The 115,343-nt window shown below is 46.6% G+C and carries 89 protein-coding genes and 2 pseudogenes (2 of these 91 only partly in view); 31 read left to right on the top strand and 60 right to left on the bottom strand.

Translation table 11 applies throughout. The features are described 5' to 3' along the window. The 4 genes from BV11031_RS16575 to BV11031_RS16590 form a co-directional block, all read left to right on the top strand. Window positions 1–251: the 3' end of a YczE/YyaS/YitT family protein gene (locus BV11031_RS16575; RefSeq protein WP_010330777.1), read on the top strand. The gene continues 397 nt to the left of window position 1, outside the view; only the last 251 of its 648 coding nucleotides appear in the window; its start codon lies beyond the left edge, outside the window; its stop codon occupies window positions 249–251. 129 nt (window positions 252–380) lie between these two features. After that, entirely contained in the window at window positions 381–1,376 is a 996-nt protein-coding gene (locus tag BV11031_RS16580; RefSeq protein WP_010330776.1) for a permease, read from the top strand. Window positions 1,377–1,379: 3 nt separating this feature from the next. After that, window positions 1,380–2,246 carry a TIGR03943 family putative permease subunit gene (locus BV11031_RS16585; protein ID WP_244215801.1) on the top strand — a complete coding sequence of 289 codons (867 nt, stop codon included), beginning with the start codon at window positions 1,380–1,382 and terminating at the stop codon, window positions 2,244–2,246. A 53-nt stretch (window positions 2,247–2,299) separates the two neighbouring features. Next, a complete protein-coding gene (locus tag BV11031_RS16590; protein ID WP_010330774.1) occupies window positions 2,300–2,974 on the top strand; it encodes a 4'-phosphopantetheinyl transferase family protein in 675 nt (224 codons plus the stop codon). On the opposite strand, the gene BV11031_RS16595 is transcribed toward BV11031_RS16590, so the two are convergent. Beyond that, window positions 2,969–4,303: an aminotransferase-like domain-containing protein gene (locus BV11031_RS16595; protein WP_010330773.1), complete on the bottom strand. Its 1,335-nt coding sequence runs from the start codon at window positions 4,301–4,303 to the stop codon at window positions 2,969–2,971. The genes BV11031_RS16590 and BV11031_RS16595 overlap by 6 nt on opposite strands. 124 nt (window positions 4,304–4,427) lie before the next feature. On the opposite strand from BV11031_RS16595, the gene BV11031_RS16605 reads away from it, so the two are divergent. Further along, complete coding sequence (locus BV11031_RS16605) at window positions 4,428–5,366, top strand: DMT family transporter (RefSeq protein ID WP_010330772.1); 939 nt, start codon at window positions 4,428–4,430, stop codon at window positions 5,364–5,366. A 52-nt stretch (window positions 5,367–5,418) separates the two neighbouring features. After that, window positions 5,419–5,976, top strand: a complete 558-nt coding sequence (locus BV11031_RS16610) for a YcxB family protein (RefSeq protein WP_010330771.1) — start codon at window positions 5,419–5,421, stop codon at window positions 5,974–5,976. 14 nt (window positions 5,977–5,990) lie between these two features. Here BV11031_RS16610 and BV11031_RS23400 read toward each other — a convergent pair. The 6 genes and pseudogenes from BV11031_RS23400 to hxlR form a co-directional block, all read right to left on the bottom strand. Next, a pseudogene (locus tag BV11031_RS23400) lies at window positions 5,991–6,089 on the bottom strand (hypothetical protein); the annotation flags it as partial. A gap of 195 nt (window positions 6,090–6,284) precedes the next feature. Continuing rightward, complete coding sequence (srfAD, locus tag BV11031_RS16620; protein WP_010330769.1) at window positions 6,285–7,013, bottom strand: surfactin biosynthesis thioesterase SrfAD; 729 nt, start codon at window positions 7,011–7,013, stop codon at window positions 6,285–6,287. 28 nt (window positions 7,014–7,041) lie between these two features. Further along, a complete protein-coding gene (srfAC, locus tag BV11031_RS16625) occupies window positions 7,042–10,872 on the bottom strand; it encodes a surfactin non-ribosomal peptide synthetase SrfAC (RefSeq protein ID WP_010330768.1) in 3,831 nt (1,276 codons plus the stop codon). Window positions 10,873–10,908: 36 nt separating this feature from the next. Then, on the bottom strand, window positions 10,909–21,660 hold the full coding sequence (srfAB, locus tag BV11031_RS23405; protein ID WP_129550792.1) for a surfactin non-ribosomal peptide synthetase SrfAB: 10,752 nt from the start codon (window positions 21,658–21,660) through the stop codon (window positions 10,909–10,911). A gap of 12 nt (window positions 21,661–21,672) precedes the next feature. After that, window positions 21,673–32,436: a surfactin non-ribosomal peptide synthetase SrfAA gene (gene srfAA / locus BV11031_RS16635; RefSeq protein WP_010330767.1), complete on the bottom strand. Its 10,764-nt coding sequence runs from the start codon at window positions 32,434–32,436 to the stop codon at window positions 21,673–21,675. 571 nt (window positions 32,437–33,007) lie between these two features. Continuing rightward, on the bottom strand, window positions 33,008–33,370 hold the full coding sequence (hxlR, locus tag BV11031_RS16640) for a transcriptional activator HxlR (protein ID WP_010330235.1): 363 nt from the start codon (window positions 33,368–33,370) through the stop codon (window positions 33,008–33,010). 229 nt (window positions 33,371–33,599) lie between these two features. On the opposite strand from hxlR, the gene hxlA reads away from it, so the two are divergent. The 5 genes from hxlA (at window position 33,600) to nin (ending at window position 37,675) form a co-directional block, all read left to right on the top strand. After that, window positions 33,600–34,232: a 3-hexulose-6-phosphate synthase gene (gene hxlA / locus BV11031_RS16645; RefSeq protein ID WP_010330234.1), complete on the top strand. Its 633-nt coding sequence runs from the start codon at window positions 33,600–33,602 to the stop codon at window positions 34,230–34,232. Between the two features lie 4 nt (window positions 34,233–34,236). Continuing rightward, entirely contained in the window at window positions 34,237–34,794 is a 558-nt protein-coding gene (gene hxlB / locus BV11031_RS16650; RefSeq protein WP_010330233.1) for a 6-phospho-3-hexuloisomerase, read from the top strand. A 111-nt stretch (window positions 34,795–34,905) separates the two neighbouring features. Beyond that, complete coding sequence (tlpC, locus tag BV11031_RS16655; RefSeq protein ID WP_010330232.1) at window positions 34,906–36,627, top strand: methyl-accepting chemotaxis protein TlpC; 1,722 nt, start codon at window positions 34,906–34,908, stop codon at window positions 36,625–36,627. Window positions 36,628–36,803: 176 nt separating this feature from the next. Continuing rightward, window positions 36,804–37,253, top strand: coding sequence for a DNA-entry nuclease (gene nucA / locus BV11031_RS16660; RefSeq protein ID WP_128568242.1), 450 nt, complete (start codon window positions 36,804–36,806; stop codon window positions 37,251–37,253). A 23-nt stretch (window positions 37,254–37,276) separates the two neighbouring features. Next, complete coding sequence (gene nin, locus BV11031_RS16665) at window positions 37,277–37,675, top strand: DNA-entry nuclease inhibitor (protein WP_010330230.1); 399 nt, start codon at window positions 37,277–37,279, stop codon at window positions 37,673–37,675. Window positions 37,676–37,711: 36 nt separating this feature from the next. Here nin and BV11031_RS23040 read toward each other — a convergent pair. From BV11031_RS23040 to BV11031_RS16695, 7 genes and pseudogenes are all read right to left on the bottom strand, one after another. After that, window positions 37,712–37,815 (bottom strand): annotated as a pseudogene (locus BV11031_RS23040) (hypothetical protein); the annotation flags it as partial. Between the two features lie 137 nt (window positions 37,816–37,952). Further along, window positions 37,953–38,681, bottom strand: coding sequence for an AAA family ATPase (locus BV11031_RS16670; RefSeq protein ID WP_010330229.1), 729 nt, complete (start codon window positions 38,679–38,681; stop codon window positions 37,953–37,955). An 11-nt stretch (window positions 38,682–38,692) separates the two neighbouring features. Continuing rightward, on the bottom strand, window positions 38,693–39,034 hold the full coding sequence (locus BV11031_RS16675; protein ID WP_010330228.1) for a DUF3147 family protein: 342 nt from the start codon (window positions 39,032–39,034) through the stop codon (window positions 38,693–38,695). Then, on the bottom strand, window positions 39,022–39,444 hold the full coding sequence (locus BV11031_RS16680) for a MarR family winged helix-turn-helix transcriptional regulator (RefSeq protein ID WP_010330227.1): 423 nt from the start codon (window positions 39,442–39,444) through the stop codon (window positions 39,022–39,024). Before BV11031_RS16680 ends, BV11031_RS16675 begins: the two co-directional genes overlap by 13 nt. A 135-nt stretch (window positions 39,445–39,579) precedes the next feature. Beyond that, entirely contained in the window at window positions 39,580–39,912 is a 333-nt protein-coding gene (locus BV11031_RS16685) for a YckD family protein (protein ID WP_010330226.1), read from the bottom strand. A gap of 82 nt (window positions 39,913–39,994) precedes the next feature. Further along, a complete protein-coding gene (locus BV11031_RS16690; protein WP_010330225.1) occupies window positions 39,995–40,450 on the bottom strand; it encodes an RDD family protein in 456 nt (151 codons plus the stop codon). A 12-nt stretch (window positions 40,451–40,462) separates the two neighbouring features. Then, complete coding sequence (locus BV11031_RS16695; protein WP_010330224.1) at window positions 40,463–41,599, bottom strand: zinc-dependent alcohol dehydrogenase; 1,137 nt, start codon at window positions 41,597–41,599, stop codon at window positions 40,463–40,465. 167 nt (window positions 41,600–41,766) lie between these two features. Between BV11031_RS16695 and BV11031_RS16700 the strand changes: the two genes are divergently transcribed. The 3 genes from BV11031_RS16700 to BV11031_RS16710 all read left to right on the top strand — a co-directional run bounded on the left by BV11031_RS16700 (window position 41,767) and on the right by BV11031_RS16710 (window position 44,597). Then, window positions 41,767–42,630, top strand: a complete 864-nt coding sequence (locus tag BV11031_RS16700; protein ID WP_010330765.1) for a transporter substrate-binding domain-containing protein — start codon at window positions 41,767–41,769, stop codon at window positions 42,628–42,630. 9 nt (window positions 42,631–42,639) lie between these two features. Beyond that, window positions 42,640–43,320 (top strand): amino acid ABC transporter permease, encoded by a 681-nt coding sequence (locus BV11031_RS16705; RefSeq protein WP_010330764.1) that lies wholly within the window; start codon window positions 42,640–42,642, stop codon window positions 43,318–43,320. 126 nt (window positions 43,321–43,446) lie between these two features. Further along, a protein-coding gene (locus BV11031_RS16710; protein ID WP_128568240.1) for an IS3 family transposase occupies window positions 43,447–44,597 on the top strand; the annotation gives its coding sequence in 2 pieces (ribosomal slippage) (window positions 43,447–43,720 and window positions 43,720–44,597; 1,152 coding nt in all). 60 nt (window positions 44,598–44,657) lie between these two features. On the opposite strand, the gene zinU is transcribed toward BV11031_RS16710, so the two are convergent. The 5 genes from zinU to BV11031_RS16735 form a co-directional block, all read right to left on the bottom strand. Further along, window positions 44,658–45,851 carry a zinc metallochaperone ZinU gene (gene zinU, locus BV11031_RS16715; protein WP_129550793.1) on the bottom strand — a complete coding sequence of 398 codons (1,194 nt, stop codon included), beginning with the start codon at window positions 45,849–45,851 and terminating at the stop codon, window positions 44,658–44,660. A 36-nt stretch (window positions 45,852–45,887) separates the two neighbouring features. Beyond that, window positions 45,888–47,060, bottom strand: coding sequence for an FAD/NAD(P)-binding protein (locus BV11031_RS16720; RefSeq protein ID WP_010331334.1), 1,173 nt, complete (start codon window positions 47,058–47,060; stop codon window positions 45,888–45,890). 83 nt (window positions 47,061–47,143) lie between these two features. Beyond that, a complete protein-coding gene (locus BV11031_RS16725) occupies window positions 47,144–47,761 on the bottom strand; it encodes a L,D-transpeptidase (protein ID WP_010331335.1) in 618 nt (205 codons plus the stop codon). After that, window positions 47,758–48,672 carry a GTP cyclohydrolase FolE2 gene (gene folE2 / locus BV11031_RS16730; protein ID WP_010331336.1) on the bottom strand — a complete coding sequence of 305 codons (915 nt, stop codon included), beginning with the start codon at window positions 48,670–48,672 and terminating at the stop codon, window positions 47,758–47,760. The genes BV11031_RS16725 and folE2 overlap by 4 nt, the downstream gene beginning before the upstream one ends. Before the next feature lie 114 nt (window positions 48,673–48,786). After that, entirely contained in the window at window positions 48,787–49,992 is a 1,206-nt protein-coding gene (locus tag BV11031_RS16735; protein ID WP_010331337.1) for an MFS transporter, read from the bottom strand. 177 nt (window positions 49,993–50,169) lie between these two features. Between BV11031_RS16735 and nirB the strand changes: the two genes are divergently transcribed. From nirB to cobA, 5 genes are all read left to right on the top strand, one after another. Further along, window positions 50,170–52,485 carry a nitrite reductase large subunit NirB gene (nirB, locus tag BV11031_RS16740; protein WP_010331338.1) on the top strand — a complete coding sequence of 772 codons (2,316 nt, stop codon included), beginning with the start codon at window positions 50,170–50,172 and terminating at the stop codon, window positions 52,483–52,485. A gap of 6 nt (window positions 52,486–52,491) precedes the next feature. Continuing rightward, window positions 52,492–54,624, top strand: coding sequence for an assimilatory nitrate reductase catalytic subunit NasC (gene nasC, locus BV11031_RS16745; RefSeq protein ID WP_010331339.1), 2,133 nt, complete (start codon window positions 52,492–52,494; stop codon window positions 54,622–54,624). 120 nt (window positions 54,625–54,744) lie between these two features. After that, the gene (gene nasD / locus BV11031_RS16750; protein WP_010331341.1) at window positions 54,745–57,162 is read left to right on the top strand and encodes an NADPH-nitrite reductase; all 2,418 of its coding nucleotides are present in this window, start codon (window positions 54,745–54,747) and stop codon (window positions 57,160–57,162) included. Window positions 57,163–57,194: 32 nt separating this feature from the next. Further along, on the top strand, window positions 57,195–57,515 hold the full coding sequence (gene nirD, locus BV11031_RS16755) for a nitrite reductase small subunit NirD (RefSeq protein WP_010331342.1): 321 nt from the start codon (window positions 57,195–57,197) through the stop codon (window positions 57,513–57,515). 305 nt (window positions 57,516–57,820) lie between these two features. Next, complete coding sequence (cobA, locus tag BV11031_RS16760) at window positions 57,821–59,272, top strand: uroporphyrinogen-III C-methyltransferase (RefSeq protein WP_082246419.1); 1,452 nt, start codon at window positions 57,821–57,823, stop codon at window positions 59,270–59,272. Between the two features lie 232 nt (window positions 59,273–59,504). Here the strand turns inward: cobA and ffoR are convergent, their stop codons facing one another. Beyond that, window positions 59,505–60,515 (bottom strand): ferredoxin--NADP(+) reductase, encoded by a 1,011-nt coding sequence (ffoR, locus tag BV11031_RS16765; RefSeq protein WP_010331345.1) that lies wholly within the window; start codon window positions 60,513–60,515, stop codon window positions 59,505–59,507. A gap of 162 nt (window positions 60,516–60,677) precedes the next feature. Between ffoR and BV11031_RS16770 the strand changes: the two genes are divergently transcribed. The 3 genes from BV11031_RS16770 to BV11031_RS16780 all read left to right on the top strand — a co-directional run bounded on the left by BV11031_RS16770 (window position 60,678) and on the right by BV11031_RS16780 (window position 63,382). After that, window positions 60,678–61,532 carry an alpha/beta fold hydrolase gene (locus BV11031_RS16770; RefSeq protein WP_010331346.1) on the top strand — a complete coding sequence of 285 codons (855 nt, stop codon included), beginning with the start codon at window positions 60,678–60,680 and terminating at the stop codon, window positions 61,530–61,532. 97 nt (window positions 61,533–61,629) lie between these two features. Further along, a complete protein-coding gene (locus tag BV11031_RS16775) occupies window positions 61,630–62,514 on the top strand; it encodes a permease (RefSeq protein ID WP_082022795.1) in 885 nt (294 codons plus the stop codon). Between the two features lie 4 nt (window positions 62,515–62,518). After that, complete coding sequence (locus BV11031_RS16780) at window positions 62,519–63,382, top strand: TIGR03943 family putative permease subunit (RefSeq protein ID WP_010331348.1); 864 nt, start codon at window positions 62,519–62,521, stop codon at window positions 63,380–63,382. Window positions 63,383–63,418: 36 nt separating this feature from the next. On the opposite strand, the gene putR is transcribed toward BV11031_RS16780, so the two are convergent. From putR to BV11031_RS16815, 7 genes are all read right to left on the bottom strand, one after another. Further along, window positions 63,419–64,654 (bottom strand): proline utilization transcriptional regulator PutR, encoded by a 1,236-nt coding sequence (gene putR, locus BV11031_RS16785; protein WP_010331349.1) that lies wholly within the window; start codon window positions 64,652–64,654, stop codon window positions 63,419–63,421. Window positions 64,655–64,807: 153 nt separating this feature from the next. Beyond that, window positions 64,808–66,262, bottom strand: coding sequence for a sodium/proline symporter PutP (putP, locus tag BV11031_RS16790; protein WP_082022769.1), 1,455 nt, complete (start codon window positions 66,260–66,262; stop codon window positions 64,808–64,810). Window positions 66,263–66,353: 91 nt separating this feature from the next. Further along, the gene (pruA, locus tag BV11031_RS16795; protein ID WP_010331351.1) at window positions 66,354–67,901 is read right to left on the bottom strand and encodes an L-glutamate gamma-semialdehyde dehydrogenase; all 1,548 of its coding nucleotides are present in this window, start codon (window positions 67,899–67,901) and stop codon (window positions 66,354–66,356) included. Window positions 67,902–67,917: 16 nt separating this feature from the next. Then, window positions 67,918–68,829 carry a proline dehydrogenase PutB gene (putB, locus tag BV11031_RS16800; protein ID WP_082246424.1) on the bottom strand — a complete coding sequence of 304 codons (912 nt, stop codon included), beginning with the start codon at window positions 68,827–68,829 and terminating at the stop codon, window positions 67,918–67,920. 187 nt (window positions 68,830–69,016) lie between these two features. Further along, the gene (locus BV11031_RS16805) at window positions 69,017–69,799 is read right to left on the bottom strand and encodes a nucleotidyltransferase domain-containing protein (protein ID WP_026014585.1); all 783 of its coding nucleotides are present in this window, start codon (window positions 69,797–69,799) and stop codon (window positions 69,017–69,019) included. A gap of 83 nt (window positions 69,800–69,882) precedes the next feature. Continuing rightward, window positions 69,883–70,839 (bottom strand): cephalosporin C deacetylase, encoded by a 957-nt coding sequence (cah, locus tag BV11031_RS16810; protein ID WP_010331354.1) that lies wholly within the window; start codon window positions 70,837–70,839, stop codon window positions 69,883–69,885. Window positions 70,840–70,899: 60 nt separating this feature from the next. Further along, window positions 70,900–71,874: a LysR family transcriptional regulator gene (locus tag BV11031_RS16815; protein WP_010331355.1), complete on the bottom strand. Its 975-nt coding sequence runs from the start codon at window positions 71,872–71,874 to the stop codon at window positions 70,900–70,902. A gap of 117 nt (window positions 71,875–71,991) precedes the next feature. On the opposite strand from BV11031_RS16815, the gene BV11031_RS16820 reads away from it, so the two are divergent. Then, window positions 71,992–72,750, top strand: coding sequence for a class I SAM-dependent methyltransferase (locus BV11031_RS16820; protein ID WP_010331356.1), 759 nt, complete (start codon window positions 71,992–71,994; stop codon window positions 72,748–72,750). Window positions 72,751–72,778: 28 nt separating this feature from the next. On the opposite strand, the gene BV11031_RS16825 is transcribed toward BV11031_RS16820, so the two are convergent. From BV11031_RS16825 to BV11031_RS16835, 3 genes are all read right to left on the bottom strand, one after another. Beyond that, complete coding sequence (locus tag BV11031_RS16825) at window positions 72,779–73,339, bottom strand: shikimate kinase (RefSeq protein WP_010331357.1); 561 nt, start codon at window positions 73,337–73,339, stop codon at window positions 72,779–72,781. Window positions 73,340–73,598: 259 nt separating this feature from the next. Beyond that, window positions 73,599–74,417, bottom strand: a complete 819-nt coding sequence (nadE, locus tag BV11031_RS16830; RefSeq protein WP_129550794.1) for an NAD(+) synthase — start codon at window positions 74,415–74,417, stop codon at window positions 73,599–73,601. A 132-nt stretch (window positions 74,418–74,549) separates the two neighbouring features. Then, window positions 74,550–75,146, bottom strand: coding sequence for a DUF1989 domain-containing protein (locus tag BV11031_RS16835; protein ID WP_010331358.1), 597 nt, complete (start codon window positions 75,144–75,146; stop codon window positions 74,550–74,552). 127 nt (window positions 75,147–75,273) lie between these two features. Here BV11031_RS16835 and BV11031_RS16840 point away from each other — a divergent pair, with 127 nt between their 5' ends. Next, complete coding sequence (locus BV11031_RS16840) at window positions 75,274–76,614, top strand: amino acid permease (protein WP_010331359.1); 1,341 nt, start codon at window positions 75,274–75,276, stop codon at window positions 76,612–76,614. A gap of 2 nt (window positions 76,615–76,616) precedes the next feature. Here BV11031_RS16840 and BV11031_RS16845 read toward each other — a convergent pair whose 3' ends face one another. The 3 genes from BV11031_RS16845 to BV11031_RS16855 form a co-directional block, all read right to left on the bottom strand. Then, window positions 76,617–77,366 carry a YqcI/YcgG family protein gene (locus tag BV11031_RS16845; RefSeq protein WP_041952628.1) on the bottom strand — a complete coding sequence of 250 codons (750 nt, stop codon included), beginning with the start codon at window positions 77,364–77,366 and terminating at the stop codon, window positions 76,617–76,619. Between the two features lie 80 nt (window positions 77,367–77,446). Further along, window positions 77,447–78,076, bottom strand: a complete 630-nt coding sequence (locus BV11031_RS16850; protein ID WP_010331361.1) for a LysE family translocator — start codon at window positions 78,074–78,076, stop codon at window positions 77,447–77,449. A gap of 74 nt (window positions 78,077–78,150) precedes the next feature. Continuing rightward, window positions 78,151–78,615, bottom strand: a complete 465-nt coding sequence (locus BV11031_RS16855) for a MarR family transcriptional regulator (RefSeq protein WP_010331362.1) — start codon at window positions 78,613–78,615, stop codon at window positions 78,151–78,153. 112 nt (window positions 78,616–78,727) lie between these two features. On the opposite strand from BV11031_RS16855, the gene bmr3 reads away from it, so the two are divergent. Continuing rightward, the gene (gene bmr3, locus BV11031_RS16860; protein WP_010331363.1) at window positions 78,728–80,266 is read left to right on the top strand and encodes a multidrug efflux MFS transporter Bmr3; all 1,539 of its coding nucleotides are present in this window, start codon (window positions 78,728–78,730) and stop codon (window positions 80,264–80,266) included. Between the two features lie 41 nt (window positions 80,267–80,307). On the opposite strand, the gene BV11031_RS16865 is transcribed toward bmr3, so the two are convergent. The 5 genes from BV11031_RS16865 to BV11031_RS23190 form a co-directional block, all read right to left on the bottom strand. Next, complete coding sequence (locus tag BV11031_RS16865) at window positions 80,308–81,933, bottom strand: L-lactate permease (protein ID WP_010331364.1); 1,626 nt, start codon at window positions 81,931–81,933, stop codon at window positions 80,308–80,310. Window positions 81,934–81,964: 31 nt separating this feature from the next. Beyond that, the gene (locus BV11031_RS16870) at window positions 81,965–82,930 is read right to left on the bottom strand and encodes an L-lactate dehydrogenase (RefSeq protein ID WP_010331365.1); all 966 of its coding nucleotides are present in this window, start codon (window positions 82,928–82,930) and stop codon (window positions 81,965–81,967) included. A 339-nt stretch (window positions 82,931–83,269) separates the two neighbouring features. Next, on the bottom strand, window positions 83,270–85,249 hold the full coding sequence (amyE, locus tag BV11031_RS16875; RefSeq protein WP_010331366.1) for an alpha-amylase: 1,980 nt from the start codon (window positions 85,247–85,249) through the stop codon (window positions 83,270–83,272). A 244-nt stretch (window positions 85,250–85,493) separates the two neighbouring features. After that, window positions 85,494–85,985, bottom strand: coding sequence for a DUF6773 family protein (locus tag BV11031_RS16880; RefSeq protein ID WP_010331367.1), 492 nt, complete (start codon window positions 85,983–85,985; stop codon window positions 85,494–85,496). A 124-nt stretch (window positions 85,986–86,109) separates the two neighbouring features. Then, entirely contained in the window at window positions 86,110–86,241 is a 132-nt protein-coding gene (locus BV11031_RS23190) for a hypothetical protein (RefSeq protein WP_276569923.1), read from the bottom strand. 182 nt (window positions 86,242–86,423) lie between these two features. Here BV11031_RS23190 and BV11031_RS16885 point away from each other — a divergent pair, with 182 nt between their 5' ends. Continuing rightward, window positions 86,424–87,731: a voltage-gated chloride channel family protein gene (locus tag BV11031_RS16885; RefSeq protein WP_010331368.1), complete on the top strand. Its 1,308-nt coding sequence runs from the start codon at window positions 86,424–86,426 to the stop codon at window positions 87,729–87,731. A 190-nt stretch (window positions 87,732–87,921) separates the two neighbouring features. Further along, window positions 87,922–88,464: a DUF421 domain-containing protein gene (locus BV11031_RS16890; protein ID WP_010331369.1), complete on the top strand. Its 543-nt coding sequence runs from the start codon at window positions 87,922–87,924 to the stop codon at window positions 88,462–88,464. Between the two features lie 110 nt (window positions 88,465–88,574). Here BV11031_RS16890 and BV11031_RS16895 read toward each other — a convergent pair whose 3' ends face one another. The 14 genes from BV11031_RS16895 to BV11031_RS16960 form a co-directional block, all read right to left on the bottom strand. Beyond that, window positions 88,575–89,456: a glycine betaine ABC transporter substrate-binding protein gene (locus tag BV11031_RS16895; RefSeq protein ID WP_010331370.1), complete on the bottom strand. Its 882-nt coding sequence runs from the start codon at window positions 89,454–89,456 to the stop codon at window positions 88,575–88,577. Then, the gene (opuAB, locus tag BV11031_RS16900; protein WP_010331371.1) at window positions 89,456–90,304 is read right to left on the bottom strand and encodes a glycine/proline betaine ABC transporter permease subunit OpuAB; all 849 of its coding nucleotides are present in this window, start codon (window positions 90,302–90,304) and stop codon (window positions 89,456–89,458) included. The genes BV11031_RS16895 and opuAB overlap by 1 nt, the downstream gene beginning before the upstream one ends. A gap of 1 nt (window position 90,305) precedes the next feature. After that, a complete protein-coding gene (gene opuAA / locus BV11031_RS16905; RefSeq protein ID WP_010331372.1) occupies window positions 90,306–91,562 on the bottom strand; it encodes a glycine/proline betaine ABC transporter ATP-binding protein OpuAA in 1,257 nt (418 codons plus the stop codon). A gap of 625 nt (window positions 91,563–92,187) precedes the next feature. Further along, window positions 92,188–93,390 (bottom strand): niacin permease NiaP, encoded by a 1,203-nt coding sequence (gene niaP, locus BV11031_RS16910; RefSeq protein WP_010331373.1) that lies wholly within the window; start codon window positions 93,388–93,390, stop codon window positions 92,188–92,190. A gap of 122 nt (window positions 93,391–93,512) precedes the next feature. Then, a complete protein-coding gene (locus BV11031_RS16915) occupies window positions 93,513–94,604 on the bottom strand; it encodes a toxic anion resistance protein (protein ID WP_010331374.1) in 1,092 nt (363 codons plus the stop codon). A gap of 15 nt (window positions 94,605–94,619) precedes the next feature. Beyond that, window positions 94,620–96,233 (bottom strand): YceG family protein, encoded by a 1,614-nt coding sequence (locus tag BV11031_RS16920; RefSeq protein WP_010331375.1) that lies wholly within the window; start codon window positions 96,231–96,233, stop codon window positions 94,620–94,622. Between the two features lie 31 nt (window positions 96,234–96,264). Continuing rightward, window positions 96,265–97,065, bottom strand: a complete 801-nt coding sequence (locus BV11031_RS16925) for an HAD family hydrolase (protein ID WP_010331376.1) — start codon at window positions 97,063–97,065, stop codon at window positions 96,265–96,267. After that, entirely contained in the window at window positions 97,062–98,171 is a 1,110-nt protein-coding gene (locus BV11031_RS16930) for a cysteine protease StiP family protein (RefSeq protein ID WP_010331377.1), read from the bottom strand. Before BV11031_RS16930 ends, BV11031_RS16925 begins: the two co-directional genes overlap by 4 nt. 1 nt (window position 98,172) lies before the next feature. Continuing rightward, on the bottom strand, window positions 98,173–99,489 hold the full coding sequence (locus tag BV11031_RS16935) for a phosphoribosyltransferase family protein (protein ID WP_010331378.1): 1,317 nt from the start codon (window positions 99,487–99,489) through the stop codon (window positions 98,173–98,175). After that, window positions 99,479–100,639 (bottom strand): HpcH/HpaI aldolase/citrate lyase family protein, encoded by a 1,161-nt coding sequence (locus BV11031_RS16940; protein WP_026014587.1) that lies wholly within the window; start codon window positions 100,637–100,639, stop codon window positions 99,479–99,481. Before BV11031_RS16940 ends, BV11031_RS16935 begins: the two co-directional genes overlap by 11 nt. A 61-nt stretch (window positions 100,640–100,700) precedes the next feature. Beyond that, complete coding sequence (locus tag BV11031_RS16945; RefSeq protein WP_010331380.1) at window positions 100,701–101,474, bottom strand: TerC family protein; 774 nt, start codon at window positions 101,472–101,474, stop codon at window positions 100,701–100,703. Between the two features lie 51 nt (window positions 101,475–101,525). Further along, complete coding sequence (locus tag BV11031_RS16950) at window positions 101,526–102,104, bottom strand: TerD family protein (RefSeq protein ID WP_010331381.1); 579 nt, start codon at window positions 102,102–102,104, stop codon at window positions 101,526–101,528. A 34-nt stretch (window positions 102,105–102,138) separates the two neighbouring features. Next, entirely contained in the window at window positions 102,139–102,720 is a 582-nt protein-coding gene (locus BV11031_RS16955; RefSeq protein WP_010331382.1) for a TerD family protein, read from the bottom strand. A gap of 23 nt (window positions 102,721–102,743) precedes the next feature. Then, window positions 102,744–103,346: a TerD family protein gene (locus BV11031_RS16960; protein ID WP_010331383.1), complete on the bottom strand. Its 603-nt coding sequence runs from the start codon at window positions 103,344–103,346 to the stop codon at window positions 102,744–102,746. A 287-nt stretch (window positions 103,347–103,633) separates the two neighbouring features. Between BV11031_RS16960 and BV11031_RS16965 the strand changes: the two genes are divergently transcribed. Further along, a complete protein-coding gene (locus tag BV11031_RS16965) occupies window positions 103,634–104,629 on the top strand; it encodes an LLM class flavin-dependent oxidoreductase (protein WP_010331384.1) in 996 nt (331 codons plus the stop codon). Between the two features lie 38 nt (window positions 104,630–104,667). On the opposite strand, the gene znuB is transcribed toward BV11031_RS16965, so the two are convergent. The 6 genes from znuB to rapJ all read right to left on the bottom strand — a co-directional run bounded on the left by znuB (window position 104,668) and on the right by rapJ (window position 111,126). Then, the gene (gene znuB, locus BV11031_RS16970) at window positions 104,668–105,510 is read right to left on the bottom strand and encodes a zinc ABC transporter permease ZnuB (RefSeq protein WP_010331385.1); all 843 of its coding nucleotides are present in this window, start codon (window positions 105,508–105,510) and stop codon (window positions 104,668–104,670) included. Continuing rightward, window positions 105,468–106,163: a zinc ABC transporter ATP-binding protein ZnuC gene (gene znuC / locus BV11031_RS16975; protein ID WP_010331386.1), complete on the bottom strand. Its 696-nt coding sequence runs from the start codon at window positions 106,161–106,163 to the stop codon at window positions 105,468–105,470. Before znuC ends, znuB begins: the two co-directional genes overlap by 43 nt. A 60-nt stretch (window positions 106,164–106,223) precedes the next feature. Beyond that, on the bottom strand, window positions 106,224–107,225 hold the full coding sequence (locus BV11031_RS16980; RefSeq protein WP_010331387.1) for a metal ABC transporter substrate-binding protein: 1,002 nt from the start codon (window positions 107,223–107,225) through the stop codon (window positions 106,224–106,226). 181 nt (window positions 107,226–107,406) lie between these two features. Beyond that, complete coding sequence (locus BV11031_RS16985) at window positions 107,407–109,098, bottom strand: glycoside hydrolase family 13 protein (RefSeq protein ID WP_010331388.1); 1,692 nt, start codon at window positions 109,096–109,098, stop codon at window positions 107,407–107,409. A 22-nt stretch (window positions 109,099–109,120) separates the two neighbouring features. Continuing rightward, window positions 109,121–109,897: an SDR family oxidoreductase gene (locus tag BV11031_RS16990; protein WP_010331389.1), complete on the bottom strand. Its 777-nt coding sequence runs from the start codon at window positions 109,895–109,897 to the stop codon at window positions 109,121–109,123. Window positions 109,898–110,004: 107 nt separating this feature from the next. Then, window positions 110,005–111,126 carry a response regulator aspartate phosphatase RapJ gene (rapJ, locus tag BV11031_RS16995; RefSeq protein WP_010331391.1) on the bottom strand — a complete coding sequence of 374 codons (1,122 nt, stop codon included), beginning with the start codon at window positions 111,124–111,126 and terminating at the stop codon, window positions 110,005–110,007. A gap of 122 nt (window positions 111,127–111,248) precedes the next feature. On the opposite strand from rapJ, the gene BV11031_RS17000 reads away from it, so the two are divergent. Then, window positions 111,249–111,752, top strand: a complete 504-nt coding sequence (locus BV11031_RS17000; RefSeq protein ID WP_010331392.1) for a peptidoglycan L-alanyl-D-glutamate endopeptidase CwlK — start codon at window positions 111,249–111,251, stop codon at window positions 111,750–111,752. A gap of 6 nt (window positions 111,753–111,758) precedes the next feature. Here BV11031_RS17000 and BV11031_RS17005 read toward each other — a convergent pair whose 3' ends face one another. Both BV11031_RS17005 and BV11031_RS17010 read right to left on the bottom strand, forming a co-directional pair. Then, entirely contained in the window at window positions 111,759–113,114 is a 1,356-nt protein-coding gene (locus BV11031_RS17005) for a YcdB/YcdC domain-containing protein (protein ID WP_026014588.1), read from the bottom strand. A gap of 186 nt (window positions 113,115–113,300) precedes the next feature. Continuing rightward, window positions 113,301–114,722 carry a YcdB/YcdC domain-containing protein gene (locus BV11031_RS17010; RefSeq protein ID WP_041952629.1) on the bottom strand — a complete coding sequence of 474 codons (1,422 nt, stop codon included), beginning with the start codon at window positions 114,720–114,722 and terminating at the stop codon, window positions 113,301–113,303. A 165-nt stretch (window positions 114,723–114,887) separates the two neighbouring features. On the opposite strand from BV11031_RS17010, the gene BV11031_RS17015 reads away from it, so the two are divergent. After that, on the top strand, window positions 114,888–115,019 hold the full coding sequence (locus BV11031_RS17015; protein WP_128568276.1) for a hypothetical protein: 132 nt from the start codon (window positions 114,888–114,890) through the stop codon (window positions 115,017–115,019). 21 nt (window positions 115,020–115,040) lie between these two features. Next, window positions 115,041–115,343: the beginning of a DUF5105 domain-containing protein gene (locus BV11031_RS17020; protein WP_010331395.1), read on the top strand. It continues 765 nt past the right edge of the window; 303 of the gene's 1,068 nt are visible here — the first part of the coding sequence; it begins with the start codon at window positions 115,041–115,043; its stop codon lies off the right edge, out of view.

Here is a 115,343-nt window from a genome sequence, read left to right on the forward strand (position 1 = left end):
CGCGTGATTCACTGATGATGCTGATTACAGAAAAAACCGGCTGGAATGTGCAATGGGTGCGGAACGGCATGGAAATCATCATTTTGTTGGCGGCATGGGGCATGGGCGGTCCGATCGGTTTTGGTACCATTTTGACTGCCATTCTCACCGGACTCATTCTGCGCTTTTCATTGCCGCAGTCAATCCAGCTGCTGAATTATGCGGTGGCAAGGCGGACAGCCGCTGTGAAAGCATCTCCGCCTCTGCACTAATCTTTTGTCAAAGAAAAACGGACCAATTCAATGGCCCGTTTTTTTGTTTTCACTCATGTTTGGCAGGCTTGTCTCATAGATTGGTACTATCTCTGAGAAAGAGAAATACTAGAATCGGAAGGTATCATGATGGAAGCTCTCCAACACTTTGCAAGACGCTCCTTCAGCATATTGCTCTTTTTCTTTTTACTGTATTGTTTTATTCTGCTTGAACCTTCAAAACTGTCTTTTGCTATTCCAGATTCACTGCTAAATGTGAATACCATTTTCCTGAGTATTTTGCTTGAATCCATTCCATTTATCATGCTCGGCATCTTTTTTTCTTCGTGCATTGAATTCTTTGTCTCAGATGAATGGATGGCCAAATGGATCGTCAAAAACCCTTATGGCGCAATAGGGTCCCCTGTCGCCATCAGTATTCTCTCCCCTGTATGTGAGTGTGCAGTCATTCCGGTGGTGCGCCGTCTCATTCAAAAAGGGCTCCCTCTGCATGTCGGCGCGGTTATCTTAGTTGGAGCGCCCATCTTAAATCCGATTGTCATCCTTTCCACCTACTATGCCTTCAGCAAGCATTTGGAACTTGTGTACGCGCGGATTGGGCTCTCCGTCGTTATTTGTATCATAATTGGGCTCCTGATGTATTGGATATTCGGAAACAAAAACATGCTGAAACCGCATAAAACAGCTGCCTTGCCGGAACACAGTCATCAGCAGCACGGAAAACGCTTGAAACCTATCGTCACCCATGCTGTAGAAGAATTTTTCGATATGGGCCGCTATTTGATCATGGGCGCATGTATCGCCAGCCTGTTTCAAACGTTTCTAAATCGCGGGGCTCTCGCAGAGCTGGGGACAAGCGACCTGTCTGGTTCCGCTGTCATGATGGGACTGGCATTTGTCCTGTCACTTTGCTCACATGCGGATGCGTTTGTCGCGTCTACTTTTTCAGGCACCTATTCTCACGCTTCCCTCCTCTCCTTCATGCTGTACGGCCCAATGTTAGATGTAAAAAACACGTTTGTGTATGCTTCATTTTTTAAAAAACGCTTTGTGTTTGTATTTTTTGTTGTGATTTCCGCTTCAGTTCTTGCAATAGCTTGGCTTTATGGTTTGATTACCTCATAAAGGATGAGTGAATTGAAACAAAATAAACCGTATTCTTTTGATGCTGTTGTCCGGGGACTTCTATTGGTCGGCTTTGCTTTAATGATCTTTAAACTTTATCTGACAGGGCATATTTTGCATTTCATTTCTCCGCGGATGCTTTGGTTTGCGAAGTTTTTTATCGTCGCTGCATTTGCGCTTGGCATACTGTCATTGATCTGGAGAAAACAAGACAGTCAGCATACCTGCTGTGCATGTGCCGGCGGTCAAACACATTCTCCGTCTCACCCATGGCTGTACAGTTTTTTTCTGATTCCTATTGTTACCGGTTTCCTTTTCCCTGATCATGTGCTGACAAAGGAAGTGGCACAGAACAGAATCTTCTCAGCAAACAGTGCCAAAAGCCCGGAACAAAAGAAATCTAATACTCAGGCGGAATCCTCTCATGAAGCAGGAACGGCCGCAGTCCTGCCCAGCGGTTATGAAAAAGAACTTTCTCGGGAGCTGGAAGGGATGAATGTCATTCCGATTTCAGACAAGTATTATGTGCCCATTGTCAATCTAGTGCTGGAACATGCAGAAGCGTATGCAGGAAAAGAGATCGACATGAAAGGATTTGTCTATTTTGATGAACAGCTGGGTCGCTATATCGTTGGACGTTACGGCATATCCTGCTGTATTGCAGATGCTGCGGTATACGGACTGCCGGCTTCTTTCTCAGAAAAACATGATATAAAGGAAGGCGAGTGGGTTCAGACCACCGGAAAACTGACTGTATTTAATAAGAACGGCGAACAGCTTCCGATCGTATCCGTCACACACATGCAAACAATTAGTACACCAAAAAACCCCTACGTATACGAGATTATCGAGGATCTTACTCCGAAGTAAAACAAAATATGATAGGATGGTTTTGACAATCTTTTGCAGACGGAGGATCTAGAATGAAGATTTACGGAATGTATATGGACCGCCCGCTTTCACAGGAGGAGACTGAACGGTTAATGTCTTTCATATCGCCTGAAAAACGGGAGAAATGCCGGAGATTTTATCATAAAGAAGATGCTCACCGCACCCTGCTGGGAGATGTGCTCGTTCGCTCTGTTATCAGCGGGCAATATAAGCTGGACAAAGCCGAGATCCGCTTCAGCGCGCAGGAATACGGGAAACCTTGCATCCCTGATCTTCCTGACGCCCATTTCAATATTTCTCACTCCGGCCGCTGGGTCATTTGCGCGTTTGATTCACAGCCTATCGGCATCGATATTGAAAAACTGAAACCGATCAGCCTCGATATCGCCAAACGCTTCTTTTCAAAAACAGAGTACAACGACCTTATAGCCAAAAACGACGACGAGCAGACAGACTATTTTTATCATCTATGGTCAATGAAAGAAAGCTTTATCAAGCAGGAAGGCAAAGGCTTATCGCTTCCGCTTGACTCCTTTTCGGTGCGCCTGCATCAGGACGGACAAGTAACCATTGAGCTTCCGGACAGCCATTCCCCCTGCTATATCAAAACATATGAAGTAGATCCGGGCTACAAAATGGCCGTATGCGCCGCGCACCCTGATTTCCCCAAGGATATCACAATGGTCTCATACGATGCGCTTTTATAAATGGCTCATCAGCAGCTTGACGCCGTGTTCAATATCTTCCGTTTTCACATTGGAAATATTGATTTTTAATAGATTTTCTCTTGGATAATCTGATAAATAATGACGGTCTATCGCCTCAAGGAGAACCCCTTGTTTTTTCAGCTTTTGCATTACCCTTGAGGCCTGCAAATCCCGAGGGAGCACCAGATGGGTATGCATGCAGGGCGCCTGTCCGCTGGAGAACGCAAAGCGGCCGCTTCCTAGACTTCTATGTGTTTGAATGGCCTGATGAAGCCTCAGTGACCGTTCCTTATAGGATGAGCGGATTTTCTCCTTATGCCTGCCATACATGCCGCTTTTCAAATAGATTTCCAACGCCGCTTGAGAAATCACAGAACTGTCGATATCGTTTAGCTTTTTGTACGTGTGAAACGTGTCAGCCAGCGCATCCGGCAAAACAGCGGCCCCCACGCGAAGGCCGGGAAACATCATTTTTGAGAAGCTTTTCAAATAAATGACATGCGAGGACAGATCATATGCGTACAGCGGATCTGCCTTTTTATTTTCCTCCAAATCACCGAGATAATCATCCTCAACGAGATAGACATCATACGTTTCCGCCAGTCTTACAAGTTCCTGTTTATCACGCTCTGACAAAGAGCAGCCTAGCGGGTTATGGAAGCGGGGCATTGTATAAAACCATTTGATCGATTCCGTCTGAAACAGCCGCTCAATCTCGTTCATATCAAGCCCCTCTTCCGTTCGTTTTACTCCGATGGCAGGAATCCCAAGCGTCTCAAGCTGTTCAATCATCAAATGATAGCCCGGCTGCTCAATGGCGATCTTCTCTTTCCCATTTGGAAACGGCATGGCGCAAAGCAGGGATAACGCCTGCTGGACACCTGATGTAATGAAAATGTGCCGTTCGTCCGCAAATACCTGCTGATTGGCGAGCAGCTTTCGGAGAACACGGATGAGCGACGGAAGCCCCTTTGGCGTCCCATAAATAAACAAATCGTTTTTGTATGTATCAATGGCTTTGTTGATGCAGTGCTGAAAATCAAGATACGGAAATACGTCGGGATCTGGCGCAGATGTGGCAAAGTCGATGAGCCCCGGCTGTCCGCTTTTTGGTGTGCCCGTTTTTTTCACAATATAATAGCCGCTTTTCGGAACGGAGTAGATGAGATGGCGCTTTTCCAGCTCCCGCAGCGCGCGGATCACTGTGCTTTTGCTGACTTGATAGCGGATGGACAGCTGTCGGATGGATGGAAGCCTGTCTCCTTCCTGATAGGCGCTGCTTTGTATCATCTCCTCTATCCTCGTCAATAGACTCATATATTTCTCCATGCTTTCTCCCCCTGTTTTGTACCGGTACAGTTCATTGTTTTTCTCATTGTACCCTTCTGCTCACAGCCATACAATAAAAGGGAGCGACCAGCGCTGCAAATCAGGTAAAGGAGCACCTTCCATTATGGGTAAACATCAGCAAGCCCCCGCTTATATGGCGGCTATCTTATATTCGTTCATTATCGGTTTATCGTTTCTATTCGTAAAAATCGCGCTGCAAACAGCAGAACCGTTTGATATTCTGGCGCACCGGTTCACCATTGCGTTTGCCGCTGCCACTGTACCGATCTTATTCGGCTGGGTAAAGCTATCAATTCGTGTAAAGGACGTCATTGCCATCTTGCCGCTCGCCCTGCTGTATCCGGCGTTGTTTTTCAGCTTTCAGGCATTCGGCCTTGTGTACTCGTCCTCCTCTGAAGCGGGAATTATTCAGGCTGCCATTCCGATTTTCACAATGGTCTTAGCCAGTTATCTATTAAAGGAACGCTCCACGTGGATGCAGAAGGGTTTCACGGTTTTATCCGTTGCCGGCGTCATGTTCATTTTTGTGATGAAAGGGGTCGAAGTGGAATCAGCCAGCTTAACAGGCTCTATGCTGATCCTTTTGTCCGCTTTGTCCTCCGCGATGTACAATACCGCCGCCAGAAAAATGACGCAGCGGTTCAAGCTGATTGAGCTCACTTACATCATGTCAGCGATCGGCTTTGCTGCCTTCAACGCCATCGCCCTTGTTCGCCACAGCGCGGCGGGAACTGTCGGCACTTATTTTCAGCCATTCCGGGAGCCCGGCTTTGTTCTTGCCATTGTGTATCTGGGCGTGCTATCTTCACTCGTCACTTCGTTTTTGTCTAACTATACGCTGTCACGGATAGAAGCCTTTAAAATGAGCGCTTTTAATCATGTAGCCACCATCGTGACGATGATTGCGGGAGTGGTGATTCTAAACGAAACACTCGCCTGGTATCATCTAGCCGGAGCTGTTTGTATTATGATTGGCGTGGTGGGGAGCAATATCAATGTGCAGAAAAAGACATATCACCATAGGGTCCCTGCAAAAAAATGAGAAATTATGCTAGACTGATAGGAAAAACATGGTTCGAGGTGTAAGTGTACGTATGATTCAATATGCTAGTGAAAGCATCAATCTTCCAGGAGAAATTACGTTTAAAGATGTAAGAGAAATCTTTTTTTATCAAGTTGCAAAAATGTCATTCTTTTACTTTCTGTTGTTTTGCGCCATTTTTGCTGCAGTTCATTTCATTAACGGACAGCCCCGTCTCGTTTATGGCAGCGAAGCGCTTAACTTATTTATGAATAGTATTTTCATTATCGTCATGTCTGTTCTGTTTACACTGCTGCTCCTCCTTCTTCTGTATGTAAAGTTTTTCAGAGCATACAAGAAGAACGAGCGGATTCAATCCAAAAGAACGTATACCCTCAATCAAGAAGGAATCCGTATATGCTCTCAAAAGTATGACCTCATTTTTCATTGGAATGAAATCACGTCTGTTCTCGAATATAAGAATGTCTTCCGGATCAATACATCCAGCAGCCAATATATTGCGATACCAAAACATTTTTTTCATTCTAAAGAGGAAATGAATAGGTTCCGAGGCATTATCCTTAAAAATAATGAGACAAAAAAAGTGAAATTTAAAAAGGATCAGCGCTGACAGTGCTGGTCCTTTTATAATGATTGATGCGTTTCTTTTGCCTTCTGTTTATCTAAAAACGGCACCAGCTCGATTCCAGCCGATACACCTACAAACACGATGCACACAACAACAGAAAATGGAAAGGAATTTCTGAATGAGTTCATTCCGATGGCGAATACAAATGGAAACAGCAATATAAACCATTTCATCTGAGGAGACGCGCGCATGCTCCGACCTGCCTTTAATTGAGTATTTCGGCTATTATATCATGTAAAAATGGTCATTCCACATAAAAAAGCGGAACAGCCAGTGCTGTCCGCTTATGGTCACGATTGAATGATCGGATGCTGATTCAAGATCGCAAAAATCCGTTCTGCCACTTCTTCCGTATGTGACAGCAGAAACATGTGCCCGCCGTCAAATTCATGAAATGTGGCGTCTTTCGCCCATTTCTTCCAGCCTTCCGCATCCCGAATGCATTTTTCATCACCAAGTCCGTTAAAGACATGAACAGGCGATTGGATCGGGGCTAGATCGTGAAGCTCAAATTGTTCAAGAGCCCGGTAATCTGATCGGAAGGAAGGCAGGAAAAAGGACATGACTTCCTTGTTTTCAACAAGCTCAGCGGGCATCCCGCCTAATTTGATAATATGATCAAGAAACTGATCATTCGGCAGATGGGACACTTTCTTCCGCTGAATATGCGGCGGCTGTATCGCAGAAATGATAACAGCCTGCGGAAAGATGCCTTCCCGCTCCAGCTTTTGCGCCAGCCTGAAGGTAATCATTCCGCCCATGCTGTGTCCAAACAGCACAAACGGCCGATCAGGGCGGAGGTTTAATTCTTGTTTGTACAAATCGGTCAGCTTTTCGAGATCCTCAACGGCTGACGTTTGATTCGTGCCGTGTCCCGGCGGCTCGGCAGCGAGCATCTCACACTCTCCTTGCAAATAAGCATGGAGAGGGCGAAACGATGCCGAGTAGCCGCCCGCAAACGGAAAACAGATGAGCTGCGTTTTTTCCGACGCATCAAATGATTTGAAGAGCTGGCTCATTGGCCGTCTCCTCCTTTCATCTCTTCATTTAAGAAACCGTTACGGTTTGTGTATTAAGAAATTCGAGCAAAATTCCGGCATTCCTGTCTAGCGCTTCCCCCTGCAGCATGTCAGCGTGTGTTCCAAAGCCTCTTTTCACACGGTAAGCACCTGTTGTGGCCTCTTCCCACGATGCAAGCCATTCCGGCATGTCAAAATCAGCGCCAGATGTCAGGACATCAATATCCGCTTTCACCTGGCCTGTGCTAATCAGGTTGACGTAGTATGAGTAGAAGGCGTGTGTTTTTTGCTTGAGGCCTTGTTTGACGGCTTCGCTGTTGAGCGCTTCATTATCCCGGTTGACATTCATCAACGCCTCGACATCACTCTCTACCGTGCGCCCGTCCAGATCACTGACACCCTGTTTTTTATAGGAATCCACCATGATGATCCGCTCCACAATGCGTCCTTGTCCCTCAAGCTTTTTGGCCGCTTCAAACGCCAGGCTGCATCCCGCTGAATACCCGAACAGTGTCAAAGGCCCTTCCGGCTGAAGTTTCTGAATCAAATCGGCATAGCGGTCAAGCCGGTTTTCCTCCTCAATGAAATCAAAGGCGCACAGCTTGTATGACGGCAGGCGGCTGGCAAGATTTTGGTACATGAGGCCATAGCCCAAGACCGGCGGGAATGCGAAAATGATCTGATCTTCCTGATCGGGATTCATGACCGTTACATCCTGCAATCCATCTGAGCCCCCGTTTTTCAAATACGCTGAAATGCCGGCGATCGTCGGCTCTTCAAACAAAAGCTTTACCGGCAGATCAATCGCGAGCTCTTTTTTGATGCGGGACGCGGCGGTCATTGCCTTTAAGGAGTGCCCGCCGAGCGCAAAGAAATCGTCATGAATGCCGATCTGCTGTCTGCCGAGAACTTCAGACCAGATTTGCGCGATCGTTTCTTCCGTCTCGTCTCGGGGCCCGATCCATTCTTCCGTCAGTTGATCCTGATCCGGTTTTGGAAGGAGCCGTTTATTGACCTTTCCATTTGTTGTTAAAGGAAGTTCGTCCAAGAAAGTAAAGGTTTGCGGCACCATGTATGCAGGAAGCTGTTTTTTCAGGCGTGCCTTTACGTCTTCAGCTGAAAGCTGCGTCCGGTTCACAAGATAGGCGTTAATGGACGCATCTCCAGACGCATGGCGTTCTGCCACAACGACCGCATCTTTCACACCCGGATATTCCTGCAGCTGCTTTTCGATTTCCTCAAGTTCAATCCGGTGCCCGCGTATTTTGACCTGGTCGTCAATCCGGCCGGCGTATTCAATTGTTCCGTCTGGCAGCCAACGTGCTAAATCCCCTGTGCGGTAAAGCGTTTCTCCCGGCTTGAACGGATTCGCGATAAACTTTTGCTTCGTCAAGTCATGGCGGTTTAGATACCCTTTTGAAACGCCCATTCCGCTGATGCACAGTTCACCAACCGCTCCGAATGGCTGAAGCTCGTTTTGCTCATTGAGAATATAAACACTGGCATTGCTGATCGGCTTGCCGATTGGCAATGAGGTGGTGGAATCCGGTAGATCATGCACGACGTGAGCTGTCGCAAACACCGTTCCCTCAGTCGGCCCATAGCAGTTAATCAGCTTACCCGGCCCCATAATTCGCAGCGCTTTTCTGACGTGAGGCACAGATGCCCGTTCTCCGCCAAATAACACGCAGCGAAGCCCTTTCATCCATTCTTCTCCCGCATCTGTGAGAAGATTAAATAGTGCGGTTGTCGCAAACATGACATTGACATTTTCTTGCTGAATCAAATTGGTGAGAGATTCTGTATCCAACAGCGTTTGTTCATCTGCGATGATCAGCCTTGCCGCATTTAATATGGAAGCGTAGAAATCAAAGGTAAAGGCGTCAAAGGCGTAATTCGAAACAGATAAGAACGTATCTGTTTCAGAAAATGCCATGTAGTCTACATGCTTGACCAATCCTTGAATATTGGCATGGGTGGTGATATTGCCCTTCGGCTTTCCGGTTGTGCCGGACGTGTACATGATATATGCCGGATCATCGGGTTCAATCGAGATTTCAAGGTCACTTGCCTGTTCTGCAAACCGTGTTTGATCATCAATGAAGAGCGTTGTCCCTGTATACGGCAGCTGAGCCGCTTTTCCCTTCATCTCTTGATGTGTCAGCAGACAGGCTGCCGCGCTGTCAGTCAGCATATACGACATTCGGTCTTCCGGCAGCTTTGGATCAACCGGCAGATAAGCCGCTCCCGCTTTTAATACGCCGAGAATGCCGATCACCAGCTCAAGCGAACGCTTCGTGTACAACGCTACAACGGAGCCTTTGCCCGCGCCTTGCTTTTGCAACCGGCGTGCAAGGCGGTTTGCTTCCTCATCTAATTCGCGATAGGAAAGCGTCTGGCCGGAATACGTCAGCGCCGGTGCACCCGGATTAACGTTCACTGCTTCCTTGAACCACTCTGTCAGAGGCTTTGCTTCATGAGTTTGAGCCGGCGGGTTTAAGCCGGTAAGCAGAAGCTCTCTCTCCTTATCGTCAACGAGATTGATCGTGCTGACAGGTTGATCCGGCTTCTCGATAAGCTGCTGAATCGCTGTGAGAAGCTGAGATTTTAAGCGCAGAATAAACGCTTCATCAAACACATTCTCGTTATAGGCAAGCTTAATCAGCATCTCATCCCCCGGGGAAGCCATCAGGTTAAGATCATAATTCGACTTTTCAAAAACATGGACATCCTCCATCTCAAAGCCGTTTTCACTGTTTTCGTCATTCTTTGCATCCTGAAGCGGATAATTTTCAAAGACAATGATGTGGTCAATCAGTTTTGGCTGATCGGCCTCGGTTTGGATGTCATAGAGCGGCATATATTGATGCGGCTCAGACTGAAGTGATTGCTCCTGCAGCTGCTTGAGCAAACCGTTAAATGTGATATCCTCAGACAGTTTCACCCGTCTCGGGATAACGTTGATAAACAGCCCGACCATATGTTCAACGCCTTTGATTTCCGCGGGACGCCCGGAAACGACTGTGCCGAAAGTCAAATCGCCAGACTGCTGATAGCGGCTGATCAATACGCTCCAGACTGCCTGCAGCGCCGTACTTAAAGTGGTATGCTGCGATTTTGCAAGCTCGGCAAAGGCCTTTGTTTCCGCCTCCGGCAATGAGAAGAGCAGTTCTTTCGGCTCGTAGCCGTCCGTTTGTTTCTTTCTTTGCTCTGCAAACGTCGTTTGTCCTTCAAAATCCTCTAAGTACTCGCGCCAGTAACGCAGTGACGCTTGTTTATCCTGTTTTTCGAGCCACTTGACATAGTCCTTATACGGTTTGACAGGTGGAAGGCTGTACGGCTTTTGTTCGCGCAGGGCATTGTATACCTTGAACAGATCCTGCACGACGATACCGAAGCACCAGCCGTCCAAAATGATGTGGTGGTAGCTCCACACCCATTCAAAGCTTTCTTCAGCTTTTTTGAAAATGGCTGCGCGCATGGGAATATCCCGCGTCAAATCAAAGCCTTTGATCTTATCCTGTTCCTTGTATTCATTGATTTTGGCTGTTTGCTCGCTGTCCGTTAAATGTGTCAGATCAATTTCTTCTATATGAAACTGGCGTTTTTTCAATACGACTTGGACAGGTCTTTTTACTTTTTCGTGAATGAACACGGTACGAAATACATCGTACCGGTCCATGATCACATTCATGCCTTCTTCAAGGCATGTGATATTCAAGCTGCCTTTTACTTTCATCGTGATTTGTTCAAGGTAAAAGCTCTGGCCGGGATTCAGGATGGTATGAAACAGCATCCCCTCCTGCATCGGCGATAGGTAATACATATCTTGAACCTGATCCTTGCTAAATTGACTCATATGCTTCGCTCCCGCCTTCTGTAATTCCCTTGCGTTTTATTTTAAATTCTCCTCAAGCATGTCAAAGATATCGTCCATCTCGTCCATTCCAAGGTCTTCAGCGCTGAAGTCGCTTGGCGTGAATTCCTTCTCTTCTTTTTCCGTGCAATGGCGGATCAGCATCAGGAGATTTTCTTTAAACCGGTTCATTTGCCCCTCGACTGTGGTTCTTTCAAACTCCTTCTCGTTGTAGGAGCAAGAAAGCACAAACCGGCCGTTTCTGATCATGCCGCTAAAGCTCAGGGCGTACAGTGCTTCTGATTCTTCACTTACTTGGCGCCCCATATCGAAAGCGGACGGCTCAAAGAAGTCGGTTTTCACTTCGCTGTCGAACTGGCCTAAATAGTTGAAGCTGATCTCTGGCGTGAAGCCCTTTGTAGCCGCTGTTTCTGTGACATAACGAAGAATGCCGTAGCCAACACCTTTGTCCGGAATGCGGCGCAGGTTTTCTTTGACTGTTTTGATCACGGCTGATGCATCCGCTTCAGACATGTCGAGCACAACAGGATATTGCGCCGTAAACCAGCCGACCGTTCTGGAGATATTCACATTCGGAATGATGTCCTCCCGTCCGTGCCCCTCTAGGTTCATGCCGATTTTGGCATCGCCTGTCCATTGCTTCATTGTCAAACCGAGCGCGCTGAGAAGAATATCATTGATTTCTGTTCCATATGGCTGATGAACATCCGTTAAGAGATGTTTAGTGTCTTCTTCCGTTAATTCACAAAGGACAGATGATGTATGCTTGACGATCCGCTGCTCTGTTTCGTAGTCCTTCGGCACAGGAGAAACCTGTTCAGCGTCCATTTGCGCCCAGTATTCAGCCTGTTGCAAAAGGTGTGCTGATTGGCTGAATGCCGACAGTTCTTCCGCCCAGTCCTTGAAGGAGTTTGTTTTTTGCGGGAAGATAATGTTCTCTTCTTTCTCAGCCTGCATGTAGCCTGATGCAAAATCTTCAAGCAAAATCCGCCATGATACGCCGTCGACCACGAGATGGTGTACAGCGATAAGCAGGTGGTCCCCAGCTTCCGTCCGGTATTGCTCCGCCTTGAGAAGCGGTCCGTTTTGCAGATCGAGACTGCTTTGCAGCCTGTCCGCTAGAATCTTGATCTGGCTTTTCAGCATCTCTTCATCGGAGCCGTATAGGTCCACGATATCGAAGCTGATCTTGCTTTCGCTGATCGATTTATATGCTTGAATAATCTCTCCGTTTTCCTCACGGTAAACCATGCGAAGCGCATCATGATGTTCGATCAGCGCCTGTAATGTTTTCTCCACCCGTTCAGGATCAAAGCCCTTCTTCGCATGAAGCATCACTGATTGGTTCCAGTGGTGCTTGTTCGTGAAGTTCTTTTCAAAGAACCAGCGCTGAATCGGCGTCAGGATGACTTCACCCTCCACCGGGCCTTGGTCCGCCTGTTTGCCTTCGGCACGCTCCACGTATTGGGTCAGCTCTTCGATTGTCGGGTGCTGGAAGAGGTCTTTCATTTCCAGCTTCCAGCCGTGCTGGTTCAAGCGGCTCGCCATTTGGATTCCTTTGATGGAGTCTCCGCCGAGCGAGAAGAAATTGTCGCTGACACCGACTTCAGAAATGCCGAGCACATCCTGCCAGATGCCGGCAAGCAGCTCTTCAATGTCGGTCGTCGGCGCTTTGTATTCCCCGCTCCCCGCTTCGATGTCTGGCACAGGCAAGGCTTTGCGGTCTACTTTGCCGTTTGCGGTAACCGGAAGTTCGTTCAGCGTTACCCAGAACGCCGGGATCATGTAGTCCGGCAGGGTTTCTTTCAATGAAGACTTTAACGCTTCTATGTCAGCTGTTTCCGGTGTGACATACGCCGCGATCGCTGTATTGCCGCCTTTATCTTTGACAGCTGTGACCGCCGCATCCTGCACCTCAGAAAGCTGGGCGAGCTGGACTTCGATTTCTGACAGCTCGATCCGGTAGCCGCGAACCTTGACCTGCTGGTCGATCCGGCCGATGTATTCGATGCCGCCGTTCACCCACTTCACCAGATCGCCGGTGCGGTACATGCGTTCACCCGGGACAAACGGATCAGCGACAAACCGCTTCGCGGTTTCGTCTTCCTTATTCAGATAGCCGCGCGCCAATCCGTGTCCCGCTACACAGAGCTCTCCGGCTACGCCTTCCGGCTGCACCTGATTGCCTTCGCCGAGAATGTATACTCTCGTATTGGCGATCGCCTGCCCGATGGAAAGCGAGCCTTCTTCCGGATTGATCTCTGTGCTTGTGGCAACGACTGTGTTTTCAGTCGGCCCGTAATTGTTGATGAGCTTGTACGGCTGTTTCACCGCACGCTTCAGCTTGTCTCCGCCTGTCAGCAATACGCGCAGTGACGTATTCTCAAGCTCCATAAACTGTTCCGCCAGCTGTGTCGGCAAGAACGTGATCGTCACGCCATGCGTTTCGAAATAATCGTTCAGACGGACGATATCAAGGCGGATCGCTTCATCAATGACGTGAAGCTCGGCTCCGATTGTCCACGTCGGGAACATTTCCCAAATGGAGGCGTCGAATCCAAAGCCCGCGTACTTCGCACTGCGGTCCTCCGCTGTCATATTGAACGCGTCATGGTGCCAGAAGCACAGGTTCACAAGCGCATGGTGCTCGACCATGACACCCTTCGGCTGTCCGGTCGTCCCGGACGTGTAAATCATGTACGCGAGGTTTTCTGCATTTACATCCGTCTCTGGATTTTCCTCATCGTTTTCATCAAGCGGCAGGCTTAGAATCGTGCGGTTGCCATCAAGAAGAATGACGTCTCCCGAGAAGCTATCCGGCACTGAAATGCCTTCCTGTTTCAAGAGAAGCTTCGCGCCGCTGTCCTGCAAAATATAGTCAATCCGCTGATCCGGATAGTCAGGATCAATCGGCACAAACGCCGCTCCCGCCTTTAAGACGCCGAGCACCGCGGCAGCCATTTCCAGCGATGGCTTCGTGAGAACGCCGACGCGCTCATCCGCGCTGATGCCGCAGTCGATCAGAATTCGGGCAAGACGATTTGCCTTCGCATTCAGCTCGCCGTACGTCCATGACTGGCCGTTGTAGGTGACAGCCGGGCGGCCTTTGTGGCGCTGAGCCGTTTCTTCGAATAGCTGATGAACGGTTTTGTCTGTCGGTACAGGGAGCGTTTTGCCCTTCCATGCCTCAAGAAGCGTTTGTTTTTCTGGTTCAGTGACGAGAGACAAGCTGGAAAGCGGCTGGTTCGGATTTTCTGCGACAGCTTTTAATAAACGCAGAACGTATTCGCTCCATTTCTCAGCCGTTTCTTTTGAGAACAGATCAGTCGCATATTCGAGCTGCAGGCCGATGCCGTTTTCATCAGTAAATCCGCCTAATGTCAGATCAAACTTAGACGTTCCCTGATGGGCCTCGTAAGGTGAAATGCTTAGTTTGTCTAATGTAAGCTGTTCTTTATCAGGATTTTCTGTCGTCACCATTACGTTAAACAATGGATTTCGGCTCATATCCCGAGGAAGATCAAGCTGATTGACCAAGTCCTCAAACGGATATTCCTGATGTTCAAGCGCTGACAAGTTCGTCTGCTTCGCTTTCTCTAGCAGCTCTGCAAAGGTGTGCTGTTCTTGCGCTTCCATTCGTAAGGCAAGCGTATTGACGAACATTCCCGGCATGTCTTGGACATCGGCATTCGTACGGCCGGCAGTAACGGATCCGATGACGATATCCCGCTGTCCGGATATTTTGCTTAAAAAGACGTGGAAAACAGCGTGAAGCACCATGTGCAAAGTCGTTCCGGTTTCTGCGAGCAGTTTCTCTACCGCCTTTGCCGTCTCGCTTCCCGTACAGAAACGGACCGTATCCCCTTTAAAGCTTTGCACAGGCGGACGGGCGTAATCGAGCGGCAGATCAAGCTCAGGCAGCTCGCCTGAAAGAACCGAGAGCCAGTACGCCTCATGCTCCTTCATCCGTTCCTTTTGCTCAGCTTCATGTTGCCAAACGGCGAAATCCTTATAATGAAGCGCCGGCTCCGGAAGCTGTTCTCCTTTGTAAAGCAACGCCAATTCTTTTACAAAAATGCCTCTTGATACGCCGTCTGCGATGATGTGATGCATATCCAAAAGCAGCAAATGTTTTTTTGCTTCTATTCGAAGCAATGCCGCGCGAATGAGCGGTGCATCGTTCAAGTCGAATGGCCGGATAAACTCCTTGATCTTTTGTTCCGCTTCGTCTTCTTTCGCTTCAAGCACATGAAGATTAATCGCCGCCTCATCTAAAATGCGCTGAACAGGCTCACCATTTGCTTCTGCAAATGACGTCCGCAGTGACTCGTGGCGGTTCACAAGCTGATTGAGTGAGTCGCGCAGACGCGAAAGATCAAGCTCGCCTTCCATCAGAAGAACAGATGGCATGTTGTAGCTGATCGTCTGCTTATCGAGCTGATTCAGTACATACATCCGTTTCTGCGCGGATGACAACGGGTACATCTCCTGTTTGTCAGCCGGTTTGAGCACGTAATGGCCGCCTGAAACTGCCGCTGCCTCCATGTAAGCCGCCAGCTGGCGAACAGTCGGCTGCTCAAACAGCGCTTTAAGCGGTAAGGTTTTCTCCAACTCGGCCTGAATGTTGGCAATGAGCATCATTCCTTTTAAGGAATGGCCGCCTAAATCGAAGAAATTGTCATCGATGCCGATCGCGTCTATGCCAAGCGTTTTCTGCCAAATGCGGCATAGGCTCTCTTCAAGTGCTGTTTCTGGTGCGGCTGAGTCCATGTGTCCTGATTGTGCCGCGTTCGGCTTTGGCAATGCGTTTCTGTCGGTTTTCCCGTTTGCCGTCAGCGGAATCGCGTCCACCTGCACAAAGAAAGCAGGAATCATATGAGACGGCAGTGTTTGTGAAAGCTGGTTCCGGAGCGCTGCTTTTTCAATGGCTTGCTCTGCCGTGTAATACGCGCAAAGCTCTTGAAGCCCGCCCTCGGAAACCGCCAGCACAACGGCTTCTTGAATGCCGCTGAGGCTGAGCATGACCGTTTCAATTTCTTTCGGCTCAATGCGGTAGCCGCGGATTTTCACCTGATCATCAGCCCGTCCGATAAATTCAAGCGAACCGTCAGAAAGTGTCCGCACGACATCTCCGGTTTTGTACATGAGACTGCCCGGTGAATATGGATTTTCAACAAATCTCTCGGCTGTCAGCTGAGGCCTGTTGAGATATCCTCTCGCAAGCCCATGTCCCGTGATATAAAGCTGGCCGCTCGCTCCCGGAGGCACTAGTTTCAAAGCCTCATTCAACACAAGCGCGCCGGCATTCGCAATCGGCTGTCCGATTGTCGGGCGTTGCGCGAATGCCTCCGGTTCAGACAGATCAACCCGTCCGGCGATGGCGCCGATCGTTGCTTCTGTCGGGCCGTAGTGATTGATAAATTCGGTATGTCCATACACCTTGCGGAAGGTGAGAACATCGGCCGGGATGATTTTTTCCCCTCCCAAGACGATCAAGCGCAAGGATTTAAAGTTTGGCTCTTTTGTAAAGCTAGCTGTGTTCACCATCGTATGGAACAGAGACGGCGTCAGTTTGATATAGGTGATCCCGTGTTCATTGATATAACGCCCAATTTCATCCGGTGCCGTATAGGTTTCCTTCGGCACGATGTGGAGCTCGCCCCCTGCCAAAAGAACAGGGAACACGCTCGTATATCCGAGATCGAACGCGTAAGATGAAAGCAATACAGACTTATCGGATCCCGTCAGGCCCGCCTCTTCACTAAACCAAGAAACATAGTTTGTCAGATTGCGATGCTCGATCTGCACGCCCTTCGGCTTCCCGGTCGTACCGGACGTATAAATGACGTATGCCAGACTGCGAGATCCTGAGATTGAAGGGAGGCGTTCCTTACTTTCATTTCTCCATTTCACGTCATCAAGGTTGACGATTGTCCCTTCATATTGCCCGATGGCCGTCATGTTTCTTTCGTTCACGACCGCAATTTTCGCTCCGCTGTCCTCTAATGAATAGCGGATTCGTTCTTCAGGGGTATCAGGATCAATCGGCAGGAAAGCCGCTCCCGCTTTCATGACGCCAAGAATCGATACCATAACCTCAGCTGACCGGTCCATGACAATTGCTACGATGTCTTCACTTCCTGCCCCTTGCGCGCGAAGATGATGTGCCAGCTGGTTCGCCTGTTCATCAAGTTCGCGATAGGTCAGCAGATGTCCGCCAGACCTCACCGCAGGATGATCAGGTGTTTGCTGTGCCTGTTTTTCGAATAGGGTGGCAAAGGTTGCTTCAGTGATTTGGGTCATATGTCTTTCTTCAAGCAAAGCAGCCGTTTCTGCTGGAGAAAGCAGGTCGACATCAGATAGCCGAACGCTCGGATTGGCCGCGGCCGCTTTGATGATATTGACAAAGTGGCTGCTCCAGCGGCGGATTGTTTCATCCTTAAACAGGGCAGTCGCATAGTCAAAGCTTAGGCCAATGTCCTCTTCTCGCTCGACCGCTTCCAAGGAAAGATCAAATTTCGCCACGTGATGAAGCATGGAATACGAAGAAATCTTCAAATCTCCCAGTCTCAATGATGGAATCTCCATGTTCTGCATGTTGAACATCACGCTGAACAGCGGACTTCGGCTTGTGTCCCTTGTAAGCGGAAGCTTTTCAATCAGCTCCTCAAGCGGATAGCCCTGATGCTCGAATGCTTGAAGACTGGCTGTTTTGACTTCTTCAAGGAAGTGCGCAAACGTTTTATCTCCCACAGGCGCCGTTCTTAATGCCACCGTGTTGACAAACATGCCCGGCACACCTTGCAGATCAGGATGTGTTCTTCCCGCAGTCGGCGAACCGACAATGATATCCTCCTGTGACGCGTACTTAGAAAGGAGCACTTTGAACGCTGCCAGCAAAAACATGTACATGGTCGTATCTGTCTCTGCCAAGAGTGATTTGATTTGAGCCGTGATATGTTTATCAAGCCCAAACATCACGCGCTCTCCCGCAAAGCTCCGTTCAGCAGGCCGCTCGTAATCAGCCGGAAGATCAAGAATCGGCAGCTCGCCTTTAAAGGTATCGAGCCAGAATGCTTCATCCTTTTGATGATCGGCATGCTCCTTGTGCCAGACAGCGTAATCTTTATAGTGAATCCGCGGCAGCTCAAGATCGGCGCCTTGATACATTTTGGCGAGATCACCGATCAGAATGCCTGTTGAACTGCCGTCAGTGATGATATGGTGCAGATCAATCAGCAGCAGGTGGCGTTTTTCTTCAAGCTTGACAAGCTTCGAACGGACGAGCGGCGCGCGGTTTAATTCAAACGGCTGAATGAACGCTTTGATCATGTCCTCCGCGTCTTCTTCCCGTCCCTTGGCAGCCTCCAGCCGGAACGATATATTTTTATGAACGGTTTGCACCACTTCTCCGTCAATCATGTCAAACGATGTACGGAGAATTTCGTGCCGGTTGATTAATTGCTGAATCGCGTTTTCAAGCCGGTCTTTATCTACTTCTCCCTCCAGCAAAAGTACAGCGGGGACGTTGTAGCTTGTGTTTGCTTGTCCAAGCTGATTGAGGATATACATTCTCCGCTGGGCTGGGGATACAGGATAATGCTGCTGATAAGGTGCTTGCCTGATCGGTTCAAACGTCTGCTCCTCCTTGCTTTCGTTCTCGTCTAAATACAGCGCTAATACTTGAATAGTCGGCTTTTCAAAAAGCACTTTAATCGGTACTTCCTTATGGAAATGCTCTTGGATTTTTGCCGTCATCATCATCGCTTTTAAAGAATGGCCGCCGATCATAAAGAAGTTATCGGTAACGCCTGCTTTGACGCCTAGAATCCCTTCCCAGATCTCCGCTAATTTCTTTTCACTCTCTGTCTCAGGTGCTGTGTACTCCGGCTGCACAGCTTCTGATTGCGGCGCAGGCAGCTCTTTTTTGTTGATTTTGCCGTTTGGCGTGAGCGGCAGGCTATCTAGCTGAATGAAATGGGCAGGAACCATATAGTCAGGCAGCGTTTGAGACAGCGTTTTTCTCAGCCCGTTCACAGACACTTCACGGTCTGCCGTAAAGTATGCGCACATTTCATTTTCATCCGCTTTGTTCTTCCGGATGATTACCGCAGCTTCTGTCACATGCTCTGCCATGTTCAGTTTTGTTTCAATTTCGCCAAGCTCAATTCGGAAGCCGCGCACCTTCACTTGGTTGTCGATTCTTCCTAAAAATTCAATATTGCCGTCTGGCAGCCATCTCGCCAAGTCGCCAGTGCGGTAAATTCTTTCCCCCGGTCTGAACGGGTCTTCAAGAAATTGCTTCTCGGTCAGCTCAGGGAGATTGACATACCCTCGCGCTACACCGATTCCGCCGACGCAAAGCTCGCCGGGCGCGCCAATTGGCTGCAGACGCTGCTGCTCATCCATGATGTAGGCAGTCGAATGTCCGATAGGCTTCCCGATTGGAATAGAACCGCTATACTCACGATCGATCAGAAAACTTGTCGAAAACGTCGTGTTTTCTGTCGGGCCGTACCCGTTCCATAACGAAAGCGACGGTGATGCCCGTCTCACTTTGTTTACAATATGCGGCACGAGTGCGTCTCCGCCGATGATGACATGGCGCAGTGTGCCGAACATGCCGGCATCCTTTGCTGCAAGCTGGTTGAATAAAGGGGATGTCAGCCACATGGTCGTGATTCTCTGCTCACGCAGGAATGCCGCAAATGGCTTCGCATCAAGCAGCGTCTCTTTTTTGACCGGATAAAGCGCTGCGCCATTCAGCAGCGCGCCGAATACCTCAAACGTGCCGGCATCAAAGCTGACAGCTCCCGTCTGCGCCATGCGGTCTTCTTCAGTAACAGGAACGTACCCGGCATTTTTGACGAGGCGCAAGATGCTTTTATGTTCAATCATGACGCCTTTCGGTTTGCCCGTCGAACCAGATGTATACATGATGTATGCCAAATCATCCGGGGCGGATGGCAGATTGAGATTGCCAGCCTCTTCGCTCTCTTCAAAGCCGCTGTCCAGGGTATGAACCGGCGCTTGCAGCTGATGCGCCTGATCTGCATACGCCTTTCCGGACAATACCATTCGAATTGAGCTGTCCTCCGCCATGAAACGAAGACGGTCTTCAGGAAGCGCTGGATCAAGCGGCACATAGGCGGCTCCTGCTTTTAACACAGCCAGCATGCCGATAACGGTTTCTGTTGAGCGGTCATTCATAATCGCAGCTGTTTCCCCTTTTTGAAGACCTTGTTCGACAAGCTTTCTCGCCAGACGGTTAGCAGCTCTATTCAGCTCACGGTACGTCAGCTCAGCTCCTTCATATACGACAGCAGTGCTCGCTGGTGTCCGTTGCGCTTGCTCTTCAAACACTTGATGAACGGCCATGCCTTCAGGAAGTTCGGCTTTCGTCTCGTTAAACACCTCGACAATTTGCCGCTGTTCTTCGCCTCCCACAAGCCCGTACTCACGCACAACAGCGTCCGGCTGATTGACAGCCGCTTCCATCATGCGGGTAAGGTGCTCCGCTGTCCGTTCGATAAAATCGGAATCAAAGGCGGCACTGTTATATTTGATTTTGACGGTCCACGTTTTGCCTGGATACACAATCAGGTTGAAATCGAAGCTCGTTTGTTCAAATGCGCTTTCTACCTTGATAGAGAACCCGAGGCGTTCTTCCATGCTGCCGTTTTCAAGCTCTTGGTCAAGCGGGTAATTTTCAAACGCGACCAGATGGTTCAATAGATTGCCATCAAGAGCCGAGCGTTTTTGAATCTCATAGAGCGGCACGTAATCGTAACGCTCCGCCTCTACTGCATGCTGCTGAACAGCTGAGAAAATATCAGCGAAAGCAGCATCACGATCAACCTTGACCCGCACCGGAATGGTGTTGATAAACAGCCCTGCCATCGTTTCAATCCCGTTGATTTCAGACGGCCGGCCTGATACGACCGTGCCGAAGACAACGTCATTCGCAAAGTTGTATTTGCTGAGAACAATGCCCCAAACGGCCTGAAACAGGTTGGGCCCTGTCACTTGATGGCGGTTTGCGGTTTGTTGAATGCGGGCAACCAGTTTTTCGTCCCATGTAAATGAATATTCTTTGTTAACGTATTCGTCTTTTTTCTCAGGCAGGCGGCCCGGGAGCACGCTCGGCTGTTCAAAACCCGCCAAGCGTTCGCTCCAGTAGCTCTCCGCTTCTTCACTGTCCTGTTTCCCAAGCCACTTGATGTAGTCGGAATAAGGCTTGCCCTGACCGTTTGCCGGAGTCCGGCCCGCTCTGAGCGCTTCGTAGTTTTGGAACAGGCTTTTCATGAGCACGCCCATGCTCCAGCCGTCCATCATAATATGATGATTGCTCCAGACTAGATACAGCTGATCTGCACCAAGACGGAAAACCGCTACCTTGAACAATATGTCTTTTGCCAGATTAAAGCCTTGGCGTTGCACATCTTGTTTATAACGCTCAATGTGCTCTTTTTGGCGGTCTGCGTCCGCATGACTGATATCCTCATAATGCACCTTTGTTTTGCGTTCCGCTAGCACGACCTGACGCGGTTTTTGCAGCTGCTGGTGCACAAATACCGTACGGAGAATATCGTATGACCGAATCAGTTCATTGACGCTTTTCTCAAAGATTTCAAAATCAAAAGCACCGTGAATCCCAAGCTCTAATTGTGTGAAGTACGAGGAAGAATGCGGATCAAGCATCGCATGATACAGCATTCCCTCCTGCATCGGTGTCAGTGCGTACACCTTTTGAATCGATTTTTTGCTCATATGCCACCTCTATTAGAAAATTTCCATTAATTTATCCAGTTCATCCAGCGTCAAATCGTCGTCGCCAAGGTCGCTCGGCGTCAATTCCGTTCCATCTTGAGATAGGCAATGTTGTATGATTCTGAGCAGATGGGCTTTAAAGCTGTCGCTGAATGTTTGTATCGTTTTTTCATGAAATTCAAGAGAATGATAGGCCAGTGACATCGTCAGTTTTCCGTTTTCAATGTATCCGACAACATCGAGCGCGTTCGGTTTTTCTGTTTCCGGGCTTAACGACTGTCCTGACGGCAGCTCTGATCTCTTGAACAAGCCTGCATCCGACATGTCATCAAACTGTCCTAAGTAGTTAAAGCTGACATCCGGCTGAATCGAAAACGCCACATCTTCTTTATGTTCCGGCGCCGTCAAATAGCGGAGAATGCCGTATCCGACTCCCTTATTCGGTACATGTCTGATATCTTCTTTCATTTTCTTCAGCTGGTAGCCCAGATCATCCGCATGCTTCATATCGAGCACCATCGGGTACATACTCGTAAACCAGCCGACTGTGCGGGAAATGATCAGGTCTTCTATGATTTCTTCACGTCCATGCCCCTCTAAATGAACACTTACTCGATCCTGACCTGTCCACTCCTTCATCGCCAATCCGAATGCCGTCAGCAAAATATCATTCATTTCTGTGTGATATGCCTCATGCGCCTTTGTGGTGAGCTGTTCTGTCTCTTCAGCAGTCAGCGAGAATTCGATTGTCTTTGTATGTTTCATTCGCTGATCACCAGATTCGCGATCTTTCGGAAGCTTTACAGCGACAGTTTGTTCTTCAAGCTGTCTCCAATACTCTTTTTCTTTCAAAAAGGCTTTGGAGTTCGCGAAGTCTTGCAATCTCTCTGCATACTCCGCAAATGAATGTGTTTTCTGGGGGAGAACCGGTTCATTGTCTTGCTCAAGCTGTGTATAAACCGCGGCGAAATCCTCCAGTAAAATCCGCCACGACACACCGTCAACCACTAAGTGGTGAATGGCAAGAAGCAAGTGGTCTCCGTCTTCCGCTTGGAACAAGCCTGCTTTTAACAAGCCGCCTTCCTGCAAGTCGATGCTGCTTTGCAAACGCTCCGCTTCTCTCTCTATGCGGTCTTCATGATCTTTCGCTTGCCCCTCAATGTGGATGATCTCCAATTGGGCTGAAGCAGCTTCAAGTCCTCTGTTATATTGAACGACATCTTTCGGCTCCTCACGATAAACCATGCGGAGCGCGTCATGATGTTCGATCAGCGCCTGTAATGTTTTCTCCACCCGTTCAGGATCAAAGCCCTTCTTCGCTTGAAGCATCACTGACTGGTTCCAGTGGTGCTTGTTCGTGAAGTTCTTTTCAAAGAACCAGCACTGGATTGGCGTCAGGATGACTTCACCCTCCACCGGGCCTTGGTCCGCCTGTTTGCCTTCGGCACGCTCCACGTATTGGGTCAGCTCTTCGATTGTCGGGTGCTGGAAGAGGTCTTTCATTTCCAGCTTCCAGCCGTGCTGGTTCAAGCGGCTCGCCATTTGGATTCCTTTGATGGAATCTCCGCCGAGCGAGAAGAAATTGTCACTGACACCGACTTCAGAAATGCCGAGCACATCCTGCCAAATGCCGGCAAGGAGCTCTTCCATGTCGGTCGTCGGCGCTTTGTATTCCCCGCTTCCCGCTTCAATGTCCGGCTCAGGCAAGGCTTTGCGGTCAACCTTTCCGTTTGCGGTAACCGGAAGTTCGTTCAGCGTCACCCAGAACGCCGGGATCATGTAGTCCGGCAGGGTTTCTTTCAATGAAGACTTTAACGCTTCTATGTCAGCTGTTTCCGGTGTGACATACGCCGCGATCGCTGTATTGCCGCCTTTATCTTTGACAGCTGTGACCGCCGCATCCTGCACCTCAGAAAGCTGGGCGAGCTGCACTTCGATTTCTGAGAGCTCGATCCGATAGCCGCGAACCTTGACCTGCTGGTCGATCCGGCCGATGTATTCGATGCCGCCGTTCACCCACTTCACCAGATCGCCGGTGCGGTACATGCGTTCACCCGGGACAAACGGATCAGCGACAAACCGCTTCGCAGTTTCGTCTTCCTTATTCAGATAGCCGCGCGCCAATCCGCGTCCCGCTACACAGAGCTCTCCGGCTACGCCTTCCGGCTGCACCTGATTGCCTTCGCCGAGAATGTATACTCTCGTATTGGCGATAGCCTGCCCGATGGAAAGCGAGCCTTCTTCCGGATTGATCTCTGTGCTTGTGGCAACGACTGTGTTTTCAGTCGGCCCGTAATTGTTGATGAGCTTGTACGGCTGTTTCACCGCACGCTTCAGCTTGTCTCCGCCTGTCAGCAATACGCGCAGTGACGTATTCTCAAGCTCCATAAACTGTTCCGCCAGCTGTGTCGGCAAGAACGTGATCGTCACGCCATGCGTTTCGAAATAATCGTTCAGACGGACGATATCAAGGCGGATCGCTTCATCAATGACGTGAAGCTCGGCTCCGATTGTCCACGTCGGGAACATTTCCCAAATGGAGGCGTCGAATCCAAAGCCCGCGTACTTCGCACTGCGGTCCTCCGCTGTCATATTGAACGCGTCATGGTGCCAGAAGCACAGGTTCACAAGCGCATGGTGCTCGACCATGACACCCTTCGGCTGTCCGGTCGTCCCGGACGTGTAAATCATGTACGCGAGGTTTTCTGCATTTACATCCGTCTCTGGATTTTCCTCATCGTTTTCATCAAGCGGCAGGCTTAGAATCGTGCGGTTGCCATCAAGAAGAATGACGTCTCCCGAGAAGCTATCCGGCACTGAAATGCCTTCCTGTTTCAAGAGAAGCTTCGCGCCGCTGTCCTGCAAAATATAGTCAATCCGCTGATCCGGATAGTCAGGATCAATCGGCACAAACGCCGCTCCCGCCTTTAAGACGCCGAGCACCGCGGCAGCCATTTCCAGCGATGGCTTCGTGAGAACGCCGACGCGCTCATCCGCGCTGATGCCGCAGTCGATCAGAATTCGGGCAAGACGATTTGCCTTCGCATTCAGCTCGCCGTACGTCCATGACTGGCCGTTGTAGGTGACAGCCGGGCGGTCTTTGTGGCGCTGAGCCGTTTCTTCGAATAGCTGATGAACGGTTTTGTCTGTCGGTACAGGGAGCGTTTTGCCCTTCCATGCCTCAAGAAGCGTTTGTTTTTCTGGTTCAGTGACGAGAGACAAGCTGGAAAGCGGCTGGTTCGGATTGCCGGTGACTTCATCTAGAAGCTGCATCCAGTATTGCTTCCATCGTTCGATTGTTTCAGGCTTAAACAGCGCTGTATTGTATTCAAGCACAAACGTAAGCCCGCCATCGGTTTCGTCAGCCGTCAGCGTGATATCAAACTTGGCCGTTTTCCGTTCAAACGGATGCGGCTCAAGCTGAATCCCTTTCATCGTCAGATCCTTGATATTCGCATTTTGCATCGAAAAAACGGCGTCGAATAACGGATTTCTGCTCGTGTCACGCTGAACCTGCAGGTTTCCGATCAGGTCCTCAAGCGGGTAATCCTGCGCACGAAAAGCGCTGAGTGCCGTTTCTTTTACTTCACTCAGATAGCCAGAAAACGTCTTTTCACCCTTCGGATACGTGCGCAGCGCCAATGTATTGACGAACATTCCGATGACGCGGCTGACGTCCGCTTGAGAGCGTCCGGCTATAGGTGAACCGACGATGATATCATGCTGCCCGCTCAGTTTTGATAAAAACGCACTGTATGATGCCAGAAGCACCATGTACAGTGTGGAATCCGTTTCTTTTGCAAGTCTGCGCAGCGCATCGATTTTCCCTGCTTCTAATGAAAATGCAATACGGTCTCCCGCAAATGTTTGAACCGCAGGCCGGCTATAGTCAGTCGGAAGCGTCAGCACCGGCAGCTCTCCTTCCAGCTCCTTCAGCCAATGCTCCTCTTGCTTTTTATAAAGCTCAGACTGGATGAACTGCTGCTGCCACACGGCGTAATCCTTATATTGAATGCGGAGCGGCTCAACGATTTCTCCGTCGTACAGCTTCGAAAGCTCCTCAATCAGCACACCGACAGACGCACCGTCAGAAATAATATGGTGCATATCGAACAGCAGAACATGCTCAGTGTCTGAGTGCTTGATCAGCCCCATCCTGAATAACGGAAGCCGATCAATTCTGAAAGGTTTGATAAACTCGGAAACGATCCGCTCTGTCTCCTCTTCTGCAGCTTCGAAATAGGCCATCTCACACTCAGCTTCTTCCCAAATCCGCTGCACCGTTTCTCCATCTTTCAGTTCAAACGTGGTTCTAAAGGCCTCATGACGCTGCATTAACTGCTGCATGACGCTGTTAAGCCTTTCAACATCAAGCTCACCTGTAAGGCGCAGAACCGCCGGCATGTTATAGCTCGTTTGCGCTCCTTCAAGCTGCTGGAGCACATACATCCGCTTTTGCGGTGAGGAAACAGGATACGTATCTTGTTTTTTTGCCGGGCTGATGCTGACGGCTGCCCCTTTTTCAGAAGAGGCTATCACCTGTGCTAAGCCCTCAACCGTAGGTGACTGGAAGAGATCTTTGAGTGACAGCTCAACCCCCAGTTCCTGATGAACCAAGGCAAGCATCTTCATGCCTGCTAATGAATGTCCGCCGATGTCAAAGAAGTGGTCATAAGCGCCGACCTGTTGAACCTGAAGCACCTGCGCCCAAATGTCCGCGAGTTTTTGTTCCGTTTCATTGCGAGGCGCAACATATGAAACACCTGTCGAGACGTTGGCATCAGGAAGCGGCAGTGCTCTCCGGTCGATTTTTCCGTTCCCAGTCAGCGGCAGCTCATCCATTTGGATAAACACCGCAGGAACCATATAAGTCGGCAGATCCTTCGCCGCATGTTCTCTCAGCTCTTGAGATGAGATGCCTCCCTCTCCGACAAAGTACGCGCAGAGCAGCTTGTCTCCCGCTCCTTGATCAACAGCAAGCACGACAGTCTCCTGCACGCGGTCGTGGGTTTGCAGCTGATGCTCGATTTCTCCAAGCTCGATGCGCTGTCCGCGGATTTTCACCTGATGATCGATCCGCCCGATAAATTCGATGTCGCCATTCGGCAGCCATCTGGCAAGGTCACCCGTTCTATACATGCGTTCGCCGGACGTAAACGGATGCGGAACGAACTTCTCCTCAGTCAGTTCTGGACGGTTGTAATAGCCTTTCACGAGTCCTTCGCCGCTCACGCAAAGCTCCCCGGCAATCCCGGCAGGCTGTACGTGTCCAGCCCGGTCAAGGATGTATACTTCCGTGTTGCTGACCGGTTTTCCAATCGGAACAGACAGCGTGTTCTCCTCCAATTCATCAACCGGATGATACGTTGCGAAAACCGTGCTTTCAGACGGCCCGTACATGTGAAGGAGTTTGCCTTTTCCAACCGTTTGCAAAGCTTTTCTGACATGCTCAACCGAAGCCCGCTCCCCGCCAAACATAATCTTGCGCAGCGTTGACAAGCACGCCGGATTCAAGTCCACAAGCAGGTGGAACAAAGCGGTTGTAATCATGAGAATGCTGATATTCTCCCGCTCTATGACCCGAGACAGGCGAGCCATATCCAAAACAGTTTCTTTCGGTATCAGCACAAGCTTGGCACCATTTAACAAAGAACCGAACATATCAAACATGAATGCGTCAAATACGTAATTGGAAAGGCCCAGGATCGTATCCTGTTCTGTGATGCTGAGATAATTCGTTCCCTTCACCGTGCGCAGAATATTGGCATGTGTCACGATATTTCCCTTTGGTGTTCCTGTCGTTCCGGACGTATACGTCAGATTGGCGACCGCCGCGGAGTCAAGAGGCAATGCGAGATTTTGCGTATCGGCATGATAGCTTTCTTCCTCATCCGCAAGCACGATGACACCGCTAAATGCTGCTTCTTCTGCTAAAGCCTTTAATTTTTTCTGAGTAAGAAGCACCTTCGCTCCGCTGTCACGGAAGAAATGCTGCATCCGCTGAATCGGATGTTCCGGATCAATCGGCACATAAGCCGAGCCAGCTTTTAAAACGGCGAGGATCGACACAATCATGTCCATTGACCGCTCGCATAAGACTGCCGCCGTTTTGCCTTCACCTGCCCCTAGAGAAAGAATGCCGCGCGCCAACCGATTGGCCCGTTCATTCAGCTCACGATAGGTAAGTGATTCGCCTTCATATTGAAGTGCCGGCTGGTCTGGCGTTTTCGCCGCTTGCTCTTCAAACAGCTGAACAATCGTTTTGCCTTTCGGATAAGGTGTTCTTCCCGGGTTAAACTGCTGAATTTGCGCAGCAGCCTCCTCTTTAGAAAGAAGATTGTAGTCAGAAATCTGTTTCTCAGGCTCAGCCGCAGCAGCATCAAGCAAACGCGCAAAATGGTTGAGCAGCCTGTCAGCCGTGCTTTGTTTAAACAGCTTCGTGCTGTAGTCCAAATCAAGCTCAATGCCTTCATCGGTTTCTCTCGCCTGCACCGTCAAATCAAATTTGGCAATCTTGAAATTGGTCTCATGAACAGACAAGGACAGATCGCCGACAGCGGGAATGCCCTCTGTCGCATTTTGAAGACTGAACATCGTGTCAAACAGCGGATGTCTGCTTACATCACGGGGGATGTTCAAATCTTCTACAAGCCACTCAAACGGATAGTCCTGATGAGAAAAGGCATCCAGCACCTGTTTGCGGACACGCGCGATCAACTGGGTAAACGTCTCATCCTGCTTCACTTCACTGCGAATCGCGAGCGTATTGACGAACATCCCGATAATGCCCTCTGTATCGGAGTGGTTTCGGCCCGCTGACGGCGTGCCGACAATGATGTCATCCTGTCCCGTATACTTTGATAAAAGCGTATAGTATGCGGACAGCATCACCATATACAGCGTGGCGCCACTTTGTTCAGCCAAACGATGTAAGCGATCCTTTAATCCCGCATCCAGCTTGATTGACACCCGGTCCCCTTCAAAGCTTTGAACAGGCGGTCTCGGATAATCGGACAGAAGCTGAAGCACCGGAAGCTCGCCCGCAAAGACTTTTTTCCAATACGCCCGGTCCTTCTGGTACCCTTCAGCAGCCTGGACGCTTTGCCACACGGCGTAATCCTTATATTGAAGGCGAGGCTCAGGAAGCTGTTCGCCTTTGTATATCCGTGCTAACTCCTCCAATATAATGCCGATGGACACACCGTCAGAAATCAAATGGTGCATGTCAAACAGCAGCATATGACGGTTCTTTCCAAGCTCCATCAAGCCGATTCTGAACAGCGGCGCTTTCGCCAAGTCAAATCTCCGGACGAATGAAGCCATCATTGCCTCATCTGAGCGGCCGCCTCTTTCCATCATCTCGATGTTAAAATCGACACTGTCATGAATGTTCTGTCTCGGCGTGCTGTTATCAAGAATAAATGACGTTCTCAACGACTCGTGGCGGCGGATTAGCTCTTGAAATGCGAGCTCCAGCTTTTGAATCTCTAAAGGCCCTTCCAAAATCGCTGCCGCCGGCATATTGTAGCCGACTCCCGCATCCTCGAACTGGCTGACGATATATGTTCGCTGCTGTGCCAACGAAAGCGGGTAATGCTCCTGTTTTTCAGCAGGTTCAATCGCTGTAAATGCCCGGCTTTCTCTGCGTTCGGCTTCCTCTGCAAGAGCCGCGATCGTCGGATTCTCAAATAAGTATTGAAGCGGAATATGGGCGCCTGTTTGCTTATGAATCTTTGTTAAAAGCGTCATGGCCTTCAATGAATGTCCGCCCGTTTCAAAGAAATTGTCAAAGATCCCTGCCTTCTCAACATTCAGCACATCCTGCCAAATGGCTGCGATTGCTTTTTCCGTCTCATTTCGAGGCGCAGTATAGGCCGTTCCGCTGACCGCCTTCACCTCCAGCGCAAACAGCTTGCGGCGGTCTACTTTGCCGCTTGGCGTGAGCGGAATTTCTGCCACTTCTGTAAAGTAAGCCGGGACCATATAGTCAGGAAGCTGTCTGGCCGCATGCTCCCGCAGGCTGGCCGGCGCAAATTCGCTGCCAGTCTTTTGCACAACATATGCGGAAACCTCAAGATTTGCTTGTTCGTCAGGGCGTGCCAAAACAACAGCTTTCTCAACGTCTGGCGCCTGCTGGATCACGGCTTCAATTTCTCCGAGCTCAATCCGGTACCCGCGGACTTTGACCTGGTCATCCTCTCTGCCTAAATATTCAATTGTTCCGTCTGGAAGCCAGCGCACCACGTCTCCGGTCCGGTACATGCGATCGCCTGGCACAAATGGATCTTGTAAAAACTTCACAGCTGTCAATTCAGGCAGATGCAAATAGCCCCGGCCAACACCATCACCGGCGATATAAAGCTCGCCAGCCACGCCTTCAGGCTGCAGCCGGCCTTTTTTATCCAAAATATATAGGCGGTTATTTCCCAGCGCTTTCCCAATCGGCACATACGCTGATTGAACGGCACTTTCTGGGATCACCGGATGAACGGACGCGTCAACACACGTTTCAGTCGGCCCGTACACATTGGTCAAACGCGGCGCTGTGCCTGCTTCTTTAAACAGCTTCAGCAGCTTGTCCGCAACAACAGACGATAGGCCCTCTCCTCCAATTAGCATATGCTTCAGCTTGAGTCCTTCAAAATCTCCTGCCGCGACCAGCATTTGCAGATGGGCTGGTGTTCCGTCCGTCGCTTCGATGCTGTGCCTGCGATAATATGCAGCAAGGGCAGCTCCGTTTGTCACGGTTTTCTTAGGTACGATATAAAGGGTTTGTCCCAATAGAAGCGACGCGAAAATCTGCTTCACTGACGCATCAAAGTGGAAAGGCGCAAGCAATGCCATCCGCAGTGTTTGGCTGCCGCTTTGATAAATCGTCTGCTGCAAAGATTCAACCAAATGATGAACCTGGCGATGCTCGATCATCACGCCTTTCGGACGTCCGGTTGTTCCCGATGTGTAAATAATGTAAGCAAGGTTCTGTGCGTTCACATCTGCATTCGGGCTATCGACTGCACCTTCCGCAATCGCACGATCAAAATCAATCAGCTCCGCATCGGACACAGGAGGTGCAACCTTCGATTCAGTCAGGATAAAGTCCGCACCGCAGTCCTCCAAAATATATTGGATGCGCTCCGCCGGAAACGCGGGATCAATCGGCACATAGGCTCCGCCCGCTTTTAAAATCCCCATGATCGACGTAATCATCCGTTCAGAGCGATCAAGCAGAACCGCGACAGGACTGTCCGCGCCAACGCCTTTCTGTTTCAATAGATTAGCGATGCGTGAAGATTGTTCATGTAACGTTTGATAGGACAATGTGCGATCTTCAAACACAACCGCTGGCTGATCAGCAAGCAGATCAGCCTTTTCTTGGAACAGCTCTGGAATCGTCATATCCTTGCGGTAGCTGACAGATTCACCACCGGCCCTCTCAAGCAACTTCTCTTTTTCCGCTTCAGAAATCAGCGTTAATTCATCAATTGTATGATCCGGATGCGTTAACGCGTTCTCAATCATCGTAATCATGCGCTCACAAACAGTGTTGATTTCTTCACGCGAAAATAAATCAGTGCGGTAATCAAAATCAATGGTGAGCTTTCCAGTATCCCATCGATCCTTTACATGAATCGAAACATCATTCAATCCGCTTCCGCTGAAAATCGGCTCAGTCAAAAAGGCAAGATCCTCTTCTTTCTGCCACTGCATGACCTGATATTCAAGAGAAACCGTAAACAGCTTGGTCAGAGAACTCTTTGTTTCACGCAAATCGTTTATCAGAAGGTTATACGGGTACTTTTGGTGACGCAGCGTCTTCATGAGATCCTTCATTCGGTCTTTGACAAAATCTAAGAATGCCTGTCCGCCGTCTACGTTTGTACGAAGTGGAACTGTCGAAACAAACATGCCAAGCATCTGCTTCTCTTTCGCATTTGTCCGATTGCCCATAAAGGTTCCCGTCACGACATCATTCTGGCCGCTGACTCTGTACAAATAGGCGGCAAGCACCGATTGAAACACTGAAAGAACACTGACCTTGTTTGCCTCACAAAACGATAGGATCTGCTGATGAAGCGCTTCAGGCACATCCTTAGAGAACCTCTCAGCATCTAAACTCCCTCCGCCTGAAGCATTCCGTTTAAGAGAAACAAGCTCAGGCACCGTTTCAAATTGCTTGTTCCAAAACGCCTTGTCCTTTTCAAACCGCTTTGATTGAGCATAGTCCTGTTCAGATAAAACATGATCGATAAATGAATGCGAGATCCCTTCGTTTGTTTCTGAGCCGCCCGCTAATTCTAAATAAATGTGCATAATCGCATTTCCGAGAATATTCATAGAAATTCCATCAGAAATCACATGATGAACATTTGCGTAAAACCACACTTCATTTTCCTTTATGGTGAAGATGGAAAAACGGAATAAGTCACACTCGTACAGCGGCAAAGGCTTTTTTGTTTCCTCCCGGCTCCATTGTGAAATAAACTCTATCGCATTCGGATCTCCAGTGGTGTCAGTATGTTTTATATCAACAGGCCGATACTCGCTTATATATTGTACGGGCTCACCGTTTTCATCGAGCCGCAAACGAAGGCGCATGGCGTCATTTCTGCGGATAAACGTTTGTATCGCTTCCTCAACTAGCACCCAGTCAACCTTCTCCGTTGAAACCAGCTTGCCAATCCCCGCAAGATTTGAAATACTTGTATGAGGATAAAATTTTTCTGTATACCAAATTCGTTTTTGTGCATCCGTTAAAGGGTAAAAAGTTATTTCCATATCGTCATACCTCCCCTAATCTTCAATAAGCAGTGAACATGCGCAATGCATTTCCCTTTCTTATCCATATAAGCTTTTAATACTTATGGACTAACAGCCAAAAAAGCCAAAAGAACTACACTAAAAACCAGTGCATCTAAACAAAAAAACGGATTGCCGCTATCAAAACGGCTGCCATCCATCATCTTCGCGGCGTATACCACAAGCAGATAAAGACCGCAAGACTCTTCATCCCAATACAAAACAATTTTGGCTATTTATTCATTGTTTTCAATATTTTTTACCTTGCTATCGTTCACTTTAAATGAAAAAAGTGTTTTTATCACCGAAAAATGGGTGAAAAGTTTCATGCGGGATACCGAAAGATTCCAGTTTATTTACTGGGATATTTTTGCGGGATGCCGCAACAATTTCCACTAAACATTATTTACAGAAAAATAAAAATCTTTAAGTCAAACCGTTCCTTTCTATCCCTTTGATTGTTGAAAGCCATTTACAATCTTTACATCGCACCTGTTACCTCGCAAAAACCGAAAAACAAACAAAAAAAGACACCCTTGTGAAGAGCGTCTTACAACGATTCCTTTATGATTTTTTTGTCGACATCAATCAATTCCATATAGCCCTTCCCCCACTCATACATGGCATCCAGAATAGGCATCAGGCTTTCTCCTTGCGGGGTCAAGGAATATTCAACCTTCGGCGGGACAACCGGATACACTTCCCTGTGAACAATCAAATCCTGCTCAAGCTCTCTCAGCTGATTCACCAGGATTTTCTGCGTGATATCAGGAATCAAAGTTTTTAATTCATTGAACCGTTTTGTTCCTTCTTTCCCCAAATGCCACAAAATGAGCATTTTCCATTTTCCGCCGATCACTGCAAGCGTTAATTCCTTCTCACAATTAAACCTTTTGTCGTCCATCCGGCTCAATAGAAATCCCCCTTAGCATATTTTTTGTATGTTAGATACGTATCGTCACTTACTTACTTTTTTGCAGACTCCTTTTTATTATACTCACTCATAAAACCAAGCGAAAGAAATCTGATCGCCTCTTCTCACAGTATCCTCCAAGTAACTAGTTGACTTTAAAGTGCCTACTTCTCATGAAAAGTGGGAGCCTATAGAATGAAAAATAATTCGAAAAGGGAGTGGATCAATAATGGAATTACAATTAGCATTAGACCTCGTAAATATTCCGGAGGCCATCGAGCTCGTCAAAGAAGTGGAACAATACGTCGACGTGGTTGAAATCGGAACACCCGTTGTCATCAATGAAGGCCTCAGAGCCGTTAAAGAAGTAAAAGAAGCATTTCCGCAATTGAAGGTTCTAGCAGACCTGAAAATCATGGATGCCGGCGGATACGAGATCATGAAAGCGTCGGAAGCAGGCGCTGACATCATCACCGTTTTAGGGGCTACAGACGATGCAACAATTAAAGGCGCAGTAGAAGAAGCCAAAAAACAAAAGAAGAAAATCTTAGTCGACATGATTAACGTGAAAGATATTGAATCACGCGCGAAAGAAATTGACGCACTCGGTGTTGATTACATCTGCGTCCATACTGGATATGATCTTCAAGCAGAGGGCAAAAACTCTTTCGAAGAATTAACGACAATCAAAAATGCCGTAAAAAACGCAAAAACCGCAATTGCGGGTGGAATTAAGCTTGATACACTGCCAGAAGTGATCAAACAAAAGCCCGACCTTGTCATTGTTGGGGGCGGCATTACAAGCGCAGCCGATAAAGCCGAAACAGCTTCAAAAATGAAACAGCTTATTGCCCAAGGATAACGAAATGAAAACGACTGAATACGTAACGGAAATTCTGAATGAGTTACACCGTTCAGCGGCTTATATTTCTGATGAAGAAGCGGATCAGCTCGCCGACCACATTCTCTCGTCCAATCAAGTTTTCACTGCGGGAGCGGGGCGGTCTGGCCTAATGGCAAAATCCTTCGCAATGAGATTGGCGCACATGGGCTTTAACGCTCATATCGTTGGCGAGATTCTTACTCCGCCGCTTCGCGAAGGTGATCTCGTCATTCTCGGCTCAGGATCAGGCGAGACAAAGAGCCTGATCCATACAGCAGCCAAAGCAAAAAGCTTACACGGGGTTGTTGCCGCTTTAACCATCAACCCGGAATCAAGCATTGGCAAACAAGCGGATCTCATCGTCAAAATGCCCGGTTCTCCTAAAGACCGGTCAAACGGAAGCGATAAAACCATACAGCCAATGGGTTCATTATTTGAGCAAACTTTGCTGCTATTCTATGATGCGGTGATTTTAAAACTCATGGAGAAAAAAGGACTCAATTCCGAAACCATGTTCACCCACCACGCAAACCTTGAATAGCGTCACACGACCGGCCTGAAGATCAGGCCGGTTTTTAAATTGCCAAAATAAAACTTTAAACCTAAAAACCGATAAGTAATATGACCTACAAAATCATAAAAAGGAGGAATTATGTTGATAAACCGACTAAGGCTTAAGCTGGGAACTAAAATTCTCTGCCTGGTTTTCGTGATTATTCTTATGTTTTCAGCATCAGTTGGCACTGTGATGCTTAAGGATATTACAGACAGCATGAAACAAATGGCGACTGAAAAAGCGAAAGGCGATCTCGCTTTAAGCAGCGCTTATATCGACGATGTTATTTCAGGGGATTGGGAGGTTAAAAACAACAAATTGTATAAAGGCCAAACCCAAATCAACGGTAATGAAGATATCGTTGATCTGCTTGGCGAAAAAACAGGCGATACCGTTACAATTTTTCAAGGGAATACTCGTGTAGCAACCAATGTCATGAAGAATGGCGAAAGAGCTGTAGGCACTCAGGCTTCTTCTGAAGTGACTGACGCTGTTTTAAAGAATGGAAAACGATTTTACGGACAAGCAGACGTAGCAGGCTCTTCTCATCAGACGGCATACATGCCTTTAAAAGATCAAAATGGGAATATCATCGGCATGCTGTATACAGGAGCCAATCAAAACATTTTAACATCACTTACGCAATCACTTCTCATTCAATTCGCTATCGTTCTTGTTATTGTCATTATTGTATCAGTCATCCTTGTCCTGTTTTTCACTAGAAGAATCAATAAGCGGCTGAACGCTTTAAAATGCGCCTTTGAAAGTGCCGGAAACGGAGATATGACAATAGAGGTGTCAGACAAATCCGGTGACGAGCTATCAGAACTCAGCTTCTATTACAATAAGATGCGAATGAAACTGAACGATACCATCCAGACCGTACAGCAATCAGCCCTTCAGCTTGCGTCAGCCTCTCAGCAGCTCTCAGCAGGTGCAGAGGAAACAAATCAAGCTTCAGAAAAGATCACAGAAGCTGTACAGCAGATTGCAAATGGGGCCCAGCATCAGATCAATCGAATTGAAGACAGTGAAAGCTCACTAAAACAAGCTTCAGCAGACATCCAAGATATTTCTTCAAATACTGCCGCAATTGCTGACAAAGGAAAGCTTGCACAAACAAAAGCCGACATTGGGCAAAAGGAAGTTCTAAATGTACAGGCACAAATGGATGCGATACACCAGTCGATTCAGAAAAGCGGGGAAATCATACAGCAGCTGGACGGCCGCTCAAAACAAATTGAACAAATTTTATCCGTCATCACCCAAATTGCCGATCAGACAAATCTCCTGGCGCTCAATGCAGCGATTGAAGCTGCCAGAGCCGGTGAACATGGCAAAGGCTTTGCAGTTGTTGCCGATGAAGTACGTAAATTAGCGGAAGAATCTCAACAATCTGCGGGACAGATTTCAAAACTGGTTACAGAAATACAAAAAGATATGAACCATTCTGCTAGATCTGTTGACCATGTGAAAACAGAGGCTGCAGAAGGTGTCACTATGATCCAGCGCACCCGAAATGCATTTAAGGAAATTGCAGCCGCAACAGGTGAAATCAGTGCCGAGATTAGTGATTTATCATCATCTGTATCAAACATTTCAGCTACTGCACACCAAATAAACAACTCTTTTGCAGCCAATACGGACGACATAAAGGAATCCACAGAAAATACCCGGCAGGCTGCCGCACTAACAGAAGAGCAATTTGCTGCTATGGAAGAGATTACTGCAGCTTCTGAAACGCTATCTCAATTAGCTGAGGAGCTTACCGGTATCATAAGCCAATTTAAAATGATTGATCAACCTGAAATCGACTGATGACTCAGTGTCATTATTGAAATTTAGAAACAGTGTTTTACTAAAAACAAATATTTCGCTCTTCTAAAATTACGATATCAGCAATAAAACGAGTGTAAAACAAAATGTTTTAACCTTTACACCAAACGTTTTCTGGATTACTCTTGGGTCAGTTTTAACGTTGCTAAAAGCGGGAGGTGAACATCACGATGGACATCATAAAAACGATACTTCTCGTCATCGTCGTCATAGCAGCTGCAGCTGTCGGCCTGATCAAGGGAGACTTTTTCTCAGCTGATCAAAAAACGTCTCAAACGAATGAATATGACGAAACAATCGCCCTCCCTTCGGACCGTTATCCCGAAACAGCAAAACATATTGAGGATGCGATAAATGAGGGGTACTCAGATGTATGCACCATCGACAGAGACGGCGCTGAGGAACGCCGCGAGCAATCATTAAAAGACGTACCTCCTAAAACGGGGTATGACAGAGATGAATGGCCAATGGCCATGTGCAAAGAAGGCGGTGAGGGAGCTTCAGTAGAATATATTTCTCCCGCAGACAACCGCGGTGCAGGCTCCTGGGTCGGGCATCAGCTTACCGATTATCCAGACGGCACAAAGGTTTTATTCACCATTCGGTAAACAGTTAGAGGAGGAACAGCACTTTGATCAAGTCATGGAAGCCACAAGAACTGTCGATTTCATATCATCAATTTACTGTATTTCAACAGGATTCTGCACCTCCTGTTATGGATTGGACTGACGAAGCGATCGAAAAAGGATTTGCTGCGGCGGACGGAGCGATTTCATTTGAAGCACAGAGAAATACAAAGGCCTTTATTCTTTTGCGACTGAACAGTTCAGAAACTGTAAACTCCTACAAAAAGAAAGTGACTGTTCCTTTTCAAGTCACAGAAAACGGAATTGAAATTGAAAGCATTATGTCTAAAAGGCTGTCCTTTGATCTTCCTAAAGGAGACTATCAATTGACATGCTGGACTGTGCCGGCTGAGATGTCAGATCTGCACGCCGACACTTATATTATTGATGCTGTTTCTGTGTAATGAAAAAGCCCTGAGAGCATGACTCTCAGGGACTCTTTATAAACTCTCTCCGTTTGTCTTACTTACATCCTGATACCAATAAAAACTTTTTTCTTCAAGCGTTTTAAATCATGTGTATTTTCCTCATCTCGATTGACATATCTGTTAAGCTGGCTGAACGGCTACCAAAAAAGATACGGATTTGTATGGATGCTGGCGGATCATAGTGTGTTATCACTCCAGAAATATTTGATAAACCTTTCATAGGCTATGAAACGCGTTTTATATCAACTCGATATCAATCTCGGAACAGCTCATTCAATATTTTTTCTCTGTGTCTAAGAAAATATCGTGTTAATTGAACATGTTCTGTTTCCTCATAATCTGTATGATGTATCCTTCCACCATCAAAGCTTAAAATATTTGCATTGGGATAGCCCAGGAGGATCGGGGAGTGAGTCGCAATGATCATCTGCACATTTCCACCCTTCACCAAATCATGTATTAACCTCAAAAAAGCCAACTGCCTGGCTGGAGAAAGTGCCGCTTCCGGCTCATCTAAAAGATAAATCGCTTTTTCATTAAAACGATGACGGAACAGAGACATAAAGGATTCTCCATGTGATTGCTCGTGCAGCGGCCTCCCGCCATAAGAAAGGTATGGCTGAGGAGCATCTAATTCCATCTTATCCAGATGAAGAGAAAGATGATAAAACGATTCAGCTCTTAAAAAGAAGCCATTTGTTACTTTTGGAAGCCAAGACAAGCGTATGTAATCGCCTAAGTGAGAATCTGACTCCTGTAATTCATAGACATTATTTCGGCTTCCACCCGCTGTATTGAATTCACATTTATGTGCTATCGCTTCAAGCAAAGTAGATTTACCGGATCCATTTTCTCCTACAAAAAAAGTTACTTGGCTAGTAAATAAAATGTCATGTAATTGGCTGATAGCCGGGATAGAAAAAGGAAACCTGCCAAAGTCCGAAATCTTATCTCGAAGAAGAGTAACCTTTTTTAAAAACATAGCATCTCCTTTCAGTTACATAATATATTGAGGAAAATCTTCTGTATGTATAAAAACATAGCCCATCCTAGTAATCCAAAGCATACCGCCAACCAGAATGGCACATGAATTTTCAGCAAAAACGCCAAAATAGCAAGCAAAAAAACTGTAGCAGGGATTCCTCTAAGCACACCTGATGCAAATTGGCTTAATTGAGCTGTTTTTTCACCCTCCATTCGCATCCAAAAAAGGCTTAATAAACTGACCAAGGGTAAAGCGGCTATGATTCCTCCATAGGTCGGATGTCTTTTTGATATTTCAGTTACAAAACCAATAATCAACGCAGAGATGATCACTTTGCTTAGGACTGCCATTGTTTAGCTTCCTTACTTAAAAGTTCAAAGGCCTGTTCAAGTAAATCCTTTTCTGATGTGCTCATTCGTTCAATGATTTGTTTTAATTTCTCTTTATCTAGCTGTGTATGCTGTTCAAGAACAGCTCTTCCTTCTTGTGTTAAGAAAACGAAAACCTTTCGTTCATCTTGGTGACTTCGCCGTTTAGCCGCAAATCCCTTTTGAATTAAACGTTTAGTATGCTCTGACGCTGTATTGTGAGAGACAGACAAGTATTCAGCCAAAGCCCCTATTGTTGCTTCGCCTCGCTTTTCAATATGCTGCATGAGCCGTATTGCCTGGTGAGAAATATTGTCTTTATGTTTGTAATGTAATAAATAATAAATATCTGTCCACTGCTGATTTAACTTAGTTATGAAATCCAATTCCATCGTACACACCCCTTTTATATCTTATTATACGATATAAAATAACAATACGATATTTTTTCTCAAGTTTCACTTATTTGTTACTAGCAGCTTATTCACATGATAAAAGCACCCAATTCCCATTGGATGCTTACCGTTTTAATGTCTTTTTTCAAATTTATGCGGATGGGGGTGAGGCTTTGGAACAAAGCCATTTTGTTTCATCATTTCAAAGTGTTTGTCCATATGGTTTTTGATGTGTTCTCCTCTTTCTTTAGGCAGAACACCATATTCCACATACTTCGAGACTACGTCTTTGCGCTTTTTCAGTATGTCTGCTTCAAGCTGTTCAATTTCTTTCTTTTGCTGATCTGTCAATGTTACATTTGCGGGTGGCTGCTGCTGTTTTTCAGAGGCTTCAGCTGTGCCTGTCAGAGAACCGACAGCTGCGGCTAAGAACAAAATGATGATATTTATTTTCATTCGTTTCATCCAATTTATTCCTCCTTTGCATTTTTCCATATGTTTTGCTGTATTTCATTTTTTATGCATGCAAAATAAAAAGAGCGAACCATTATTCGCTCTTTCTGATCTGTTCGTCAGTATAAAGTTCTGCTTCACCCGGAGACGCGTAAGTGACATACGTTCCTGCAATTACATCATGCAGTGTCCGTTTGTCTTCCCGCACGGCGATCATAATCAGGCTGGCGATTAAGCCTAGGCCGAATGTTAATGTGTAAACCAGGCCGGCAACAATAACCCGCAAAAACATCGTTAACAGGCTGACCTGTGATCCGTCTTTTTTTACGATTCTGATACCGCAGATTCTTTTTCCGATAACGTAGCCGTTCCAAAACACCGGCAGCAAAATAGAATACAGCAGAACAATCAAGCTAATGAACATGCTGTCGTTCGGGTCGTTTCCTGTAATCAGCCAATAGATCAGCAATAGAGGAACAGAGACTATAATGTAATCCAACAATGAAGCTCCCAGTCTGATCCAGAATCCGGCTGGTTTGTAAATATTCATTTGACTCCCCCATTATGGTTTCAATATCGCTTTGATGTTTCCATCTTCTTTCTTATCGAATATATCATATGCCTTAGGGGCATCATCAAGACTTAATTTATGCGTAATAATGTCGGTTGGATCGATTTCTTTCTGCTTCACCATTTCATATAGCATTGGCATCAGGTGAATGACGGGCGCCTGGCCCATTTTGATTGATACATTTCGGGTAAAGAAATCGCCGAGCGGAAAACCGTCCGCTTGAGAGATATATGCTCCTGTCAGCTGGACTGTGCCAAACTTTCTGACGGCTTCAGAAGCGGTGAGGATCGGACTGATCGTACCGAATTGATTCGGCTTTTCAGACGTATTTTCTTGAGAAAGCGGCGTTCCGTCCATTCCCACACAATCAATGACAACATCTGCTCCGCCGTTTGTTTCATTATAAAGAAGCTTTCCGATCTCATCGTGTTCCGAAAAATTAAACGTTTCCGCCCCGTTTGTCCGTTTTGCGTGTTCAAGCCGATGCGGGACTTGGTCAACGGAGATGACACGTTTTGCCCCTTTCATCCAAGCAAATTTTTGCGCCATCAAGCCAATTGGCCCCGATCCGAGAATCAGGACGGTATCACCTTTTTTCACACCGCTGTGCTCCACGCTCCAAAAAGCTGTCGGCATGACATCCGATAGAAGTAATACTTGTTCATCCTCAAGGTCGCTGTCTGCCGGCACCTTAAAGGAAGAAAAGTCAGCGTAAGGGACACGAAGGTATTCAGCCTGTCCACCCGGAAAATTTCCGTTGAATTCGGAGAAACCGAATAAGCCGCCGGCATCGGTATGCGGGTTTGGATTTGATTCATCACATTGGCTCTCCATCTGATGCTTGCAGTAGAAGCATTCGCCGCAGCCGATGTTAAACGGAATAACGACACGGTCACCCTTTTTTAGCGTTTTGACTTCATTTCCGACTTCTTCAACGATTCCCATTGGTTCATGACCGATGATATAATCCGGAGCGGCCGGAATCCCGTTTTTATACAGGTGAAGATCGGAGCCGCAAATGCCTGTTGCGGTAATACGGATTATGGCATCCTTATCGTGTTGAATCCCTGGATCAGCTGCATCCTTCACTTCAACATGCTCTTTTCCTTGGTATGTCAATGCTTTCATCCATGGACAACTCCTTTTTTATCACTCCTTCCCTTCATAGCAGCTTTTAAACGTGCACACGCATTTGTCTACACAATTCTAACTTTTTGAAAACGAGCTCAACATATTGCAACCCCTTATGTTCAATGCTATCTTTTTAGTTGATTAACAGATTGGGGGAAACAAAGGTGAAATCATTCATGCAATCAAAAGCCGTTATATTCAGTTTCACAATGGCTTTCTTTCTCATATTGGCAGCCTGTTCCGGCAAAAATGAAGCCGATTCCAAGGATACAGGCTGGGATCAGATCAAAGACAAAGGAAAAATCGTTGTCGCTACATCGGGCACGCTTTATCCCACTTCTTACCACGATACCGATTCTGGTTCCGATAAGCTGACGGGCTATGAGGTTGAAGTCGTTCGTGAAGCGGCAAAACGCCTGGGGCTAAAGGTTGAGTTCAAGGAGATGGGAATTGACGGGATGCTGACAGCGGTGAACAGCGGCCAGGTTGACGCAGCCGCAAATGACATCGATGTGACAAAGGACCGCGAGAAGAAATTCGCGTTTTCCACTCCATATAAATACTCATACGGCACAGCAATTGTCCGAAAAGACGATTTATCAGGAATTAAAACGCTTAAAGATTTAAAAGGGAAGAAAGCTGCTGGCGCAGCTACGACAGTCTACATGGATGTAGCGAGAAAATACGGCGCCAAAGAAGTCATTTATGATAATGCGACCAATGAGCAGTATTTAAAAGATGTCGCCAACGGACGCACTGATGTCATTTTAAATGACTATTACCTGCAGACACTTGCGCTCGCAGCATTCCCGGATCTCAATATTACGATCCATCCTGACATTAAGTATATGCCGAACAAACAGGCGCTTGTCATGAAAAAAAGCAATGCGGCACTTCAGAAAAAGATGAACGAAACATTGAAAGAGATGAGCAAGGATGGCACTTTGGCTAAGCTCTCGAAACAATTTTTCAATAAAGCAGATGTATCAAAGAAACTGGAAGTCGACGTTCAGGACGTTGATTTGTAATCGGACGCCATGATCAATAGCATTCAGTGGGAATATATTTTCAACACAAAGCTGGCGATTGACTCGTTTCCTTATGTCATACAAGGGATTGGATACACACTGCTCATCTCATTTGTGAGCATGTTTGCGGGAACGGTGCTCGGCCTATTCATATCACTTGCCAGAATGTCTACACTCGCCTTGTTAAGATGGCCGGCGAAGCTCTATATTTCCTTTATGCGGGGCGTTCCGATTTTAGTGATCTTATTTATCCTTTATTTCGGATTTCCTTATATCGGCATTGAATTTTCCGCAGTCACTGCCGCTCTAATCGGCTTTAGCCTGAACAGCGCAGCCTACATTGCGGAAATTAACCGTTCAGCGATTTCATCCGTTGAAAAAGGACAGTGGGAAGCCGCATCCTCTCTCGGCCTTTCCTATTGGCAGACAATGAGGGGCATCATTTTGCCGCAATCGGTCCGTATTGCGCTCCCTCCGCTTGCCAACGTATTGCTCGACTTAATCAAAGCGTCCTCTCTCGCTGCGATGATCACAGTGCCGGAATTGCTCCAGCATGCGAAAATCATCGGCGGCAGAGAGTTTGATTACATGACCATGTATATTCTGACCGCTCTCATTTATTGGGCCATCTGCTCAGCAGCGGCCGCACTTCAGAATATCCTTGAGAAAAAATACGCTCATTATGTTTAAACAAACGTTTCATTAAAAAAGCCGCTCCTCAGGGGACTGACCCCATAAGATGAGACAAATAAAAACACCTTCAAGTTTGAATACGGATGATTGTTATCCGAAATTAGACTTGGAGGTGTTTTTTCTATGGGGACAAGAGTGAGTTATCCGCTTGAAGTGAAACAGAAGGCTGTAGAAATGAGATTGGCAGGCGTGCCTATGAAAGAGATCATGCAGAAATTGAATATTAAGAATAAGACACAGGTTCAGACATGGGTCAGATGGTATAAGGCTGGGGATACACATCGATTTGAACAGCCTGTTGGAAAGCAATATACTTACGGAAAAGGTCCGGAGTATTCTTCCGAAATAGAGAAACTACAGGCAGAGAATCGTTACCTGAGACAACAGAATGAAGTTTTAAAAAAGTACAACGAATTGGAAAGGAAGTTGATAGCCAAACGTCAGTCGAACTTGTAGAAGTATTGCACCGATCAATGACCGTACAGGATATCTGTGTTCATTTAGGTATCTCCCGAGCGTCTTATTATCGTTGGAAGAAGAATCTGACGAAGGATCAACCTAAACGCCATTTAGAAAGACAAATCGGCACGTTGTGCCGAGAGCACAAGTATCGATATGGATATCGAAAAATCACAGCCATATTAAAAAAGGGAATGTGTATTAACCATAAAACGGTTCAGCGTATTATGCAGAAAAATCAATGGCAGTGCCGGGTTAAGGTGAAAAAGCGCAAGAAGAATGGGCAGCCATATGCCGTGGTCGATAATATATTAGATCGGAACTTTCAGTCTGATCATCCTCTTGAAAAACTAGTAACGGACATCACGTATTTGCCTTATGGACAGAAGCAATTATACCTTTCCAGTATATTGGATGTATACAATGGAGAAGTGATTGCTTTTACGATTGGAGATAAGCAGGATACAGACTTTGTCTTACACACACTTGATCAACTGCCAACACTGCCTGAGAACTGCGTGTTACATAGTGACCAAGGATCTGTGTATACATCTTACGAGTATCAGAAAGCTGTTAAAACAAAAAGCATTACCATGAGCATGTCCCGCAAAGGGACGCCCGCTGATAATGCCTCCATCGAATCGTTTCATTCCTCACTAAAGTCTGAAACGTTCTATCTTAACAGCATTGATCGAACCACGACCGCCATCGTAGAACGCACTGTCATAGAATACATTCATTATTATAACAATATTCGTATTCAAACGAAACTAAACAACCAATCACCGATAAACTATCGGCAATTGGCTGTTTAAAAGGTGTTTTGATCCCTGTCTTAAAAACGGGGGTCAGTCCCTCAGGAGACGGCTTTTTTCCTATTGATTCAGCTTCCACTTGAACGGGTCCTCAAACAGCGACCAGTCGGAATCAAATTCATACTCAGTCAGCAGGCATTGATCAAGCTCTTTCGTGATCGCTTCTTCATCCAAGTTGGTTCCGATAAACACCAGCTGCGTCAGCCGGTCGCCGAATTCCGGATCCCAGTCCTCCAAAATTTCCGGCTCCTGCTGTTTGACTTGCTCCTGTTCAAGATTTGGAAGTGCCGCCACCCAATACGATACAGGCTCAATCGTTACCGACGGCCCAGCTTGTGACATCAGCAAAGCGAGATTGTTATGCGAGGCGCACCAGACGATTCCTTTGGCACGAACCACATTCTTTGGCATTTGATCCATCCAATGATAAAACCGTGTAGAATGAAACGGCAAACGTCTCTTATACACAAATGAAGAAATGCCGTATTCTTCTGTTTCCGGGGTGTGTTCCGCATGGCCTGCCGTCAGCTCTTGAATCCAGCCGGCCGATCCGCTCGCTTCTTCGAAGTTAAATAACCCTGTATGCAATATCTCCTGCGGTTTAACATTTCCTTTGACGGAACGTATGAATTTGGCCCTTGGCTGCAGTTTGCGAAGGACTTTTTCAAGCTGTTCGAGTTCTTGCTCACTGACCAAATCACATTTATTTAAGATCAGAACATCGCAAAACTCGATTTGATCGATCAAGAGGTCGGCAATGTCTCTTTCATCTTCTTCCCCTAATGCTTCTTTGCGGTCCAGAAGGCTATCGCCTGACTGATAATTATGCCAAAAACGGTTGGCATCAACCACTGTCACCATCGTATCCAGCTGACAGAATTTTGTAAGATCGATCCCCATCTCTTCGTCGATATAAGAAAAAGTCTGGGCCACCGGGATCGGTTCGCTGATTCCCGTCGATTCGATTACGATATAATCAAACCGCCCTTCCTTTACCAGCTTCTCGACTTCAATTAATAAATCCTCACGAAGCGTGCAGCAAATGCAGCCGTTTGACATTTCCACAAGCTTTTCATCTGTTCTGGAAAGGCCGCCTTCCTGCTTAACCAATCCCGCGTCAATGTTCACCTCGCTCATATCGTTGACGATGACGGCTATTTTTAAGCCTTCACGATTTTGCAGAATGCTGTTCAGCAATGTTGTTTTTCCCGCGCCAAGATAACCGCTCAGTACGGTAACCGGAATTTTTTTCATACGAATGTCCTCCTCATAAAATAGAATCATTACGATTTAACTTGTATGCTTCGCCGTATATGTAATGGTGTAAGCAGCTTTTCGCGCTCCGGAAATATTTCTCGCTGTCGGCCCGATTTCTAATTCAGCAAAGGCTCCCATCACATATAATCCTTTTCCCCATTCCAAATCCTTGCCAACGATCGGAAAACCGCAGCCTGCATAAGGCAATTGCTCCGCTTGCGCTGCTCTCTGTACCCAATCGAACCGGCTGATGTCTGAAGTAAAACCTGTTGCCAGTGCAATACGCTCGTATTTATATGGCGATTGGCTGGCTTTTCCATGTATTATTAGCTTGCCGTCATCTGTTTTTTGGCAAGACTCAATTTCATCCTGAATGACTTTTATTCTGCCCTCTTTCCTATAGACAGCAAGCTTTCTTGACATGTCTTTTGGAAAAGAGCCGCGGTGTCTGGCGCTTGTAATCCATTGCCTTCTCTGTTGGTAGTCAGACGTTTTGCTGAATGCTTTCATATATTTCGGACCAAGCCACCCCGGATCACTGTCGAAGTCATAGATCCGAAACGGATGCCTCGCCAGCATCGTTACATCATGGCCGTCATCTGCGAGCTTTACGGCATAATGAGCCGCCGTTATCCCTCCGCCGACAACTGCCATTTGCACCCTTTTATTGCTTACACCGTGCACATCTTTGTCAAAGACATGATAAACGCCGTCATACTGAAATGGTTTTGCCCACTCCGGCCAAAAAGGCTGATGGGAAAAACTCATGGCTAAAACCGCTCGTTCACCCGTGAGTGTTCCGGCGCCATCTATCTCCGCTACCCACAATCCATCTTCCCTTCTCAGATTTGTCACCATGCCCCTTTTCCATGCTTGATCAATCTGTATCTCGTCCAGCACCGTCTCACAGTGCTGATTGAAGAGCGACAGCGAGGGCCTTTTATATCTTCCAAGGAACACTTCCGGCCATTGGCTTTTATCCGCATACGTTTGCAGGCTGAACGGCTCTGTGTCTACGTGATGAACCGAAGGAGAGCGCAAGTATTTCATCTGAATGCGGCTTGTGTTTAGTTTCCAGCATTCAAGAGGCCGTTCATGGGGATCAATGACAGCCATTTCCTCAATCGATGCCCTTCCGCTTTTCACAAGATGCACAGCCAAGGTTGAGCCTTGGATGCCGCCGCCAATGATCAGCCATTTATACATAGGAGAATCTCCTCTCTACAAAACGTAATTGTTACGATTTAAATAGTATGTTCTTTTTTCCTTTTTGTCAACTGCTTTTCCATTCAGCCAATCACAACTTTTGTATGTTGAGGGATGTTTTCATATATCCATTTCGCATCTGGGATGGCCAGTCTGATACATCCATGAGATGCCTTCATCCCTAGTTTTTTTGCTTCTTTTTCGATGACCTTTTTATCCTTTGTCATCGGTACACTGTGAAATAGAAACTCGCCATGGTTCTTCCATGAGACCCAGTATTCCGCGCCTTCCTGATACCCTTCAGAGAAAAACCATTCTCCCCGTTCAGGCTCTATATAAAAGGTGCCCTTTGGCGTAGCGTCATCTTTTGTTTGATCCAGTCCTGATGAGACAATCATTGTATATAAGGTTTTGTTTCCTTCTTTGATGTAAGCCTTCTGGTCTTTCACATCCACATCAATCCAGACAAGCTTCTCCTTGATATTCGGGTATTCACCGCCTGAAGGCTTTGTCCAATCAATGCTGGTTTCTTCTGTCTTTTGGTCGGACGTTGCGTGATCTGCCGTTTTCTTCTTATCAGCGCTTGTGTGTTCTTCCGTTTTCTTTGTATCGGCACTTGCGTGTTCTTCCGCATGGCCAGAGCAGGCCGACATCAGGCTGGCCGGCACAAGAACTGCAACAAATAATAATAAGAGTTTCATATTCGATCCTCCTGTTTCGAGAAACGCAGCTTTGCATAGGCGTCGTGAAGATGGATCGATTCTTCATTGCGGCATTCAATCTCAAAGGCTGTCACCCATTCAAGCTCATACAAATCCGCGGCGATCAGCCGGATGAGATCCTCCACAAATCTCGGGTTTTCATATGCCGTTTCTGTTACGGCTTTTTCATCAGGGCGCTTCAACACCGGGTGCAGTCTAGCGGAGGCATTTGATTCAGCTGCATGAAGCAAATCGGCTTTAACATCACTTGGCAGCGATGCGGCCGGATGAATGTCAGCCCAAATGCTGACCGTTCCCCTCTGATTATGGGCGCTGTATTCACTGATTTCCTTGGAGCAAGGGCACAGGGTCGTTACTTTCGCTGAGATGCCGGCACGCTGTTCAAACGGCTGATCTTCGCGATAGGTGACAGACATCCATATGTCAGCATGCATCAGGCCCGCTTTCTCAAGCTTCGGGCTTTTTCGTTCGAAAAACCATGGAAACCGCACTTCGACTGATGCGGAGGACTGGCCCATGTTTTCCGCAAGATCTTTCGTAAATTGCTGAAGTGTGGAAAATGAGAGAATCCAGCCGTTTTGATGATAGGCTTGAAGCAGATCTGTTAACCGGCTCATGTTAATTCCCTTTTGATTTCTCCGCAAATCACAAGTCATTGTAAAGTTTGCGGCCGTTGTTTGCTTAGCAGGCGCCATGGCAGAAGTGATTGTGACCGGATGGGACACGTTAGCGACACCTACATGCTGAATGTCAAAAAAATAATCTTTTCTGATGTTTTGCAGATCCGTCATTTTTTCTTTTTCTACAGGTTTATCGCCTTTCAGCGGACTGACCGACCCAAAATATTGAAGACGCTCCGGTTTTTCCGGCAGCAGCGTGTGTTGATTCATTCAGAAAACTCCTCTCATCAATAAATCGTAATTATTACTATTTATTCTGATCGCTTCACCGATGAAAATCAAGAGAAAATAAAAAAGACACGCACGAAGCATGTCCTTGAAAACCTATACATCCGCCGGGCTGCTTTTTACGCTCCAGCTTTTCCTCCAGTAATAGCCTACGGCAAGCACGAGTGCAAATGCCAGCAGCGCGATACAGGAAAACGTGATAAAACCGATAGCATATGTGCCTGTCATCTGTTTTAACGATCCTAAGATATTCGGCAGGAAAAACCCTCCGATCCCGCCGGCCGCACCGACAATTCCCGTCACCATGCCGATTTCTTTGCGGAAGCGCTGCGGCACGAGCTGGAATACGGCTCCGTTCCCCATTCCGAGCCCCATCATTCCGACAAACAACAATACGATGACCATTGAGAGAGACGGCAGGCTGCTGACTCCAGCCATACACAAGGCCACGATGACAAACAAGACAGAAAGCACTTTTGTCCCGCCGACACGATCGGAAATCCAGCCCCCGACAGGCCGAAAAAAGCTTCCCGCCGCCACACATAATGTAACGAAATCTCCCGCGTGAATTTTTGACAGCTGGTATTGATCGACGAAGAAAATAGATAAAAAGCTTGAAAGCCCCACAAATCCCCCGAATGTAACGCTGTACAGCAGGCAGAAGAACCATGTTTCCTTTTGCCCGAACACATGCAGATAACTTTTGAGCGGCTGCGGCGCCGGCTGTGCGGGAGAATCCTTTGCCATGGATACAAATAAAACAAAGACGATCAATAAAGGAATGAGCGCAATTCCCATGACAATATGCCAGCCGAACTGCTCTGCAAAACGCGGGCCAAACAGCGTTGCAAACAGAGTGCCGCTGTTCCCCGCGCCGGCAATCCCCATCGCCAAGCCTTGCAAATGAGGGGGATACCACCGGCTTGCCATAGGCAGCGCTACGGCAAAGCTTGCCCCCGCCACACCAAGCAGAATCCCGATGGCATACAGCTCAGGGAGCGAGCGGCCGCCAAATGTCCCCCACAGCAGCGGAACCATTGTCACCAGCATTCCGAGCATTGCCGTTTTTTTCGGCCCGATTCTGTCCGTGAACACACCTAAAATGATACGAAACACAGATCCTGATAAAATCGGCACAGCCACGACAAGCCCTTTCTCAACAGGAGACAAGCCAAAATCCTGAGAAATATAAACACCAAGCGCCCCAAGCATCACCCATATCATAAAACTCACATCAAAGTATAAAAAAGAACAGAGCAAAGTGAGTGGATGACCGCTAGTTTTCAGCTCTGACAGCTTCATAAGATTCCCCTTTCTTGACTCTCCATTATTTTAAATTTTCTGAATAAAGGATATATGACCATCTTTTTCTGGAAAAGACTTGTGTCAGTTTTTGTGACACGTTTAATGCGTTGACCATGCATTGTGACATAATTTTTGAAGGGACACTTATTTGCTGCGCCAAAGGAGGTCTGGTACATGAAGAAACAAAGGTTGGTGTTAGCAGGGAACGGAATGGCTGGCATCCGCTGTATTGAAGAAATTTTAAAGCTAAATCGCCAAATGTTTGAGATTGTCATTTTCGGAAGCGAACCGCATCCCAACTATAATCGCATTCTCTTATCCTCTGTTTTGCAGGGTGAGGCGTCACTCGATGACATTACACTGAACAGCAAGGATTGGTACGACAAGCACGGGATTACCCTTTATACAGGCGAAACGGTTGTTCACATTGATACAGATCAGCAGCGGGTCAGCACGGACCGGAAACGCACCCTGTTTTATGACAAATTGATTGTGGCAACAGGCTCCTCCCCATATATTCTCCCCATCCCCGGGGCGGACAAAAAAGGCGTCTATGGATTTCGAACAATAGAAGACTGCCAAGCATTGATGAGCATGTCAGAATACAATCAAAAGGCCGCGGTAATCGGAGCTGGATTATTAGGACTGGAAGCCGCAGTCGGGTTACAGCACCTCGGCATGGATGTCAGCGTCATTCACCACGCCGCCGGCATTATGCAAAAACAGCTCGATCAAACGGCATCGAGGCTGCTGCAGACGGAGCTGGAGCGGAAAGGCTTAACCTTTCTTTTGGAGAAAGACACCGTATCCATTTCTGGGACCTCGCGGGCTGACGGCATTTGTTTTAAAGACGGCTCTTCACTGAAGGCAGACTTGGTTGTAATGGCGGCTGGCGTAAGGCCGAATATTGAATTGGCTGTATCAGGGGGAATCGCAGTCAACCGCGGGATCATCGTGAATGACTGCATGCAGACGAGCGAACCGAATGTATATGCCATCGGGGAATGTGCCGAGCATAACGGAACAATATACTGTTTGGTACCGCCGCTTTATGAGCAGGGAAAAGTTCTCGCCAGACATATTTGCGGCGATCTATGTGAGGGATATCAAGGCTCGGCACCATCCACGGCTTTAAAAATAGCCGGAATTGATGTGTGGTCAGCCGGAAAGGTTCATGAGGATGAACGCACGACGAGCATCAACATTTGCGATGAACAAGCAGGCATCTATAAAAAAGCACTCTTTGAGGATGAGAAACTGGCCGGCGTTATTTTAATCGGAGACACGCGTGACAAGCAGCGTTTTCTCGACAGCCTGCTCAAACAAAGAGACATCTCGATCGTGAAAAAGCAGCTATTCGAACCGAAGGAAAACGGCACGTTATTTGATTCTATGTCTTCCAGTGAAACGATTTGCCAATGCAACTCAGTGACGAAAGGCGCGATTGAAGACACGGTACACACGAAAGGCTTAACCACTGTCGAGGAAGTCAAGCACTGTACCAAAGCATCCGGCTCCTGCGGAGGATGCAAGCCGCTCGTGGAAAACCTTTTGAGGTACATGGCCAGCAGCGAATATGCAGAGCCCGCCGGCACACCTACGTTTTGCGGCTGCACTGATGTAACAGAAGACGGCATCATTGCTGAGCTTCAACGCAGACCATTCACCGATCCGGGGGAAGTCATGAGCCAGCTTGGCTGGAAAACAAAAGACGGCTGCCACAAATGTGTTCCGGCGATTCAATACTACATGGAAAAGCTGCAGCCCGATTTTGTTCAGTCTGAACCAGAGGCCGAAGATACGTGCATCCTGATTCCGCAAATGTACGGCGGACGCGCAACCGCGGAGCAGTTAAGAGACATCGCCAACATCATCGAAGCATACAGCATCCCAGACGTATCGATCACTCACAGGCAAAGACTGAAGCTTTCCGGGATCAAACCCGCGGATCTCCCGAACATCAGAAAACACCTGAAAATGCCTGCTCGCTCAAACGAACACCGCCGCTCGCTGCAAAGTATCAAAACATGTACATGCGGACAAAACCGATCGATTCAGCAGCTGGCAGCCCCAATCGAGAGGCAACTTGAGGGGCTTTCCATGCCCGCTTCCATTTCTGTCAGTCTATCATGTGAAACAGACTGTACCGATGCCGCCATACAAGATGTCGGCGCGATTCGGACGCACGCTGGCTGGGACATTTATATCGGCGGGGTCCGGGGAACTCACGCCCGTTCCGGAGCCCTGTTTTTCGTGACAGACAACACAGACAGCACTGCCGGCATGATCAAAGGGCTGATCCAATATTATCGTGAGACGGCGCATTACTTAGAAGCCGTTCATCAGTGGATCGACCGTCTCGGAATTGTGCACATCAGAGAAGTGCTATTGGAAGAGGACCTTAGGACGCAGCTGCTGGAAAGTCTTCAAACAGACCTGTCGATGATTCAAAACCCGCCCATACAGGCAGGCGCACATAAGAAAGGATGAGGCATTTTGACTGAACGACTGCTTAGATATTTCCGCGATAAACAGCAAGACATCCAATCAGAAAAAACGTATGACACCCAATGCCCGTTTTGCAGCATGCAGTGCAAAATGCAGCTCGTGGAACAAACCATCGTCACACGAAAAAAGTTCACAGCGATCGGGATTAATCATCCTACGACACAGGGCCGATTATGCATGAAGGGCATGAACGCCCACCAGCATGCACTGAACGCCTCCCGCGTCACCCGGCCGCTGCTCAAGAAAAACGGCGAATTTATGCCTGTTTCCTGGGAAGAAGCACTGAATCACATCAAAGACCGAGTGACAATGATTCAACACGAACACGGCCATGACGCCATGGCGGTATACGGAAGCGCCTCAATTACGAATGAAGAGGCATACTTGTTAGGGAAGTTCGCACGGGTGGGCTTACAGACAAAATACATCGACTACAATGGGAGATTTTGTATGTCCGCCGCTGCAACCGCAGCCAATCAAACATTCGGTGCGGACAGAGGTTTAACGAATCCCTTAGCAGACATCCCCCACACCCGTGTGATCATTTTGGCCGGCACCAATATTGCGGAATGCCAGCCTACGATGATGCCGTATTTTGAAAAAGCGAAAGAAAACGGCGCTTACATCATTGCCATTGATCCCCGCGAGACAGCGACAACGAAAATCGCCGATCTTCATCTGAAAATCAAACCCGGCACAGACGCCGCCCTTGCCAACGGTCTCGTCAAAATCATCATCGACGAACAGCTCGTAAACACTGATTTCATTCGATCACGAACAAATGGATTCAAAGAGCTAAAACAGCATACTGACACGTTGAGCCTGAATGATATCGCTGATCAAACAAGTGTCCCGCTGGCGCACCTGCGAAAAGCCGCTGTAAAGTTTGCCAAGGAAACGTCCGGCATGCTGTTTACAGCGCGCGGGATCGAACAGCAAACCGATGGAACGGCGGCTGTAAAAGGCTTCTTAAACATGGTGCTCATCACAGGAAAAATCGGCAAACCTTACTCGGGCTATGGGGCGATCACCGGACAAGGCAACGGGCAAGGCGCCAGAGAGCATGGCCAAAAAGCCGATCAGCTCCCGGGCTACCGTTCTATCGAAAATGAAGAACACCGGGCGCATATTGCGAGAGTGTGGGGAATCTATCAGGATGAACTCCCGCGAAAAGGAGTCTCAGCCTATGAAATGATGGAAAAAATCAACGGCGGCGATATCAAAGGGCTGTTCCTCATGTGCTCCAACCCTGCTGTCTCCAGCCCAAATGCCAATCTCGTGAAAAAAGCGCTGAGAAAACTGACATTCTTTGTCGCAATCGATATGTTTATGTCTGAGACGGCGACATACGCAGATGTGATTTTGCCCGCCTCCTCTTATTTAGAAGATGAGGGCACCATGACAAATGTCGAAGGCCGCGTGACATTAAGAGAAGCAACCCGCCCATGTCCCGGTGAGGCAAAGCATGATTGGCAGATCATTTGCGAGATCGCATCCGCGCTCGGGAAAGGCCGTTATTTTTCTTACGCGTCAGCTGAGGAAATTTTTCATGAGTTGAGAGAAGCGAGCCGGGGCGGGATTGCCGATTATTCGGGCATCACATACGACAGGCTCAGACGTGAAGGCGGCATTCATTGGCCGTGTCCGGAAGCTGATCACCCCGGAACCGGGCGCTTGTTTGCGGACTCATTCGCACATCCGGATCAAAAAGCGGCACTAAGTGTCATTCCAAACGACCCGGCAGTTCCAAAAGAGAAGCCGACAGCCGATTACCCGCTTTATTTAACGACAGGCCGAGTCATGGCTCACTACTTAACAGGCGTCCAAACGAGAAAAAGCGCCGCCCTTGCCGCGAGACATTTTGAATCATTTATGGAAATCCATCCGCAAACAGCAGCGTCCTTTCAAATTGAAGACCGTGTGCTCGTAAAAATAGAATCGCCGCGGGGGAGCATCACCGTCCGCAGCAAATTATCAGATCAAATCAGAAAAGACACCGTTTTTGTTCCCATCCATTGGGCAGATGCTCAAAATGTGAATGATTTAATCGGCGAGACCTTAGATCCAGTCTGCAAAATGCCCGGTTTTAAGGTGTGCGCCGTCCGAATCAGGCCTATTTAAATTTTTCATAAAATTTTTAGAACTTTTCGTATATTTTGTTACATTTTATAACATGCATCTTAAATATTTCTTTTTGCTGTGCTACGCTGGAAAAAACATTGATAAGGAGCGGATCATCTGATGGGAAAAAAACAGCTAGTTCTTGTTGGAAACGGAATGGCCGGGGTAAGGGCCATTGAAGAGATACTGAGTGTTGCAAAAGACGAGTTTCAGATCACAATTTTCGGTGCCGAACCGCATCCCAACTATAACCGAATCCTGTTGTCAAAAGTGCTTCAAGGCGATACAGACATTAAAGATATTACGTTAAACGATTGGGACTGGTACGAAGAAAACCATATTCAATTGTATACAAATGAAACAGTCATCAAAGTGGACACGGAAAACAAAACAATCATCACAGATGCAGACAGAATCCAGCCTTATGACGAATTGATCCTGGCAACCGGATCTGTCCCTTTTATCCTTCCGATTCCGGGCGCAGACAAAAAAGGCGTCACAGCTTTCCGGGACATAAAAGATACAGACACGATGCTCGCCGCGTCAAAACAATATAAAAAAGCAGCCGTCATCGGCGGAGGCCTGCTTGGTTTGGAAGCCGCACGCGGGCTCTTGAATCTCGGCATGGAGGTCTCTGTCATCCACCTTGCCCCATTTCTGATGGAACGGCAGCTTGATGCAACGGCAGGGCGCCTGCTGCAAAACGAATTAGAAAAACAAGGAATGACATTTTTACTTGAAAAACAAACCGAAGAAATTATCGGTGATGGCCGTGTCGAAGGCCTCCGCTTCAAAGACGGCACAAGCATTGAAGCGGATTTAGTCGTCATGGCTGTCGGCATCCGCCCGAATACACAGCTTGGCGCGGAAAGCGGCATTCCGGTGAACCGCGGAATCATTGTCAACGATTATATGGAAACTGAAATCCCCCATATTTATGCGGTCGGCGAATGCGCTGAGCACCGGGGAATCGCTTACGGGCTCGTGGCGCCGCTTTATGAACAGGCAAAAGTGCTGGCGAAGCATATATGCGGCATCGAAACAAAACCGTATGAAGGTTCCGTCCTCTCTACTCAGTTAAAGGTATCAGGCGTCGAGGTTTTCTCCGCCGGTGACTTTGATGAATCAGAGGAGAAAAAAGCGATTAAAGTCTTCGATGAACAGGATGGCATCTATAAAAAAATCGTCTTGAGAGGCAATCAAATTGTCGGTGCTGTTTTATTCGGCGACAGCAGCGAGGGCAACCGCCTGTTTTCTATGATTCAAAAAGAAGCCGATATCACTGAAACCTCTAAAATCTCAATCTTACAGCCTCTCAACCAAGAAGCCGGCACAAGCATTACCGCAGCGATGAGCGATGATGAAATCATCTGCGGCTGTAACGGCGTGTCAAAAGGTGACATCATTCTAGCCATACAGGAAAAGGGCTGCTCGTCAACGGACGAGATCAAAGCATGCACCGGTGCATCCCGTTCATGCGGAGGCTGTAAGCCGCTCGTAGAAGAAATCCTCCAACATACGCTCGGATCAGACTTTGATGCGTCAGCGCAAAAAGAAGCGATTTGCAGCTGCACCACATTGTCAAGAGATGAAGTCGTAGAACAAATCAAGGCCAAAGGGCTGTCACATACAAGAGAAATCATGAACGTACTCGGCTGGAAAACGCCAGAAGGCTGTTCCAAATGCCGGCCGGCCCTGAACTATTACCTAGGCATGATCAATCCAACCAAATACGAGGATGATCGGACTTCCCGCTTTGTGAACGAACGAATGCACGCCAATATTCAAAAAGACGGAACATATTCAGTCGTGCCTCGGATGTACGGCGGCGTGACCAACTCCACAGATTTGCGCAAGATCGCCGATGTCGTCGATAAGTATGAGATCCCGCTCGTGAAAATGACCGGCGGCCAGCGGATTGATCTCATCGGCGTGAAAAAAGAAGACCTTCCGAAGGTATGGGAAGATCTTGATATGCCGTCAGGCTACGCGTACGGAAAGACACTGCGCACAGTAAAAACATGTGTAGGCCAGCAATTCTGCCGCTTCGGCACGCAAGACTCCATGGCATTAGGCATCGACCTTGAGAAAAAATTTGAAGGACTCAACACGCCACACAAAGTGAAAATGGCCGTATCTGCCTGCCCGCGAAACTGTGCAGAGTCCGGCATTAAGGACCTTGGCGTTGTCGGCATCGACGGAGGCTGGGAGCTTTACGTCGGAGGAAACGGCGGAACCCATTTACGCGCCGGTGATTTGCTGATGAAGGTGAAAACAAATGAAGAAGTCTTAGAATACGCAGGCGCCTACCTGCAATATTACCGGGAAACCGCAAACTATCTGGAGCGTACTTCCGCATGGCTTGAGCGCGTCGGTTTATCCCATGTCCAATCCGTATTAAACGATCCGGAAAAACGGCAGGAGCTAAACGGCCGAATGAACGAAACACTCTCTGTCCACAAGGATCCATGGAAGGGCTTTTTGGAAAACAAACAAAGTTCTAATGAATTATTTCAAAACGTCGTGACCACATCATAATGACAAAAAACAAACATGAAGGAGGAATGGACATGGTAAACAAAGGCGTAACAAAAGTATGGATCAGTAAAATTGAAGAATTACCTGAACAATTAGGCAAAACAGTGTATATTGAAGATAAGGAGCTCGCGGTTTTTAAGCTTTCAAACGGAAGCATCCGGGCCATCGAAAATCGCTGTCCGCACAAGGGCGGCGTCCTGGCGGAAGGCATCGTCAGCGGCGAATATGTTTTCTGCCCGATGCACGACTGGAAAATCTCTTTAGAAGATGGAATCGTCCAAGAACCCGATCACGGATGTGTCAAAACATACGAAACGCTGATCGAAGGAGATCATGTTTATCTTTTATATTAACCAAACCACCGAATCGCTTTTCAAGTGATTCCCAGATTGTTGACAACATCCTAAAGCGGGTTAAGGTTTTAGGATGTTGTCCTCTTTTCAGTGATTGAAAACCCTTGATGTTCAGGACGGGCGAGCATGGGCGCAGACTTCCGCACCATCCGGTGACAGCGGCGCTTGCAGAGGACGCTTGTAGCCGCTCGCCTTTTTGAGGGAGCGCCAACGCGCGGGCCTGATAACGAATGCAAGAGTTTGTCGACACGCTTTGGATCACTTTTCAAGTGACCCTTCATTTTTCACAGTGACGGAAGGATGACATGATCATGAAGAACGGAATCGTATATTTCGTGGGAGCGGGCCCCGGCGATCCCGGGCTGCTCACCATTAAAGGGAAGCAGGCGCTGGAGGAAGCGGATGTCATTTTATATGACCGGCTCGCCAACCCGAAGCTGCTCGAATTCGCATCATCAGACTGCCAATTTATTTATTGCGGAAAACGGCCAGACCGCCATTTTATGAAACAAAGAGACATTAATGCCCTGCTGGTTGAAGAAGCATCAAAGGGATTAACCGTCGTCCGTTTGAAAGGCGGAGATCCGAGTGTATTCGGCAGAGTAGGCGAGGAAGCAGATGCTCTCCATGAGCATGGCATCCGCTATGAAATGGTGCCGGGCATCACCTCCGGAATTGCAGCGCCGTTATATGCCGGCATCCCCGTCACGCATCGGGATTTCGCATCGTCTTTTGCCATGATTACCGCGCATGACAAATCATTAAAAGGAACCCCGAATCTGGACTGGGAGGGGCTTGCCCGAAGCGTTCAAACCCTTGTCTTTTACATGGGCATCAAGAATTTATCTTATATTTGCCAGCAGCTCATCGCATACGGAAAATCGCCTTCTGTCCCTGTCATTGTGGTCCAATGGGGAACATGGGGCCGCCAGCGGAGCGTGAAAGGATCGCTTGAGAACATTCAGCAAAAAGTACAGGAACACCAGATTACAAACCCTGCGATTATCGTCATCGGGGATATCGTCAATTTTCAAACACACAGCTGGTTTGAAAGCAAACCGCTCATCGGACAGCATATGATGGTGGTCACTCATGGCGAAGATGAAGACCCGCTTGCAGACAAGCTGCGTGCTTCCGGTGCCGATGTCATCGAATGGCCGAAATGGCGGATGGAGAACATGCCTGTCGATGAAGAGATTCTTCGAAAAATCGGCATCTTTGAAGACATTTTTTTCACATCGCGCCATGCGGTTTGTGCATTTTTCCAAGCGCTGGCATCCAAGAAAATCGACATCCGCCAGCTGACAGCCCGACTAAGTGCGGCATCTGAACATGCAGAGACGGAGCTTGAGAAACGGGGTTTTCTCGTCTCGTCCGTTCAGCCAGATTCAGAAAAACGTCTTGTGGTCGGGAGCCGTCATTCAGTGGAAAACATGCAGAAGCATGAGTCCTGTTCGTTTTATATCACCCATGAAAACGTCATAGATGACCGGTTCACCCACATGATTCAGCGAACCGTCAATGAATCTCCGCTGCACATGATCATCTGTCCGAGCAAACCGTCCGTTCAGCAATTGATCAGCACAGGCGAACAAATCGGCATTTCACCGGAACCATCAGCGAACCGGCCTCCCATCGTCTGTATAGGTGATGACTCAGTTGCCGGCGCTTATGGATTCACCGTTGTTCAAGAACAGGATGAATTGTTTGCTTTGATTCAGAATCAACAGGCGGAAAAAAAGCTTCTTCACAGCTGATTGCTCACAGCCCTTTCCTTAAAGGGCTGTTTAGCGTGTCGACAAACCCTCGCATTCGTTGTCAGTCCTGCGCGTTGGTGCTCACGAATTGCTGCATTCGCTGTGCTCCAATGCTCGTCCTTCCTAGACTTCAAGGGTTTTCAATCACGCTGAAAAGATGACAAAGTCATAAAACGAAAACCGTTTTATGACTTTGTCAACAATCTGAGCAGCCCTTTTCTCAAGGGCTGTTTTATTTATGCACCAATTTTTTGTGATGGGTTGAATACATCGCCATATTCTCAGCCTTAGGGTCCAAATAAGCCTTCGCGCTGTTGACCGCTGTAGGGCCTTCTGCAAAGCCGCCGGCAATCAATTTCAGCTTGCTTTCATAAAAAGCCGCGTCACCCGCCACAAACACGCCCGGAAGGTTCGTCCGCATATGTGTGTCCGCTTTTACCCTGCCTTCTTCAATCTCCAGCCCCCACTCCTTCATCGGTCCGAGATCAATTTTAAAACCATGATTAATGATCAGCTCGTCAACCTCTATGTCTTCCCTCTGGCCTGACGCAGTATGACAAACAGTCACGCTTTGGATGCGCTCCTCATCGCCGCGTAGCTGCTCCAGACGATAGGGCGTGAGCACCCGCACCGATGATTGCTTCATTTTCGTCACGCTGCTTTCCATTCCGCCGAATTCCTCGCGCCGGTGAACAACAGTCACAGACGCCGCAATCGGTTCCAGCTCATTGGCCCAATCGACTGCAGTATCACCGCCGCCTGATATCACGACCCGCTTGCCTTTAAAGGCATCAAGCTTCTCCACTCCATAATGAAGATTTTTGCCCGCATACCGGGTCGCATCCTCACTGTCAAACTCATTGACCTCAAGCGTTCCCATGCCGACAGCTAAAATCACGGTACGAGTATAATGCTTTTCTCCTTCAGAACCTGTCAGCACAATGGTGCCGTCTTCCAGGCGTTCAAATCCGGTCACACGCTGATTCAGCACGATGTCGGGATCAAACGTCGCCGCCTGCTCCTTCAGCTGCTTGATCAGCTGCTTTCCCGCAATCCCCGGTATTCCGCCGATATCGCGTATGATTTTCTCAGGAAAGAATAAAGACACTTTGCCTCCGAGCCGCGGCAAAAATTCGAGCACTTTCGTTTTCAGCTCCCGCATCCCGCAGTAAAAAGCCGTAAACAGCCCGATCGGCCCCCCGCCTATCACCGTAACGTCATATACCTCTTGATTCTCAGCCATCCGTCCTGCCTCCCGTTCACATCTATATCAAAACCACTTTAATTGAGAATGAATATCAATACAAAGTATATCATATTTCATGACTTGTGTTTATTCATTTCTCCTCCTTGTGGTAAATGGTTGAAAGCCCTATAATAGGCAGAAAACAAATGGGAGAAACAGATGAAAAGACGAGTCGAAACGATCACTCTTGAAGGACATACGCTTGAATATTCCGTTGCGGGCAAGGGAACCCCTATTCTTGTCATGCATGGCGGACATTCAAATTGTTACGAGGAGTTCGGGTACACAGGACTGATTGAACAGGGGTATTCCATCATCACGCCTTCAAGGCCCGGTTACGGACAGACGTCAAAAGAGATCGGAAAAAGTCTTGCTGAGGCCTGCCGTTTCTATGTAAAGCTATTAGATCATCTGCAAATTGACAGTGTGCATGTGATGGCCATCTCAGCAGGAGGCCCGAGCGGCATAAGTTTTGCTTCACATTATCCTGAAAGGGTAATCACTCTGACCCTGCAATCCGCGGTGACCAAAGAATGGCTCACCCCAAAAGACGCTGAATATAGAATGGGAAAAATCCTCTTCCGCCCGCCTGTGGAAAAGTGGATATGGAAGCTGATTTCTTCTCTGAATAACGCCTTCCCGCGTTTGATGTTCAAAGCCATGAGCCCGCAATTCAGCACGCTTTCGTTTCAGAGAATCAAGACCATGATGGACGAAAAAGACATTGAAGCATTTCGGAAAATGAACAGCCGGCAGCGCTCCGGTGACGGCTTTCTGCTAGACTTGTCACAAACCGCCGCTATCTCTTCAAAGGAGCTGCAGGCCATCTCATGCCCCGTATTGATTATGCAAAGTGTTTATGATGGTTTTATCGACAAGTCACATGCCCATCATGCTAAAAAACACATTCCTGGCGCTGTTCTCTGTTTGCTTCACTCATGGGGGCACCTGATTTGGCTCGGGAAAGACGCTGCTGAAACAGATAGAATCATATTCGAATTTTTAGAATCCTAAACAAAGTGAAACAATTTTTCCTCCTCCTCCGTCAAACAAGCAGTGCCTTTTTTTCTGATATGATAAAAGGCAGCTTAACATGAGCGGAGGTTTTATTGTGACAGCACAATCATCTTTTCTTCAGCTGAATTCAATTTTTATCAGCATTTTAATAGAAGCCATTCCGTTTATTCTGATCGGCGTCATCCTTTCCGGAATCATTCAAATGTTTGTTTCTGAAGAAATGATTGCAAGAATCATGCCAAAGAACCGCTTTCTCGCTGTTTTATTCGGCGCACTGGCCGGCGTTTTATTTCCCGCCTGTGAATGCGGCATTATCCCAATAACGAGGCGTCTGCTGTTAAAGGGGGTTCCTCTGCATGCGGGCGTTGCTTTCATGCTGACCGCGCCTATCATCAATCCTATCGTCTTATTTTCTACTTTTATTGCGTTCGGGAATAGATGGAGCGTTGTCTTTTATCGAGGCGGACTGGCGCTTGCCGTTTCGTTGATCATTGGAATCATCTTATCCTATCAATTTAAGGATAACCAGCTTTTAAAGCCTGAAGAACCCGGGCATCACCACCATCATCACCACACCCTGCTACAAAAGCTGGGAGGGACCTTGCGGCATGCCATTGATGAATTTTTCTCCGTGGGGAAATACTTAATCATCGGCGCCTTTATCGCAGCCGCTATGCAGACGTATGTCAAAACATCCACTCTGCTTGCGATCGGGCAAAATGATGTATCTTCTTCCCTTGTGATGATGGGGCTGGCGTTTGTCTTGTCACTCTGTTCAGAAGTCGATGCGTTCATCGCGTCTTCCTTCAGCAGCACATTTTCATTAGGATCGCTCATCGCCTTTCTCGTATTTGGGGCGATGGTGGATATTAAGAATCTATTGATGATGCTTGCGGCCTTCAAAAAACGATTTGTTTTCCTGCTGATTACGTACATTGTCGTGCTCGTCTTAGCGGGATCACTACTGGTAAAGGGGTGATTGGATGTTTCGTCTATTGGTGCTGATGGGATTTACGTTTTTCTTTTATCATCTGCATGCCTCAGGAAATCTTACAAAATATATCAATATGAAATATTCCTATCTTTCCTTTATTGCGATCTTCCTGTTGGCCATTCTGACAGCCGTTCAAGCATATGTATTTATCAAATCGCCTGATAAAGGCGGGCATCACCATGATCATGATTGCGGGTGCGGATGTGGCCACGATCACGAGCATGACCATGAACAAAACAAGCCGTTTTATCAGCGTTATTTGATTTATGTTGTTTTTCTTTTTCCTTTGGTGTCAGGTATTTTCTTCCCGATTGCGACGCTTGACTCATCCATTGTCAAAACAAAAGGGTTCTCGTTTAAAGCGATGGAGAGCGGAGACCATTATTCGCAAACACAGTATTTGCGGCCTGATGCCAGCCTTTATTACGCGCAAGACAGCTATGACAAACAGATGAAACAGCTGTTTGATAAGTATTCCGGCAAAAAAGAGATTTCTCTGACTGATGATGATTTCCTAAAAGGAATGGAAACCATTTATAACTACCCGGGTGAATTTCTCGGACGGACGATTGAATTTCATGGATTTGCGTATAAAGGAAATGCGATTAACAAAAACCAGCTGTTCGTGTTGAGGTTTGGCATCATTCACTGTATCGCTGATTCCGGCGTGTACGGGATGCTTGTGGAGTTTCCGAAGGACATGAACATCAAGGATGATGAATGGATTCATATTAAAGGCACGCTGGCCTCAGAATATTATCAGCCATTCAAGTCAACTCTCCCTGTCGTGAAAGTGACCGACTGGAACACCATTAAAAAGCCTGATGATCCTTATGTTTACAGAGGATTTTAAGTGAAGACGAAACCAGTACATGTACTGGTTTCTTTTTTATTTCTTTTTCATCAGCATCAAATCAAGATAAAGCTGGCATCGTGTCCTAAAATCGCTTAAATTAATCGACGTCATTTCAGTAATCTGTTTAATGCGGTAATTCAATGTATTTTGGTGAATAAACAGCTGTTCTGCTGCTGGTTTTGTTTTGCAGTTGTTGAGGAGATAGATTTCCAGCGTTTTCAGCAGTTCGGTGCTGCTTTCTTGGTCTTTTGCTTTTAATAAAGCCAAATCCTTATTCTCGTATTCTAAATATTGATTTTTCTGTTCAATGCTCTCTAAATAACGGTAAATGCCGAGTTTTGCATATTCATATGGAATATTTTCTTGATTGCCGGTGATCTCCGCTGCTTTTATTACTTCAAGCGCTTCTGTGTAGCTCTTGCCAAGTTTTAAAAGGTGATCATATTCGTTTCCGATACCGATATAAATAGGGGTAGGAATTTTTTGAAAGTGAAAATGTGTTAACAGCTTGTTAATAAATTCAGAAGCTGCCGAGGAGACGGAGCTTTTTTGGGAAAAACTCGCTACGACGATGACAATATTTGAATCGATCGTTAAGACATGACTGACTTTATCCCTTAAATTTAAATACGACCTGATATTTTCCTTTAAATCCTCAACCGCTTCCCCATCCCCATTCGCGGCGTGCAGGATGACAACTGAAAACATGGAAGGCAGCACGGTGTTGATTCTTTCAGCTTCCCGTCTGAGTTCCTTCTCAGATGTGAATTGCTCATAGATCGCCCGTTTGATCAGATCTTCTGCTTGTTCTTCCTTCTCCTGTTTCAGCTTATTGGTTTTATAAATGATTTTCCCGACATGGAAAGAGGTCTCATACAAAAAGTCGAGTTCTTCTTCCGTCAGATTTTCGTCCAGCTCCTGAACCCAGATGTAGCCCATGACGTCCCCTTTGTGCTTTGCGCTCACGACCACTCTCTGGTTTAACCCAATGCTTTCAATTTTATTGACGCGAAAAGGCTCAGGTTCTGTTTTCAGCTTTTCAATGACTCCATCCTTTAGAAACCTCTCAAAAATCTGAACCGGACATTTTTTTGAAAAAATAGTCTGCTGATTGGCAGAGTCAAAATGGTTAATATAGTAAGAATTATAGGCTAACAAAAAGAAATCCGCGCTTTCCAGTATGACTGGTTTTTGCAGTTCATAACTGATAAAGTCAATCAGCTTATCAACATCTGAAAATGAAAAAACTCTCTCTAAAAGCTCTTCCATACCTTTTTCTCCTATACTTTTTTTTACTTTAATCATATCCATACCGGGTCTATTTGTATAGAAAAAAATACGTTCATTTCCAAAAGAAAAAAACGGCCGTTTAAAAGGAGAAAAGAGGAAAAAGGGACAGCCCCTTCCTCCTCCTTTCAATCTTCATTGTGACATTGTATCTTGGTAGTCTTTAAACTGGTCTGCAACAGCTTGTGACGGAGCCCGCGTCAATATACTGACGATATAGACAGATAATAGACTCGCAGCAAAACCAGGTATGATTTCATACAGAAAGTCCGAAAGACCGGCATTCGCCCAAATGATTACAGTTGCTGCTCCCACAATCATGCCGGCGAGTGCCCCCCATTTGGTCATTCGTTTCCAAAACAGACTGAGCAGCACAACCGGCCCGAATGATGCACCGAAGCCCGCCCACGCGTAGCTTACCAATCCAAGGATCGTATTATTTTTCTCCCAAGCAAGGAATAACGCGATGACAGAAATCACAAGCACAGCCAAACGGCCCAAAAACACCAGCTCTTTATCAGAAGCCGAGCGCCTGAACATCGACTTATACAAATCTTCCACCAGAGAGCTTGATGTCACAAGCAGCTGGGAAGAAATTGTACTCATAATCGCGGCCAAAATCGCTGAAATGAGAAAGCCTGTGATAATCGGATGGAACAAGATATTCCCTAATTGAATAAAAATCGTCTCTGGGTCCTTCAGTGTCATGCCATTCTGATGGTAATAAGCGAGTCCGCCCAAACCGGTCAGCACAGCGCCGACTGCAGACAGCATCATCCATCCCATTCCGATCCTGCGCGCTCTTTTGATCTCTTTGACAGACGTTATCGCCATAAAGCGCACAATGATATGCGGCTGTCCAAAGTATCCCAAACCCCAGGCAAACAAAGAAATAATGCCAAGGACGCTTGTTCCTTTAAAAATATCAAACATATCTGGATCAACAGACCGGATTTCAGTAACTGTTTCACTTGCTCCCCCCGTATGGAAAAACGTAACGATTGGAACAAGGATGAGTGCGGCAAACATAATGATCCCCTGAACAAAATCCGTCCAGCTGACTGCCAAAAAGCCGCCAAATAAGGTATAAACCACAACAACACCAGTTACAACCCATAAGCCTGTATGATAATCCATCCCCAAAATACTGTTGAATAAAACGCCGCCGGATACCATTCCGGACGAAACATAAAATGTGAAGAAGACTAAAATCACAATCCCTGAAAACAGTCTCAGCAGCTTCGAATGGTCTCCGAAGCGATTCTCAAGAAACCCGGGAATTGTGATGGAGTTCCCCGCTTGTTCAGTATAGGTTCTCAGCCGCGGCGCAACATAGAGCCAGTTCGCCCATGCTCCGAGGCAAAGTCCGAACACAATCCAAATCCCGCTCAGACCTGTTGAGAACATGGCACCCGGGAGCCCCATCAGCAGCCAGCCGCTCATATCGGCAGCGCCCGCACTGAGAGCGGTTACGGCCGGACCTAAAGAGCGTCCTCCAAGCATGTAATCCGTCAGATTCGACGTGCGCTTGTAAGCGAAGTAGCCGATCAGCATCATCCCCGCCATATAAATACAAATCGAAATAATCAGCTGTGTGTTTTCTATGGCACTTCCTCCTCTTTTTTATGGTATATGGATGAAATGGACATCCCCGCAGGGAGGATGCCCATTTAGTCCCGCTTTAGAACATTTCACTGATTGTTTTAGCCTGCATGTGCAGTGCCAGGTAATCCGGACCGCCTGCTTTTGAATCCGTCCCGGACATTTTGAAGCCGCCAAACGGATGGTAGCCGACGATAGCGCCCGTACAGTTGCGGTTGAAGTACAGGTTTCCGACATGGAATTCCTGTTTCGCACGCTCGATGTACTTGCGGTTGTTTGTAATAACCGCGCCTGTCAAACCGTATTCAGTATTGTTTGCCACTTCTAAAGCTTCGTCAAAGTTTGACACTTTAGAAAATGCAACGACAGGCCCGAAAATTTCTTCCTGCATGAGTCTTGCTTTCGGATCAAGATCGGCGAAGATCGTCGGTTTGATGAAGTATCCTTTTGAATCGTCACCAGTGCCGCCGCTTACTAAACGCCCTTCCTGTTTTCCGATCTCAATATAGCTCATAATTTTATCATAAGAACCTTGGTCAATAACAGGTCCCATATAAACATCCGCGCTGTCAGGTTTTGCCGTAACTTTTGATTCCGTAATCTCAATGACACGCTTCAATACTTGATCATACACTTTTTCATGGACAACTGCACGTGAACCTGCAGAACATTTTTGTCCCGCAAAGCCGAACGCTGACTGGAAGATCGATTGTGCGGCAAGTTCAACATCTGCATCTTCACAAACGACAACTGTATCTTTTCCGCCCATTTCAGCAATCACACGTTTTAAGTGCTGCTGGCCCGGCTGGACTTTAGACGCACGTTCGAAAATTCTCGTGCCAACTTCTCTTGATCCCGTAAAAGTGATCAGGCTTGTTTTCGGATGGTCAACAAGGTAATCACCAACTTCCGCCCCGCTGCCAGGAACGAAGTTGACTACGCCTTTCGGCAATCCAGACTCTTCAAGCACCTCAACGAATTTCGCAGCAATGACAGGCGTAGCGCTCGCAGGTTTAAGAACAACGGTATTTCCAGTAACGATCGGCGCCACTGTTGTTCCCGCCATGATCGCAAACAAGAAGTTCCAAGGCGGAATGACAACTGTTACACCAGTCGGCGTGTATACATATTGGTTTTTCTCGCCTTCACGGCTGTTGACCGGTTTGCCTTTTGCCAGTTCGATCATTTGGCGCGCATAATATTCCATGAAGTCGATCGCTTCAGCCGTATCAGCATCCGCCTCGTTCCATGGCTTCCCTGCTTCTTTGACAAGCAAAGCGGAGAATTCATGTTTTCTTCTGCGGACTTTGGCAGCAGCGCGGAACAGGACAGCCGCTCTTTCTTCCGGAGACGTGTATCTCCACTCTTCGAATGCTTTCGCGGCAGCTTCAATGGCTTGCTCTGCGTGCTCTTGAGAAGCTTTTGACACTCTGCCGACGACTTCTTCTTTATCAGCTGGGTTGATCGACACGATTTTCGCTTCTGTTTCGACTCTCTCGCCGTTAATGACAAGCGGATAGTCCTTTCCTAAATATTCGCTTACTGTCGCAAGCGCTTTTTTAAACGCTTCCACGTTGTTTTGATCTTGGAAATTTGTGAATGGTTCGTGTTTGTAAGGTGTTGTCATGATAACCTCTCCTTTTTTACTTCTTTGTCATTCCTTTAAAAGCAAATGCAATGTTTGACGGACGTTCTGCTAAGCGTCTCATAAAGTAGCCGTACCAATCTTCGCCGTATGGCAGGTAGACTCTCATGTTATAACCTTCTTTTACGAGGTTGAGCTGGGTTTGCGACCGCATGCCGTACAGCATCTGAAATTCAAACTGGTCATTGGCGATGCCATTGTCTTTGGCTAGCTGCTTTGTATAATCGATCATTTTGTCGTCATGCGTGGCAATCGCTGTATAGTGACCGTTTAAGAGCTGCTTCCGGATGATTTTTTTGTAATTTTCATCGACATCGCTTTTCTCCGGGAAAGCTACTTTTTCCGATTCTTTATAAGCTCCTTTTACAAGGCGAAGGAACGGTTGTAAAGAATCCAAATCGTCAATGTCACTTTCCGTTCGGTACAGATAGGCTTGCAGCACTGTACTCACATACTCGTATTTCTTTCTGAAATCCTTGAAAACATCAAGTGTTTTCTGGCATCTGACCTCATCTTCCATATCAATGGTGACCATGATTTTATGCTTTTCGGCCGTCTGCAGGATTTTCGTCATATTTTCATAGACCAGATCCATATCTATATCGAGACCTAAAGACGTCATTTTTAAAGAAACGTGTGAGTTTAGCTGTTGATCCGCAATCGTCGCAATGGTTTGGATGCACTCTTCCGTACGCTCCCGCGCGACCTCGGCGTTGTTCACAAATTCTCCTAAATGATCGACAGTAACTGACAAGCCTTGGCTGTTTAGCTGTCGAATGGTCGGGATTGAACTGTTAAAATCATTCCCTCCGATAATTTTACCCGCTGCTACCCGGCTTCCCCAGTTCTTCGCCATTTTATTGAGAAAGCCGCTTTTGGATAAAAATAAGAAAAAATCTCTTGTGATCACTTCCAACCTCAACACCCCGCAATCTAAGAAGTATTTGTATGAGTTTATTGTAAATGGACAAAACCGCCGTTCACAATATTCTCAAAATACAAAGATTCTGATTATTTTTGTGGTTTTCTCACAATCAGATAGTTAGAAAGTCGGGGAATCGTGTCGAATAAAGGGGAAAAGGAAGCGACAAAAAATATCAGCTTCCTCCATCCTTCCACACTTCTTCAACCGTATTCAAAAGCAAACGATTCAGTTCAGGCGTCATATCCTTCTGTTCTGCTTTCATCGTTTTTGCCGCTTTCATGATTCTTTCGATTTCCGTTTCGATGAATAGATGAATGACATGGATTCGGGCTTCAAGATCCAGCTCTTCGCCTCTTCTTTTCCGTTCAAGCAAGGTTTCCATTTCCGCCTTCAGCTCAGAATCAGTAACAAGTTCATTCATCAACACAGTAAAATCCATTGGCGGAATGGTTCCGTGCTTTTCAATCCATTTGCAAGCCAATATAGGCCGAAGCACGTAGAAATACTTTTTGATTTTGACCTCTTGCCCTTGAAGGTAATCCTTGACGTTCCTTCTCGCCATATTGATATAGTGATACACGCTTGCTTCGGGTTTAAACGCCTCCGTCCGCAGCTTTCTGAGCTGCTCTGCGGTTGTAAATGCTTCGTAATACACAATGTCTGAGGACAGCCATTCAAGGAGCGGCGGGTTTGATTTTTTGAAAAGGCGCAGCGTCTTTCTCAGCTCCCAGCCGCTGATATCCAGCAAATCGTGAATCGGTTCCTCAATGACATCCCGCTCCTGCTCAATTGAAAAATACCATTCCTTTTTGGGCACATAAATAAAGCGGACATCGTAGTCACTGTCCTGGGATGGGAATCCCCAAGCCCGGCTTCCTGATTCAACGGCATATACGATTTTGACGCCGTATGACTGTTCGATTCGTTTTAATTCATCAATGATCCTTTGTTTCATATCTATTCGTCTCCAGTCTGGTTTCATTCCGGCAGTTTGCAGAAAAAAACCGCCTGTTGAAGTGCGGCGGCTTTTCACGTTTATCAGCCTTTCAGATGATGCTTAAAGAAAGCTAGTTTTTCCGTTTGAAAGGCAGGGATATATTCATGCCCGAAGTAGCGATACACCTTCAGCTCTTTCTCTGTCTCCAAGTGATTGTACGCGGCAAACACGGTGGACGGCGGCGTGACCTTGTCAATCAGGCCGATCGACATCAGGACAGGCACCTTCACTCGGTCAGCAAGATTCATAATATCGAAATATGAAAGTGTCTTCATTGCCTGCTCTTCTGTTTCCGGGCTGCCATTTCTTCTGAAGAAGGAATTGATTTCAAGGTACGGCTGTTCAAGCGCCACATCAATGGCCCGTTCAAAGTTGCTTAAATAAGGATAATCGGCTGCCGCGGCTTTCGGAATGTCTGACAGAGCTGCCGCGGCAATCGTTAAGCCGCCGCCTTGGCTTCCGCCTGTCACACCGATTCTTGTTTCGTCGACTTCCTCAAAACGGCTGATGACTTCAAGCGCGCGAACGGCGTCCAAATAAACGCCACGGTAATAGTATGTATCTTTATCAAGGATTCCTTTCGTCATCCAGCCTAAAGCGTGGCCATGCGGAGAAATACTCGTGTCTTCGCTGCCCTGCTGCCCGCGGACAAGCATGCCGAATGCGGCGTATCCGTGGAGCGCCCAGTTTACCATTTCATGAATTTCACCATCGTAGCTTGCGTTATAGCCGTGATATTTGACAATCGCCGGATGCGGTCCCTCCTTGTCAGGCACCGCGTACCATCCGGCAATGCGGGCGTTTCCGAAGCTTTTATACGTAAGGCGGTAGACCTTGACTCCATCAGCAGGATAATCAACCAGCTGTAAATCAGGTGCTGCTTGGACTTTTGCAAGTTCGTCCAAAGACGATTTCCAAAACTCAGAAAAATCTTTCGGCGCTGTTTTTTCAGGCTTATACGTTTGCAATTGGTCGAGCGGCATATCGAATAGTTGCATTTCCGATTATCCCCCTTTGTTTTGTTAGATTTAGTTTGTATTCCTATAGTACCACGTTTTCTACATATTTTCATTCTTGTTTCCCAAACACTCTTCATCAAACGTTTGTTTAAAACTTTCCCGGCTCATTTCCATAAAAGCCTGAGCCGTCAGACTAACATATCGGCTCTTTAAATATATAAAGACAAGGGTTCGGGATGGCGCGGATTGGATGGATAAATAGATCACACCCGGGTCCTTATCCCTTCTGACCATATTCGGCGCCATTGTCACACCTAAGCCGTTGGCCACAAGAGATTGCGCGGTTTCAATATGGCTCGTCTTAAAGGCGGCATTCGGTTTAAAGCCGCTTTCCGCACAGAGATCGAGAACGGTCCTGCGAAATCCGAAGCCCTCTTTTAACAGAATAAACGGCACATCCCTGACCATTTCAAGGGGCACACACAGCTCCCGGTTCGCCTCTCCTTCCAGCGCTTTCTCAATCAACGCGGTCATTTCCGGCGGCATCCACCTTTGTTTTTCCTTCGGCACCGCGAGAACAATCGGTTCCGTAAGCAAAGGTGTAATGGAGAGCCGTTCATCCTCGATCGGCAAGGACAAAACAGAAAGGTCAACCTCTCCCTTTGCCGTCATTTCCTCTAATGAAGCAGGGTCTTTTTCAACAAGCTGAACCTCAATATGAGGATAGCGCGCCAAAAATTGCCTCAGCAGAGGCGGAAAGAGATATCTCCCCGTGACAGCGGGAATCCCAATGGAAAGCTTGTGCCCGAGCCCCTGCGACCGCTCCTGCATCTCCCGGAGCAAGTCATCTCTGGAACGAATGATGTTCTCGGCTTTTTCAATGAAACGCCGGCCGTGGGGTGTCAGGGTAACAGCGCCGTGGGATCTGTGGAAAAGGGCAAGCCCAAGCTCAGCCTCAAGCTTTTTGATTTGCTGGCTGAGAGATGGCTGGGCGATATGAAGATGCTCCGCCGCCTTTGTAAAGCTTTGGCGCCGAGCGATTTCAGCTGCGTATTCCATCACTTTAATATCCATTCCAGCCTCCATAGGTTAAACCTATCGTCTCTATCATTTTTATATCTTGGACGAATCATAACAGAAATTGCTAACATAATCCATATCATCATTTACAAAAGAAGGGGCTGGTTTTAGATGACAAATGAAACACCGTTTTCGAAAAACGCCGAGATGTATCGGGATGAGAAGGTATTTGCCGAGGGGGAAGATTTGGGGCTGATGATGAAAACGGCGGAATGCCGGGCTGATGATCGGGTGCTGGATATCGGAGCGGGAGCCGGCCATACGGCGCTGGCCTTTTCCCCATATGTACAGGAATGCGTCGGCATTGATGCGACGAAAGAGATGGTAGAGGTTGCGTCCTCCTTTGCGCAGGAAAAAGGAGCGGGAAACGTGCTCTTTCAGCAAGGAACGGCAGAATCGCTCCCCTTCCCTGACGAATCATTTGATATCATCACCTGTCGATACGCGGCCCACCATTTTTCAGATATCCGTAAAGCCGTCAGCGAAGTTGCACGTGTGTTGAAAAAGGACGGACGTTTCCTCTTGGTCGATCATTACGCGCCTGAAGACCTCGTTCTTGATGAGTTTGTCAATCACCTGAACCGGCTCCGAGACCCTTCCCACGTGCGGGAAAGCTCATTATCAGAATGGCAGTCGATGTTCACCGCTCATCAGCTGGGCTATCAAGAAGTCCAAAAGTGGAATTTGCCGATTCAATACGAAAGCTGGATCCAGCGAGGCGGAACACCTGCCGACCGGGAAAAGCAAATCATCGCCCACCTGCATGACATATCAGACGATGTACGTGACATGTTCTGTATCAAATGGAATCAAAATGGGCACCCCGATTCCTTTTGCTTAAAAGCGATTTTCATTCAAGGCGTAAAATAATAAAAAAGCCGTGCGCTCCGCATGGCTTTCACATTGGCTGATAAAGGTCCCAGCCGATTTTCAATGTCTCCGCAATATAATCGGCGACCTCTTCAGGAGAAAGGTTGTCTGTTGCGACTTTTGAATTGTGTTTGTCGTAAATGGCTTTTCTTTCGTTAAACAGCTGTTCCATGTCATCCATTGAACGGTTATGCAGAACAGGGCGGCTCTCGATCAATAAGTCCGCTCGCTGCTTCCAGTTCTCCCATGACAGGTCTAGGTGAAGCACAAGACAGTTTTCCAGACAGCACGTTCTGATTTCCTCTTGTTTAAAAGAACCGCCGCCCAGAGAGACGATTTTGAATCGTTTATGGTGGCAAATGTCTAAAATATATTCCTTCTCCGTTTTCCGGAAAAAGTCTTCGCCCTTTTTCTCAAATATCTCAGGGATCGACATATTGAAATCTTTTTCAATCTCTTGGTCTATATCGATAAAATCTCTATATAATTTTTTAGCGACCAATTGGCCGATTGTCGTTTTTCCTACACCCATGAATCCGATCAGGACGATATTTCTTTCTCTTACTGGGATGGCTCGTTTTGCGTTCATCTTCGGCGAAATCCTCCTAAGGAATGAAATTTTATATTCATTATATGCTCATTTTACGAATATTTATATAGATACCTGCTTGCCCGTCCTTTAAGCGCTTTTGCCTGAATGTCATTCATTGTACAACATTTTTAGAGATATTTTAATACTTTGACGCAAAAAAGCATTAAATCCTTTCAACTTCACAGCCTTTATTGTGTTTCTCCGAATGTATTATGCGCATGACAAAAGCCCGCTCCGAGAGCGGGCTTTCTTGGTTTTATTTCCACCAGTTATCAAACATAGATGCCGGTACCTGGCGTTTATGTTCAGTCATGCTGTAGCGTTTTTCCAGCGCTTCTGACACTTTCGCTGATACTTCTTTTCCTTCAAGATAATCGTCAATCTCCTCGTAGGAAATGCCAAGCTCTGTTTCATCCGTCTGCTGCGGTTTTTCGTCGAGCAGATCGGCAGTTGGTTCTTTTAAGTATAGGCGCTCAGGTGCGCCCAGTTCTTTCAGCAGGCTTCTTCCCTGGCGCTTCGTCAAGCCGGTCAGCGGCAGGAGATCCGCTCCCCCGTCACCATACTTTGTAAAGAAACCTGTAACAGCCTCGGCCGCGTGGTCCGTGCCGATGACAAGAAGGCCTTCCTGCCCGCCGATCGCGTATTGAGCGATCATTCTTGTTCTCGCTTTTACGTTCCCTTTATTAAAGTCTGTCAGCTTATCGCCTGTCTCTTGCTGATATTGATCTGCAAAAGCGCTGACTGTTGATTGAATGTCAAATTTCCAGGATTTGTCCGGCTTGATGAATTTCAGAGCGAGCTGGGCATCGTCCTCATCCTGCTGTGTGCCGTGCGGAAGACGGACCGCGATAAATTGAGCGTCTCCGCCCTCTTCGCGAATGCTTTCTACAGCAAGCTGGGCAAGGCGCCCCGCTAGAGTTGAATCCTGTCCGCCGCTAATTCCCAATACAAAGCCTTTAGCGCCAGTTTTCTTAATATACCGTTTTAAAAAGTTGACTCGGTCCTCAATTTCTTGCTTTGGATCAATTGAAGGCTTCACATGTAATTCACGCATAATTGTTTCCTGCACACTCATCCTACTCATTCCTCCTGTACAATCACTGATTCTTATTTGATCATTTCCCTAAATGAATGGAAATGAATCATGATCGTTATGTATCCCTATTAAATATAGCACAGGTTTTCATTTACAGTGAATTAAGAGAGATCAGCTGACTTCCACCCGTATAGACGTTACACTGTCGCCATTGCACTTTCCTTTTTCAATCGGACAAGAGGAAAACGCGACAATCAAATCCATTTCCGCCCGCATCCTCACGTAATCGCCGGCATTCGAAAGCGGTGTTTCCACAGACAGGTTCCCCTTCTCATCAAGCACAGTATTCATAAAAATCGCAAACGGGTAATGCATGTGGGGCTTCGGCACGCCAAACTGCTCAAGCGCCCGGTTCATATTGTCATAGCACGTATCCTGAAACTCATCCTTTTGCTTGCCGTATAACAGCCTGTTCATATCAGGGCGGCAGGCGGGAAGCAGCAGATCATGCTTGCCGACCGTATCTTCAATCAGCGTCAGCATCGGTTTGTACAAATTGGAGTAGAGATGGTCATTGACCTTCACATGAATGGAATGATTGGCGTCAATGGTCGCTCCCTGATCAAGGTGCTCATAGAAATCCTTGGCATGGTACGCGACAAAATCTGCTACCTGCTGCCCTTCTACATCCACCACCTTCAACATCTGCCCTTTTTTCAGCTTCAGGCCAAGCCCTTTCTTCGGTTCAACGATATATTGCTGTGTCATGGCTTCGCTCCTTTTTTCATTAGTATGGGCGTTCGCCGCCTTCCCCATGTAAAAAGAGGCAAAAATCCGATGTATATAAGCTTCGGGCGGGTCGCAATCTAACCTTAGATAAAAGGGGTTGAAATTGATGAGTCAAACAAAAAAAGACCAGCAAAAAGGAAATTTGGCTTGGTGGCAGCTGTCACTAATCGGTATAGGATGCACAATCGGAACAGGATTTTTTCTCGGTTCCAGCATCGCCATCGTGAAAAGCGGTTTTTCTGTTCTGCTTTCATTTCTGATTGGGGCAATCGGCACATATTTTGTATTCGAGCAGCTTGCCAAGCTGTCGGCAAAGCAGCCGGAAAAAGGCTCGTTTTGCGCGTATGCAAGAAAAGCATTCGGCAGATGGGCCGGGTTCAGCAACGGCTGGGTGTATTGGTCATCAGAAATGCTGATTACCGGAAGCCAGCTGACAGCCATTTCGCTATTTACGAAGCATTGGTTTCCACAAGTGCCGCTATGGGTATTTGCTTCCATCTATGCGGTGCTCGGGCTTCTGATTATTTTCACCGGGCTGTCTGTGTTTGAGAAGACCGAAAACGTACTGGCAGTTATCAAAACAGCCGCTATTTTGATGTTTATTGTCATTGCCATTCTGGCATTATGCGGAATCCTGTCCGGCGGAAAGCATGATGTACAGGTTCCAAATCAGACGAGTGAGTTTTTCCCATACGGCGCCATGGGGCTGTGGACAGGTTTAATCTACGCGTTTTACGCCTTTGGCGGAATTGAGGTCATGGGGCTGATGGCGGTTCACTTAAAAAAACCAGAAGAAGCGTCTAAATCAGGGAAACTCATGCTGGCGACACTGGCGGTTATTTATGTCATTTCGATCGGGCTGGCTTTGCTGCTGGTTCCATTAGACGCGTTTTCTGAGCAGAACAGCCCGTTCATTACGTCGTTAAAGGGATATAACCTTAAGATCATCCTCGACATTTTTAACGGGATTTTCATTATCGCCGGGTTCTCGACCCTCGTCGCTTCCTTATTTGCGGTCACGACATTGCTTTGTACGATGGCTGATGACGGCGACGCGCCGAAATGCTTTACCTTAAAGGAAGGCAAAAAAATATGCTGGCCGGCGCTGGGGCTGACGTTTGCCGGGCTTATTTTATCCATCATTCTGTCATTAGTGCTTCCCAAAAATATTTATGAGCACATGACCACAGCAGCGGGGCTGATGCTTTTGTACACTTGGCTGTTTATCCTGTTCTCCAGCAAAAAGCTGACCGATCCCGAGGGCATGGGGAAAACGCAAATTTATTTAGCGATGATTCTGATTGCTGCGGCTGTATCCGGCACATTGTTTGAAAAATCAAGCCGGCCCGGTTTTTTTGTGAGTATCGGGTTTCTCGCGATCATTGCCGTCGTTACCGTGATCTATCAAAAAAAGCAGGGACATAAAAACCGCCCTGCCAGCTCGTGATATTATTTCATTTTGTTGAACATGTTCTTTAAATAAGAAAACGGGCACTTCGATACCTGCTTTTCATCATCACGGAGGAAATACTGTTTCCATTCGCGATTGTCTTTCCCTCCGTACCAGCCTAAATGCGGATGAATCGGAGCTTGATCATAGGCTTTCAAACGAGAGCGGATCAGCCTGCTCATGTTGCGGCCAAATGGGGTTGATCCATTTAACTCTTCAAACACCCACCTTGGCTGAAACGTGATCATGAAAAAGGGAAAGCTCCGGCTCCTTCTCGCCTCATGCCCAGGTGTGGCGCACAGAATAAAGTACGGCTCGCCGTCAAAACAAAACTCCCATTTGTAATGCTCTGGATCGGCCGGAATGTCTTCCGGCCATTCTTTTTTGTCTTGATGGCTCAGTCTATTTAAAAAGCTCCAAAACAGCTCTTCATACGCTTCAATCGAATAGTGCTCAGCCAAATCTTCCGGTGTGTCAAACAACACAACGAGAGAAGCGTATTTTCCAGTGTCCCGCGAAATCCTTCCGTACTCCGCAAGCAATGGAGCCAGTTCCTCCTCCGTACTATTTTCCCGCGGATCTCCGGCAAACGCAATGCGGAGCTGGTCAGTCAGAAACGCCTGCCGTCCGGGAATGCATGGAAACGTATCCGCGTCATCCGCCACAGTTTCTGCCAGAAGCTCAAAAGCGATTCTCTGCCATTCAAGAAGCTCTTCTTGATTACGTTCCAGAAAACTTTTGGTGTACATCCCAGCCACATTGATCCACCTCCAGTATCATCTGGATACTATATTAAAACTGGAAGCGGCAGGTGACTGTCCTTGATGAATCAGCCCAATAACTGTTTGATGCCTTGATAACCGAAGTAACATCCAAATACAAGGAGGGACACACCAGCGATTCCGGTCAATCCTCTTAATAGCTTTTCATGAAGCAGATTTCTGAACATGCTGGCTGTGATCGCCATGCAAAAATCCCAGATTAAAATGCCGATCATGATGCCGGAGCTATAGATCAGAAGCTGATTCATATCGTAGGCCTCTGCTGTTTTCGCCAGTATGCTGCCGTAAATCCCAAGCCAAAACAGAATGCTCAATGGATTTGACAGTGAAATGAGAAAACCCGAAGCGAATGTTTTCTGGTACGACGCTTTTCCTCGTGAGCTTCGCACATCCATCGGCTCTCTGACATTTTTCAGCGTTTCAATTCCAGTATAGGTCAGAACAAAAAAGCCGAAGAGCCACAAAAACGTTTTCACAAATGGAGCGGTCAAAAACTGTGACAGCCCGAAATAAATAAAAAGCATGTACAGTCCGTCCGCTGTCATAGCGCCTAAACCAAAAACCCACGCATGCCAAAAACCGTTTTTAATTCCTTTGTCTATTTGCGCCGCGTTCACTGGTCCCACAGGCGCAGACAAGGACAGTCCAAGCACAATATAGCTCAAAAAAATGTTCACCGGCCCGTACTCCCTTCTCTTACGTAACTTGTACAATTTATTCGAGAACGGGCCAAGCTATGCACAAAATTCGCTTACTGTTTCAGACGTTTTAGCTCTTCCTCCATGATATCGGCGGCTTTGTCTACGAAACTGAAAATAAGTTCCAGTTCTTCTTCGGTATAGTCGCGGCATAAATCCATCGTCGATTCTGACAGGGAACGGAACAAATCCTTTACATGTTTTTTTGAAGCGGTCAATGGGACGATCATGACTCTTCTGCGGTCATCCGGGTCCTTTTCACGAGCCACATACCCCGCTTTTTCCAGCCGGTCAACAAGCGCCGTGACTGAACCCGTGCTGAGGCCTGTCTTTTTCCCCAGCTCCCCGGCAGTCATCGGCCCTGCTTCATTTAAGATGTCAGCTGATTTCAAATCGGTGGGAAACAGACCGAGAGCTTGAGCGGCTGCCTGGTGAAACAGAACCGTTCGTGTGCCCAATTTCCGAAAAAGCTGAACGGCAGTCTTTTCCAACTCACTTCTAGAATTTCTTGTTGACAACTGACAGTCCTCCCTATAAAATCAAATTTATCTCGATAATCAAGATATTCGATAGATAAACTATTATCATCTTATCAAAACTTACACAGAAAAGTAAGAGGAGGTAGAACAAATGGACTCAACATTAGCAAAACAGGCTTCCACCAAATTTGTGGTCCTCGGTCTCCTGCTGGGGATCTTGATGTCTGCAATGGACAATACGATTGTTGCCACCGCGATGGGCAGCATCGTAGCCGATCTTGGAAGCTTCGATAAATTTGCTTGGGTGACGGCATCCTATATGGTGGCAGTCATGGCTGGCATGCCGATTTACGGCAAGCTTTCCGATATGTACGGCCGAAAACGCTTTTTCCTGTTTGGACTTATTTTTTTCTTAATCGGATCGGCTTTATGCGGGATTGCCCAGACGATGAATCAGCTGATCATCTACCGGGCCATTCAGGGTATTGGAGGCGGTGCGCTCCTGCCAATTGCCTTTACCATTATCTTTGATTTGTTTCCGCCGGAAAAACGCGGAAAGATGTCCGGCATGTTCGGCGCTGTATTTGGATTATCCAGTGTTCTCGGGCCGCTTTTAGGCGCGATCATTACAGACGCGATCAGCTGGCACTGGGTGTTTTACATCAATGTGCCGATCGGCGCATTGTCATTGTTTTTCATTATTCGCTATTACAAAGAATCTCTGGAGCACAGAAAGCAGAAAATCGACTGGGGCGGCGCGGTTACCTTGGTCGTATCGATTGTATGCCTGATGTTCGCCCTTGAGCTCGGCGGCAAAACATACGATTGGAATTCCATTCAGATCATCGGCTTGTTTATTGTCTTCGCCGTTTTCTTCATTGCCTTTTTTATTGTGGAGAGAAAAGTGGAAGAGCCAATCATTTCGTTCTGGATGTTTAAAAACCGGTTGTTTGCCACTGCGCAGATTCTCGCTTTCCTGTATGGCGGAACATTCATTATTTTAGCGGTATTTATTCCGATTTTCGTTCAGGCGGTGTACGGCAGCTCCGCGACAAGCGCGGGCTTTATTTTGACGCCGATGATGATTGGATCAGTCATCGGGAGCATGATCGGCGGGATCTTTCAAACGAAGGCAAGCTTCCGCAACCTGATGCTGATTTCTGTTACGGCGTTCTTTATCGGCATGCTGCTTTTATCAAATATGACACCGGAGACGGCACGCGTATGGCTGACAGTCTTTATGATGGTGACAGGCTTTGGTGTGGGCTTTAACTTCTCGCTTCTGCCAGCGGCATCGATGAACGATCTTGAGCCTCGTTTCCGGGGAACGGCCAACTCGACCAATTCGTTTTTGCGGTCATTCGGCATGACTCTGGGCATCACGATTTTCGGGACGGTGCAAACAAACGTGTTCTCAAACAAGCTGAGCGACGCCTTCAGCGGCATGAAAGGCTCAGCGGGATCAGGCGCCCCGCAAAATATCGGCGATCCGCAGGATATTTTCCAGGCAGGAACACGTTCCCAGATTCCTGAGGCGATCCTGAATCGCGTGATTGACGCGATGTCATCAAGTATCACGTACGTCTTTTTGCTCGCTTTGATTCCAATTGGCATCGCGGCGGTCACCATTTTGTTTATGGGAAAAACCAGAGTGAAAACAACAGCGGAAATGGCGAAGAAAGCAAATTAACACAAAAAGCAGTACATGGCTGGCATGTACTGCTTTTTTGATTACACTCCTAATCTTGCTAGGATAAATGTCCATATACAAATGATTAATAACAGAATCAGGCTGTACGCCACTGTCCGCTTAAACAGTTTAGATTCCTTGCCTGTCTGGCCAACCGCTGCGGCGGCGATGGCGATAGACTGAGGAGAAACGAGTTTCGCCATCACCCCGCCCGCCGTATTTGCGGCCAACAGCAAATCAGAACCCGCACCGATCTGCGCTCCAGTGACAACCTGCAAATGTCCGAACAAAGCGTTATTGCTGACAACAGAACCGGTGATGAACACGCCGATCCAGCCGAGAACAGGACTGACAAACGGGAACAAGTCTCCTGTTTTCGCCAGTGCTAACCCAATTGAAGAGCTGAGCCCCGCGAAGTTGGCCAAATTGGCAAACCCCATCACAAAGCAGATCGTCATAATCGGCACCCACAGCTCTTTTCCTGTCTCCTTCAAGGCAACAAAACCATCCCGATAAGAGAACTTTTTGCTGAACAGCCCTGTCACGATGACCGCCGCTAAAATCGCTGTACCTGTCGCTGACAGCAGATCGACTTTAAAGACTGCATCCAACGGCATGGCAGATGGCGCAATCGGCGGCATTTTCATTATTTGCTGGTGCAGAAAAGGCATTTTAAAAAGAAGTGTTGTTTGATACAACAGTCCGCCTTCTTGGAAAAGCGCCTTGAAGGCAGGAAGGCTCCAGATTGTGATCGCCGCGGTTAAAATGTAGAAAGGAGACCACGCTTTCGCAATGTCAGCGGCACTGTAAGCCTTTTTCTCACCAGCCTCGCCGGCTCCTTCCTCCCGGTACATCTCTTTCGGCTGCCATTTGCGGAGGAAGAGCGCAAGCCCGCCCATGCTGAATAAGGAAGCCAAAATGTTTGCTAATTCCGGCCCGAGCACCGCCATTGTCAGTGTCTGAACCGCTGTATACACACCGCTCACAAACAACAGGGCAGGCCAAGTCTGTTTGATTCCTTTCATTCGGTCTAAAAGGAAGACGAGCAGAAACGGAATGAAAAATGTGATCATCGGTAATGTCCACATCAATGTCCGTGACAGTTCAAGAGCGGACAAATTACCTATCTGCGCCCCTGTAATGACAGGAATTCCGATCGCCCCGAAGGCTCCGGAGGCTGCGTTCGCAATCAAGCAGAGTGCTGCCGCTTTTAACGGTTTAAAACCGAGTTCGACGAGCAGCGCCGCACTAATCGCAATCGGAACACCAAAGCCGGCCGCGCCTTCCAAAAACGCGTTAAAACAAAAACCTATTAATAATAGCTGTATTCGTTGGTCTGGCGAAATGCCGGCAATGCTGGAACGAATAATCGTGAACTTTCCGGTTTTCACAGCGATTTTATACAGCCACACCGCCATCAGGACGATATAGCCAATCGGCCACAGGCCGCTCCCGATTCCTAATAAAACAGAAGAAATGGCTTTTTCAATCGGCATATGAAATGCCAGAACAGAGACGATGAAACTGACGGCTAAGGTAAGGAATGCCGCGAGAATGCCTTTCATTTTAAAAACAGTTAAAGCCAAGAGAAAAAAGAGAATTGGAGTGAGCGCCACAAGTGCGCTCACATACTCGTTTCCAAACGGATTATACAGCTGCTCCCACATTGACAATCAGCCCTTTACTTTGAAGTTGATTCTAGTTGACGTTTTGTTTTGCAAAATGCGGCTTTAAAATGTTTTTAAGGACACCTGCGCTGTGAAGGAACTGTTCTTTTTCTTTCTCATTTAAGTTCAGCTCAGTAATGCCTGCAATACCTCCGCGGTTGACAACAGCAGGAACACCGATGTACACGTCATCTTCGCCGTATTGCCCGTCCAGATATGTGCTGACAGTTAAAATGCTGTTTTCATTATGAAGAATGGCTTTTGTAATACGGGCAAGACTCATCGCAACACCGTAATAAGTCGCACCTTTTTTCTCAATAATATGGTAAGCGGCGTTTTTCACGTCATCTACGATCTGGTCAAGCTCCTCTTGTTTATACGCAGCATTTTTTTCAACAAGTTCACTAACCGGCATACCGCCGATATTCGCGTGGCTCCAGACAGGAAGCTCTGTGTCGCCGTGCTCGCCGATAATATGCGCATGCACGTTTTGAGGCGCCGCGCCAAAGTATTCGCTCAGCATGTAACGGAATCTCGCAGAATCTAGTGTTGTGCCGCTTCCGATCACCCGCTCTTTTGGCAGGCCGCTGAATTTCCATGTCGCGTAAGTCAGAATATCAACCGGATTTGTCGCGATTAAGAAAATGCCGTCAAATCCGCTCGCCATCACTTCACTGACGATTCCTTTGAAAATCTTTATATTCTTTTCTACTAATTCAAGGCGTGTCTCACCAGGTTTTTGGTTTGCTCCGGCGCAGATGCAGACAATATCAGCATCCTTGCAGTCTTCATATGTTCCGTAAGATGTTTTGACCGGTTGCGGCGCAAACGCTTTTCCGTGGTTTAAATCCATTACATCGCCCATTGCTTTTTCTTTATTTAGATCAATGACCACAAGCTCATCTGTGATCGCTTGGTTCAATAACGCAAATGCATAACTGCTTCCAACAAAACCCGCTCCGATTAAAGCTACTTTATTTACATGTTTGTTCATCATTAATCATCCTTCCAAGGGTATGTTTTTCTTTGATGTTTGTTTGTGAAGTATTTCACATTTATATTGTGCAATATTTCACAAACTATTGCAAGAGAAAAGTTTTGTCTGATTTATGAACAAAAAAGAAACCATCGAGGATGGTTTCTCAAATGATACCAAAATCTTAAAACGGTCTATCATTTTAGGATTTTGGCATCTTTTCAGGTGATGTAAATACCCTTGAAATCTAGGAAGGACGAGCATCATCGACGGGCAGACCTGACATCGAATGCGAGGGTTTGTCGACACGCTGAGAAATGATCCATGTTGGTTTCTATGAGATTCTCTCCTCGCTTTCCCTCAATAAGGAAGAGAACCGCTTAAGCCAGAGTTGTTATATACACCATTTTGCACATAATCAAATCCAGGCTGATTTTGGCCGGGCACTTGGGCGCTGCCATTATTAAACACCACTTTGGCGTTCGTTGTATCCGTATCCGCAGGAAGCGTCAGCGTGTAAATTCCATCCGCATTCCTAGCCATTGCTTTTCCCGGCCAAGATCCGGTCAATTCGATTGTCCGGCCTCCATCCTGTTTATAGATATAAGCATTTACTTGGCCCCAATGATTCGGATTTTGATAGCCGATTGTATTAGCCAAAGACGGATCTCTTTTTATAAAAGTGTATTTCTGCGTCTTCGTTACACCATCACTGTTCGTCCCTGTTAACGTGATATTGTATGTCTTGCCAAACGGATCTCCCTTTCCGATCGTTAGCTGATCCCCATCTTTGAACGCAGTTTCTTGCCCATTATTCATTTGATACACGGCTTTTGCCGTATTCGCATTTGCACGCAGGGTGATCGTCAGTTGATCATTGAAGGAATGTGTTACCCCTGTTTTGACATTCTCAATGAAGACGTGAGGACCGTTTGCGATATCGTCAGGATAAAGAACAGCCACAGATCTGGCATTGATCGTGCCTGTCAATTTACCATTCGTGACTTGAAATGCACCGGCACCAGCTTTATTATCATAGCTGCCATCAGGTAATTTCGTTGGCGTATTGATGGTGACAGAAGATGAACCTGCGTTTGCCAGCACAACGCCCTGTGAGCCGCGCTGATTCATGAATACCTGATTGTTTCCATTCGGATTCGAAAGTTCCTCAGGCTGTCCAGCCATTACATTGTGAAAAGTATTGACCGCAACGATAGCTTGGTCTTCAAACAAAGCACTCCCGCGATCGCCTATTTGGCTTTTCCCCGGGAATCTTACGCCATTCCCGCCGCCCTCAGGCCTGGAAAAGAAGAGAGGCGTACTGCCTGAGCGGGAAGCAATCACCGCCCAGCCTAACCGAATATCGTCATCGCTCATCCATGTGGACTCTTCCTCATCATTGGCATACGTATCATGCGATTCCACCCATGTAACTAACTTGTCCGCAGACACATCAGATGCATAATGGGAGATATTCGACACGCTCAGATTACGGTTTCTTAAAGCAGACCTTATGGAATGCCCATAGTTTGATGCTGTCACATTCATATAATTCGCATATGCAGCATCTCTGGAGGCACTATCTTGCAGGATTTCTCCGTATTGGAACTCGGCAGATGTATTTGTGAGATTCGGCCAAAATTGACTGCCGTAACTCCCGTCATCCGGAAGCTCTATATGTTTGGCGGCATCAAAACGAAAGCCGTCTGCACCGTCATTCAATGCTCTTTCTAAGAAACGTTTCAGATAGGACTGCACTTGTGTATTCTGTGTATTCCAATCATACAGCCCGAGCAATGAATTCTGCGTGACATCCCATCGATCGGACCAGTTTTTAATTTGTGTATTTCCATGTGTCCAATTCGGAATACTCTTAATCTCGTTGGAAATCGCGGCATAGTCGCTGGTGGTATGGTTGATGACCGCGTCAACAATGACCTTTACGCCGTATTCTTCAGCCGCCGCGCACATTTCTTTAAATTCTTGTTCAGTACCTAAATAACGGTTGCCAATTTGGTACGATGTCGGCTGATACAGCCAGTACCAATTCGACATGCTTTTGTTTCCTTGGTTCCCTTCCTTCACCTGGTTGATCGGAGACGTCTGGATGGCTGTATATCCTGCATCATGAATATCCTTCATATTGTGTTTTAACGTATTGAACGACCAATTCCAGGCATGAAGTATGGTTCCGTCTTTGACCGATGGTGCTGTAAGCTCATTCGATTTGTTCGCTGTTTCAGCATTTGCAGCCGCCGGTCCTGCCAGAACCAACTGAAACAGCAGCAAAAAACCAGCGAATAACGGCAGAAAAGAGGTTTTGAATCGTTTTTCAAACATTCATGACACTCCTTATATGGTTTTTATAGACTTACGGCGGAGTCAAAAACCCCTCTTACAAATCTTCCGCTTCCTCCTTTCAAACTGATGTGAAGACTGGATAATTTTGTTAACGCTTACATTTAAAATTATCACAATCACTCTATCAAAACAACGCAGTAGCGCGAATTCAAATCAATGTGCCTATCCAGCTAGAAAACCTGGGACGGAACGCCGTGTTCAAACAAAAAAAGAAACCATCTCACTAAGATGATTTCTTCTCTATCTCTTCTTTTACCGCTCTTCTGTATGACCACTTCACAATGAGATACCGAAGCAGAAACAGTACACCGCCGCAAACGATAAAAAGAAGGATCATTTTCAGCCAAGCGAAGAATGTATGGGGAATCCCCCTGTCGTACATCGTAAGCACCACTACCGCAAAGGCAACCGCAATTGAATCTATACGCTGCTGCTTCACCCGTTTTTGCAGTTCTTCTTCGGTGTCTATTCTCGGCATGAGCATTCCCGACGCTCCTGCCTTGATGCAGTAATATAAGATGATGAGGAACAAAAACACAAGGCTTGCAGCCCATTCCTTAAACGGAAATTGAAAAATAATGCCGCGGATGATCACATCAAGGAGCGCAAACGATCCCGCAATCATCCCAATCTCCGACCAGATTTTTTGTTCTTTTTCTTTTACTCTCTTATTTTTTCCATTCACGCCTGAAAGTCTATTACGCAGATTATTCATGACCTTCCTCCCGCACTTTTACGAATGGCTTTGGCTTACATCTTACAATAACAGCCTGTGCTTCTGCAATGAATAAATCAAAAGCCCGCCGCACGAGCCAGTCCCCTAGTCAAGGCAAGCCGAATCAGGTGAGCGGCAGTATACTTGAGCCGCTTCCCATACGAAACCCCGCTTGCCGCACGCACAGCATCCAACATTGGCTGCGGCCTTCAGCCGGATGCTTCACCATTCCCACCCTTTGTAAGAGCTGGGTCATTTAGAAGCATCCTTTTTTGCGTTAACATTTCGCTCATCAATTTATGGCCAATGGGCAACAATAGGTTCAAACAGTCACTTTTTTACATGCTGACAAATCAAACATGTAACCAACAATCGCAAAGGTAAGCCATCAAAATAGACATAAGTTATGCAGCTAGAAATGTGAAAAGAGGGTAATGGATGACTGAAATCATACTAAAGTATAAAAACTTTTTTTCCACTCTTGTTCGATGGATCTTGTTCGGAAGCCTTATTGGCATCATTGTGGGCTCGACAACAACTTTCCTTTTAGAGACAAACGATTATCTAGGAGAAGTGCGGGAAAAAAGGGATTGGCTTATTTTCCTTCTCCCTTTAGGGGGAGTGATCTTAGGGTACATCTATATGAACTATGGAAAGGTATGGCTGAATCACACATTACATGACACTGCTGAATTGAACAATCTAGTGATAGACGGGGTTCATGGCAAGAAAGTGGTCCCGCGGAGAATGGGACCTATCGTCTATTTGGGAACCTTCATAACAGTCTTTTTTGGCGGATCTACAGGAAGAGAAGGGGCGGCTGTCCAAATGGGAGGAAGCATCGCCGCAGCAGTACACAAGTTTTTTCGTTTAAACATATTCGACAGTAAAATGTTCATCATGAGCGGCATAAGCGCCGGGTTTGGCGCCGCCTTTGGAGCTCCCATAACAGGTACTGTTTTCGGAATGGAAATGGCTGCATTAGGAAAGCTCAAATTCGAAGCACTTGTTCCTTGCCTGGCGGCCAGCTTTGCCGGTCACTTTATGACTACAGCAGCCTGGGGGCATAAACACGAAGAATTTATGATACAAAGTGTGCCGCAGCTATCTGTTATGACGTTTATTAAAGTGATTCTCGCAGCTGTTATCTTCAGTTTATTAAGTGTTTTATACTGCCAAATGAGACACGGTATACAAACATTTTCTGAGAAGCTCTTCAATAAAAACCATATGAAGAGAGCCTTTGTTGGCGGAATCATCATTGTGGCCTTAACGCTAATAGCAGGTTCTCAAGATTATAATGGCCGCGGATTAGACATGCTGCAACAATCCTTTAAAGAAGAAGTGCCTCCTTTTGCCTTCCTCGCCAAACTGGTTTTTACAGCGGTTACGCTTGGAACCGGCTTTGTTGGCGGAGAAGCCATACCTTTATTTTTCATGGGGGCAACATTAGGAAACACCATACACACATTCATGGATTTACCCATGTCATTTCTCGCTGCATTGGGATTAATCGCTGTTTTTTGCGGAGGTGCCAATACCCCTTTAGCAGCCTTCCTATTGGCAATGGAGATGTTTCACGGAAAGGGGCTGGAATACTTTTTTGTTGCTTGTATCGTGAGTTATATATGTTCAGGACACCATGGACTATGGCCTTCACAAAAAATATACGAGCCTAAGAGCAGGTTATATCATATTCCTCACGGAGAAACCATTAAGAATGTTGAAAAGAAAAAGAAGTCTTAGACAGACTGGCAGAAATAAAGCAGCTTGCTGCATGTGGATTCCGCTTGAGACGATGAAGAATAGAATAAAAAATATAACCCACAATAAAAACAGCGCAGGAAGATATTGATTGGTTGAAAAGAGGGGATGTTTTTTGGATTTAAACTTCATATGGAAATCTATAGTAGTTGTGGCAGGAGGAGTTATTATTTTGCGGTTAGCTGGGAGAAAATCCGTTTCTCAGCTTACGGTAGCTCAGACTGTCATGATGATCGCTGTTGGATCATTAATTATTCAACCTGTTGGCAACAGGAACATTTGGATTACCATGCTGATTACGTTTTTAATGGTGCTCACGCTTCTTTTTATTGAATCTATCGTTATGAAATCAGATGCCCTTGAGACGTTTATTTATGGAAAATCATTGATCGTAGTCGAAAACGGAAAAGTGAATGAAAGGAATTTAAAAAAGCTGCGATTAACGGTTGATATGCTTGAAGTAAGACTGAGACAACAAAATATTCAGCACTTCGCTGATTTACAATGGGCTACAATTGAATCCAACGGCCAGTTAGGTTATATGTTAAAATCTGAAAAACAGTACGCCACGAAAGAAGATATTCAAATGCTAAAATCGCTGATTGAATCGCACCAATCTAAACCCTCCAACGAATCCGCAACACCTGCAAATAATATATTTACGGAAGTGAAAGATAGAAAGCATAAAGAAAAACCGAAAGACCATTTGGATTAGGATAAAGTGATAAGTGACTATGTCATCATAACCTTTTAACTCACTTCTCTCTTTTTTCTGAAGGAAAAAATGGAAGGCTGTCGAGAATTACTCGGCAGCCTTCATTGTCTTTACTTCTTCAAATCTTCAATTGAGTTAACGTTTTTCATATATTGAGGCACTACAAGGCCCATCTTCACGCCAGTCATACTGGTGCCAATATCGTCATATTTGCCCTTATACTTGGCAGCGTATGCTTTATGGGTATTCGGCAGCCATGCGGAAAGGGATGCATCCGCGCTTCCCGTCGCAATCGCGGTCCACATCGGGCCAGCCTCTACCTGAGTATACGTTACGTCATAGCCCAAGTCTTCAAAGACTTTGCCAACCACGTTTGTACTTGCAATCTCACTGTCCCACGCCACATAGGCAAGGTTGATTTTGTCTCCCTGCACCTTTTGAACGCCTTTTGTCCACTCCGCAATTTGATCTTTGTGGTTCTTCACATACTCAGCAGCGGCTTTGGCAGGTTTCTCGCCTTCTTCCACCTTGATCATGACTTCACCCATGTCGTCTTGCGTCCAGTGAAACTGGCTCAGAAGCTTAGCCGCATTCGGCTGTTCCTTACTGAAGCCTTTGCGTGTGATCGTATGGATTTCCTCTGCGCTGCCATAAGATTGTTTCGGATCATCGAGATATTTCAGCTTATATCTGGAGAACATCCAGTGCGGTGTCCATCCTGTAATGATAATCGGTTTCTTACGGTCGTATGACTTTTTGAGTGTCGCGGTCATCGCGGCGCTTGACGCCGTAATCAATGTCCAGTCGTTCAGGTCATAATCCTTCATCGCGCTGTCGGTCAGGGCCATAATCCCTGAACCGGGATCAATCCCGATGACGGTCTTATTCACCTGTTGAGCCGCGGTTGCATTTTCATCGCTTTCTGAACCGCAAGCCGCAAGTGAGAGCGCCAGCATGGCGGAAACGCCGATACCGATGATTTTTTTAAACATCAGGCATTCCCCCTGCTTTTCTTCTTCACTTTAATATTTTGAGTAATGCGGTCCAGCGTAATGGCAACAATCACGATGGCGATACCAGCCTCTACGCCGACCCCGGTTTTCAGCTGTGTAACGGCACTGTACACTTCAGAACCAAGTCCCGGTGCACCGACCATTGCGGCGATAACAACCATTGATAACGCAAGCATGATGCTTTGGTTGATCCCGGCCAGAATGGTTTTTGTCGCAAGCGGAAGCTGAACTTTAAACAAACGCTGAGCTGTCGTAGAACCGAACGCCTCAGTTGCTTCAATCAAGTCTGCCGGCACTTGCTTAATACCGAGAACAGTCATGCGGATTGTCGGCGGCATCGCGAAGATAACAGATGCAACAACACCCGGCACAACACCGATGTTGAAGAAGAAAATCGCCGGCAATAGATATACGAAAGCAGGCATTGTCTGCATTAAATCAAGAATAGGTGTTACAATACGGCGAACCGTTTCTTTCTGGGACGCCCAAACTCCGATCGGAACCCCGACCACAATCGAAATAATGACCGATGTCAGAACAAGCGCCAATGTTTGAAGCATTGGGTCCCAATATCCTAAATAATCAATCAAGAGGAAACCAATTAAGGTAAATAACGCAATTCCCCTTGTGCTGATCCACCACGCAAGTGCGGCGAAAATAATCGTTAACAAAATAGATGGGATAAATCCAAGTCCGCTGACAATTCCATTTACAAAAGCGGCAAGTCCGTTTGAGATGCCGTCGAAGAATCCGCCAAACGTCATCGTAATCCAGTCAACAAAACGGTCAATGATATCTGCTAAAGGTATTCTAGGCAGTCTATCCATCTTACTTCACCTCCTGTACAGAAGGATCTTGTGTTTGTTCGTCAGTGCCTTCAGCATTGATATACTCGTTATTGCCAGCAAGTGCGCCAATCAGTGCGCCTTTTACGACAATCCCTTTCATTCTTTGCTTCTCATCTGTTACCGCAATTGGAATATTTGCGTCAGAAACCACATCAAAAATCTCTGTCAGATACGTATCTTCTGGCACAGTCGTAAATTCTGTATTCAAGATATCTTGAAGTGACAAATCAGACTCAGCCGCTTTTTTCGCATCAGACGCATAGATAACACCTAACAATTTCTTTTGTTTATCCACTGCGTAAATCGAGGAGATGCCGAGATTTTTCATCAATGTCAAAGCTACGCGAGGCCCTTTATCAATCCGCACCGTTTCAGCGCGTTTCATAATATGGCCTGCTGTGAGGACTTTAGATAAATCAACATCCTCGACGAATTTCTCAACATATTCGTTAGATGGATTCATCAGGATTTCTTCAGGCGTCCCGATTTGAACAATGTTACCATCCTTCATGAGAACAATTCTGTCGCCGATCCGCAACGCTTCGTCCAAGTCGTGCGTAATAAAGATAATCGTTTTTCCGACATTATCGTGAAGATCAAGGAGCTCATCCTGCATATCTTTACGAATCAAAGGATCAAGCGCACTAAACGCTTCGTCCATCAGAAGGATGTCCGGATCATTCGTCAACGCGCGGGCAAGGCCGACACGCTGCTGCATTCCGCCGGAAAGCTGGTCAGGATATTGCTGTTCAAATCCTTCAAGCCCGACAAGCTTAAGGGACTCAAGCGCTTTTTGCTGACGCTCTTGTTTGTCTATACCTTGAAGCTCCAGCCCGTATTCCGTGTTTTCAAGTATCGTTCTGTGCGGGAATAGAGCGAACTTTTGGAAGACCATGCTGATTTTTTTCCGTCGGACTTCCCGGAGCTGTTCTTTAGACATATTTGTTATCATGTCACCATCAATGTAAATGTTTCCGGCAGTCGGTTCAATCAAACGGTTTAGCAGCCGCACTAATGTTGATTTACCGCTCCCTGATAGACCCATGATGACAAATATCTCACCATCATACACATCAAAATCTGCCTGATTTACCCCAACGGTTGATCCAGTCGCTTTCAGGATCTCTTTTTTTGTCTTTCCGTTGGCAAGCATTTGAGCTGCTTTCTTTGTTTGTTTCCCAAAAATTTTAGATACTTTCTCAACTTTTATCTTAATTGGTTTCTCATCTACACTCATATTTTCCCTCCATATTAAGCAATCTTTATAACCGTAACATTTATGTAACATTTCATACAAACAGCATATACTCTTTTATTCTGTATCATTTCTTTATATTCTTTATTATAGCTCTTTGACCTTATGAATACTCCTAAATACTCTTTAATCCTTGTTTATTAGTGCCTATTGCAGATAAAATTCAGGCTTTTTCTACTATTAAGCGCTTACAGTAAATTTATTTTGTTTTTTATTTCATGACTTCTGACACTCTGATTGGAAAAATAAGTTGATTGGTTTGCAGTTTCAAGACGAGAAACAGTAAAATGCTGTCTGATGAATCGAGACATGTTATTATTCGTACGCTTGATTACAACGGAAAAGAACTCGCTGACGTATGCATGCAGTATTGTTAAAAACACAGCATCATCCCCATGTGAGGCGGAGTGAACGGACCTCGGAAAAATTGGTAGGCGAAATAGGATTTCTCAACGCATATGTGTTTCATTGTGGCAATGCGGCTAGGAACCATCAATCAAAACATACAGCATTTTTTCTAGCTGCCAGACAACAGGAAAGAGGTTAAACGCCCCTCCGCAGCCCGGATGGAAATGTAAAAAAGCACCTCAGTCGCGAGGTGCTTTTCCTATTCAAGCTCAGTTTGTTTCGTTTCTTTTCCCATAATCAAAATACAAGCAACCGCGAGTAAGATTGCAATGCAAAAGATTGTAAAGATGACCGAAAAGGAAATATGGCGGGCTGCGAGCGTTCCAACGAGCAGCGGCCCGAGGATGCCCCCGATTCTTCCAAATGCCGCTGTCGTTCCTGAACCTGTGGCGCGAATCGCTGTCGGGTATTGCTCTGGGGTATAGGCATACAGGACGCCCCACGCACCAAGATTGAAAAACGATAACAGCATTCCGGCTGCAAGCAGAAGGCCTAAGGAATCCGCCGTGCCAAAGAAATAGGCGCTTCCTGCTGTTCCAATCAGGTAAAAGACCAGTATCCACTTCCGTCCCGCTTTTTCAATCAGCCACGCGGCAGAAAAATAGCCTGGAAGCTGAGCCAGCGTCATCAGAAGGACATATTCAAAGCTTTCAATCATGCTGAAACCTTTGAGCAGCATGACACTCGGCAGCCATAGGAACATGCCGTAATAAGAAAACACCACGCAAAACCAAACGATCGACAGCATCACGGTCGACCGTATATACCGTTTTGCCCAAACGCTTTTTACATTCTCCCATACCGATGTCTTTTTGGCTGAAAGCGACTCATATTTTGGCGAATCAGGCAGACTCGTCCGCAGGTACAGAGCGTAAAAAGCCGTCAGTGACGTCAACAGCAGGGCGGCCTGCCAGCCGAAGCTCGGGATCACAAAGTAAGAAATGAGTGCTGCTACGAGCCACCCTACTGCCCAAAAGCTTTCCAGAAGCACAATCACTCTGCCCCGCTTTTCAGGCGCAACCGCTTCGGACACAAGTGTTGAAGCGACTGGCAGTTCGCCGCCAAGCCCCATTCCAATAACAAAACGCAGAATGAGAAATGCCGATAAGCTTGTCACAAAAGCTGAAATGCCGCTTCCGATGGAAAAGCACAAAAGGGTAATGATAAACACTTTTTTTCGGCCAATTCGATCAGCCAGCAGCCCAAATAAAAACGCACCCGCAGCCATGCCGATGGAATTGACGCTTCCGATCCATTTCATTTCTTCGGGCGACAAATTCCACTCCACGTGAAGCGCAGCGATAATAAACGATAATATTCCGACATCCATTGCATCAAACAGCCACCCCAAACCGGCGACGCCCAGCAGTTTTCGCTGGGATATAGGCTGTTGTTTTCCCATTGCCAACACCTCTGATATGCAAAATCATTACCGTTTAAGTTTACACCTGTCTTTACACATTGTCATTATTTAATTGATGTAAAAGAAAAATCCCCGCTTATATTTCACAAGCGGGGGGCTTTTTATTGCTGCAATGCTGCTTTTTTAATATTATGCTGAAGCTCGGCAATTCGTCTTGCACCATCTTCGCGGAGGCGTTTGTTTTCTTCTTCGATTTGTTTTGTTTCCTGCATGCCGCTGACGATCGTATTCCAAGACGATTCGATCGTTTCAATATCAATGCTTGGTCTGCCGGCCATTCTGGCTATTTCAACACTCTGGCTCGAAATGTTTTCCGCATTTCGTTTCAGCATCTCGTTTGTCCGGCGGTCAAGCTCGCTCATGGAGTCAGCCACAAGTTTTTGGCGTTTCACGGTGACAGCCTGAATAATGCCATTTTTGAAAATCGGAATGGTGATGATGAAAGCGGAGTTAATTTTTCCGATCAGCTTCGCATTACCGCGCTGAAGAAGACGGATTTGCGGCGCAGTTTGAAGCGCCACCATTCGCGCCATATCAAGGTCGTATACCCGCTCTTCAAGCGCCTGAATGCCGTTGCGGAGCGTATCAAGCTGCATTTGCGCAAGCTGATTTCCGCTGGCCGCTTTTTCTTCATATGAAGGGAGAATGGACTGCATTTCTTCCAGCTTCATTTGTCCGGCAACAACGTACTTTTCAAGCTCCATATAGTAATTAATATTGTTTTCATACATTTCATCAAGCGTATAGTTTGTTTTGGTCATCTCATCTTTATATTTAGAAATCTCAACGTTGATTTTTTCAATTTCTCCGCCGAGCGTCTGGTACTTTTTAAAGATTTTCTCAATCATGCTGCCGCCGCGTTTGAAAATTTTAGCCATTAGTCCCTTTGGCTCGTCAAAATCGTTTTTGTCAAAACGGTCCATGATTTTTCCAAGCTGGGTCAGCATCGTGCCTGAGTCTGTCACGCTTGTTGTTTTCATCATCCCTAAGATGCGGTCGGAGAACTTGGAAATTTCAACGGCCGGCTCCTTTCCATACTCAAGCAGCTCCATTTGATTTTTCACGTCAATTTGTTGGACTAGCCGCCTCACCTCTGGTTCCTGGCGGAGCTGGAGACGGATATCGTCAGCTTTTTGCTGGGAAATTTCTTCGTTTTTATCGAGAACAAGCGGGTTATGGTTATCTGTTGTCATGCTTTTCTTCTCTCCTTACTTTTGGGTAATCGTTCTGAACAGCCTTTTGACTAGGGAAGGCTCCTTATACTCCTGCTGAAACACCATGTCATCCAGCCAGTGGATATCATACTGATCCTCTTCAATAAAATGCTCAATGTCTTGGTGGCCGGGAGGATTATACATGATGATATCGATTCCGATTTCATTCAGAAACAGCAGGGCCGCGGCATCTGAACGCGTGAGCCCGCCGCTCATTTCCGTATGATATACAACAAGTTTCGGAACGGTTTGCGCATAGTCGAACGTTTGAATCAATTTCAGCAGCTTGGCAGGCAAGTTTGTTGTTTGTTTAAACAAGTAAATTTGAACATCCTTGACTTGTTCTTGATGCATAGCCTTAAGCCGCGGGTGCCTGCACATTCTCGAAATCGTTTTGGCAATGGCGGCCTGAATGCCCGCCGGAAGCTGCTTGTACTGCCACACATTGCTTGCCATCAGCTTGTCCGGATCAATGTTCCCTTCATGGTCAAGGGCGTGGCTGTAATGAAATTGATAGTTCGATTTGATGTCTTCTGTAAACGGAAAGCTTCTGATCATTTCTGTTTCCTGATAATCGGCTAATGTATGAAGCCTGTTCCAATATTCTTTATTGTCTTTCGACACGCCCATGATTTTGGCGAATACATTTGGAATCTCGATGGAATGTTTATCGGCTTTGAAATTCGGCCGAATAAAGGCGCGCTCTTTCGCGATTAAAAACAATTCATCATAGGTCGTTTTCAGCGTAACAGACATCGGTGTGTGATCCCTGAACTGCCACGGCTTGTACAACATGGATTCCTCGTGATTCAGCACATGTTCAAATTCCTTTGTTGAGCGGTAGGCTACTGTTGATTTCCGGTCTGGTTTTTCTTTCGGAAACGGCTGAAGCTCCGAAACATCTGGGAGTTTTTCCGTAAAGCTAAGCTCCTGCTTCGGATCGACAAGCGCCAGCTGATCGGTTCCCGCCGGATGGAACAATAGGACATCGCAGCCGACTAACATCAGATAATATAAAAAATAGAGCTGGCTCTTCGTTGCGTCTCCGTACCAAACAACTTTTGGCATCTCCCGTTCTATATCGGTTTTTTCCAGCCAAGGATTCAGGTGATTCAACGAAAACTTCGAGACATCAAGCAGCACTCTCCGAAAATCAGGATGATTCAGCCCCTGCTCATGATTGTCTGCAAAGATATGTAAAAGCGTTATCAATGCTTTTCTCAAATGGCGGTGCATGAGCGGATTCGAATGCTTCGCAATCAGCTGCTCCCCGTCCAAAAAGGCGACAAAGCGGCTGACCGACAGTCCTTTTTCTTTCTGGTTGATAGAATGAATATGCTGAAGCGCCTGAAACGTTTCCGGCGCGATTGTTTTATCAAGCGTTTCACTCAGAATGGCAATGCGATTGTTTACGGACAGTTCATACAGCTCGTTATAATAGTCCGTCTCATCAATTGGAGTGCCCAGTATTTGCCCGGCAAGGCGGGAAAACGAAAGGCCTTGGCCTGTTTTAAAGTGCTCACGCTCCGGCAATGGCTGAAACAGCACGCTTTTCCAATCCCCATCATCTGGAAACGCTTTATGAATGGTGAGTTCTTCTTGTCTCATCATATCCTCCTTTCTGGTTTGTTTGTATGCACTATACTTGTTTTATTCGGGTGATTCGGGATAAAACAGCTGCTGTGATTTCTTCACCTGCCATCATGCCGCTTGCTTCCGTTTTGCGTAATTCCGGACAGTGGCACAGCACCTCCCCATGAGCGGGTGCGATGCCGAAATCAGCTTCCTGAATCAGTTCAAGATCCAGCAGCGAATCTCCCGCTGTATAGATTTCATCAATTGAAAGCTTCGATTTCAGATATTCGACCGCCTTCCATTTATTAAGCGACTTCGGAATAAAGTACAGCTTTCGCCCCTGCAGGGATACTTGCCAGCCTCTTTCAGCCCCCCACTCCTTCACAGCGGCGGGATCGATTCGGGCTATTTTCGCTTCGTTCAAGATAAGATAAACAAAATAATGATGTGCCGTTCGGGTTCTTTCAACCGCTTGCGCTACAGACAGACTTGCGATTTCTCTCAACATAGCCTCAATCGGCAGACACGATGCGAGCTGCTCTTTTATGAACTCGTCCCACTCTTTCAGAGGCTGGCCATCCTTTAAAATACAGCCGCCATTCGTAGTTACAGCATATTCGGGCACAATGTCCTGCTGAAAACAAACAATTCTCTTGTACTGCTCATTTGTGCGTGTGGTGACAGGAATAAAATAGTGATCCTTTTGAATTTGCCTTAAATGTTCTTTTGTCACTCCCGAGATGTAAGAGAGGTCACGGCCGTTCAATGTTTCGATCAGCTCAACTCCCGCTTCCTTATCTGGAATGCCGATCATGCGCCTTGAGTATATTAATGTTCTGTCTAAATCACTGGCGAATGCGTTCATAAACTTTTCTCCGCCGGCCGAATCAGCCCGCAGCAGCGATAGGACATATCCTTGTATTCTTCCACAGGCACGCCTCGATCCTTCGCAAGCAATAAAATATGCCGCAATGCTTCCTCAGCACCCGGCTGAATGAGTATTTTCCAAGGCACCCTTCGCAAAAGCACGCGGGTCGTTTCCCCAACACCCGGCTTAATCAAGTTTGTGTTGCTGATGCCGAATTGCTTTTGGATGGTCTCAATGGAAGCTAGACCGCTCCAATCTGGTTTCACACGATCGTTTTGCAACCTAAGCGCCAAACGTTCCGCTTCGTTATAAATAGACGGAAATTGCTCCGCTATTGTTTCAATGTAGATATTCGTGACATCCTCTTCGCTGAGCTCTTTGTAATATTTCGCCCCGTGAAAGTCAGACGGCCCGATCCACGTTTCATTTAGAACTGTGCGGCTGACAAGTCCTGATACAGTAGAATTCAAGCAAGCGCTCGGAATCAGAAAGTCTTCCTTCGTTCCATAGATGTCCGCGCAATGCCCCGGATCGGCAAGCACCGCAATTTCAGAGGACAGCCTTGCTCCGAAGCGTTGATTAAACCGTTTTACAGAGCGAATCAGTTCTTTCGTGATGGCGCCTTTGCCTGTCCATCCGTCGATAAACGCAATCTTGCCCTCCGGATGATGCTTCAATAGATAATGCAACGCATTTTCATCAATTCCCCTGTCCCGAATGATAGAGATGCTGTAATGCGGCAGCGAGACATGGTACTTCACCTTGATATAACGTTTGATCAAAACACCAATCGGCGTGCCTGCTCTAGCCAAACTGCACAAAACCGCATCTTTCCCGCTTTTTTTATAAATCTGCTCCGCAACGACTCCCGTTGCTAATGCGACCTTCTGTTTGCTGTCTTCCAGCGAGGCATAAAACAGTTTCATGTATTCATCTGTCGGCTTGTATTCGATTGGCAGCATTTCTGAATAATGGATGCCGCTTTGAATTGACTTCTCCCGTTCTTCCGTGCTTTTTTCGATGGATACAGCGGACAAGTCTTTTAATAGAAAGGTCACATCTTCTTCCGGATAGCTCCCAATACGTTCAATAACATCTTTCAAATCAGATCCACGCCTTTCCTGAGAAAGTGACAATGTGGATATGAGGCACTTCTTTTTCTTTAAACATATCAAAAATCGGCTGTAACGCCTCATCCGAAACGTCCTTCTCAAGACAGAAAAAGACTTCGTCATACGCTCCGGCAGGAAGGTTATAGACAAAATGGCGGACCTCTTCATCTTCCGGATTCATAAATGAATAACCGTTTTGCACGGCATAGCCTTGTTTCGCAACCGGGTGAATCGGGCTGCGCGTGGTAGAGTGATAGGAAACCGAACCGCCAAGTGTTGAGGCGATTTTCATTGGCAGATACATCAGCTCTCCCGTTCCAAGCACGAGCGTTCTTTTGCCCTTCCGATATTGTTCCATGTAAAGCGCTGCTTGTCGGCAGGCTTCGTGAACAGCCTTTCGCTCAGACGGTTTTACACCGAATCGCCCTGTTTCTTTCACGTAAGAATGAGTGTTTGCGGATAGTTCCGGCTGATAAGGAACGGATGTGAAGAAACCCGATAGATCAATGTTCGTTCTGTTTATCGCAGTTCCTTGCAGCTTCGGGCTGTAGTTGTAGGAGGACTCGGACAATGGCACACCCTTAAAGGAAATCCGCCCTGATAATAAAGCAACGGTTGAAATCGTGACGCCTAATTCTCGTTCAGCCTCTGCATATGCCTTCTTATGCTCCTCCGTCCTCCAGTCCAATAAAGACAGGACAGCGTATTCTTTGCGCGGAAATTTGGATTGGATATCCCGAATCATATGTAATGCGGTTTTTCCTGTCGTGATTTCATCATCTACAAGAAGAATCGGACAGCTGTTGTTTATCATATCAGGCTCTGCGTAACACAGCTGATCAGTGGCATGGGAATGCTCTTCCACAAATGTGATCGAAGGCTCTGTGTTTCGAATCTGTTCACGGGTCGTATGGACAAATGACGCATGTTCAATGCAATCATAAACCGCGTGTCCAAGCGCCGTCGCCGTTTCCGCAAACCCGATAACAAGCGGTGCTTCGTTCAATGTAACACGGTGCTTTTGCAGCGTTTGATAAGCAGCTTGAAGCTTGCTTTCCTCTTCTGAAAGAAATCCGTTCAAAATCTCGTTTTTTTCCTTTATCTCCTGTCCGGTTTTCCGTTCGGCGTACTCCAAAGCAAGCAGCCCGGACGCTAAAAGCGGCTTCAGCGGGTGAACCGGAATATGTTTGCCCAGCACTTTGCTGACAAATAAAAAGCCCCTTTTTTTATTCACTCTGGCGGCCATCTCAAATAATGCTTGTTCAGGTATGAAAAGCGGGTTGTCTGTGACCGACAGATCAACCGCCATATTGTCCAATATTTGAAGGGTTTTGCTGTTCATTGAGCAAATCGGTGAAAGATCGGTTTTCATGATACACCCCATAAATTTCTGATTTTAATAAGATTTTTTCAGCCCATTTCATATGAGGCTTGATTTCATTCATTTTGTTAGAAAAATGGCTTTTCATCACGCCGATTGAACCGTTTCCGTGATGAATAATGCTTGACGCATCGAGATAGTCTTCCTTTGTTACGACATACAGGCTGTTCACAATTTTGAGATGGGTCGGATGGATGACCGTTTTTCCGTGGATGCCGTTGGCGATGTCAAGTTCGGTCTCTTTCACCAAACCTTTTATATAATCATTCAGCTCAACTGGCTGGTGTGCCGAAAGCAGATGCGGCTTTTGCGGTGCCTGAAAATACTCCCATACAGGGCCAGAAATGACGAACTCCCGGCCGAAGTAATTGATGATATCTGACATAAAGTCCGCAATCATGCGGATATCATAAATCGTTTGCTTCGGCTTTCTTCTGATGCCGTATAATCCGCATAAATCAGTCGCACCGATCCGCACATTTAAGATCAAATCCTGATGCTGATGCAAAACCATACTCAGTTCAGACAAAGCAGCAGCTCTAGTCTCTTTCATTAACAAATCGGGTGTTTCCAATATCGGCATGCCGTAAAGCGGCACCATCATGCGACTCGATATGTCTTCAAGTGCTTCAACATAGTCACTGGCGTTTTTTGCTGAGAATTTTGGGAACACAAATCCGGTTAACAAATGGAGTGCAGGCCTCAGGGTATCGGCTAATTGCAGCATCTGTTTCGGAGACCGTACACGCACAAACATAAATGGGAGATGGTCCGGCTTTATCGTGCGGTGCTGGATCGCCTGCTCGATCAACCCTAATTGATGGCTCACATTATGTTCAGCCCGCTTGACCTCATGATCTCCAATCGCATCCTCCAGACAGAAAACAATAGATGATATATCCTCATATTTGCGCTTTGTTATCACCGCCGCTATGTCCGGGCGGGTTGCCGGCATATATAATACGGCCCCCAGTGCGTGCTCAAGCAGCTTTTTAGGCGACTCTTTCGTGACCTGTTTCGGCGCTTGATAAAATACATTTTCTTCTTGATGTGTTGATAAATAGTGAAAATACCGCACACACGTCACCTCTTTTCTGTAACAAAAAAGGAAGGACATCAACCTCCCTCCTTGTTTTGTTTTATTCTTCTTTTGACGCGGCTGTTTGTTCGCGCACTTGCTTTTGTTTGTTGATATAGTGAATGATGAATGTAATGGCAAAAGCAGCGATAATGATAATGAAGAATACAGAGTGCGGCATTTCATAATGGAAGGCACTCCCCGCCATTTTCAGCGCGATAATACCGATTAATACGAATGCTGTATTTTCCAGCTCAGGAATTTTATCAATCAGTACAAGGAAGACTTTTGCCACTGTACGCATCATTAAAATACCAAGCATACCACCGACCAAAAGCACCCATACTTTTTCTGAAACCGCAAACGCGGCCAGGATGCTGTCCACAGAGAAGGCAAGATCCATCAATTCAACTGAAATAACAGTCGCCCAGAAGATACCGAACGTGCGGACCATCCAAGAATTTTTCTTCATGCCGTCCGTTTCATCTTCTTTTTCACCGATCCAGAAATGCTTAATGACGAGCCAAGCGAGATAAAGCGCGCCGAGCACCTTGATCCACCAAAACTTAATGAGGAGCATACCGAGCCCGATAAAAATAAACCTGAATATATAAGCTCCAAATAAACCATACGTTAACGCTTTTTTTCGCTGTTTTTCCGGCAGGTGCTTGACCATCACCGCAAGAACAAGCGCATTATCGGCCGACAAGAGGCCTTCCAAAACAACAAGGGAACCGATCAGACCCCAGGAAACAGGATCTGACAGCACTTCCCCCCACATTTTCCAATCGAAAAATGAAGCATACGTAGACATGATATGATGTAAAAAGTCCAAGTTTTTTCCTCCTTTTAATTGAAAACGGTGACGTCTCTATTTGTCACTCGCTTACACTTGCAAACCGTAATTCCGGCACAACGCAGCCAGCCCGCCGGAAAAACCGCTGCCGATCGCATTGAATTTCCACTCGCCGCCGTGTCTGTAAAGCTCACAAACGACAACAGCTGTTTCAATAGAAAAATCCTCTCCCAAATCGAAGCGAAGAAGTTCATTCTGCGTCTCCTCGTCCACAATGCGCACAAATGCATTGGAAACTTGTCCAAAGTTTTGGCTGCGTGCTTCGGCGTCGTGGATGGTCACTGTGATCCCGATTTTCTCAATGTGAGCAGGGATTTTTGAAAAATCAACGATAATCTGCTCATCATCTCCGTCACCCTCACCCGTGCGGTTGTCACCCGTATGGATGACACCGCCGCTCGGATGCTCAAGGTTATTATAGAAGACGAAATCGAGATCATTCACGCAGTTGTCATGCGCATCAACTAAAAAAGCTGAAGCATCCAGGTCAAAATCGTGTCCGCCGGAGTACTTGTTTGTGTCCCAGCCTAAGCCGATCACCGCTTTTGCGAGTCCCGGATTTGTTTTCGTTAAGTCAATGCGCTGTCCTTTTGATAATTGAATGGCCATACTGCCTCTCTCCTTTCTGCTCTTCGTATTTGTCTTAACCGATTTGCAAACCGTAGTCTGTTGCGATGCGGGCAAGGCCGCCTTGGTAGCCTGAGCCGATCGCCGAAAATTTCCACTCGCCGTTATGTCTGTAAAGCTCCCCTGCAATGATTGCTGTTTCAATAGAGAAATCTTCCGCAAGGTCGTAACGGATGAGCTCTTCATTTGTTTCTTCATTTACGATGCGAACGAACGTGTTTGATACTTGTCCAAAGTTTTGGCTGCGTGCTTCCGCTTCGTGAATGGTGATCACAAATGAGATTTTTTCAATATTAGCGGGCACAGCGCTGAGATTCACTTTGACATTCTCGTCGTCGCCTTCTCCAGCACCTGTCAGGTTATCGCCTGAATGGACGACTGAACCATTGCCTCCTTCAAGCTGGTTGTAGAAAATAAAATCATTTGGAGACGCGCATTTGCCCGCAGCGTCTAACAGAAACACACTAGAGTCAAGGTCGAAGTCATGTCCGCCGTCATACTTATTCGTATCCCAGCCTAAACCGACAACGACCTTTGAAAGTCCCGGATTTGTTTTTGTTAAATCTACTTTTTGTCCTTTTGCCAATGAAATTGCCATGTTTCATCCACTCCTTTTTTCTTTTATACGTATCGGCTGATAATATCTTCTAATCTCGTATCGTTTGTGCCTTCACCGATCGCCGCGAATTTCCACTCGCCGTCCTGGCGGTAGATTTCAGCCGTAATCAGGCTTGTTCTGCCGGCATAGTTGTCTTTTAAATTGTATTTGAGCATTTCTTCATTTTTAGATTGATTGACCACACGGATAAACGCATTTTGAATCATGCCGAAATCTTGTTTTCTTCTGACACAATCGTAAATATTAACGACAAATACAAGCCTGTCGATATTTGCAGGCACTTTCCCCAAATCTATCATAATTTGTTCGTCATCACCCGCACCGTCGCCTGTCAGGTTATCGCCTGTGTGTTTGACACCGCCGCAGCGGCTTTTCAGGTTGCCGAAATAGATGATATTTTTCTTATCGGTGAATTTGCCGTTTTCCAGCATCAATACTGAAGCGTCACAGTCGATATTGGGTCCGCCCCCGCCGAGCAGCTTTCCGAAAAAACCGCCTCCGCCGGATGAAACCGGGTCCCAGCCGAGACCGACCATCAATTTTGATAAGCCCGCTTTTCCTTTTGTTAAATCAATACGCTGACCTTTTTCTAAAGAAATCGCCACACGATTCACTCCTAATCATCAAGATGTGAATATAGTCACATTTATTTTTACGTACAAAGGGAAGATGAGTATGCCGTAAATTATTAATAGATACGTTTGTTATTATAGCAAAGTTTCATAAAAGTTAAGAATAATTGACGAAAATCCTCGAAAAAAACTTCCATATTTGATGTGTTTTTTGCAAATCATATGAATTGTGATTCTAAAACAAACCATTTGACGTGAGCGAGTCATTTTGCCTATTCTTGTGTCACATTCTAAAAAACAGACAGAAAGGAAGCGGCCTTTTGATTCATTTCAGCATACTTGACCAGGCACCTGTTTCTAAAGGAGAAAGCCCTGTGACAACTCTTCAGCATTCGGTTGAGCTGGCCGGATTAAGCGAACAGTGGGGATATAAGCGTTATTGGTTTGCCGAACATCACAGCACGAAAGGACTAGCAAGCACAGCGCCTGAAATCATGATCGCCCGCATCGCGGCACAGACAAACACGATTCGTGTCGGATCAGGCGGCGTGCTGCTGCCCCAGTACAGCCCGTTTAAGGTGGCCGAAACCTTTCGCCAGCTTGAAGCACTGTATCCAAACCGGATTGACCTCGGTGTCGGGCGTTCTCCCGGAGGCACGACAAAAACCCGTCTTGCGCTAACGGACGGGGTGAAAAAAAGCTTAACCGATTTCAACAGACAACTGCAGGATGTCTCTTATTTTCTCACAGATTCGCTTCCTGGCGGGCATCCGTATGCCGGAATCAAAGCGGCGCCTCTTGTTGACACCGCACCGGAGCTATGGGTGCTCGGTCTCGGAGAAAACAGCGCAAGGCGCGCGGCGCATCAGGGGATTGGATATGTATTTGGGCATTTCATTAATCCCGAGCGAGGAGAAAATGCGTTTCACATCTATCGGGAAAGCTTTCGGCCGTCAGCTCACTTCTCGTCTCCGGCCGCACTGTTTACGATTTTTGTCATTTGCGCAAAAACAGATGAAGAGGCAGAAGAGCTGGCGTTAAGCCAGGATTTATGGCTACTTCGCGTCGGAAAAGGCTTGGACAGCCGCGTGCCGAGCATCGAGGAAGCAAAAACGCATTCCTACACAGAGTCCGATAAAAAGCTCATAGAAGAAAACAGAAAGCGAATGGTGATCGGTTCCCCAAACACTGTCAAACAGCAGCTTTTAGAGCTTACAGACCGCTATGAAACAAATGAAATCATGGTTCTGTGCAATGTGTTTGATTTCGAGGCGAAAAAGGAATCATATGAGCGGCTTGCCGGGCTGTTTCTCTAAAAAAAGCAGTTTTTCCAATGGAAAAACTGCTTTTTGCGTTACCCGCGGCTTTTTTTGCGCAGGGTTTCTTTTTTCATAAACATCCAAACGCCCTGAACCACAAATCCAATCAAAAGCAGCACGATCAAAAGCAGGGTAATAGACGGCCCTGGCGGCGTTCCGAGCTGATAAGATGATGTCAGTCCCATAAATACGCTGAATAGCGAAATGAGCACCGCCGTAATAAATACCCACTTGAAGCCTTTTGCAATTCTGATAGCGAATGCTGCCGGCAATACGAGCAGGGCTGATACAAGAAGGACCCCAATGATCGGAATAATGACCGAAATCGCAAGCCCTGTCACGATACTGAATGACATCGACAGAACGTTTGTATTGATTCCTGATGTTTTTGCTGTTGCTTCATCAAACGTCAGCAGGTAGAGCGGCCTTTTGAGTACGATAAAATATAGCAGAATCAGCAGTGTAATGATGCCGATAATGTAGACCTGCTGCTGGTTGACTGTCACGAGCGATCCAAATAGATATTGATCGATGCTCATAGTGGCGGCGCCTTTTGAGAGGCTGATTAAAAACATCGCGAAGGACAAACCAGCCGCCATTAAGATGGCAATGGACACTTCTGAATATGTCCGGTACGCCCGCCGCATGTATTCGATTCCGATTGCGCCGATGGTTACGACGACGATGCTCGCCGCGGTAATATTGGTGCTAAGGAAAAAGCCGATGGCCACACCCGACAATGAAATATGTGAAAGTGTGTCAGCCATTAAGGCCTGTCTTCTGAGAACGAGATACACTCCTAGTATCGGAGCCATGATGGCGATCATGCCGCCTGCTAGAAAAGCTCGTCGCATGAATTCCAAGTCAAACATTTCCATCCGCCTTTTTCTCCTCTCTCTAATCGAATCACTTTATCTAAAAATTGCTGTACTTCATTTTGTTCGTGAGTAACCATTACCACTGTGCGATTGTGATTTTTCACGAGATGGTGCATAAATTCGTAAAATCCTTTTCTGCTGTCGTAGTCAACGGCTGTTGTCGGTTCGTCCAGCATTAAGAGATCCGGATTGCTGGCAAGCATTCTCGCAATACAGATTTTCTGCTTCTGTCCGCCTGATAGGTCGCCGATTTTCCGATAGCGCAGCTCCCACATTTCCACCATTTTCAATGCTTTTTCCACTTCGATATGATCTTCTTCATTTAAACGTTTGAACCATTTCCCTTTTGTATAGCGGCCTGACTGCACAAGCTCCAGCACCGTGCTCGGAAAGCCGGCATTAAATGAGGAAATTTGCTGCGGCACATACCCGATGGTCAGGCGTTTTCCTTCTGCATTCTTTTTGCTGATCGTCACTGTGCCTTCCCACGGTTTCAGCATGCCGAGCATTACTTTCATAAGCGTCGATTTAGCGGCGCCGTTTGGGCCCGTGATGCCGACAAACTCACCGCTTTCTATATCAAGTGATACTTTATCCAAAACAGGCGTATGGGAATAGCCGAAAACGATATCTTTCAATGAGACGAGATTCATGTCAATCTTCCTTTCTCACAAAGAAATAGTGTGCACCCTCCGGCGCACACTATCTTATGATTAATCTAATAGTGAATCTTTCAGGGCATCGAGGTTTTGTTTCATAATGTCGATATACCCTAACCCTTTATCTTGTTCTTCCTTACTTAAGCCTTCCAGTGTATTCAACACTTCAGTCTTCGCGCCAAGTTCATTGGCCAGCGTATCTGCTACTTTGGAGGATGCAGCCTCTTCAAAGTAAATGACATTGATGTCATGTTCTTTGGCATACGTTTTTAATTTCGCTAAGTCGGCTGCGCTCGGTTCTTGGTTAGGCGAAAGGCCTGCAATCGGAACCTGCTTCAAACCGTATTCTTTTGCCAAATAGCTAAAAGCTGTATGCTGTGTGATGAATTCTTTCTTCGCCGCTTTTTTTACGGTTGTACGATATAGTTTATCAAGATCCTGCAGTTTTGCAATATATTCTTTACTATTTTTCTCATAGTATTCTTTGTTATCCGGGTCCTGCTTGACAATTTGCGCCGTAATATTTTTTACTTCTTGCTGCGCAAGAACAGGGCTGAGCCATACGTGAGGGTCCATTTCATGGCTGTGGCTGTGCTCATGCTCCTCGTGGTCTCCGTGCTCTTCGTGCTCACCATGCTCTTCATGCTCTTCATGCTCTTCGTGTTCTTCTTCAGAGCCTTCCATTAAATCAATGCCTTTGCTCGCATTAACGAAAACGGCATGGTCTTGGCCCATGCTTTTTTCAGCGGACGGAACCCAAGTTTCCATGTATTCACTATTATAAACGAACAAATCAGCATCCTGAATGTTGGCAATGTCTTTCGGTGTCGGTTCCCAATCATGCGGTTCAATGGATGATGGAATGAGCAAGTCAACCTCAGCTTTGTCTTTTACGATTTGTTTTGTAAAATCATACATCGGGTAGAAGGTTGTGGCAATGTGCAGTTTATCACTCTTTGAATCCGCCGCCCCTTTTGATGATGAGGTATTGCCGCATGCTGCTACCAATAAAAAGCATGCTGCCATCACAAACAAGCCGCTCCATTTTTTAAACATATCTTATATCCCCTCTTTTTCAGTAACTTTAAATCAAAATGATAACGATTTTGTAATCCTCTATCATAATAAACCGAAGTCATTCCGTTTTGCAAGCGTAAATTTCATTTTGATGTTATTCTTTCCGTCTATAGCGCTACTATATGTACGTAAAAAACCCGGCTGAAAATGCCGGGCTGAGTCATTTGATTGAATTGTCCAGAAGATACACCCTGCTTTCATAAGGCTGAAACACCATTTCATCAGCAAGGTCACCGTTGTTTTTATAGTTGCTGAGAAGCAGGGAGGCCTGAAACTTGCCGCAGCTCTTAGGCCACCTGAAAACAGCTTGCTCTTTTGAAAAGTTATTCACGGACAAGAGCTGTTGTTTGCCATTTTCTCTAATGTACACAAACAGCTGCGGATCATCCGGAAGCAAAAGTTCATAGCTTCCTTTGATGAGATCAGCGTACTGCTTTCTCAGGCTGATCAGCTTTTTATAATAGGTTAAGATGGAATCAGGGTCTGCCTGGGCTTCCTCCACATTGATGGACGCAAAGTTCGGGTTGACCTTCAGCCAAGGTGTGCCGTCAGTAAATCCGGCATTTTTGCCGCTGCTCCACTGCATTGGCGTCCGGGCGTGATCCCGGCTTTTGGCTAAAATTGACCTCATCACTTCTTCTTGATCATAGCCTTGTTCAAACACCCGTTTATGATACATATTGATCGTTTGGATATCTTTGTAATCCTCAATCCGGGTAAACGGCGCGTTTGTCATCCCGATTTCTTCTCCCTGATAAATATACGGCGTTCCCTTCATGAGATAAAGAACGGTGGCGAGCATTTTCGCGGATGCTTTACGGTATTCCCGATCGTCTCCAAATCTGGACACAATCCGGGGCTGGTCATGGTTGCACCAATACAAGGTATTCCAGCCTTCATGTTCAAGCTTCTTTTGCCATGTGGTCAAAACCGACTTTAAATCAGAAAGCTCAAGGGGCTTCAGATCCCAATGTTCTTTTCCGGGCTGCTGGTCAAGCTCCATATGCTGAAAGTGAAAAATCATATTCAGCTCATGCTTATCAGTCCCCGTATATTTCAGTCCTTCCTCCGGTGTGACACTGCCAACCTCCCCGACAGACATCACATCGTACCGGGAAAATACTTCATCTGTCATTTCTTTTAAATAGTCATGAATTCGTTCGCCATTTGGCTGGAAAGGCTGCGGCTCTGCCTGCTGATTGAGATAGTCCTCATACGAAGGAAGATATTCTTTCTTCGAAATGAGATGGAGCTGATCAATGCGCAACCCGTCGACCCCTTTATCAAGCCAAAATCTCATCATGTCAAACACCGCTTGGCGCACCTCGGGATGTTCCCAATTTAAATCAGCTTGTTTGACGGCATTCATGTGGAGATAATATTCTCCCGTATGCTCCTCGTATTGCCAGACCGAGCATCCGTAGTCAGACACCCAGTCCGTCGGCGGGCCGTTCTTTATGCCGGGGCGCCAATAGTAATAGCTGCGGTATTTGCTGTTTTTGTCCAGCTCAGCTTCTTTAAACCAAGGATGCTCCACCGAAGTATGGTTTAACACAAAATCCATCACCAGCTTTAATCCGCGCTGGTGCACCTGGTCAAGCAGCTCGTGAAAATCGTCCATCGTTCCATATGAATCCATAATCGTCCTATGGTCCGTCACATCATAGCCGAAATCAACATTCGGAGAAGGATAAATCGGGCAAATCCAAATCACGTCTGCTCCGAGTTCCTTTATGTAATCAAGGCGGGAAATCAATCCCCGCAAGTCCCCAATTCCATCTCCATTGCTGTCTTGAAAGCTTCTCGGATAAATTTGATAGACCACCGCATCCTTCCACCAGTCTGTTTTCATCCCGCAATCCCCCTGTTTTATTCTATTCAAACTGAGACGGATAGAGTGTCATCCCGCCGTCGACGAAGAGTGTGGTGCCCGTTACATAACTCGCTTCCTCAGATACGAGCCAAGCCGCTGCTGCCGCCACTTCTTCCGGCTTTCCGAAAGCGTTCATCGGAATTTTTTTCAGCTGTTTTTGCCTGTTTTCTTCTTCTTTTGTATCAATATTTGATTCTGTCGCTATAGTGCCGGGCGCTATCGCGTTGACGCGGATTCCTTTATCCGCATAATTGAGTGCCAGCGTTTCTGTCATCATCTTGATGCCGCCTTTGGATGTGGAATACTGAACGTTTACGGGGCGCGGGATCTGCTGGTGAACGCTCGAGATATTCAGTACATTGCCTTTGATGTTGTTTTTCATCATGTGGCTAAGCGCTGCTTTGGCTCCCAGAAAGGTTCCTGTAACGTTGACATCAATGACTCTTTGCCAATCTTCAAGACTCATCTTATGCGGCATAGCCTCCGTGCCGTTAAAACCCGAGTTGTTCACCATGACATCGAGCGTGCCGAAATGCTCTAAAGCGGTGTCCATGAGCGCCTGAATCCCTTCTTCTTTTGATACATCCGCCTCAACTGCGACAGCTTTCCCTCCGTTATCCTTAATGATGTCCACCGTTTCATCGGCACCAGAAGGGTCACTGTGGTAGTTCACAACAACATTCATTTTCTCCAGTCCAAACCGTTCCGCAATGGCTTTTCCGATGCCTTTTGAAGAACCTGTCACAATCGCTGTTTTTCCGGTTAAATCTTTAAACATAAACGATATCCTCCCCTGATTTTCTATTATGTAGTGGAAAATACCCTATTTTTCCGGGTTGAAAACAGCATAAAAAAAGCAGAGAACGGAAATGTTCTCTGCCTTTTCTATTGAAAACGCTGCTCAGCAAGCTTCTTTTTAATATCCATCAATCTGCGGTAAAAGAAAGCGGCAGACTCATAACGTTCTTGCTGATTGAAATGTTCCGCTGTATCATGCAGCAGTTCTTCTGCATCTGCAAGAAGCTGGCGGGATTCCAGCAGGTCAAAGCATTCTTCAAGCACGTTCCGGTCGCCGCTGCCAAGATAGAGCTCATGAATGAGGCGGAATTTCGTCAAGTACATGTCATCTTCCCATTCAGCAGCGCTCTTGATCCCGCGGTCATACACCTCTGTCGCTTTTCCGTATTTCCCCTGTTTACAATAGATATGGGTTAGTGAAAAAACGGCTTGAACAGCCTGCTGAAAGCTATGCTCCTCAAAAATGGCGGCGGCTGTTTTGATATAGCCCTCCGCTTCATTAAAATCTCCTAGACTGTACTTACAGTTTCCGACATTATAATGGGCTGCAGCGATCATGTACGCTTCTTCAAGCTGCCTTGCATGATCTAAGGCACTGCACAAGTGTGTGAGCGCCTTTTCATAATGATAGACATCTGTCAGATTTCCGGCGATGATAAATTCACACTGCACGCGGCGGCGGCCGTACAGCTCATATTTCGTATAGATATCAAGCGCCTGACTCGCATAATTCATGGAAAAATACGTTTGTTTGATGTAATAATACACTTCTGCAACCTTAAAAAGAAACTCGGCTTTTTCGATTTCATCCTCAACATACTCGAGCTTTTCCTCGGCATGTTTGTAATGGTCAATGGCTATGATAAAATTTTTCTGCTTAAATTCGTACATCCCTCTGAAATAATAAAAATAGTATTCCAATAAGCCTGTGAGTTTTTGCTGATTGCTTTCAATTTCGTTCAGCATATCAGAGAACGGAGGCTTGGTGTCGCTGTCTTTCACCGGCATCAGCTTATCCAGCATGATTCGATGCCGGAATTCCATCAAAGAAAAATATAATAGCAAGTCCTGATTTTCTTCCATGTCTTCTAAATCGTATTCGATCTCCTGCTTTAACGCTTCTGCTTGATCTGCTTCAAATGCGCGAATGAGCTTGTACCATTCGTTTAGCTTTACTGCTACTTCCTCAGATGGAATTTTTGCTCTCATCGGTCTGCCTCCTTCCTCCAGATACTATTTATGTTATATTTTATCATAGCTGTTCTCTTTTAGAGAGAGTCAATCGCTTAAAAGCGAAAACATTCAGCACATCATGAGAAAGTGAGACCAATATGAAATTATCCGCAAAAATTTCTGTTATCTTATGTATTCTGTTTCTTCTTGATCTGTGTTTTAGCTATATACGAAACGAATGGCATTCTCAAAACGCTCTCCAGGATATGCCTGTCCCTTCGGATCTTCATCCGATTGTGAAACAAAATGCCGAGGCCCTCAAGGCCGCAGCAGCGAATAAAGGCATTCACATTGTCATTACAGAAGGATTTAGGTCCTTTGAGGAACAAGACGAATTATATAAACAGGGACGCACAAAAAAAGGGAATATTGTCACCTATGCAAGAGGAGGGGAATCGTATCATAACTATGGTTTAGCTATCGATTTCGCCCTGCGAAAAAAGGATGGCAGCATCATTTGGGATATAGAATATGACGGCAATCAAAACGGTCAATCAGATTGGCTGGAGGTTGTCGAGATTGCCAAAAAGCTCGGTTTTGAGTGGGGCGGGGACTGGAAACGATTCAAAGACTATCCCCACTTGCAGATGATTCCTGACTAGACACCCTCACAGCCTTTTCTTTTTCCTTATGTTCGCATCAATATAGGAAGGATAAACCGGTTGATATACAAGCTTGTAATGCTGCACACTGCCTGCTGTAAAATCAGGCTGCCATACCAGCTTCACATCAAAAGCGGCTAAAAATGTTTCTCTCGCTTCTTGGACTGACACATCCGGCCTGTGATTGATTGTTTGTAATTGTTCAGGATCAATATCCGGCGCCATAAAAGCATCTATCATTCCAGTTTCCGGATTGACAATGATCCGGGCAGCGCCGAACCTCAGCGGTACTCCTTTATACCAGACAGAGAAATGGTTTCGGACTCTCCCTCTTTCATCAATGAGGACGGGATTCGCTTTGAAAAACTCAGCCGCTCTAGGATAGAGCGCATACAAAAATTGAAGCGCTGTCCTTCGGCATTCTTCTATTGAGCATTGGCGGGTGGTCCGCTGTTCCATAAAAGAGATCGCTGCTCTTAATTTCCCTGTTCTTTTATCCGTTTTTATTTTGATTGTGTTTTTATTTCTCGTCTCAAAATAACTCCCTATGCTTAAATCCTTCCGCTCCGGCGCGTCTCCTTTGCGCCATGTGCTTCCCATTTCTTCCCCAAAGTCCTTTTCACTGACTTTCTGCATATCAGAGGTGAAGCCGAGCATGGTGTATATATCGATTTCGCCCGTGTTCTGAAGCGGCGGCAGGGGCGCCCCGTTTTCTATTCTCTCATCAGCGATATGCTGGTCGGGAACGATTTCGTCAACATCGGCGGGATAGCTGTACCCTGGCAGAATCGGTTCATACAAAAGCCTTGGTGCCTGTTCGCCGTCTATGACATCGTACATCAGCTGCAGGGACATTGTATTTACGTAATGCGCCACAACCTTCTCTTTTGCTACAAATTCCTTAGGGACTTTGGCTTTATGCTCTTCTCCATAATATAAAAAATGGACAATCTGTCCGCTTCGTGTCATATCAATCAAAAAACCTGAATTGGGAAGCGGTAGCCCCATTTCCATTTTGGCATATATAAAACGGATGTACTGCCCCCGTTCTTCCTTGCCCTGAAAATGAAATGTCATAAAGGTGCCGGGATGGTTGGCAGCAGCAAATTGAAGAGCCCTCAGCTTCAGCTCGGCATCCGGGAGCTTTTTGTCCGCCTCGAAGCGAACGGTTGTTGAAAAGGTGAGCAAAGCGCCGTCATTTCCAAGTTCGATTGTAATATGCTTTTCAGGATCTTCAGGGTCCTTCCAGATGAAGTACGCCTGCCCCTTTTTCTTTTGGCCGTAATCTTCTATCTCAAGATCATAATGCGGCGGTACATTCCCGATCTCTTGCGCCTTCTTTTTCAGCTGTTTATTCACCAATGAAGTCATCCTTTCAAAAGAGTCTACGACAAAGAGAATCCTGTTTATTATATAAAAGGACCCTTCTTCATTTAAAGTGAAGAAAGGTCCTTTTCTATTATTGTCTTTATTCTCGAAGATTCTTTCTGTTACTTTCATCACACTTCATCTTCTATATTAGCGGCATTTGTGCGGCTTTTCACAGTTTTACCATAAACTCATCACTGGCTCTCCTGTATGGGCTTCGATAAAACGCGGATACATCGGCTTGTAGACGAGCCGGTAGCTGTTTTCTTCATCATCTCGGTATTCCCTCTCCCAGCCAAGCTCAACTTTAAAATGCTGCCAGAAGATTGCCTTCGCCTGTTCTGCTGAAATGGCCGGAACCGGTTGAATGGGTTCCAGCTCCTTCGGGTCAATATCCGGCGCCATATAAGCGGTAATGTGTCCGGTCTGGCGGCTGACGCAGATTCTGGTCTGCCCAAACCGGAGCGGCACTCCATGACAGTGCGCATCAAATGTAAAACCAGCGACTGCGTTTTCCTCTTCATCCGGTTCGTCGTACCTGATCTTAAAATATTGATCGGCATTCGGAAATAAAGCAAATAGGAAGCGAATCGCGATTTTTTCGCACTCTGCCTCACTAACGGTATACGGCCCTTTTTCGTCTATAAACGACATGACACCTTCGAGCTTTCCGGTCTCTTTGTTATGGATGGTTTTCAGCACTTGATGAAACCGACCTCGAAACCAGCTGTCCATGCTTTTATCCACAGGCTCATATACAGGATCAGCTGGATTCCGCCAAACGGTTCCGATTCTCCCGTCTCCCAAATCGGCTTCCCGCTCTTTGACAAACTCTTTTTCGATACCGATCATGCTGCCGAGATCAGCCTTTTCGTAAATATCTTCGAATAAAGGAAGGGGAAAACTTTCACGCTCCCTGTTATCGTCATCAATCGCCCGTTCTTCTAGAACCAAATCCGCGGGTACGGTGATGGCTCTGCATTCAGGCTCATACACCAAATGCGGCTGATCGTCTCCGTTTTTGTAGACAGAGCGATGGAGAACCTCAAACAGGAGAGTGACATCTGCACTTTTCTTGAAATAAGCCAGTGCTTCTTTTTCATCTGCGACCCGTTCCGGTTTCATTATGTTGCCCGCTTTCCCGTAATACCGAAAGTACACCACCTCCCCTGATAAGGAGACATCAGCCATAAAACCGCTCATAGGAAGCGGCATCCCGTCTTCCATTTGAACATATGAAAACCTTACTTTATCATCATATGCCTCATCGTTTTCTTGACGGACGAAAGCATTCGGAGCCTCCGCATAATGAAAGTTCACGAACTGAATCAAGATATTTTCTATTTGGTCTTCAGACAGCTTCTCATCGCTTTCAAGCTCAACATCTCGAGAAAGTCCTTCCAGCTGTCCGTCGGGTCCAAGCTCTACGATGATCCCTTTGTTTTCATCCTGCGGATCTATCCAGCAAAAATACGCCCTTTTCTGTTCATCTCCATAGTCTTCAATTTCCAGTTGATACTGCTGCGGCACACGGCCTATTTCCAGTGCTTTTTGTTTTAATTGCTCTATTTTCACTAAGACAGCCCCTTTCTTCGTTCGAATGTCACTCTCTAAATGATCTGAAAGTAATAGTCTAAAATACACAAATTTCTGAGTTTACCAGTTTTACCAGAACATTTTTCACCAAAAACAGGATGATGAACCTATTCAATATGAAAGCCAATAATCTTAAAATTAATCACGTTGTAACTTTTTATAGGTCCATTTATGACAAAGAAGGGCGGAGTTTCCAAAAAATCCGGTGAAAACCGTGAGAAAAGAACTGATTTTTTTGGTTATAAAATGCTATTCCATTCAAAAAGATCCATTTCTCAAAGACAAAAGACTCTCCCGCCCTAAACGATTTAAGGAGGAAAAAGAATGTTTCAGAAAAAAACGTACGCTGTTTTCTTAATTCTTCTGCTGATGTTGTTTACAGCAGCTTGTTCCGGAAGCAAAACAAGCGCAGAAAAGAAAGAGTCAGAAACAGAAAAAAGCTCAGATATAGCTCAAGTGAAAATTAAAGATGTCTCTTATGCACTGCCGTCTAAATATAATAAGTCCACTACAGATGACCAGATCGTATTAAAAGTCAATGTCGCTGTGAAAAACACAGGGAAAGAACCACTGAATGTAGACAGCATGGATTTTACTTTGTACCAAGATGACACCAAGATGTCGGAC

Origin of the sequence: Bacillus vallismortis (genome assembly GCF_004116955.1) — a bacterium.
Classification (GTDB): Bacteria; Bacillota; Bacilli; order Bacillales; family Bacillaceae; genus Bacillus; species Bacillus vallismortis.

Bases quoted from the DNA above. Each gene is read 5' to 3' on its own strand.
- bmr3 (WP_010331363.1), top strand. From the start codon at position 78,728: ATGGACTCAACATTAGCAAAACAGGCTTCCACCAAATTTGTGGTCCTC.
- opuAB (WP_010331371.1), bottom strand. From the start codon at position 90,304: ATGGATAGACTGCCTAGAATACCTTTAGCAGATATCATTGACCGTTTT.
- BV11031_RS16990 (WP_010331389.1), bottom strand. From the start codon at position 109,897: ATGTTTAAAGATTTAACCGGAAAAACAGCGATTGTGACAGGTTCTTCA.
- BV11031_RS16695 (WP_010330224.1), bottom strand. From the start codon at position 41,599: ATGAAAGCATTGACATACCAAGGAAAAGAGCATGTTGAAGTGAAGGAT.
- BV11031_RS16780 (WP_010331348.1), top strand. From the start codon at position 62,519: ATGTTTCGTCTATTGGTGCTGATGGGATTTACGTTTTTCTTTTATCAT.
- srfAD (WP_010330769.1), bottom strand. From the start codon at position 7,013: ATGAGCCAGCTCTTCAAATCATTTGATGCGTCGGAAAAAACGCAGCTC.
- ffoR (WP_010331345.1), bottom strand. From the start codon at position 60,515: ATGGCTGAGAATCAAGAGGTATATGACGTTACGGTGATAGGCGGGGGG.
- BV11031_RS16820 (WP_010331356.1), top strand. From the start codon at position 71,992: ATGACAAATGAAACACCGTTTTCGAAAAACGCCGAGATGTATCGGGAT.
- putR (WP_010331349.1), bottom strand. From the start codon at position 64,654: ATGGAAGAGCTTTTAGAGAGAGTTTTTTCATTTTCAGATGTTGATAAG.
- BV11031_RS16770 (WP_010331346.1), top strand. From the start codon at position 60,678: ATGAAAAGACGAGTCGAAACGATCACTCTTGAAGGACATACGCTTGAA.
- BV11031_RS16845 (WP_041952628.1), bottom strand. From the start codon at position 77,366: ATGTACACCAAAAGTTTTCTGGAACGTAATCAAGAAGAGCTTCTTGAA.
- BV11031_RS16980 (WP_010331387.1), bottom strand. From the start codon at position 107,225: ATGTTTAAAAAATGGAGCGGCTTGTTTGTGATGGCAGCATGCTTTTTA.
- BV11031_RS23190 (WP_276569923.1), bottom strand. From the start codon at position 86,241: ATGACCCAGCTCTTACAAAGGGTGGGAATGGTGAAGCATCCGGCTGAA.
- BV11031_RS16915 (WP_010331374.1), bottom strand. From the start codon at position 94,604: ATGACAACAGATAACCATAACCCGCTTGTTCTCGATAAAAACGAAGAA.
- nadE (WP_129550794.1), bottom strand. From the start codon at position 74,417: ATGAGTGTGCAGGAAACAATTATGCGTGAATTACATGTGAAGCCTTCA.
- BV11031_RS16925 (WP_010331376.1), bottom strand. From the start codon at position 97,065: ATGAACGCATTCGCCAGTGATTTAGACAGAACATTAATATACTCAAGG.
- znuC (WP_010331386.1), bottom strand. From the start codon at position 106,163: ATGAATCTCGTCTCATTGAAAGATATCGTTTTCGGCTATTCCCATACG.
- BV11031_RS16705 (WP_010330764.1), top strand. From the start codon at position 42,640: ATGATCAATAGCATTCAGTGGGAATATATTTTCAACACAAAGCTGGCG.
- hxlB (WP_010330233.1), top strand. From the start codon at position 34,237: ATGAAAACGACTGAATACGTAACGGAAATTCTGAATGAGTTACACCGT.
- nirB (WP_010331338.1), top strand. From the start codon at position 50,170: ATGAAGAAACAAAGGTTGGTGTTAGCAGGGAACGGAATGGCTGGCATC.
- BV11031_RS16605 (WP_010330772.1), top strand. From the start codon at position 4,428: ATGGGTAAACATCAGCAAGCCCCCGCTTATATGGCGGCTATCTTATAT.
- folE2 (WP_010331336.1), bottom strand. From the start codon at position 48,672: ATGAATCAACACACGCTGCTGCCGGAAAAACCGGAGCGTCTTCAATAT.
- BV11031_RS16675 (WP_010330228.1), bottom strand. From the start codon at position 39,034: ATGGCAGTCCTAAGCAAAGTGATCATCTCTGCGTTGATTATTGGTTTT.
- nirD (WP_010331342.1), top strand. From the start codon at position 57,195: ATGGTAAACAAAGGCGTAACAAAAGTATGGATCAGTAAAATTGAAGAA.
- BV11031_RS16690 (WP_010330225.1), bottom strand. From the start codon at position 40,450: ATGAATATTTACAAACCAGCCGGATTCTGGATCAGACTGGGAGCTTCA.
- cobA (WP_082246419.1), top strand. From the start codon at position 57,821: ATGATCATGAAGAACGGAATCGTATATTTCGTGGGAGCGGGCCCCGGC.
- BV11031_RS17000 (WP_010331392.1), top strand. From the start codon at position 111,249: ATGAAATTATCCGCAAAAATTTCTGTTATCTTATGTATTCTGTTTCTT.
- BV11031_RS17015 (WP_128568276.1), top strand. From the start codon at position 114,888: ATGACAAAGAAGGGCGGAGTTTCCAAAAAATCCGGTGAAAACCGTGAG.
- BV11031_RS16805 (WP_026014585.1), bottom strand. From the start codon at position 69,799: ATGAAACAAAGGATCATTGATGAATTAAAACGAATCGAACAGTCATAC.
- srfAA (WP_010330767.1), bottom strand. From the start codon at position 32,436: ATGGAAATAACTTTTTACCCTTTAACGGATGCACAAAAACGAATTTGG.
- BV11031_RS16840 (WP_010331359.1), top strand. From the start codon at position 75,274: ATGAGTCAAACAAAAAAAGACCAGCAAAAAGGAAATTTGGCTTGGTGG.
- BV11031_RS16835 (WP_010331358.1), bottom strand. From the start codon at position 75,146: ATGACACAGCAATATATCGTTGAACCGAAGAAAGGGCTTGGCCTGAAG.
- hxlA (WP_010330234.1), top strand. From the start codon at position 33,600: ATGGAATTACAATTAGCATTAGACCTCGTAAATATTCCGGAGGCCATC.
- nasD (WP_010331341.1), top strand. From the start codon at position 54,745: ATGGGAAAAAAACAGCTAGTTCTTGTTGGAAACGGAATGGCCGGGGTA.
- BV11031_RS16825 (WP_010331357.1), bottom strand. From the start codon at position 73,339: ATGAACGCAAAACGAGCCATCCCAGTAAGAGAAAGAAATATCGTCCTG.
- BV11031_RS16920 (WP_010331375.1), bottom strand. From the start codon at position 96,233: ATGAGACAAGAAGAACTCACCATTCATAAAGCGTTTCCAGATGATGGG.
- BV11031_RS16720 (WP_010331334.1), bottom strand. From the start codon at position 47,060: ATGTATAAATGGCTGATCATTGGCGGCGGCATCCAAGGCTCAACCTTG.
- BV11031_RS16585 (WP_244215801.1), top strand. From the start codon at position 1,380: ATGAGTGAATTGAAACAAAATAAACCGTATTCTTTTGATGCTGTTGTC.
- pruA (WP_010331351.1), bottom strand. From the start codon at position 67,901: ATGACAACACCTTACAAACACGAACCATTCACAAATTTCCAAGATCAA.
- srfAB (WP_129550792.1), bottom strand. From the start codon at position 21,660: ATGAGCAAAAAATCGATTCAAAAGGTGTACGCACTGACACCGATGCAG.
- tlpC (WP_010330232.1), top strand. From the start codon at position 34,906: ATGTTGATAAACCGACTAAGGCTTAAGCTGGGAACTAAAATTCTCTGC.
- opuAA (WP_010331372.1), bottom strand. From the start codon at position 91,562: ATGAGTGTAGATGAGAAACCAATTAAGATAAAAGTTGAGAAAGTATCT.
- zinU (WP_129550793.1), bottom strand. From the start codon at position 45,851: ATGAAAAAAATTCCGGTTACCGTACTGAGCGGTTATCTTGGCGCGGGA.
- BV11031_RS16895 (WP_010331370.1), bottom strand. From the start codon at position 89,456: ATGTTTAAAAAAATCATCGGTATCGGCGTTTCCGCCATGCTGGCGCTC.
- cah (WP_010331354.1), bottom strand. From the start codon at position 70,839: ATGCAACTATTCGATATGCCGCTCGACCAATTGCAAACGTATAAGCCT.
- BV11031_RS16590 (WP_010330774.1), top strand. From the start codon at position 2,300: ATGAAGATTTACGGAATGTATATGGACCGCCCGCTTTCACAGGAGGAG.
- BV11031_RS16670 (WP_010330229.1), bottom strand. From the start codon at position 38,681: ATGTTTTTAAAAAAGGTTACTCTTCTTCGAGATAAGATTTCGGACTTT.
- rapJ (WP_010331391.1), bottom strand. From the start codon at position 111,126: ATGAGAGCAAAAATTCCATCTGAGGAAGTAGCAGTAAAGCTAAACGAA.
- BV11031_RS16815 (WP_010331355.1), bottom strand. From the start codon at position 71,874: ATGGATATTAAAGTGATGGAATACGCAGCTGAAATCGCTCGGCGCCAA.
- srfAC (WP_010330768.1), bottom strand. From the start codon at position 10,872: ATGAGTCAATTTAGCAAGGATCAGGTTCAAGATATGTATTACCTATCG.
- BV11031_RS16870 (WP_010331365.1), bottom strand. From the start codon at position 82,930: ATGATGAACAAACATGTAAATAAAGTAGCTTTAATCGGAGCGGGTTTT.
- BV11031_RS16735 (WP_010331337.1), bottom strand. From the start codon at position 49,992: ATGAAGCTGTCAGAGCTGAAAACTAGCGGTCATCCACTCACTTTGCTC.
- amyE (WP_010331366.1), bottom strand. From the start codon at position 85,249: ATGTTTGAAAAACGATTCAAAACCTCTTTTCTGCCGTTATTCGCTGGT.
- BV11031_RS16725 (WP_010331335.1), bottom strand. From the start codon at position 47,761: ATGAAACTCTTATTATTATTTGTTGCAGTTCTTGTGCCGGCCAGCCTG.
- BV11031_RS16610 (WP_010330771.1), top strand. From the start codon at position 5,419: ATGATTCAATATGCTAGTGAAAGCATCAATCTTCCAGGAGAAATTACG.
- BV11031_RS16985 (WP_010331388.1), bottom strand. From the start codon at position 109,098: ATGAAAACAGACTGGTGGAAGGATGCGGTGGTCTATCAAATTTATCCG.
- BV11031_RS16935 (WP_010331378.1), bottom strand. From the start codon at position 99,489: ATGGCGGTTGATCTGTCGGTCACAGACAACCCGCTTTTCATACCTGAA.
- znuB (WP_010331385.1), bottom strand. From the start codon at position 105,510: ATGGAAATGTTTGACTTGGAATTCATGCGACGAGCTTTTCTAGCAGGC.
- niaP (WP_010331373.1), bottom strand. From the start codon at position 93,390: ATGGGAAAACAACAGCCTATATCCCAGCGAAAACTGCTGGGCGTCGCC.
- BV11031_RS16680 (WP_010330227.1), bottom strand. From the start codon at position 39,444: ATGGAATTGGATTTCATAACTAAGTTAAATCAGCAGTGGACAGATATT.
- BV11031_RS16885 (WP_010331368.1), top strand. From the start codon at position 86,424: ATGACTGAAATCATACTAAAGTATAAAAACTTTTTTTCCACTCTTGTT.
- BV11031_RS16955 (WP_010331382.1), bottom strand. From the start codon at position 102,720: ATGGCAATTTCATTGGCAAAAGGACAAAAAGTAGATTTAACAAAAACA.
- BV11031_RS16595 (WP_010330773.1), bottom strand. From the start codon at position 4,303: ATGGAGAAATATATGAGTCTATTGACGAGGATAGAGGAGATGATACAA.
- BV11031_RS16685 (WP_010330226.1), bottom strand. From the start codon at position 39,912: ATGAAACGAATGAAAATAAATATCATCATTTTGTTCTTAGCCGCAGCT.
- BV11031_RS16950 (WP_010331381.1), bottom strand. From the start codon at position 102,104: ATGGCCATTCAATTATCAAAAGGACAGCGCATTGACTTAACGAAAACA.
- BV11031_RS16580 (WP_010330776.1), top strand. From the start codon at position 381: ATGGAAGCTCTCCAACACTTTGCAAGACGCTCCTTCAGCATATTGCTC.
- BV11031_RS16865 (WP_010331364.1), bottom strand. From the start codon at position 81,933: ATGTGGGAGCAGCTGTATAATCCGTTTGGAAACGAGTATGTGAGCGCA.
- BV11031_RS16880 (WP_010331367.1), bottom strand. From the start codon at position 85,985: ATGAATAATCTGCGTAATAGACTTTCAGGCGTGAATGGAAAAAATAAG.